Origin of the sequence: Fenollaria timonensis (assembly GCF_001457835.1) — a bacterium.
GTDB lineage: Bacteria > Bacillota > Clostridia > Tissierellales > Peptoniphilaceae > Fenollaria > Fenollaria timonensis.
In genome coordinates, this window is record NZ_LN898230.1 from 807,741 (window position 1) to 923,083 (window position 115,343).

Annotated in this window: 113 protein-coding genes, 4 tRNA genes, 1 pseudogene and 1 other annotated feature (2 of these 119 cut by a window edge); of the genes and pseudogenes, 7 read left to right on the forward strand and 111 right to left on the reverse strand. The window is 35.1% G+C overall.

Annotation, left to right across the window (positions count from 1 at the left end):
* The 39 genes and pseudogenes from BN3004_RS06900 to BN3004_RS07085 form a co-directional block, all read right to left on the reverse strand.
* A protein-coding gene (locus BN3004_RS06900) for a deoxyguanosinetriphosphate triphosphohydrolase (RefSeq protein ID WP_058260460.1) crosses the window boundary here: on the reverse strand, positions 1-264 show its start. 759 nt of this gene lie to the left of the window's left edge; the window shows 264 of its 1,023 coding nt (coding positions 1-264); its start codon is at positions 262-264; its stop codon lies beyond the left edge, outside the window.
* A complete protein-coding gene (locus BN3004_RS08460; RefSeq protein WP_058260461.1) occupies positions 257-1,078 on the reverse strand; it encodes a pyruvate, water dikinase regulatory protein in 822 nt (273 codons plus the stop codon). The genes BN3004_RS06900 and BN3004_RS08460 overlap by 8 nt, the downstream gene beginning before the upstream one ends.
* Positions 1,079-3,163 (reverse strand): glycine--tRNA ligase subunit beta, encoded by a 2,085-nt coding sequence (glyS, locus tag BN3004_RS06910; protein WP_058260462.1) that lies wholly within the window; start codon positions 3,161-3,163, stop codon positions 1,079-1,081.
* Complete coding sequence (glyQ, locus tag BN3004_RS06915; RefSeq protein WP_058260463.1) at positions 3,153-4,043, reverse strand: glycine--tRNA ligase subunit alpha; 891 nt, start codon at positions 4,041-4,043, stop codon at positions 3,153-3,155. The genes glyS and glyQ overlap by 11 nt, the downstream gene beginning before the upstream one ends.
* 10 nt (positions 4,044-4,053) lie before the next feature.
* The gene (recO, locus tag BN3004_RS06920; RefSeq protein ID WP_058260464.1) at positions 4,054-4,776 is read right to left on the reverse strand and encodes a DNA repair protein RecO; all 723 of its coding nucleotides are present in this window, start codon (positions 4,774-4,776) and stop codon (positions 4,054-4,056) included.
* Positions 4,763-5,641, reverse strand: coding sequence for a GTPase Era (era, locus tag BN3004_RS06925; protein ID WP_058260465.1), 879 nt, complete (start codon positions 5,639-5,641; stop codon positions 4,763-4,765). The genes recO and era overlap by 14 nt, the downstream gene beginning before the upstream one ends.
* A gap of 10 nt (positions 5,642-5,651) precedes the next feature.
* The gene (cdd, locus tag BN3004_RS06930) at positions 5,652-6,068 is read right to left on the reverse strand and encodes a cytidine deaminase (protein WP_278315524.1); all 417 of its coding nucleotides are present in this window, start codon (positions 6,066-6,068) and stop codon (positions 5,652-5,654) included.
* Positions 6,069-6,091: 23 nt separating this feature from the next.
* Positions 6,092-6,535, reverse strand: a complete 444-nt coding sequence (ybeY, locus tag BN3004_RS06935) for an rRNA maturation RNase YbeY (RefSeq protein WP_058260700.1) — start codon at positions 6,533-6,535, stop codon at positions 6,092-6,094.
* Positions 6,516-7,520 carry a PhoH family protein gene (locus BN3004_RS06940; RefSeq protein ID WP_058260467.1) on the reverse strand — a complete coding sequence of 335 codons (1,005 nt, stop codon included), beginning with the start codon at positions 7,518-7,520 and terminating at the stop codon, positions 6,516-6,518. The genes ybeY and BN3004_RS06940 overlap by 20 nt, the downstream gene beginning before the upstream one ends.
* On the reverse strand, positions 7,513-8,034 hold the full coding sequence (locus tag BN3004_RS06945) for a hypothetical protein (protein WP_058260468.1): 522 nt from the start codon (positions 8,032-8,034) through the stop codon (positions 7,513-7,515). Before BN3004_RS06945 ends, BN3004_RS06940 begins: the two co-directional genes overlap by 8 nt.
* A gap of 6 nt (positions 8,035-8,040) precedes the next feature.
* On the reverse strand, positions 8,041-9,036 hold the full coding sequence (gene floA, locus BN3004_RS06950) for a flotillin-like protein FloA (protein WP_058260469.1): 996 nt from the start codon (positions 9,034-9,036) through the stop codon (positions 8,041-8,043).
* A 1-nt stretch (position 9,037) separates the two neighbouring features.
* Entirely contained in the window at positions 9,038-9,703 is a 666-nt protein-coding gene (locus tag BN3004_RS06955; protein WP_058260470.1) for an NfeD family protein, read from the reverse strand.
* Positions 9,704-9,789: 86 nt separating this feature from the next.
* The gene (yajC, locus tag BN3004_RS06960; RefSeq protein WP_148344916.1) at positions 9,790-10,134 is read right to left on the reverse strand and encodes a preprotein translocase subunit YajC; all 345 of its coding nucleotides are present in this window, start codon (positions 10,132-10,134) and stop codon (positions 9,790-9,792) included.
* A gap of 38 nt (positions 10,135-10,172) precedes the next feature.
* Positions 10,173-11,285: a tRNA guanosine(34) transglycosylase Tgt gene (tgt, locus tag BN3004_RS06965; RefSeq protein WP_058260471.1), complete on the reverse strand. Its 1,113-nt coding sequence runs from the start codon at positions 11,283-11,285 to the stop codon at positions 10,173-10,175.
* A 1-nt stretch (position 11,286) separates the two neighbouring features.
* Positions 11,287-12,315 (reverse strand): tRNA preQ1(34) S-adenosylmethionine ribosyltransferase-isomerase QueA, encoded by a 1,029-nt coding sequence (gene queA, locus BN3004_RS06970; protein ID WP_058260472.1) that lies wholly within the window; start codon positions 12,313-12,315, stop codon positions 11,287-11,289.
* Positions 12,305-13,612: a SpoIID/LytB domain-containing protein gene (locus BN3004_RS06975; RefSeq protein WP_058260473.1), complete on the reverse strand. Its 1,308-nt coding sequence runs from the start codon at positions 13,610-13,612 to the stop codon at positions 12,305-12,307. The genes queA and BN3004_RS06975 overlap by 11 nt, the downstream gene beginning before the upstream one ends.
* On the reverse strand, positions 13,602-14,621 hold the full coding sequence (gene ruvB / locus BN3004_RS06980; RefSeq protein ID WP_058260474.1) for a Holliday junction branch migration DNA helicase RuvB: 1,020 nt from the start codon (positions 14,619-14,621) through the stop codon (positions 13,602-13,604). Before ruvB ends, BN3004_RS06975 begins: the two co-directional genes overlap by 11 nt.
* Positions 14,622-14,629: 8 nt before the next feature.
* Positions 14,630-15,211 (reverse strand): Holliday junction branch migration protein RuvA, encoded by a 582-nt coding sequence (gene ruvA, locus BN3004_RS06985; RefSeq protein ID WP_058260475.1) that lies wholly within the window; start codon positions 15,209-15,211, stop codon positions 14,630-14,632.
* A gap of 2 nt (positions 15,212-15,213) precedes the next feature.
* Entirely contained in the window at positions 15,214-15,708 is a 495-nt protein-coding gene (gene ruvC / locus BN3004_RS06990) for a crossover junction endodeoxyribonuclease RuvC (protein WP_058260476.1), read from the reverse strand.
* A 382-nt stretch (positions 15,709-16,090) separates the two neighbouring features.
* Positions 16,091-17,266: an ISL3 family transposase gene (locus BN3004_RS06995; protein ID WP_058259271.1), complete on the reverse strand. Its 1,176-nt coding sequence runs from the start codon at positions 17,264-17,266 to the stop codon at positions 16,091-16,093.
* Between the two features lie 145 nt (positions 17,267-17,411).
* Positions 17,412-18,035, reverse strand: a complete 624-nt coding sequence (locus BN3004_RS07000; protein WP_058260477.1) for a CBS domain-containing protein — start codon at positions 18,033-18,035, stop codon at positions 17,412-17,414.
* Positions 18,036-18,046: 11 nt separating this feature from the next.
* A complete protein-coding gene (locus BN3004_RS07005; RefSeq protein WP_058260478.1) occupies positions 18,047-18,766 on the reverse strand; it encodes a hypothetical protein in 720 nt (239 codons plus the stop codon).
* A 142-nt stretch (positions 18,767-18,908) separates the two neighbouring features.
* A complete protein-coding gene (locus BN3004_RS07010) occupies positions 18,909-19,424 on the reverse strand; it encodes a macro domain-containing protein (protein ID WP_058260479.1) in 516 nt (171 codons plus the stop codon).
* The gene (pepT, locus tag BN3004_RS07015) at positions 19,421-20,638 is read right to left on the reverse strand and encodes a peptidase T (protein ID WP_058260480.1); all 1,218 of its coding nucleotides are present in this window, start codon (positions 20,636-20,638) and stop codon (positions 19,421-19,423) included. Before pepT ends, BN3004_RS07010 begins: the two co-directional genes overlap by 4 nt.
* An 83-nt stretch (positions 20,639-20,721) precedes the next feature.
* Entirely contained in the window at positions 20,722-21,219 is a 498-nt protein-coding gene (locus BN3004_RS07020; protein WP_058260481.1) for a methylated-DNA--[protein]-cysteine S-methyltransferase, read from the reverse strand.
* Positions 21,220-21,419: 200 nt separating this feature from the next.
* Entirely contained in the window at positions 21,420-24,053 is a 2,634-nt protein-coding gene (ppdK, locus tag BN3004_RS07025; RefSeq protein ID WP_349267126.1) for a pyruvate, phosphate dikinase, read from the reverse strand.
* Positions 24,054-24,068: 15 nt separating this feature from the next.
* The gene (locus BN3004_RS07030) at positions 24,069-24,515 is read right to left on the reverse strand and encodes a kinase/pyrophosphorylase (RefSeq protein ID WP_058260483.1); all 447 of its coding nucleotides are present in this window, start codon (positions 24,513-24,515) and stop codon (positions 24,069-24,071) included.
* 82 nt (positions 24,516-24,597) lie between these two features.
* Positions 24,598-28,296, reverse strand: a complete 3,699-nt coding sequence (locus BN3004_RS07035; RefSeq protein WP_349267127.1) for a phosphoribosylformylglycinamidine synthase — start codon at positions 28,294-28,296, stop codon at positions 24,598-24,600.
* Positions 28,285-29,523 (reverse strand): annotated as a pseudogene (gene purD, locus BN3004_RS08635) (phosphoribosylamine--glycine ligase); the annotation flags it as partial. The gene BN3004_RS07035 and the pseudogene purD, both read right to left, overlap by 12 nt.
* 10 nt (positions 29,524-29,533) lie before the next feature.
* Entirely contained in the window at positions 29,534-30,526 is a 993-nt protein-coding gene (trpS, locus tag BN3004_RS07040) for a tryptophan--tRNA ligase (RefSeq protein ID WP_058260485.1), read from the reverse strand.
* Between the two features lie 22 nt (positions 30,527-30,548).
* Positions 30,549-31,409, reverse strand: coding sequence for a KPN_02809 family neutral zinc metallopeptidase (gene ypfJ / locus BN3004_RS07045; protein WP_058260486.1), 861 nt, complete (start codon positions 31,407-31,409; stop codon positions 30,549-30,551).
* An 11-nt stretch (positions 31,410-31,420) separates the two neighbouring features.
* Positions 31,421-32,680: an amidohydrolase gene (locus BN3004_RS07050; RefSeq protein ID WP_058260487.1), complete on the reverse strand. Its 1,260-nt coding sequence runs from the start codon at positions 32,678-32,680 to the stop codon at positions 31,421-31,423.
* 9 nt (positions 32,681-32,689) lie between these two features.
* A complete protein-coding gene (locus tag BN3004_RS07055) occupies positions 32,690-33,208 on the reverse strand; it encodes a hypothetical protein (RefSeq protein WP_058260488.1) in 519 nt (172 codons plus the stop codon).
* Complete coding sequence (locus BN3004_RS07060) at positions 33,195-33,743, reverse strand: class IV adenylate cyclase (RefSeq protein ID WP_058260489.1); 549 nt, start codon at positions 33,741-33,743, stop codon at positions 33,195-33,197. Before BN3004_RS07060 ends, BN3004_RS07055 begins: the two co-directional genes overlap by 14 nt.
* Positions 33,743-34,474, reverse strand: coding sequence for a glucosamine-6-phosphate deaminase (gene nagB / locus BN3004_RS07065; RefSeq protein WP_058260490.1), 732 nt, complete (start codon positions 34,472-34,474; stop codon positions 33,743-33,745). The genes BN3004_RS07060 and nagB overlap by 1 nt, the downstream gene beginning before the upstream one ends.
* A 1-nt stretch (position 34,475) precedes the next feature.
* On the reverse strand, positions 34,476-35,165 hold the full coding sequence (locus tag BN3004_RS07070) for a metallophosphoesterase (RefSeq protein WP_058260491.1): 690 nt from the start codon (positions 35,163-35,165) through the stop codon (positions 34,476-34,478).
* Positions 35,166-35,175: 10 nt separating this feature from the next.
* Entirely contained in the window at positions 35,176-37,110 is a 1,935-nt protein-coding gene (locus BN3004_RS07075) for an ATP-binding protein (RefSeq protein WP_058260492.1), read from the reverse strand.
* Positions 37,100-38,137, reverse strand: coding sequence for a metallophosphoesterase family protein (locus BN3004_RS07080; protein ID WP_058260493.1), 1,038 nt, complete (start codon positions 38,135-38,137; stop codon positions 37,100-37,102). The genes BN3004_RS07075 and BN3004_RS07080 overlap by 11 nt, the downstream gene beginning before the upstream one ends.
* Complete coding sequence (locus tag BN3004_RS07085) at positions 38,127-39,047, reverse strand: hypothetical protein (protein WP_058260494.1); 921 nt, start codon at positions 39,045-39,047, stop codon at positions 38,127-38,129. Before BN3004_RS07085 ends, BN3004_RS07080 begins: the two co-directional genes overlap by 11 nt.
* 119 nt (positions 39,048-39,166) lie before the next feature.
* Between BN3004_RS07085 and BN3004_RS07090 the strand changes: the two genes are divergently transcribed.
* The 4 genes from BN3004_RS07090 to BN3004_RS07105 all read left to right on the forward strand — a co-directional run bounded on the left by BN3004_RS07090 (position 39,167) and on the right by BN3004_RS07105 (position 42,894).
* Entirely contained in the window at positions 39,167-41,128 is a 1,962-nt protein-coding gene (locus BN3004_RS07090) for a hypothetical protein (protein ID WP_058260495.1), read from the forward strand.
* Positions 41,115-41,789 (forward strand): L-serine ammonia-lyase, iron-sulfur-dependent subunit beta, encoded by a 675-nt coding sequence (gene sdaAB / locus BN3004_RS07095; RefSeq protein ID WP_058260496.1) that lies wholly within the window; start codon positions 41,115-41,117, stop codon positions 41,787-41,789. Before BN3004_RS07090 ends, sdaAB begins: the two co-directional genes overlap by 14 nt.
* Before the next feature lies 1 nt (position 41,790).
* On the forward strand, positions 41,791-42,663 hold the full coding sequence (gene sdaAA / locus BN3004_RS07100) for an L-serine ammonia-lyase, iron-sulfur-dependent, subunit alpha (protein ID WP_058260497.1): 873 nt from the start codon (positions 41,791-41,793) through the stop codon (positions 42,661-42,663).
* Positions 42,664-42,807: 144 nt separating this feature from the next.
* Positions 42,808-42,894, forward strand: a tRNA-Leu gene (locus BN3004_RS07105).
* A 95-nt stretch (positions 42,895-42,989) separates the two neighbouring features.
* Here the strand turns inward: BN3004_RS07105 and BN3004_RS07110 are convergent.
* From BN3004_RS07110 to BN3004_RS07405, 60 genes are all read right to left on the reverse strand, one after another.
* Positions 42,990-43,289: a YerC/YecD family TrpR-related protein gene (locus tag BN3004_RS07110; RefSeq protein ID WP_058260498.1), complete on the reverse strand. Its 300-nt coding sequence runs from the start codon at positions 43,287-43,289 to the stop codon at positions 42,990-42,992.
* A gap of 26 nt (positions 43,290-43,315) precedes the next feature.
* The gene (locus BN3004_RS07115) at positions 43,316-44,986 is read right to left on the reverse strand and encodes a formate--tetrahydrofolate ligase (RefSeq protein WP_058260499.1); all 1,671 of its coding nucleotides are present in this window, start codon (positions 44,984-44,986) and stop codon (positions 43,316-43,318) included.
* 94 nt (positions 44,987-45,080) lie between these two features.
* Positions 45,081-46,379, reverse strand: coding sequence for an NCS2 family permease (locus BN3004_RS07120; RefSeq protein WP_058260500.1), 1,299 nt, complete (start codon positions 46,377-46,379; stop codon positions 45,081-45,083).
* Between the two features lie 12 nt (positions 46,380-46,391).
* Positions 46,392-47,927, reverse strand: a complete 1,536-nt coding sequence (gene purH, locus BN3004_RS07125; protein WP_196792493.1) for a bifunctional phosphoribosylaminoimidazolecarboxamide formyltransferase/IMP cyclohydrolase — start codon at positions 47,925-47,927, stop codon at positions 46,392-46,394.
* Positions 47,908-48,522, reverse strand: a complete 615-nt coding sequence (purN, locus tag BN3004_RS07130; RefSeq protein ID WP_058260502.1) for a phosphoribosylglycinamide formyltransferase — start codon at positions 48,520-48,522, stop codon at positions 47,908-47,910. The genes purH and purN overlap by 20 nt, the downstream gene beginning before the upstream one ends.
* Positions 48,504-49,544 (reverse strand): phosphoribosylformylglycinamidine cyclo-ligase, encoded by a 1,041-nt coding sequence (gene purM / locus BN3004_RS07135; protein ID WP_058260503.1) that lies wholly within the window; start codon positions 49,542-49,544, stop codon positions 48,504-48,506. Before purM ends, purN begins: the two co-directional genes overlap by 19 nt.
* Positions 49,545-49,552: 8 nt before the next feature.
* The gene (gene purE, locus BN3004_RS07140; protein ID WP_058260504.1) at positions 49,553-50,032 is read right to left on the reverse strand and encodes a 5-(carboxyamino)imidazole ribonucleotide mutase; all 480 of its coding nucleotides are present in this window, start codon (positions 50,030-50,032) and stop codon (positions 49,553-49,555) included.
* 14 nt (positions 50,033-50,046) lie between these two features.
* Complete coding sequence (locus BN3004_RS07145; protein ID WP_058260505.1) at positions 50,047-51,051, reverse strand: stalk domain-containing protein; 1,005 nt, start codon at positions 51,049-51,051, stop codon at positions 50,047-50,049.
* Positions 51,052-51,152: 101 nt separating this feature from the next.
* Positions 51,153-52,454 (reverse strand): histidine--tRNA ligase, encoded by a 1,302-nt coding sequence (gene hisS / locus BN3004_RS07150; protein ID WP_058260506.1) that lies wholly within the window; start codon positions 52,452-52,454, stop codon positions 51,153-51,155.
* Between the two features lies 1 nt (position 52,455).
* The gene (locus BN3004_RS07155) at positions 52,456-53,154 is read right to left on the reverse strand and encodes a DUF6873 family GME fold protein (protein WP_058260507.1); all 699 of its coding nucleotides are present in this window, start codon (positions 53,152-53,154) and stop codon (positions 52,456-52,458) included.
* An 87-nt stretch (positions 53,155-53,241) separates the two neighbouring features.
* Positions 53,242-57,261 (reverse strand): stalk domain-containing protein, encoded by a 4,020-nt coding sequence (locus BN3004_RS07160; protein ID WP_196792494.1) that lies wholly within the window; start codon positions 57,259-57,261, stop codon positions 53,242-53,244.
* A gap of 571 nt (positions 57,262-57,832) precedes the next feature.
* A tRNA-Cys gene (locus BN3004_RS07165) sits at positions 57,833-57,906 on the reverse strand.
* A 7-nt stretch (positions 57,907-57,913) separates the two neighbouring features.
* Positions 57,914-57,988, reverse strand: a tRNA-Gly gene (locus BN3004_RS07170).
* A gap of 3 nt (positions 57,989-57,991) precedes the next feature.
* A tRNA-Phe gene (locus BN3004_RS07175) sits at positions 57,992-58,067 on the reverse strand.
* Positions 58,068-58,159: 92 nt separating this feature from the next.
* Positions 58,160-59,131, reverse strand: a complete 972-nt coding sequence (locus BN3004_RS07180) for a CPBP family intramembrane glutamic endopeptidase (protein ID WP_058260509.1) — start codon at positions 59,129-59,131, stop codon at positions 58,160-58,162.
* Positions 59,132-59,138: 7 nt separating this feature from the next.
* Positions 59,139-61,763 carry a valine--tRNA ligase gene (locus tag BN3004_RS07185; protein ID WP_058260510.1) on the reverse strand — a complete coding sequence of 875 codons (2,625 nt, stop codon included), beginning with the start codon at positions 61,761-61,763 and terminating at the stop codon, positions 59,139-59,141.
* 24 nt (positions 61,764-61,787) lie between these two features.
* Complete coding sequence (locus BN3004_RS07190) at positions 61,788-63,449, reverse strand: ribonuclease J (protein ID WP_058260511.1); 1,662 nt, start codon at positions 63,447-63,449, stop codon at positions 61,788-61,790.
* Between the two features lie 12 nt (positions 63,450-63,461).
* Positions 63,462-63,704 carry a DUF1292 domain-containing protein gene (locus tag BN3004_RS07195; protein WP_058260512.1) on the reverse strand — a complete coding sequence of 81 codons (243 nt, stop codon included), beginning with the start codon at positions 63,702-63,704 and terminating at the stop codon, positions 63,462-63,464.
* Positions 63,694-64,125: a Holliday junction resolvase RuvX gene (gene ruvX, locus BN3004_RS07200; RefSeq protein WP_058260513.1), complete on the reverse strand. Its 432-nt coding sequence runs from the start codon at positions 64,123-64,125 to the stop codon at positions 63,694-63,696. Before ruvX ends, BN3004_RS07195 begins: the two co-directional genes overlap by 11 nt.
* A gap of 41 nt (positions 64,126-64,166) precedes the next feature.
* Positions 64,167-64,418: an IreB family regulatory phosphoprotein gene (locus BN3004_RS07205; RefSeq protein WP_019214720.1), complete on the reverse strand. Its 252-nt coding sequence runs from the start codon at positions 64,416-64,418 to the stop codon at positions 64,167-64,169.
* Positions 64,419-64,488: 70 nt separating this feature from the next.
* Positions 64,489-67,122 carry an alanine--tRNA ligase gene (alaS, locus tag BN3004_RS07210; RefSeq protein ID WP_058260514.1) on the reverse strand — a complete coding sequence of 878 codons (2,634 nt, stop codon included), beginning with the start codon at positions 67,120-67,122 and terminating at the stop codon, positions 64,489-64,491.
* A 10-nt stretch (positions 67,123-67,132) separates the two neighbouring features.
* Positions 67,133-68,344 carry an AI-2E family transporter gene (locus tag BN3004_RS07215; protein WP_058260515.1) on the reverse strand — a complete coding sequence of 404 codons (1,212 nt, stop codon included), beginning with the start codon at positions 68,342-68,344 and terminating at the stop codon, positions 67,133-67,135.
* A 2-nt stretch (positions 68,345-68,346) separates the two neighbouring features.
* Complete coding sequence (nifU, locus tag BN3004_RS07220) at positions 68,347-68,796, reverse strand: Fe-S cluster assembly scaffold protein NifU (protein ID WP_058260516.1); 450 nt, start codon at positions 68,794-68,796, stop codon at positions 68,347-68,349.
* Positions 68,796-69,983 (reverse strand): cysteine desulfurase NifS, encoded by a 1,188-nt coding sequence (nifS, locus tag BN3004_RS07225; protein ID WP_058260517.1) that lies wholly within the window; start codon positions 69,981-69,983, stop codon positions 68,796-68,798. Before nifS ends, nifU begins: the two co-directional genes overlap by 1 nt.
* A gap of 387 nt (positions 69,984-70,370) precedes the next feature.
* Positions 70,371-71,324 carry an L-threonine 3-dehydrogenase gene (locus BN3004_RS07230; RefSeq protein ID WP_058260518.1) on the reverse strand — a complete coding sequence of 318 codons (954 nt, stop codon included), beginning with the start codon at positions 71,322-71,324 and terminating at the stop codon, positions 70,371-70,373.
* Between the two features lie 9 nt (positions 71,325-71,333).
* The gene (locus BN3004_RS07235; protein ID WP_019214714.1) at positions 71,334-71,714 is read right to left on the reverse strand and encodes a RidA family protein; all 381 of its coding nucleotides are present in this window, start codon (positions 71,712-71,714) and stop codon (positions 71,334-71,336) included.
* 2 nt (positions 71,715-71,716) lie between these two features.
* Positions 71,717-72,058: a ribosome silencing factor gene (rsfS, locus tag BN3004_RS07240; RefSeq protein ID WP_058260519.1), complete on the reverse strand. Its 342-nt coding sequence runs from the start codon at positions 72,056-72,058 to the stop codon at positions 71,717-71,719.
* A 3-nt stretch (positions 72,059-72,061) separates the two neighbouring features.
* Positions 72,062-72,637, reverse strand: a complete 576-nt coding sequence (gene yqeK, locus BN3004_RS07245; RefSeq protein WP_058260520.1) for a bis(5'-nucleosyl)-tetraphosphatase (symmetrical) YqeK — start codon at positions 72,635-72,637, stop codon at positions 72,062-72,064.
* Entirely contained in the window at positions 72,630-73,220 is a 591-nt protein-coding gene (gene nadD / locus BN3004_RS07250; RefSeq protein ID WP_058260521.1) for a nicotinate (nicotinamide) nucleotide adenylyltransferase, read from the reverse strand. The genes yqeK and nadD overlap by 8 nt, the downstream gene beginning before the upstream one ends.
* Positions 73,210-73,503, reverse strand: a complete 294-nt coding sequence (locus BN3004_RS07255; protein WP_082244132.1) for a YhbY family RNA-binding protein — start codon at positions 73,501-73,503, stop codon at positions 73,210-73,212. Before BN3004_RS07255 ends, nadD begins: the two co-directional genes overlap by 11 nt.
* An 8-nt stretch (positions 73,504-73,511) precedes the next feature.
* Positions 73,512-74,771, reverse strand: coding sequence for a GTPase ObgE (gene obgE / locus BN3004_RS07260; protein ID WP_058260702.1), 1,260 nt, complete (start codon positions 74,769-74,771; stop codon positions 73,512-73,514).
* A 57-nt stretch (positions 74,772-74,828) separates the two neighbouring features.
* Complete coding sequence (rpmA, locus tag BN3004_RS07265; RefSeq protein ID WP_019214708.1) at positions 74,829-75,119, reverse strand: 50S ribosomal protein L27; 291 nt, start codon at positions 75,117-75,119, stop codon at positions 74,829-74,831.
* Positions 75,113-75,475 (reverse strand): ribosomal-processing cysteine protease Prp, encoded by a 363-nt coding sequence (locus tag BN3004_RS07270; RefSeq protein WP_058260523.1) that lies wholly within the window; start codon positions 75,473-75,475, stop codon positions 75,113-75,115. The genes rpmA and BN3004_RS07270 overlap by 7 nt, the downstream gene beginning before the upstream one ends.
* A gap of 2 nt (positions 75,476-75,477) precedes the next feature.
* Positions 75,478-75,789 carry a 50S ribosomal protein L21 gene (gene rplU / locus BN3004_RS07275; protein ID WP_058260524.1) on the reverse strand — a complete coding sequence of 104 codons (312 nt, stop codon included), beginning with the start codon at positions 75,787-75,789 and terminating at the stop codon, positions 75,478-75,480.
* 11 nt (positions 75,790-75,800) lie between these two features.
* Positions 75,801-75,866, reverse strand: a sequence feature (ribosomal protein L21 leader region).
* A gap of 54 nt (positions 75,867-75,920) precedes the next feature.
* Positions 75,921-77,996, reverse strand: coding sequence for a type I DNA topoisomerase (gene topA / locus BN3004_RS07280; protein WP_058260525.1), 2,076 nt, complete (start codon positions 77,994-77,996; stop codon positions 75,921-75,923).
* 6 nt (positions 77,997-78,002) lie between these two features.
* Positions 78,003-79,085, reverse strand: coding sequence for a DNA-processing protein DprA (gene dprA / locus BN3004_RS07285; protein WP_058260526.1), 1,083 nt, complete (start codon positions 79,083-79,085; stop codon positions 78,003-78,005).
* A 1-nt stretch (position 79,086) separates the two neighbouring features.
* Complete coding sequence (locus BN3004_RS07290; protein ID WP_058260527.1) at positions 79,087-80,613, reverse strand: YifB family Mg chelatase-like AAA ATPase; 1,527 nt, start codon at positions 80,611-80,613, stop codon at positions 79,087-79,089.
* A 2-nt stretch (positions 80,614-80,615) separates the two neighbouring features.
* Positions 80,616-80,993, reverse strand: coding sequence for a YraN family protein (locus BN3004_RS07295; protein WP_058260528.1), 378 nt, complete (start codon positions 80,991-80,993; stop codon positions 80,616-80,618).
* The gene (rnhB, locus tag BN3004_RS07300; RefSeq protein ID WP_058260529.1) at positions 80,983-81,609 is read right to left on the reverse strand and encodes a ribonuclease HII; all 627 of its coding nucleotides are present in this window, start codon (positions 81,607-81,609) and stop codon (positions 80,983-80,985) included. The genes BN3004_RS07295 and rnhB overlap by 11 nt, the downstream gene beginning before the upstream one ends.
* On the reverse strand, positions 81,602-82,441 hold the full coding sequence (gene ylqF, locus BN3004_RS07305) for a ribosome biogenesis GTPase YlqF (protein WP_058260530.1): 840 nt from the start codon (positions 82,439-82,441) through the stop codon (positions 81,602-81,604). The genes rnhB and ylqF overlap by 8 nt, the downstream gene beginning before the upstream one ends.
* A gap of 107 nt (positions 82,442-82,548) precedes the next feature.
* The gene (gene rplS, locus BN3004_RS07310) at positions 82,549-82,896 is read right to left on the reverse strand and encodes a 50S ribosomal protein L19 (protein WP_058260531.1); all 348 of its coding nucleotides are present in this window, start codon (positions 82,894-82,896) and stop codon (positions 82,549-82,551) included.
* Position 82,897: 1 nt separating this feature from the next.
* Positions 82,898-83,626 (reverse strand): tRNA (guanosine(37)-N1)-methyltransferase TrmD, encoded by a 729-nt coding sequence (trmD, locus tag BN3004_RS07315; protein ID WP_058260703.1) that lies wholly within the window; start codon positions 83,624-83,626, stop codon positions 82,898-82,900.
* Positions 83,626-84,114 carry a ribosome maturation factor RimM gene (gene rimM / locus BN3004_RS07320; protein WP_196792496.1) on the reverse strand — a complete coding sequence of 163 codons (489 nt, stop codon included), beginning with the start codon at positions 84,112-84,114 and terminating at the stop codon, positions 83,626-83,628. Before rimM ends, trmD begins: the two co-directional genes overlap by 1 nt.
* A gap of 3 nt (positions 84,115-84,117) precedes the next feature.
* Positions 84,118-84,345 carry a KH domain-containing protein gene (locus tag BN3004_RS07325; RefSeq protein WP_058260533.1) on the reverse strand — a complete coding sequence of 76 codons (228 nt, stop codon included), beginning with the start codon at positions 84,343-84,345 and terminating at the stop codon, positions 84,118-84,120.
* Positions 84,346-84,360: 15 nt separating this feature from the next.
* Positions 84,361-84,663 (reverse strand): 30S ribosomal protein S16, encoded by a 303-nt coding sequence (rpsP, locus tag BN3004_RS07330; RefSeq protein WP_026880687.1) that lies wholly within the window; start codon positions 84,661-84,663, stop codon positions 84,361-84,363.
* A 16-nt stretch (positions 84,664-84,679) separates the two neighbouring features.
* Entirely contained in the window at positions 84,680-86,020 is a 1,341-nt protein-coding gene (ffh, locus tag BN3004_RS07335; protein ID WP_058260534.1) for a signal recognition particle protein, read from the reverse strand.
* Between the two features lie 11 nt (positions 86,021-86,031).
* Positions 86,032-86,385 (reverse strand): sigma factor-like helix-turn-helix DNA-binding protein, encoded by a 354-nt coding sequence (locus tag BN3004_RS07340; protein WP_058260535.1) that lies wholly within the window; start codon positions 86,383-86,385, stop codon positions 86,032-86,034.
* Between the two features lie 139 nt (positions 86,386-86,524).
* Positions 86,525-87,415, reverse strand: a complete 891-nt coding sequence (ftsY, locus tag BN3004_RS07345; RefSeq protein ID WP_349267128.1) for a signal recognition particle-docking protein FtsY — start codon at positions 87,413-87,415, stop codon at positions 86,525-86,527.
* A gap of 271 nt (positions 87,416-87,686) precedes the next feature.
* Positions 87,687-91,190: a chromosome segregation protein SMC gene (smc, locus tag BN3004_RS07350; protein ID WP_058260537.1), complete on the reverse strand. Its 3,504-nt coding sequence runs from the start codon at positions 91,188-91,190 to the stop codon at positions 87,687-87,689.
* Complete coding sequence (locus tag BN3004_RS07355; protein ID WP_058260538.1) at positions 91,177-92,256, reverse strand: elongator complex protein 3; 1,080 nt, start codon at positions 92,254-92,256, stop codon at positions 91,177-91,179. Before BN3004_RS07355 ends, smc begins: the two co-directional genes overlap by 14 nt.
* The gene (locus BN3004_RS07360; protein WP_058260539.1) at positions 92,253-92,966 is read right to left on the reverse strand and encodes a ribonuclease III family protein; all 714 of its coding nucleotides are present in this window, start codon (positions 92,964-92,966) and stop codon (positions 92,253-92,255) included. Before BN3004_RS07360 ends, BN3004_RS07355 begins: the two co-directional genes overlap by 4 nt.
* Positions 92,966-93,196 (reverse strand): acyl carrier protein, encoded by a 231-nt coding sequence (locus BN3004_RS07365; protein ID WP_058260540.1) that lies wholly within the window; start codon positions 93,194-93,196, stop codon positions 92,966-92,968. The genes BN3004_RS07360 and BN3004_RS07365 overlap by 1 nt, the downstream gene beginning before the upstream one ends.
* An 8-nt stretch (positions 93,197-93,204) precedes the next feature.
* The gene (gene plsX / locus BN3004_RS07370) at positions 93,205-94,179 is read right to left on the reverse strand and encodes a phosphate acyltransferase PlsX (protein WP_058260541.1); all 975 of its coding nucleotides are present in this window, start codon (positions 94,177-94,179) and stop codon (positions 93,205-93,207) included.
* 85 nt (positions 94,180-94,264) lie between these two features.
* A complete protein-coding gene (locus BN3004_RS08580) occupies positions 94,265-94,393 on the reverse strand; it encodes an RNA polymerase sigma factor (RefSeq protein ID WP_349267121.1) in 129 nt (42 codons plus the stop codon).
* A 343-nt stretch (positions 94,394-94,736) separates the two neighbouring features.
* Positions 94,737-94,994 carry a hypothetical protein gene (locus BN3004_RS07375; RefSeq protein ID WP_019214686.1) on the reverse strand — a complete coding sequence of 86 codons (258 nt, stop codon included), beginning with the start codon at positions 94,992-94,994 and terminating at the stop codon, positions 94,737-94,739.
* 141 nt (positions 94,995-95,135) lie between these two features.
* A complete protein-coding gene (locus BN3004_RS07380; RefSeq protein WP_489884273.1) occupies positions 95,136-95,594 on the reverse strand; it encodes a Csac_0668 family 2Fe-2S cluster-binding (seleno)protein in 459 nt (152 codons plus the stop codon).
* Between the two features lie 518 nt (positions 95,595-96,112).
* The gene (locus BN3004_RS07390) at positions 96,113-97,702 is read right to left on the reverse strand and encodes an ATP-binding cassette domain-containing protein (protein ID WP_058260543.1); all 1,590 of its coding nucleotides are present in this window, start codon (positions 97,700-97,702) and stop codon (positions 96,113-96,115) included.
* 282 nt (positions 97,703-97,984) lie between these two features.
* Entirely contained in the window at positions 97,985-99,454 is a 1,470-nt protein-coding gene (locus BN3004_RS07395) for an IS1182 family transposase (protein WP_058259270.1), read from the reverse strand.
* A 138-nt stretch (positions 99,455-99,592) separates the two neighbouring features.
* Positions 99,593-99,772 carry a 50S ribosomal protein L32 gene (gene rpmF, locus BN3004_RS07400; RefSeq protein WP_019214681.1) on the reverse strand — a complete coding sequence of 60 codons (180 nt, stop codon included), beginning with the start codon at positions 99,770-99,772 and terminating at the stop codon, positions 99,593-99,595.
* A gap of 116 nt (positions 99,773-99,888) precedes the next feature.
* Positions 99,889-101,088 carry an acetate kinase gene (locus BN3004_RS07405; RefSeq protein ID WP_058260544.1) on the reverse strand — a complete coding sequence of 400 codons (1,200 nt, stop codon included), beginning with the start codon at positions 101,086-101,088 and terminating at the stop codon, positions 99,889-99,891.
* Positions 101,089-101,182: 94 nt separating this feature from the next.
* Between BN3004_RS07405 and BN3004_RS07410 the strand changes: the two genes are divergently transcribed.
* A complete protein-coding gene (locus tag BN3004_RS07410) occupies positions 101,183-102,352 on the forward strand; it encodes a tRNA(Met) cytidine acetate ligase (RefSeq protein ID WP_058260545.1) in 1,170 nt (389 codons plus the stop codon).
* A gap of 61 nt (positions 102,353-102,413) precedes the next feature.
* The gene (lpdA, locus tag BN3004_RS07415; protein ID WP_058260546.1) at positions 102,414-103,808 is read left to right on the forward strand and encodes a dihydrolipoyl dehydrogenase; all 1,395 of its coding nucleotides are present in this window, start codon (positions 102,414-102,416) and stop codon (positions 103,806-103,808) included.
* 59 nt (positions 103,809-103,867) lie between these two features.
* Here lpdA and BN3004_RS07420 read toward each other — a convergent pair whose 3' ends face one another.
* The 6 genes from BN3004_RS07420 to BN3004_RS07445 are packed head-to-tail and all read right to left on the reverse strand — an operon-like array spanning position 103,868 to position 109,450.
* Positions 103,868-104,362, reverse strand: coding sequence for a hypothetical protein (locus BN3004_RS07420; protein ID WP_058260547.1), 495 nt, complete (start codon positions 104,360-104,362; stop codon positions 103,868-103,870).
* A 3-nt stretch (positions 104,363-104,365) separates the two neighbouring features.
* Positions 104,366-104,845 carry a pantetheine-phosphate adenylyltransferase gene (coaD, locus tag BN3004_RS07425; RefSeq protein ID WP_058260548.1) on the reverse strand — a complete coding sequence of 160 codons (480 nt, stop codon included), beginning with the start codon at positions 104,843-104,845 and terminating at the stop codon, positions 104,366-104,368.
* A complete protein-coding gene (rsmD, locus tag BN3004_RS07430) occupies positions 104,846-105,400 on the reverse strand; it encodes a 16S rRNA (guanine(966)-N(2))-methyltransferase RsmD (protein WP_058260549.1) in 555 nt (184 codons plus the stop codon).
* 10 nt (positions 105,401-105,410) lie between these two features.
* Positions 105,411-107,435, reverse strand: coding sequence for an ATP-dependent DNA helicase RecG (recG, locus tag BN3004_RS07435; protein ID WP_058260550.1), 2,025 nt, complete (start codon positions 107,433-107,435; stop codon positions 105,411-105,413).
* Entirely contained in the window at positions 107,435-109,078 is a 1,644-nt protein-coding gene (locus BN3004_RS07440) for a DAK2 domain-containing protein (RefSeq protein ID WP_058260551.1), read from the reverse strand. The genes recG and BN3004_RS07440 overlap by 1 nt, the downstream gene beginning before the upstream one ends.
* Positions 109,079-109,087: 9 nt before the next feature.
* Positions 109,088-109,450: an Asp23/Gls24 family envelope stress response protein gene (locus BN3004_RS07445; protein WP_058260552.1), complete on the reverse strand. Its 363-nt coding sequence runs from the start codon at positions 109,448-109,450 to the stop codon at positions 109,088-109,090.
* A 231-nt stretch (positions 109,451-109,681) separates the two neighbouring features.
* Between BN3004_RS07445 and rpmB the strand changes: the two genes are divergently transcribed.
* Entirely contained in the window at positions 109,682-109,873 is a 192-nt protein-coding gene (rpmB, locus tag BN3004_RS07450; protein WP_019214672.1) for a 50S ribosomal protein L28, read from the forward strand.
* Between the two features lie 134 nt (positions 109,874-110,007).
* Here the strand turns inward: rpmB and BN3004_RS07455 are convergent, their stop codons facing one another.
* The 6 genes in view from BN3004_RS07455 to rlmN are tightly spaced (at most 12 nt apart) and all read right to left on the reverse strand, a layout consistent with a single transcriptional unit that may run on beyond the window.
* A complete protein-coding gene (locus tag BN3004_RS07455) occupies positions 110,008-110,652 on the reverse strand; it encodes a thiamine diphosphokinase (RefSeq protein WP_058260553.1) in 645 nt (214 codons plus the stop codon).
* On the reverse strand, positions 110,642-111,292 hold the full coding sequence (rpe, locus tag BN3004_RS07460; RefSeq protein WP_058260554.1) for a ribulose-phosphate 3-epimerase: 651 nt from the start codon (positions 111,290-111,292) through the stop codon (positions 110,642-110,644). Before rpe ends, BN3004_RS07455 begins: the two co-directional genes overlap by 11 nt.
* Before the next feature lies 1 nt (position 111,293).
* Positions 111,294-112,154, reverse strand: a complete 861-nt coding sequence (gene rsgA, locus BN3004_RS07465; protein WP_058260555.1) for a ribosome small subunit-dependent GTPase A — start codon at positions 112,152-112,154, stop codon at positions 111,294-111,296.
* Positions 112,154-114,178 (reverse strand): Stk1 family PASTA domain-containing Ser/Thr kinase, encoded by a 2,025-nt coding sequence (gene pknB, locus BN3004_RS07470; protein ID WP_058260556.1) that lies wholly within the window; start codon positions 114,176-114,178, stop codon positions 112,154-112,156. Before pknB ends, rsgA begins: the two co-directional genes overlap by 1 nt.
* Positions 114,179-114,188: 10 nt before the next feature.
* The gene (locus BN3004_RS07475) at positions 114,189-114,920 is read right to left on the reverse strand and encodes a Stp1/IreP family PP2C-type Ser/Thr phosphatase (RefSeq protein WP_058260557.1); all 732 of its coding nucleotides are present in this window, start codon (positions 114,918-114,920) and stop codon (positions 114,189-114,191) included.
* Between the two features lie 12 nt (positions 114,921-114,932).
* Positions 114,933-115,343: the 3' end of a dual-specificity RNA methyltransferase RlmN gene (gene rlmN, locus BN3004_RS07480; RefSeq protein WP_278315526.1), read on the reverse strand. The gene runs 621 nt beyond the window's last position; the window shows 411 of its 1,032 coding nt (coding positions 622-1,032); its start codon lies off the right edge, out of view; its stop codon occupies positions 114,933-114,935.

Genomic DNA, 115,343 nt, shown 5'->3' on the forward strand with positions numbered 1-115,343 from the left:
TCTAGCTATCTGGCTTACTTCTAGTGTATGAGTAAGTCTAGTTCTAAAGTGGTCACCTTGTGGTGCTAAGAAGACTTGCGTCTTATGTTTAAGCCTTCTAAACGCTTTTGAGTGAAGTATTCTGTCTCTATCTCTTTGAAAGTCAGTTCTTATAGTGCACTTTTCTTCTTCAATCTTTCTTCCCTTTGTATCTGAGCATCTGCAAGCGTATTCAGACAGGTAGGAATTTTGAAATACTTCATAATTTTCTCTAAAATTAGTCATTCATCTCACCAAAATCTCTATTTAAACTATCAATTATTATCGATGCGGTTTCTTCTATAGCTTTATTTGTAACATCAATTACTTGGCAGCCAATCTTGCCCATTATTTCTTTAGAATATAAAAGCTCTTCGTTGATTCTGTCGGTACAAGCGTAGTTGCCTATGTCTTCTATACCTAAGGATCTCATCCTTTCAATTCTGATTTCGTTTATCTTTCTATCAGATGCGATGAGACCAAATATCCTTCTCTTATCCTTTTCAAAAAGAAATTCGCTCGGCTCTATCTCTGGAAGTAGTGGTACGTTAGCTACTTTGTAATTTTTATTTGCTAAATACATAGAAAGCGGTGTCTTAGACGTTCTTGATATACCTAACAAAACAACATCCGCTAAGATAATTCCTCTCGGATCCTTACCGTCATCATACTTAACAGCAAATTCTATTGCAGAGACTTTATCGAAGTACTCTTGATCGAGCCTTCTAATTAATCCTGCTTCTCTAATAGGTGCTTGATGCAATACTGATTCGATGGAGTCCAAAACTTTGCTCATTACATTAACTGTAGGTATATTGTATTTTTTACCTAAGCTTTCAATGTATTGGGCATGTTCTTCAAGCACTGTAGTAAATATAACTACAGATGGAACAAGCTTTGCCTTTTCAAAGACATTGAAGATCTTGTCCTTACTATCGACATATGGAAACCTTTTAATCTCATAAGCATCTGGCGAGAATTGCTTGATACATGATCTAGCAATCTTACCAGCTGTTTCACCTATTGAGTCTGAAATTACAAATATAGTTATATCGTTCAATTAAATCTCCTCTATTTCTTTAAAATCTAATACGGAGTTAAATTCAGCAAGAATTAGTGATATAAGTGAAAGTCTGTTATTCTTTATAAGCTTGTTATCAACTAAAACCATAGTTGTGTCTAAGAACTTATCTATACTGTCTTTATAAGTAGCAAGTACTTTTATCGCATCAACTATATCCATGTCTTGGATGTTTTCATCTTTTGCTTTTAATTCAGTATATAGATTAAATAATTCTCTTTCGCTTTCTTCCATGATATCTTGATTAGGCTCAACTTTTTCGAATTCTTTGCCCTTAGATATTTGATATATTCTTCTAAAAGCAGCTACTGCATCCTCAAAATCTTCGCTATCTTTAATGCCGTCTAACTTAGATAGAATTTGTTTTATGCTTAGTAAATTTAAATCTTTATGCTTGTTAATAACCGCTCTGATTAAGTTTGCATCGTATTTACTGTCTTGTAATATACCTACAAATCTTGTTTCTATATAGTCTAGCACAGTCTTTTTAACTTCATCGTAATCAAACTTTAGTTCATTTATTTTAACATAATTATATAATGTTTCTTCTACAAGCGAATCGATAGATATGTCTAAAGACTTTTCTAATACTATATTAATGATACCCAAACTTGCTCTTCTTATACCAAATGGGTCTTGTGAGCCACTTGGTTTTGTACCAATTGCGAATAGTCCTGATATAGTATCAAGTTTATCTGCCATTGCAAGTACAACGCCTGCTGTAGTTGTTGGAAGTGAGTCTTGAGCAAATCTTGGTAGATAGTGTTCGTAAATTGCTTCTTGAACGCCTATAGGCTCGCCTGATAGATTGGCATAGATCTTGCCCATAACGCCTTGTAGCTCAGTAAATTCAACAACAAGCTTAGTAGCAAGGTCTGCTTTAGAAAGATAGGCTGCTCTCTTAGTAGTTTCTAGCGTTTCATCTCCCACGTTTAAGTCATCACATATCTTTTCTGCTAGTTTAATATTTCTTAATGTTTTATCATATAGTGTTCCTAACTTATCTTGGAAGACTATAGTTTTTAAATCATTAACATATTCTTCAAGATCTTTCTTTCTGTCTTCATTGAAGAAGAATTTTGCGTCTTCAAGTCTAGCAGCAAGTACTTTTTCATTACCTTGTCTAACTATATCTAGATATTTATCGTCACCATTTCTAATAGTAATGAAGTGATTCATAAGTCTGTTCTTTGAATCAACTACTGGGAAGTATCTTAAGTGGTCCTTCATAGGTGTTATTACTACTTCATCAGGTAGTTCTAAGTATTGATCCTTGATTGTTCCAAGTAGTGGCGTAGGATACTCAACTAAATTAGTAACTTGATCTATGATAGCCTCATCATCTTGTAAGCTTCCGCCAACAGACTTAGCTAGTCTTTCTGATTCAAGTCTAATCTTTGCTTTTCTCTCTTCATTGTCAACGATTACATGATTATCTTCCATAAGCTTCATATAATCATGAGCATTAGGTATATCTATATCCTTTTTAGATAAAAATCTGTGACCATTAGTCAGATTAGAAACTCTTATATTTTCTAAATTAAATTTAACTACTTTGTCATTATAAAGAGATACTATCCATCTGATAGGTCTAGCAAATCTAAGATCTCTTCCGCCCCACTTCATTGATTTAGGGAAAACTATCTTTCTAATAATGCTTTCTGCATTAGCTTCAATAAGTTCAGTAAAGCTTAGGCTCTTGTGTTCAACAGAAGCAAAAACATATTCTGTTCCGCCCATGTCTTTATAAAAGATATCGTCAAGGCTTAAGCCCTTTGACTTTAAAAAGCCTTGAAGAGCCTTACTTGGATTGCCATCTTGGTCAAAGCTTATTGTCTTTGATGGTCCCTTTATCTCTTCTTTTTCTATGCTTTCGTTTTCAATAATATTGTCAACTATAGTAGTGATTCTTCTAGGCGTTGTATATACGTTCACTTCGAAGTCTTCGTATGAGTTTTCACTTAATAATTTTTCAAAAGCATTTTTAAATTGTTCTATAGCTAATTTTGAGTAGCTAGCAGGTAATTCTTCCATACCTACTTCTAATAAGTATCTATTTGCCATCGTTAAAACCTACCTTCTTAGTAAAAGGAAATCCCATCTCTTCCCTTTGTTCTACATATTTACTTGCGATAAGCTTAGCTAAGCTCCTTACCTTAAGTATATAGTTTGCTCTTTGTGAAACGGATATAGCTCCTAGCGCATCTAATACGTTAAATGTGTGTGAGCACTTAAGTACATAGTCATAAGCTGGAAGTATTAGTCCTTCCTCGATAACCCTCTTGCACTCAGACTCATATCTTTCAAACATCTCTTGAAGTAAGTCTTTGTCAGCTAGTTCAAAGCTGTATACAGAGTGTTCGTACTCAGCCTTTTTAAATATGTCTCCATAAGTAAAGTGCTCGTTCCATTGTATATCGTAAACATTGTCAACGTCTTGTAAATACATAGCTATTCTTTCAAGTCCGTAAGTTAATTCAGAGGATTCTAAATCTAGATTAAGTCCACCAACTTGTTGGAAATATGTGAATTGAGTTATTTCCATACCGTCAAGCCAAACTTCCCATCCTAAGCCCCAAGCTCCTAGTGTAGGCGATTCCCAATTGTCTTCAACAAATCTTATATCGTGCTTCAATGGGTCTATGCCTATAGCTTTTAAGCTGTCTAGGTATAGGTCTTGTACATCATATGGCGATGGTTTTAATATTACTTGTAATTGATGGTGTTGATAAACTCTGTTTGGGTTCTCACCATATCTTGCGTCTGCTGGTCTTCTAGATGGCTCTACGTAAACAACCCTCCATGGTTCAGGTCCAAGCGACCTAAGAAAAGTATGTGGATTCATAGTTCCAGCGCCTTTTTCAACGTCATAAGGCTCCATGACTAAGCAGCCTTTGTCCTTCCAATAGTTTAGTAGATTCATCATTAAATCTTGAAAATACATTTTGTCCTCCTCAATATTTGACTTTAAGAGTCTTAAATTCATCTTTATCAAATATATATAAAATATAATTTATAAATAATCTTTTTAAATTTGCTATAGATTTATCTTCGCAGTCTATAGCAATTAAATCCGTAAATTTGCTGTTCAATAAGTGCTTAACAAAGCTAAGTTCTCTTATCGTTATGGTCTTGTTCGAGTAAGCTTTGTCTCTCGGAATAATCACGCCATCTTCATAATTAAAACTGTAGCTATTAAGCCCATCCTTTATTTGTATCCTAGGGAAATAGCCTAGTATGTATATAAGTTTCAAAATAAAGGCTAGTATTATTAGCTCTGCTTTTTCTGGATATATGTCCATAATGTTTAGCATAGTTAGTATCATGCTGTAGATGTACTCGTCGCCTTCTTGTGTATTAAGCAAGGTTACAAGCAGCTCTGATAAAAAGGCAAAATCATGTAGCTTTTTCATATCTGTATCTAAAAGCTTTGGTGCATATAAAACTTTTGAGTCATTCACCATGAATATCTCTTTATATTGCGATAGAGTAAATTCTGATTCAGTAAATACAAAAGAGCTCCTCGCAACATTATCTCTTAAATCATATGCGCTTCTTACGTAAGCCTTGATACGTCCTAATTCTACTGTATATATCTCAAGTATCTTACCGTTCTTCTGATCACTTTTGCTTGCAATTACTATGCCTCTAAACTTTTCGGATTTACTTGTATCCAAAGAATTTCACCTTGTCTTCGTTCTTTCTCCAGTTTTTGGCAACCTTTACATTTAGGCTAAGATTAATATCCGTGTCAAGCATTTCCTTTATATCCTTTTTAGCGGCAAGTCTAATCTTTTTAATCATAGAAGCGTCCTTGCCAATGACTATGCCCTTGTGACTTTCTCTTTCGCAGTATATAATTGCTTCAATATTTACCTTGTCATCAAGTTCTTCGTATTTAATAATTTCAACGTTGATGCCGTGAGGTATTTCTTCAGATAAGTACAACAGGCACTTTTGTCTAATCACCTCTGAGACTATAAACTTCATCGGCTTATCAGTTAAATACTCGCCGTCGTAGTACATTGGTCCAGGTTTTAATGTGTTTTTAATCTCATCTAATAATTTATCTAAGTTCTCGTCATTAGCAGCGCTTATTGGCACAGTAATAGCTTTAAGATTTCTCGAGTTAATCTCAGCGATGATTTCATCTAAGTATGATTCCTCTTTATCAATCTTGTTTATAGCGATAACTACATCTTTATTTGAGCTCGTAACTATATCCATAAGTTCTTTTTCTCCGGCCTTAAATGGCACAGAGCCATCTATAATATATAGTACCATGTCAGCATCTTCAATAGCTGATCTCATGGCCTTATCCATGTAGTCTCCTAGTTTATTTCTAGCGATTTGATAGCCAGGTGTATCCATGAAGATGATTTGTGCATCATCATCTGTATATATAAAATTGATTATATCCCTTGTTGTTTGCGGTTTATCAGAGATTATTGATATATTAAACTTAAGAAGTTTATTCAGTAGCGTTGATTTGCCAGCGTTTGGCCTACCTACAACAGCTACATAGCCTGATTTGAATTCCATCGTCTCACCTCTATTTATCATCTAATGAAAAAGATGCTGGTAACAGATCTTTTATATTATACACTTTGTAATCGCCCGTGTTCCTCGCAACAATTATCTTAGCATCCTTTGTAAACTCACTAATAAATTGTCTACACGCTCCACACGGGAACGGATATGAATCTGGATTAACTATTGCAATCTTATTTATCTTTCTTGAATCGCCATTCGTAATGGCATTTGCTATAGCGCTTTGCTCAGCACAAATTGTTAAGCCATAAGATGCATTCTCAATATTTACGCCATTATAAACACTGCCGTCGTCCATTTCAACGGCTGCAGCAACTTTATATTTAGAATAAACTGAGTATGATCTATCTAAAACGCTTAAGGCTGATTCAACTAGTTCTTTATATTCCATGTCATCCCTCGAATCTTTATTATACAATAAATTAGTGATAAATTCAATATTTAACGCTTGATTTTAAGCTCATCAAGTATTTCTCTTTGTCTTTCTTCCATAATGACTCTGTCTTCGTCCTCAATGTGGTCGTAGCCAAGTAAGTGCAGTATGCTGTGAGTGAAGAGAAACAAGATTTCTCTTTCAAGGCTGTGACCATATTCCTTTGCTTGCTCCTGGGCTGCTTCATATGAGATAACTACATCACCTAAGAGAGTCTCATCAGATGAAAAATCTTCTATAAGAGGAAAAGATAAAACGTCAGTCACTTTATCAATATTTCTATACTCTCTATTTAAATCCTTTATCTCGTCCTTCGATACATAAGTAAGACCCACCTCGTAGTGATCTTCAAGACCTTCCATCTTTAAAGCAAGTGAAGCGATCCTCTTCATAGTATCTTCGTAAGAAGCCCCTATCGGATAATTGTTTTCGTTATTTATCACTATGTCCATCTTTTTCTTCTCTCTCTTTACTTTCTTTATCAAGCTTTTTGCTCTCATATGCATTATATGCTTCGATAATTCTTTGTACAAGTATATTTCTAACAACGTCAGTTTGAGTAAGTTCGATAAAGCTAATGCCATTTATATTTCTTAAGATATGGCTAGCAGCAATTAGACCTGACTTCTTTCCCTTAGGTAAATCCCTTTGTGTGATGTCGCCAGTCACTATAACCTTAGAGTTAAAGCCCATCCTTGTTAAAAACATCTTCATTTGCTCTTCAGTAGTATTTTGCGCTTCATCAAGAATTATGAAAGCCTTATCCAAAGTTCTTCCTCTCATATAGGCAAGTGGAGCGACTTCGATAAGTCCTCTTTCGGCGTTCTTTTCATATTGCTCCTTGCCCATAATTTCATATAAGGCGTCATAAACTGGCCTTAAATATGGGTCAACCTTTTCCTTTAGGTCGCCTGGCAAGAAACCAAGGTTTTCGCCTGCTTCCACAGCTGGTCTAGTTAATATAATCTTAGATACTTCTTTATTTTTGAAAGCATTAACCGCCATGGCGATGGCAAGATAAGTCTTACCAGTACCTGCAGGTCCTATACCAAAGGTAATACCTGACTTTCTAATCATATCAACATATCTTTTTTGGCCAATAGTCTTTGGTCTGATGGTTTTGCCCTCGCTAGTAATTGCAACTACATCCTTCTGTATATCATATAATTGATGTTCTTTGGATTTTTTCACTAGATTGATGGAGTAGTATATGTCCTCTTTACTAAGTGATTTTTGTGTGTCGATAAGACTTGACAAGGCTTTTATAAGTCTCTCAGTCATAACCTCTTTCTCTTCATCACCTGAAGCTATCACAATCTTATCAGATTTGATATCAAGCTTCACGTCTAGTTCTTTTTCAATTATTTTGATATTTGTATCTAAATTACCAGCCAATGCTTCTTGCTTATTGCTGTCAAAATTAAGTTCTCTACTCATTAATCCTCCTTAAGGTAAGTGGTTTGTCTAAAATTTCTTTTATTACTATAGATCTAGCTAAATTTTCTTTTGTAAAAATAATACCATCGATCTCTTCAGACTCAATTTCATTATACGCGTTATTTTGAGCTGCAATTACTTCATTATTTTCTTCTCTAAGCTTTTCCTCTTTTTCTGCTTTATAATCACGAAGCCTATCTTTAATATCTCTAGAAAGGTATTCATCAAGCTTTTTGCTTTTTTCTGAGAAATAATCATTGGCTCTTTCTTTGTAATCATCCCTGATTGCTTCATCATAATGCTTTTCTAAATTACCTATCTTTTTTACCTTTTCACGTTTTTGCTTCTCTCTATCATTTGCTTTATTAGCATTTCCCATCGTTCTAGTGTAAATTTCATCAAGCTTTTTATCTAAAATATCTCTTTGCTTTTTCTTCTTATTAGCCTCATTTACAGTAGTGACGATAGATGATATTAGCATAAATAAAAACGCTAATACAAATAATCCATCCATATTATCCTACTTATCTAGCTTTTGTGTATCGGATATGGACTTTCTCATATCAGTATCTGAGTTGATATTATTCATCTTGTAATAATCCATAACTCCTAAGTTGCCGTTCTTTAGCGCTTCAGCTATAGCTAGAGGAACTTCTCTTTCAGCTTCAACAACTTTTGACTTCATCTTTTGAACTTCAGCCTTCATTTCTTGTTCGCTAGCAACGGCCATGGCACGTCTTTCTTCTGCCTTAGCTTGAGCTATCTTCTTATCAGCGTCTGCTTGATCCATAAGTAGTTTAGCTCCGATGTTTCTACCAACGTCGATATCAGCTATGTCTATAGAAAGTATTTCAAATGCTGTTCCTGAGTCAAGACCCTTTTTAAGAACTGTCTTTGAAATGCTATCAGGATTTTCAAGCACGGCCTTATGTGTATCCGCACTACCAACTGTAGTTACAATACCTTCACCAACTCTTGCGATGATAGTTTCTTCACCAGCACCACCGACTAATCTCTCAATATTTGCTCTAACAGTTACTCTTGCTTTTACAACGACTTCGATACCGTTCATAGCAACCGCGGATATGGAAGGAGTCTCGATAACCTTAGGGTTTACGCTTACTTGAACAGCTTCAAGTACATTACGACCAGCTAGGTCAATAGCTGCTGCTCTAGTAAAGTCTAGTGGTATATCAGCTCTTTGTGCTGCGATAAGTGCGTCAACAAGTGTATCTACATTACCACCAGCTAGGTAGTGAGCTTCTAGTTCGTTAACCTTTATATCAAGTCCGGCCTTTGTAGCCTTAATCATTGGATTGATAATCTTGCTTGGAGCAACTCTTCTAAGTCTCATACCTGTAAGTGTAGCCATGCTAACCTTAACTCCTGAGAAGAATGCTGTTATCCATAAACCTATTGGAACGAACGAAAAGAACATACTTAAGACTATAATCCCAAGTATTACAAAAATTAATTTCCCTGATAATAATGCATTAATAAAACCTGCTAAAAACATTTTACTTAACCTCCCTGTCAACTATTAGATATCTTCCTTTAACTGCTATAACCTTTAGATCAAGACCATTGTCTAGGTAGCCATCGTAGCTTATAGCGTTATATTTGACTCCATCAATCAAAACAAAACCTGTGGGTCCTAAAGAGCTGATTGATTTCGCCTTACTTCCTACGAGCTTTTCTAGCTCATTTACTTCTTCTTTATTCTCTTTTAAATTTGATTCGGTGCTTAAAACAAGATGAGTTAATCCCTTAAATGAGTAACCCTTACTAAGCATGTACTTAAGGAAAGCTATATTGCAATTTATCAATATAAATACAGTCATTAAGCCATATCTATAGTCAGTAAAAGCTAAAACTACAGATGTGAAATATGCTAGTAAGCCAAGTACACCTGTTATAGTGAAGCCCGGTATAAATATTTCCAAAACTACAAAAATACATGCAAATATGAATAATCCTAATGGATAAAAATTATTTGTTTGACATACTATTCTAGATCCAAACAAAAGAAAATGTGTTAAGAAAAATAAACTTATGTAAGCACTTTGCTTCTTCTTTATTAAAGCAAGACTTAAAAAGAGCGTGCCTATGATTACTAATAAAAATGCCGCTATATCGGTCAATAAAAAAACATCTGTATTTGCCACTAAAAATATATTTTGCATTAAATCACCACCTAAGTATATTTACCCAAAACACTCATCTTTAATCAAAAAAATCAAGGCTGACCACTATGACCAGCCTTTGCTTTTTATAAATCTTCTGATTTTTCTACGTTCTTAATCTCTTTTCTAGATGCCTTGTCTCTGAATGCCCACTTAGCTATCTCCATATTGCATCCTGGATTTATTTCGATTACATAAACATCTTCTTTAATTTGAACAATCTTACCTAAGATACCACCAATAGTTACGATTTGATCACCTATCTTAAGTGAGTCTCTTAGTTCTTGTAACTTTTGTGCTTGTTTCTTTTGTGGTCTGATTAAAAAGAAGTATGCGAATGCACCAAATAATACAAATGGAATTATCATGCTAAGTAATGATCCGCTTGCGTTTGCTTGTTGAGCTCCTGCTAAAAAATTTAATGTCATCATATAACCTCCCTATATTGTTAATACTATTATACACTATATTACTTTAAATATCCATATTTTTTATAAAATTCGTGTTTATACTCTAAGAAATAATCTCCTAAAATTGATTCTCTAATATTCTTCATCATCTTTAGTAAGAAAGTTAAATTATGAATAGTAGCTAATCTATAAGCAAGTATCTCGTCAACATTGAAAAGATGTCTTAAATAAGCTCTTGAGTAATGACTACAAGTGTAGCAGTCACACTCAGGGTCTGGCTTAGTGAAGTCTTCCTTGTACTTAGCGTTCTTTATTACAAGTCTACCGTGTGAAGTCATAAGCGTTCCATTTCTCGAGATTCTTGTTGGCAGAACGCAGTCCGCCATATCTATACCTCTTTCAACTGATTCAAATAAGTATAATGGCGTACCAACGCCCATATTGTATCTCGGCTTATCCTCAGGCATAAAATCAGTTACATGGTCCAATACTTCATTCATCAAATCAACTGGTTCACCTACTGAAAGGCCGCCAACAGCATAACCAGGCAAGTCAATAGAGCAAATTTCTTTCGCATGCTCTTCACGAAGGTCCTTGTAAAGACCTCCTTGAATAATGCCGAATAGATTTTGATTCTCTCTATCGGTCCAAGCGTCCTTACATCTTTCAAGCCACCTAGTCGTTCTGTGCATCGAGTTTATAATGTATTCTCTAGATGCAGGATAAGGAGCGCACTCGTCAAATGCCATCATGATGTCGCTACCAAGCTTTGTTTGTATCTCAATCGATTTCTCAGGAGATATGAATAGCTTTGAGCCATCTATATGTGAACGAAACTCAACTCCTTCTTCACTTATCTTTCTCATGCCACCCAAGCTAAAAACTTGAAATCCGCCGCTATCTGTTAATATAGGCTTATCCCAGTTCATAAACTTGTGAAGTCCACCTGCTTTGTGAACTATGTCTTCGCCAGGTCTTAAATGCAAGTGATATGTGTTCGAAAGAATGATTTGAGCGCCTAAGTCCTTAAGCTCATCAGGCGTCATGGTCTTAACCGTTGCTCTCGTTCCCACCGGCATGAAGATAGGCGTCTCAACAACGCCATGCTTTAGCTTCATTAGACCAGCTCTTGCTTTAGTTTTACTATCTGTTTTAATTAATTCAAATTCCATATTATCTATCCAATATAAACATTGCATCGCCAAAGCTGAAAAATCTGTATCTTTCTTTAACAGCTTCCGCATATGCGTTAAGTATCATCTCTTTTGAAGCAAAGGCGCTTACTAGCATAATTAGCGTTGACTCAGGTAAGTGGAAGTTCGTGATTAGTGCATCAACTGCCTTATATTCAAAGCCAGGATATATGAATATATCAGTCCATCCGTGACTAGCCTTGATCTCGCCCTTTGCAGCTATCGTTTCAAGCGTTCTAACTGTAGTAGTTCCAACAGCTATAACTCTTCTGCCTTCTTTTTTTGCTTTGTTTATGGTCTCGCTCGCCTCTTCAGAAAGGTTATAAAACTCACTGTGCATCTTATGTTTCTCAACATCTGTTACTTTCACAGGTCTAAAAGTGCCAAGACCAACATGAAGTGTTAGATAAACTATCTTCACGCCCTTATCTTCTAGCTCTTTTAATAGCTCTTTAGTAAAGTGTAGGCCCGCTGTTGGTGCGGCTGCTGAACCAAGGTTCTTAGCGTAAACAGTTTGGTATCTGTCCTTGTCTTCAAGTCTTTCCTTGATATATGGTGGAAGAGGCATCTCGCCAAGTTCATTTAATATCTCAAGAAAAATTCCATCGTATTTAAATTTTATATATCTAACGCCGTCGTCATCAATATCAACAACTTCAGCTCTTAAAAGACCGTGACCAAATTCAATTTCACTGCCTATCTTCATCTTCTTGCCCGGCTTAACAAGAGTCTTCCAAGTGTCTTCTTCTGTTTGTGAAATTAGAAGAACTTCTATCTTTTCTTCTTTTCCAGGCCTATTGCCAAAGAGTCTTGCAGGTATTACCTTGCTATCGTTTGCAACTAGCACGTCTCCTTCATGAAGAAGGTTTATTATGTCATGAAAAATCATGTGTTCGACCTTGCCAGTTTTTCTGTCCAAGACCATAAGTCTTGATTCATCTCTTTTGTCTATGGGGTGCTGTGCAATTAGCTCCTCAGGTAGATCATAGTAAAAATCTTTAGTTTCCATTACTTATTTCAGCTCCGTCATAGTAGAATTTTAGTATTTCATCATATTTTAGTCCGGCCTTAGCCATGTTGTTTGCGCCCCATTGGCTTAGTCCAACACCGTGGCCCCAGCCGTGACCAGCTATCTTAATTTTTGCATCAGCGCTTATAACTGGGCTTGGACTAGCTTTTTCACTAGCTTCACTACTTATAAATACAGCAACGCCATCTTCAAATAAAACAGTTACTTCGCCATCACTATCGTTCTCTGGCGCTTGCGTAGCAGTGCTTACTCCGCTCGCCTCAATTGTATACATACTGCTCTTAAATTTATTCGCGCCTATGGCGTTCTTAAATTTATTGTTATTGACAAGCACTTCTTTAGCGCCGTCCATTATAGCAACTGTCTTAACTCTCTTGCTATTATTATTTTCTTTTACATAAATTTGATTAATCGAATTTACATTAATGCCTTGCTTTTTAAGTCCGTTAATTAAGTCATTTGCATTAATTTCAAAATTCCAATTATAATTTGGCTCATTTATTGAATATTTATCTTCTTTTGAGATTAAATACTTATACTTAGCGCCCCAAACATCGTTAGCGTCTGCTGTATAGCCACCATTGGATGATGAATAAGTCGCGTTAACAACCTTGCCTTCAGACAATAAGATTTGTCCTCTAGTTTCATCGACCGCTTTTCTCACATTGTCTCTTTCAGCGTCAAAACCGCCATAAACTTGGCTAGATACGGTATCATATAAATCAAATGATTTATCCTTATTTCTTGTAACGCTACAAACCGCATAAGATCTAGCCGCTACTGCTTGTGTCTTAAGTGCTTCGTATGAGAAAGTGCTTGGCATCTCTCTAGGAACGACGCCATAAAGGTACTCTTCAAGGCCGACATTGTTAATAGCAGCCAATTGCTTGTCAACTGTATCAAATGTTAAGTAGCCTCTGTATCTTTTATTATTTATCTTGATAGGACTCGAACTAGGAGATTGAATCTTCATAGACTTGTTTGTTGCCATGCTTGATAGAAAAACTCCTTGAGCATCATATATATCATAGTTTTGGCCATTTAATTTAAGAACGATACTCTTTTCAAAGCTTTGAAATAGGCTTAAATTAGAGTACATATCTCTCACTTCAAAACCATCGTCACTGTATAGTTTTAATTCGTTCATGTTTTGCGCGCTTATACCAAGCTTTACATCAACATTACTTATATGCTCATATCCAGTCTCTGCTTTAGCAATGTTTATAGAAAATGCTAGCAAAAATATTGTCAATATAATTAATATTTTATTCTTCATAGTTTTCTCCTTCGTTATACTTGTAGCCCATGTGATCATAAGCTAGTTTGGTTGCTACTCTGCCTCTTGGCGTTCTTGCGATAAAGCCAAGCTGAATTAGATATGGCTCGTAAACATCTTCTATCGTAGTTCTCTCTTCATTCGATGATGCTGCAAGCGTATCTAAGCCGACTGGCCTGCCACCATAAGTATTTATCATAACATCAAGTATCTTTCTGTCAGTTTTGTCAAGGCCATAGTGGTCTATTTCTAATATATCTAGGCCTTTTTTAGCAATTTTGCCACTTATAGAACCATCTTCAAGCACTAAAGAGTAGTCTCTAACCCTCTTCAGTAGCCTATTAGCAATTCTAGGCGTGCCTCTTGATCTTCTAGCTATCTCTCTTGCGCCTGCCTCATCAATTTCTACATCCAAGATGCCGGCAGATCTCGTAACTATCTCGCAAAGTGAGTCTTCATCATAAAGGTCTAGATTTAGTATAACACCAAATCTATCTCTTAATGGTGAAGATAATAGTCCCGCTCTAGTAGTCGCGCCTATTAGCGTAAATCTTGAAAGGTCTATCCTAACCGACCTTGCCGATGGGCCCTTGCCTATGATTAAGTCTAGAGAATAGTCCTCCATCGCTGGATAAAGTATTTCTTCTACAGAACGTGATATTCTATGTATCTCGTCAATAAATAATACATCGTCATCTTTTAAATTCGTTAGTACTGATGCCAAATCGCCCGGTCTTTCAATCGCAGGACCTGAGGTTATCTTGATATTAACACCCATCTCATTTGCGATGATGTTCGCAAGTGTAGTTTTGCCAAGTCCTGGTGGTCCATATAAAAGAACGTGGTCAAGTGGCTCGCCTCTCATCTTTGCAGCATTAACAAAGATTTTTAGCTTTTCTTTAACGCTATCTTGACCAATGTAGTCATTAAACCACTTTGGTCTGAGTGAATTGTCAAAATTTTCTTCGCCTGACCTCAAATCAGTTGTTATTAATCTATCTTCTTCCACTTAAACACCTACTTTGAAAGCCTTTTCAATAGCTCTTTAATTAAATCTTCTACTTCCATAGTCTCGTCTAAACCTTTGGCAACGCTAGTAATTTCGTATTTGTTGTAACCAAGTGAAGTAAGCGCTTCTATAGCTTCGTTTAGGTTGCTGCCAACACTTACAACATTTGCAAGGTCTTCAAATTCGCTTCCCTTGCTAACTTTGTCTTTAAGCTCAAGAATGATTCTTTGAGCAGTTTTCTTACCTATGCCAGGCGCCTTCATCAAGGCTTTTTCATCATTTGTGACAATGGCCTTTTGTAGATCAACTACCTTTTGTTCAGACAAAATACCTATGGCAGTCTTTGGTCCAACGCCATTAACCGTTGTAATCAGATTAAAAAAGTCGACTTCGTATCTATTGGCAAAGCCATATAGACTCATGTCATCTTCCCTAACTACTAAATTCATATAAATTTTTACTTCGCCGTCGTAGATATCGCTCTCCATAGTTTCTTTCGATGTAAAAACTTTGTAAGCAATATTATTTACTAATAAAACTATGTAGTCCTTCTTCTTATCTACAACCTCACCTATCATATATTCAAACATATTTACCTCAATAAAAATTGATCTTTAAAATTAATACTTGCGCTATGAGTTAGAGCAACTGCTAAAGCGTCAGCAACGTCGTCAGGCTTTGGCACCTTTTCTAAGTGAAGAAAAGTCTTAACCATCTCTTGCATCTGCTTTTTCTCAGCCCTACCATAACCAGTAACAGCTTGTTTAATTTGAAGTGGAGTGTACTCATATGTAGCAAGATTCTTGTGCTTTAAGCAAAGAAGCGTAACTCCTCTCGCTTCAGCAACTTGTATAACTGTTTTTTGATTTTTAAAATAAAAAAGTTCTTCGATAGCTGCTTCGTCTGGATCATACTTGTCAATTATAGCTCCAAGCTCAAAGTAAATCTTCTCAAGTCTTTTATCTAGGCTAAGGTCCTTGTGCGTCGTGATTGCGTCGTAGAACACATCGCGAGCCTTATTGCCGTCATAATCAATGATGCCCACACCTACTATAGCGATGCCTGGGTCTATACCTAAAATTCTCATTTTGCCTCCTACTCCTCCATTATAATTTATATTATACTACAAAAGAGGCATAAGTTCAAGCACTTGATGCGTTTTTATATTGCGCCCATCTTGATAAAGACGAAAATCGTTTCTCACGAGCTTAAGTTAATAAAAAAGCTTAGAAAGAGAGGTCCAACTAAGCAATTAAAAAAGCCACCTAATAAGGCGGCTTCAATGATTTTAAGGCTCTATGTCAAATATTGGGGAGACTTATTGATTTAAGTCTCTCTTTTTATGTTAAAACTAACATTTGCACGTTTTTAATTTATATACTTAAAATAACACAAATTTATGTAATTTTTGCATGACTAATAAACCTATATAGGCTTATTAGGTTTTTATGATGTTTTATATATATATTTTAGTCTAAAAGCATTATTCTTTTTCTGAACCTCTCGAAGTTTCTCATACCAAAGCTGTTTCTTTTTAGTGTCTTTATCTTTGTATGTTTTCCTTCTAGTGCTCCATTTGAATGTTTGTAGTCAAATGAGTTTGTAATTTCATCAGACCAGTTTGTAAAGGCTGTTATACATGATTTAAACTCTTTAAGTTTTGATTTTTTACATATGTCTATCCATGCGTTTACCTTGTATTGTGCTTGTTCTTTGTTTTTCTGCACTAGAACTTCTTGATAGAAGGATTCTTTTAAGCCATATGCTAGTCTTAGCTCTTCGCTTATCTCTAGCATTAGAGCTGCTTCTCGCTTTTGATCATCATTAAGTTTTGGCATTGGTTTTGTAAGTATGCTTTTACTTCTTTTTAGGTATATTCTCATTTCTGCTGATGTATCTTTTTGTATTCTCTTTCTTACGTTTTCTAAGCTCCAAGAGACTTGTCTTACGAAGTGATATTTGTCTGCTATGTGTACTGCGTTTTTAAAGTATGCGTTTTTAACGTTTTTAAATGTTTTTGACATATCGCTAACAAATATCTTTACATTTTCTCTTTCTTCTTTTGGTATGTTTTTAAAGTATTCAAACAAAATATTTTCTTGCCTACTTTTAACTATGTCTATGATTTCATGTGTTATGCCATCTAGAAGTGAGCATTGATACTTGTATGAACCGCTGTCGCCTTTAAACTCGTCTATTAAAAGTACTTTTGGAAGACTTTTTCTCTCTACTGATAGGTAAGATAGGACTCTTGTAACTGTTGATGTGCTTACTGAGTATCTTCTTGATATTGACTTTATTGAGTAAAGTTCTCTAAACTCTCTAGCTATGGATGCTACTAGTCTTTTTGTCATGGTCATTTTCTTTGCTACTAGTTCTGTTTTGCTATCAATTCTTTTCCCGCAGCACTTACAGTTGTACCTAGTTTTTCTTAGGTTTATTATGCATTTTTTACCATGCATCTGTGTATCTTTTATCTTTTGAGTTCTGTGATCATGAACCCAGATATGTTTAGAACCACAGTATGGGCAGCTTTTTAACTTTTTTGTCTGTGCTTCTATAACTACTACATTTTCACCTTCTTTAAAATTGTTAACAACTACATCTTTACAAGCTAGCAAATTTATGGTATTATATTCTTGCACTTGTACACACCTCCTATGTTGTAGTGGTATTTTAAGTATAGGATAAAATGTGTGCAAGTGCAACTTTTTTTTGTAATTTTATCAAAAAAATATCTATTGAGGTTTTACTCCCCAATAGATATTATACAGCCGATTTTAATTTATTTTACCATTCACCAACTCTTAAGCCAGCTTCAGATAATACTTTAGTGATGTTTGTATCATCTTCAACTTCAACTCTTAAGATTACTTTAAGTAGTCCCATAACCTTAGCACTTGTTACAACCATGCTTAAGATATTGATTTTTTGATCTCTTATAATTCCAGCAAGTCTTGAGATTTGTCCTGGCATATCAAATATGTGAACAACTATTCTCTTGCCTTTGTTAATGCCGAATACTTCACTGAAAGCATCAAATATAGCCTTGTGTGTTAGTATACCAGCAAAATTATCTTGCTCATCAAAAACAGCTAAAAATGGTATAGATAGCTTTCCAAGCGCATATGATGCTTGCTCGATATTTGATGTGATAGATATCTTTTCGTACCTTTGTTCATTAAAATCAGAAACTAATTTTTGTAAAAACTTATCTTTGTCTGTGCAAGACCATTCATAATAAGTTCTAAATATTGTTTCTTTGTGTAAAATACCGATTAGCTTGTCACCATCAACAACTGGTAAACTCAAAAAGTCTCCTTCTTCAAACTTTTTGATAGCTTCAGCTATAGTTTCGCTTGATTTTACTGTTGTAAGTTTTTCCTTAGGAATCATATAGTTCCTTACGTACATAATACTACCCCCTATCTGTATCTTTTTAAAACTCTTTCATTTAATCCGTTCCAATATGCATCTGTATACAAATTGGTACATGTATTTAAAATAAATTTAAATGTTTCTTTATAAATTATCTTTAAATCTTCTTTAGGAATCATTATGCTTGCAGGATTGATACCATCTCTGTCAAGCTCTAATTGCCTATCTACATATTTGTTCAAGGAATAAGTTTTGTCTTTAATCACTTTGTTTGAGAATTCATAGACAGTAGCTAGAACTTTTCCTCTCTTTTTCTCTTCTTTTATTAATTCACTTCTTAGTCTCTTCTTAAAATTCCTTACGTCTCTGTTTACGTTCTTGAATTGAAACAAATACTTTTTATTTGCCAAATCGCTGCTCTTGTAAAATTTAAGCGCTTCTTTTTCTAAAGCGTTTGCTAACTTAGCGTTGTTGAAGCCTTGGATATATCCATCTAGGTAGATGTAGAGCTCCAATCTATTGATGTCTTCGTGTATTTGCAAGGACAATGATCTGGATACGCAGTGAGCATCTGATCTGTAGGCTATGGCTTTTGCAATTTTATTCCTTAGTATACCCATTGAAATATACTTTGGAAATATATTTTGCACTCCCATGTTAATATCGTAGAAGCTCATTAAGGACTTAAGCGAATCTATGTCACCTCTATAAAGAAAATTGCGTTTTAATCCAACACAGATATGAGATTTAGAAATCTCAACTTGCATTTTCTTACCTCCATTAATCTTATTTCAATTATACTACATTTTCGAGTGAAAATATATTAAGAAAAAATAATTAAGTTATGTCGAAAATTTAACAATTAACATAGGCTTGATGTGTACTTGATTAAAAACTTTTTATTTTCTTCTACTCATTTAATAAATTTTGATATTCTTCAAAAAATTTATAATTATTAAGGCTTATATAAATTTTTTCTATAGTAGAGTCATTATTTTGAAGATATGACTTTATTGCGCTAATAGCAATCTTGCTCGCTTCTTTAATGTCCGTAGCAAAGGCTCCGCATGAAATTGCTGGTATGGCTATCGTCTTGATCTTGTATTCATCAGCAAGACTTAGTAAATTAAGGTAAGTCTTTTCTAAAAGCTGATACTTTTTCTTATTTGAGTCCATAGGGCCAACTACATGTATGATGTAATCATTTTTAAGTTTGTGCGCCCGTGTAATTTTGGCTCCGCTTGTGTATGTGCCAGCAAGCTTCACTGTGTCATCTAGAAGCTCTTCGCCATCGTTTTGGTGTATCAGTCCATCTAGTCCGCCACCTCCTAATAAGGAGTTGTTCGCGGGATTCACTATGCATTCTACATCTAAATCAAATATATCTTTATAAATGGCTTGTACTTCGCAAGAATTAATTATCATACAAGCTTAACTAGTTCAACTACTGTTTTAAAAGCCTTTTCCATTGATTGTATAGAAACGTACTCATACCTTCCGTGGTAGTTCATACCGCCTGTGAAGATGTTTGGACAAGGAAGACCCATAAATGAAAGTCTTGCGCCATCTGTTCCGCCTCTAACTTGTGTAACCATTGGCTCAACGCCTGCGTTTACCATAGCTTTTTTAGCTAGTTCAACTATTTCTAGTCTTGGCTCTATCTTTTCATACATATTGTAATAAGAGTCTTTAATGTCTAGTTCCATTGCTTCATTATATTTGTAGTTAATGTAGTCTTGAGCGTCTTTCATTAAGCACTTCTTTGATGCAAAGCCTTCTTTAGTGAAGTCTCTGATGATGTAGTGCATTTGTGTTTCTTCTACTGTGCCTTTTATATTTGTTAGTAGTATAAAGCCTTCGTAGCCTTCTGTATACTCTGGTCTTTCGTTAACTGGTAGCATAGCGTTATATTCCATCGCTACTAATTGTGAATTTATCATCTTGTTCTTTGCTGAACCTGGATGAACGTTTCTACCCTTTATAGTAATCTTAGCAGATGCTGCATTGAAGTTTTCATACTCTATCTCTCCAAGTGGTCCGCCGTCAATAGTGAAGGCATAATCTGCACCAAATTTCTTAACGTCAAACAAATCTGCACCTCTACCAATTTCTTCGTCTGGTGTAAAAGCAATTCTAATCTTGCCGTGCTTTATATCTGGATTTTTGATGAAGTATTCCATAGCTGTAACTATTTCAGCAACGCCTGCCTTATCGTCAGCGCCTAATAATGTAGTTCCATCAGTTACTATTAGGTCGTCTCCTACGTAATCATTTAGCTCTGGGAAGTCATTTGGACTTAGAATAATGTTTTCTTCTTCATTAAGAACTATGTCCTTGCCATCGTATTTTTCAACGATTCTTGGCTTAACATTCTCCCCGCTCATATCAGGTGAAGTATCCATGTGCGCTATAAGGCCTAGTACGTCCTTCTCTTCATCTGTATTTGCTGGAAGTGTGGCATATAGATAAGCGTGCTCATCAAGCTCAACATCTTCCAAACCTAATTCAATAAGTTCATCTCTTAATTTCTTTGCAAATTCCATAATCTTCGGACTGCTTGGGCAATTTGGAGACTCCTCGTCTGATTTAGTATCAATCTTTGCGTATTTAATAAAACGATCTACTAAGATATCTTTCATAAAATCACTCCTTTATTGATTCTTACCCATTTAAGCAAAAAAATAACAAGCAAAACGCCTGTTATTGTATATTTCAAATATTATTATTTGTACTTTTCTTCTAGTTCAAGAAGTGCCTTCTTTATATCATTACCATCCGAATAATTATAATAACCAGCTTCATTCATCATAACGACTCTGTGGCAAGGTATAATTATAACTATAGTGTTGCCTCTGCATGTTGCGCCAACGCCACGCGAATATGTTTTCTTGCCAAGCTTAAGTGCAATGTCTCCATATGTACATCTTTCTCCATAGCCTATGTTTTTGATCTCTTTCAAAGCTCTCTCTTGGAACTCTTTTGCCTTCACTCTTATAGGTATGTCGAAGTCTTTTCTCTCGCCTTTAAAGTACTCATCAAGCTGTTTAACTGTTCTATCTATAATTTCGTTCTTCTCTTTTTTGCTACCATATATGCCTTGATGGCCAAAACGTAAATATACGAGCGCATCCTCTTCGGCAGCTGCAGTCATCTCGCCAAGAGGTGTTTCAAAATGATGTATGTAATATGTTTTATTTTTATCAAAATAGTTCGTGATCATCTAATCATCTCCCGAGTACAATTATATTACATTATATATGCCCTGTCAATATCTAATAATTAAAACTAGATAAATTTATTAATTTTATTTACAAAAGTAAATAGTATCTTAATAAGACCTAGCTACTTGAGTCGAAATATACTTATAGACATAAAATAAGGCGAGTATTAACCCGCCTTATCGTAAATTATTATTCTTAATTATTTATTTTTTCTCTTGATGCTTGCTTGAGCTGCTGCTAGTCTTGCGATTGGTACTCTATATGGTGAGCAGCTTACGTAGTCAAGTCCGATTGCGTCGCAGAACTCGATTGATCTAGGATCTCCACCGTGTTCACCGCATATTCCTACGTGTATATCAGGTCTTGTTTGTCTACCAAGCTTAGTACCCATGTCAAGTAGTTTGCCAACGCCTTCTGTATCTAATGAGTCGAATGGACTTCTTTCGTAGATACCATGATCAAGGTATGCGTTAACAAACTTACCATAGTCGTCTCTTGAGTAGCCCCAAGTCATTTGAGTCATATCGTTTGTACCAAAGCTGAAGAATTCTGCTTCTTTTGCGATTTCATCAGCAAGTAGTGCTGCTCTTGGCACTTCAACCATAGTACCGATTTCGTAATCAAGCTTCTTGTTCTTTTCTTCGAATACTTTATTTATTTCTTCTACTAATTCTTCTTTAACAAATACAAGTTCTTTTAACTCGCCTATTAATGGAATCATAATCATAGGTTTGATATCTTTTTTGATTTCTTCGCTTACGTTTATAGCTGCTTCTATAATAGCTCTAACTTGCATTCTATAAATTTCTGGCCATGTTACACATAGTCTACATCCTCTGTGACCAAGCATTGGGTTAAACTCTTTCATATCTTCGATTCTGTCTTCAATGACTTGAGTTGTAATACCCATATCTTTAGCTAGGCTTTCGATATCTTCATCAGTCTTTGGAAGGAACTCATGTAGAGGTGGGTCAAGTAATCTTATTACTACGCCTTTATCTTCCATGACCTTGAATATGCCTTCAAAGTCGCCTCTTTGATAAGGAAGAAGTTTTTCAAGTGCTTTTTCTCTTTCTTCAAGTGTTTTAGAAAGTATCATCTTTCTAACTTGGAAGATTCTCTTGTCATCGAAGAACATGTGTTCTGTTCTGCAAAGACCTATGCCTTGCGCACCAAAATCAAGCGCTTGCTTTGCATCTCTTGGGTTATCTGCATTTGCTTTTACTTCTAGAGTTCTAAATTCATCAGCCCATTCCATAAACTTAGCAAAATTACCGCTTAGTTCAGGAGTAACCTTTTTGATTTCTCCTAGGTATACATAACCTGTTGAACCGTCTATAGAGATAGTGTCTCCTTCTTTGATTTCGCCGCCATTGTATCTTATAACTTTATCATCTTCATCAACTCTTAGTTCAGAGCAGCCTGCAACACAGCACTTACCCATACCTCTAGCAACTACAGCAGCGTGTGATGTCATACCGCCTCTAGCTGTTAGTATGCCTTCTGCATAAGCCATACCATCAATATCTTCTGGAGATGTTTCTTCTCTTACTAAGATAGTCTTAACGTTATTATTATGATATTCAACAACCTTATCCGGTGAGAACACTACAACGCCTGATGCAGCACCTGGTGAAGCTGGAAGGCCTTTTGTAATTTCTGTTTTACTTAAAACGTCTTTTTCTTCGAATGTTGGGTGAAGAATTTGATCAATTGATTTTGGTTCAATTCTTAAGATTGCTTCTTCTTTGCTTATTAAACCTTCATTCACTTGATCAACAGCTATATTTATAGCTGCCTTTGTAGTTCTCTTACCATTTCTACATTGAAGCATAAAAAGTTTGCCATTTTCAACTGTAAATTCAATGTCTTGCATATCTTTATAGTGTTTTTCTAGCTTTTCAACAGTTTCTTTGAACTCTTTATAAACTCTTGGCAATTCATTTTCAAGTCTAGCAATAGGTTCTGGTGTTCTAACGCCTGCAACAACGTCTTCGCCTTGAGCATCGATTAAAAATTCACCGAATAAAACGTTTTCACCTGTAGCTGGGTTTCTTGTGAAAGCAACACCAGTACCAGAGTTCATGCCCATGTTACCAAATACCATCTCTTGAACGTTAACAGCTGTGCCAAGTGTATCAGAAATTTCATTAAGCTTTCTGTATGTCTTAGCTCTTGGTGTGTTCCAAGACATGAATACAGCTTTAACTGCGTTAAATAATTGAACGTTTGGATCTTGTGGGAAGTCTTCTCCAATGTATTTTTTGTAAATTGTCTTATATTCTTTTACAATTTCTTTTAAGTCGTCAGTATCTAAATCGATATCTGCTTCGATATTTCTTTTTTCTTTTTGTTTATTTAATATTTTTTCAAATTCAGCTTTTGGGATACCCATGGCAACATCTGAAAACATTTGAATAAATCTTCTGTAACTGTCATAGGCAAATCTTTCGTTATTAGTCTTCTTTGCAAGTCCTTCAACTGTCACATCGTTTAAACCAAGATTTAATATAGTATCCATCATGCCTGGCATTGATATCTTCGCTCCACTTCTTACTGAGAATAGTAGCGGATTTTCTTTGTCTGAAAAGCCCTTATTAGTGATCTTTTCAACATTTGCAATACCATTTCTAATTTCTTCCTTTAAATCTTGCCATAGTTCTTCATTTTCTTCGTAAAACCTGTTGCACGCTTCAGTTGTAATTGTAAATCCGTTAGGTACTGGTAGGCCTAAATTAGTCATTTCAGCTAAGTTAGCTCCCTTGCCTCCTAACAAATCTCTCATATCTTTATTGCCTTCTTTAAAGCTATAAACATACTTTTCCATCTGTATCCTCCTATTGCTTATTTAATTTTGAAGATATCTAACTATAGTGCTAGATACTTCTTCTATAGATTTTCCATACATAGATATAACAAATATGCCTAATTTACTATAGATCTCACGAGCGTATTCATTTTCATAAAATACTCTCTCAAGCGATGAGTAATTAGATACACCTGTTATGCCTAGGTCTTTGTCTCTTTCCTTCCTTATCTTGGATAAATACTCCTCATCTTGTATTAGGCCAATCATTTTTGACTTGTCTAAGTCCTTAATCACATCAAATTGGTCGACCTCTGGTACAAGTGGTATATTTATCGCGTTTAATCCTAAAGACGCAAGATAATAACAAAGAGGTGTCTTACCTGACCTCGATGGTCCTAAGATAATAACATCTGCACTTGATATATTGTCAAATGTTTTGCCGTCATCATTGTCAATTGCATAAGCAAAAGATTTATTTACATCCATAGAAAATCACCACCTAAATTATACCACAACGAAAAGTATTATTCAATAATTTACAATATATTAATACTTTTATTAATCTTTCTTAAAAAAATTCTACGCCCGCCTTGAATAAGTTTTGTATTTCAATATCAGCAACGTTCTTAAATGTATCTGTTTCAACTCTTTCTGAGTGAGCCATCTTGCCAAGTATCTTTCCATCTGGTGATAGCATTGACTCGATGTCAAAGTTTGATCCATTCGGGTTGTCTATATATTCAAAAGCTAATTGAGCGTTATCGCTAAGTTTTTCGTAAAGATCCTTGTTGATTAATAATCTTCCTTCGCCATGTGAGATAGGTACTCTATAAGTCTTGTCCTTATCGATGTATTTAAGCCATGGTGATGATGTTGTTAGAGCCTTAGTCTTAACGATTCTTGCAATGTGTCTAGATATGTTGTTATATGTTAATGTTGGATCGTCTTCATCAATGTCTTTAATCTTGCCATATGGTAGTAGTCCAGTCTTGATTAATGCTTGGAAGCCGTTACAAATACCTAGTATCAAGCCATCATTTTCTTCAAGAAGATACTCTACAGCTTCTTTTACCTTTGGATTTCTTAATACATTAGCAATGAATTTACCTGATCCGTCTGGTTCGTCAGATAATGAGAAGCCGCCTGGAATAAATAAAATTTGACTTTCTTTAATCTTATTTGCTAAATCATCGATTGACTTGTCAATGTGTTCGTTATCTAAGTTATTGAATACAAATACATCAACCTTAGCCCCTTCTTTTTCAAAAGCATATTTTGAATCAAATTCAGAGTTTGTTCCTGGGAATACTGGTATTATAACCTTAACTTCATCAACTGGCTTCTTTGATTTAGCTCTGAATTCTTTTTCAGTAAATTTATTTTTACTCTTAGCTACTCTTTTTTCTTCGCCAAATATTTCTAGTAATGGTTTTTCATAAGCTTCTTTATATTCTTCAAGGTCTAAACGTCTACCATTGATAATGATGCTTGCGTCTGTATTAGTTGTACCAAGGTATTCAATGCCTGGAAGGTCTTCAGTGTATTCAACGATATATGAACCATATAACTCTTTGAACATGATGTCAGCGTCCATGTTGATGTTAAAGCCGATATCGTTACCAAAGGCCATCTTCATAAGAAGAGGAAGAGTTGTATCTCTATTGATTGCAATTGCACTTCTAACTTTCTTTCTTGAGATTAAGCTAACAAGCTCAACACTGTTCTTCTTAAATTCATTTAAATCAAGTGTGTTGTCATCGTTAATAGTTGTTCTTATTAAACCAAGCTTCATATTGCCCTTAAGTTCAGGTGTTACGACGTCTTCTATGTTCATAGATGTTACTGCAAACGAAATCAATGTTGGTGGTACGTTTAAATCATTAAATGTTCCGCTCATTGAGTCCTTTCCACCAATTGATGGGATTTGTAAATCGTTACAGATCTTAAATGCGCCAAGCAATGCCTCGAATGGTTTTGACCACTTATATGGGTCGTCGTTTAATTTTTCAAAGTACTCTTGGAATGTTAATCTTGCTTTGAATGGGCTTGCTCCATGTGAAGCAATTTTCGAAAGTGATTCAACTACTGCATAGTAAGCTCCGAAGAATGGGCTCTTTTCTGATAGATATGGATCAAAGCCATATGTCATAATGCTCGCTGTTGATGATTCTCCTTGAGTTGTTGGTATTCTTGCTATCATAGCTTGTTCTGGTGATAATTGGTTCTTGCCGCCTAATGGTTGAACGATGCTGCCTCTACCAACTGATGAGTCGAATCTTTCTATAAGTGATTTTTTAGAAGCGACATTGATGTCTTCTAGTCTCTTCTTTAGTTCTACTGTAAAATCATCTGCCAAATCTTCGTTAAATAGTTCTACTTCTTCTGGCTTAAAGATAACATCTTGTTTTCTTGGCGCGCCAGTTGAGTTTAAGAACTCTCTCTTTAAATTACATACTTCTATGTCATTATACATCATGATAAGTCTTTCAGAATCAGTAACTTCGGCAACTATTGTTGCTTCAAGATTTTCAGAATTTGCATATTCTTTAAACTTTTCATAATTTTCTTTAGCAATGACTACAGCCATTCTCTCTTGTGATTCTGATATAGCTATCTCCATAGGGCTTAGTCCTTGATACTTTAGTGGCACCTTGTCTAAGTGTATTAATAATGAATCTGCTAATTCACCTATAGCAACGCTGACTCCGCCTGCGCCAAAGTCATTACATCTCTTTATCATTTTAGCTAATTCAGGTATTCTAAATAGCCTTTGTATCTTTCTCTCTGTTGGTGCATTGCCCTTTTGTACTTCAGCAGCTGAGTCTTCAACTGATTTGTCTGTTTGTATCTTAGAGCTTCCTGTTGCTCCTCCAATGCCGTCTCTACCAGTCTTTCCACCAAGTAAAATGATTATATCGCCATTAGCAGGTACGCCTCTATATACATTTTCCATAGGTGCTGCAGCAATAACTGCACCTACTTCCATCCTCTTTGCTTTGTATCCTGGATGGTAAACTTCGTCAACATAGCCTGTTGCTAAGCCTATTTGATTACCGTATGAAGAGTATCCTCTAGCTGCGTCTAAAACTATCTTTCTTTGAGGAAGCTTTCCTTCAAGTGTATCGTCAATAGCTTCTCTAGGGTCTGATGCTCCTGTTATTCTCATAGCTTGGTAAACATAGCTTCTTCCTGATAGCGGGTCTCTTATAGCTCCGCCAAGACATGTTTGAGCGCCACCGAATGGTTCTATCTCAGTTGGGTGATTGTGTGTTTCATTCTTAAACATTAGTAGGTAGTCTCTAAGTCTTCCGTCTACGCTAACCTTAATCTTAACCGAGCAAGCGTTTATCTCTTCACTTACTTCTAAATCGCTAAGTTTACCTAAGCTTCTTAGCTTCTTAGTAACTATTGTAGCTAGGTCCATAAGTGTAAGATCTTTCTTCGAGAATTGTTTTCTCGCCTTTAAGTATTCATTAAGTGTATTTCTAATTACTTCGATGAATTCACTTTCGCCTTCGAAATTAATATTTGTTAATTGTGTATTAAATGTAGTGTGTCTGCAGTGGTCTGACCAATATGTGTCGATTAACTTAAGCTCTGTTTGACTTGGATCTCTATCTTCTTTTATAAAGTAGTCTTGGAAAACTTTTAAGTCTTCTTTAGACATAGCAAGTGCTTCCTTATCGTGAAAGTCCTTTAGTCCTTCGTCATCAAGTTTAATAAAGCCGTCATAAACTATAGACTCGATCTTAGTGTCAACACTTTCCTTAAGTGTTGTTGGTATACCAATCAATACGCCTTCTGCTTGGTCAACTGTATTTATAAGATGTTTTTTAATCTTTTTAATATCTTCTTCGCTTACATCGCCTTTAATCTCATATACTTTTTCACATCTTGCTAAAACTTCATCCTTGCCAAGAGTAACCTTAATTGTATCCTTCAAGCCTTGTTCCCTTTGATCAAATTGGCCCTTTTTGTATCTAACAACAAAGGCATTCTTCAAATTCTTTTCCATTTCTAAAGCATTGTCCGCTAAATAAATATTATCTACCGGTTTTTCGCATAAAATGGTATTCGATATCTTATTAATTTCTTCATCAGAAAGTAATTCAATATCGTATCTGTTATAAACTTTGATTGAGTCGATATTTATCTTAAGAAATTCTTTAATCTCTTGTGTTAAACCGTTTGACTCCGCATCAAATTCATCTTTTTTACAAACATAAACTCTCTTAACCACTGGACCAATATCCCTCCTATAATGCATTTTATCAAATGAAATCTTTTGGATCTCATCATAAACTTTCTTATATGCTTCTTCAAATGTATCGGCTTTAGAAAGTATATTTAATACCCTGCCGCCATTAGTAAGTAGCTTTGCGCCATCAGCCTTAACGCCTGCGTAATTAATTTTAACGCCTTCTGATAATTTATCCAAGCCTTTTATTTCATAGCCTTTGTCATACTTTGCTGGATAGCCACCAGATGCTAATACAACGTTAACTATCTTTTTATCATTTACTTCTAATTTATAATCATCAAGCTTTGCTTCGCTTGTCTTGATAAGCGCATCCAATAAAGATGAGTCAATTCTTTCTAAGATAACTTCAGTTTCAGGATCGCCGAACCTAGTGTTAAACTCTAAAACTTTTATTCCGTCTGAGTTTATCATAAGTCCTGCGAATAAAATCCCTCTATAGTCAATGCCTTCAGCTTCAAGACCTTTTATGAATGGCTTTACAAGCTCTTCCTCTATGTCCTTTAAATATGGTAGTGCCATAAGGTTTGGTGAGTATGAGCCCATGCCGCCTGTATTTTCACCAGTTTCGCCTTCAAAAACCTTTTTATGGTCCTTAGCACTTGGTAGCATTATATACTCTCCATTTGATATAAGCACGTGAACAGATGTCTCAAAGCCATCGATATATTCTTCGACTATGATCTTATCATCACCAAATTTTTTATCTAAGAGTAGTTCATTAAGCGCTTCATCTATTCCTTTCTCACTTGAAGCTATGATGACGCCCTTGCCTTGAGCAAGTCCATCATACTTAAGTACTACTTTATTTACCTTTGATGCATTAAGTAAGTCACAAGCGTATCTCTTTGCTTCGTCAATGCTATCAGTCTCAAGGTACTTAGCTGTATCTATATGATACTTCTCCATGAACTTCTTTGAAAATGCTTTGCTCTTCTCAAATATTGCTGCTTCTTTCTTTGGTCCGAAGATCTTAAGTCCCTCTGCCTCGAACTTATCGACAATGCCATAGCATAGCGGGTCTTCTGGTCCAACTATAGTGTAGTCAATAGCATTATCCTCAGCATAAGCAATTAACTTATCAAAATCCATAACTTTTATGTCAATATTTTTGAATTCGCTCTCAGTCTTGCCATTACCAGGTGCAAAGACAATCTCTACTGAGCTGTCTTGTTCTTTAATTTTTGAAGCGATAGCGTACTCACGACCGCCACTACCTATAATTAATATCTTCATAGCTAACTCCTTATATTTGTACAAAGCCAACTTTTTTCATTACTTTTCTTAGAGTCTTATTAGCAAGGTATCTCGCTTTATCTCTACCTTCTGCCATAAGCTTTTCTAGTCCCTCTTTATCTTGAATAACTTCATTAAAATTATATTGAAAGTCTTTTAAATCTTCATATATGATATCTGCTAAATCTTCTTTGAACTCTTTATATCCAAGTGAATCATACTTCTTTACTATATCTTCAGGACTGATGCCTGTAAATGAACAGTATATATTTATAAGATTATATAAACCAGCTCTATTTGGGTCATAAGCAAAGTTTGGCTCGCTATCTGTAACAGCCCTTCTAATCTTTGAGTAAATTCTGTCTTTGCTGTCCATGATATAGATGAAGCTGTTTTGATCTTCGTCTGACTTACTCATCTTTTTACTTGGATCTTGTAGTGACATGATTCTCTTGCCTGTCTTGGCAATGTACGCTTCAGGCACTTTAAATGTATCTGAGTACTTGCTGTTAAATCTTATTGCTAAGTCTCTTGCTAACTCCATGTGCTGAGTTTGATCTTCGCCTACTGGTACTAAATCTGTTTGATATAAAAGTATGTCACCAGCCATTAGTACTGGATATGTTAATAGACCTGCGTTACAGTTTTCTGGAGACTTTTTGGACTTGTCTTTATACTGAGTCATTCTATTAAGCTGACCAATATAGGCAATTGTATCAAGTATCCAGCCAAGCATAGCGTGTTCAGGTACATGTGATTGAACGAATAAAACGCTTTTTTCTGGATCAACACCACTCACTAACATCATCGCAAATATCTCATAGGTCTTCTTCCTTAATTCCTTTGGTACCTTTGGTACTGTGATGCTATGAAGGTCAGCAACTGCATATAAACAATTGTAATCATCTTGTAGTTTAGCTAAATTCTTTAAAGCTCCTAGGTAATTACCTATGGTTAAATCACCTGAGGGCTGTATAGCGCTAAAAGCTGTTTTTTTATCCATTGTATATCTCCTTTATTACTTACTAAATATCGCCACTAAATGTGTCTCCGTCTTGAATTGTGCCTTTTTCAAAGCCTTTCTTGAACCACTCCATCCTTTGTTCACTCGTGCCGTGTGTAAAGCTATCTGGAACTACTCTTCCTTGATACTTTTCTTGAAGTGTATCGTCTCCGATCTTTGATGCGGCATTCATTGCTTCTTCAAAGTCTCCTTCTTCTAAGATGTCTCTATCTTGTATGTGCTTTGCGAATACTCCTGCGAAGTAGTCTGCTTGTAATTCAAGCATAACAGAGTATTTATTATATTCTTTTTCAGATACCTTTCCTTGTAATGAATGAACTTTATCTAAGATACCTAATTGTTTTTGTACGTGATGACCAACTTCATGAGCTAATACATAGGCCATGGCAAAATCACCCTTTGCTCCAAACTCATTCTTAAGCTGATCAAAGAAAGACAAATCTATATAGATGTCCTTATCCACTGAACAATAGAAAGGACCCATTTGTTCTGATGCAAAGCCGCAGCCAGAATTTATGCTGCCTGTAAATAGATTTAATTGTGGTTCTTCGTATTTTAAGCCATTCTCTTCAAATATTTCATGCCAAACATCTTCAGTGTCCTTTAAGACGACCGAGATAAATTGTTTGTACTCCTCTTCTCTTTCACTTGTAATTGGTGTGCCTTGGCCGTTTTGTATGCCTGCGCCAGGACCGCTTGGTCCGCCTACTAGGCCTCTACCAAAAACTAAGTATAGTACTAAAAGCAGTATCATGCCTCCAGTTCCCATCTTGAAGCCGCCAAAGTTTGGCATGCCGCCTCCGCCTGATTGACCTCTTCTATCATTTACGTTTGACGATCCTTCTCTACCTCTCCACTTCATTTCATCATCCCCTAAATATTTTTAATAATTTCTTCGACTTTACTTACTACTAAGTCTTCATCAACGCCTTTAATATTTTTATTTTCCATAATTATCTTACCGTTGATTATAGTTGTATCAACTTCACTTCCGTTCATTGAGTAAACCATAGCGCTAATCAAATTATTTTGTGGTTTTAAATTTGTATTATCTAAATCAATTAGAATTAAATCTGCTAGTGATCCTTCGCTTATATTTACATCTTCATCAAATATATATTTATATGGATTAATAGTCGCGAGCTTAAGTACTTCTCCCGCACTCATCACCTTTGGATCAAGTGAACGAGCCTTAGCAGCAAGTGATACTGCTCTCATCTCAGTAAACATGTTTTGCATATTATTTGAACTAGCTCCGTCAGTACCTATAGATAGCTTATCACCGCGCACAAACATATTCTTTATATCTGCTATGCCGCTTGCTAGCTTCATATTTGATGATACATTTAAACTTACTAGTGCATTGCTTTTTGCTATGATGTCCATATCTTCTTCAGATAGATGAACGCAGTGAGCAAGTATTGTCTTTTGATCAAACATGCCGAGCTCCTTAAATATTTTTATTGGGCTCTTCTTATACTCTTTATATGAGTTATTTACTTCAGTTAAAGTTTCATTCGCATGTGTATGAATGATTAAGTCTAGTTCTTTCGCTAGGTCTATGCAGCTCTTTAAGTAATCAAGTCCAGTTGTGTATATAGCGTGAGGCGCAATAGCTAGCCTTAGCAAACCATCCTTTTGATGGTATTTTTCATACATATCACGTATATTTGCTTCTCTCTCTTTATTAAAAGCATCATTTGTCATGCCTCTAGCAATAAGGCCTCTCATACCCACTTCACTAGCTGCGTCAAAAACCCTTTCACAGAACATATACATATCATTAAAGGCTGTTGTACCAGTCTTAACTAGCTCTATAAATGTCAATAGACTTGCCCAATAAATATCTTCAGCTGTAAGTTTTGACTCAAGGGGCCAAATTTTGTTTTGTAGCCAATCCATTAGCTCCATATCATCAGCGTAGTTCCTAAATACGCTCATGGCTACGTGGTTATGCGTGTTAAATAGGCCTGGCATAAGTAATTTATCACTACCGTCAATAGTATAGGCACCAGCTTCGTCAATCTTATCAGCAATTCTTTTTACTCTATTGCCATCAATTAACACATCACATGGGCCATTAATGATTGATTTATCTACGTCAATATACTTAACATTTTTAATTAATATCATCTTAACCTCCTATAGATACGTGAAATTCTCTTTTGTATAAACAACTAGTGGCACTATGACTAGGCATGCTGTGATGCTTAGTAGTGATGCTACTAGATTAACTTTTATGATTCTACCTATATTGTATATATTTGCTGCATTTGCAATTAAAAGTGCAATTATATAGCTAAACATCTTCGATATAAGTATTGAGACAAAAAGCGAGAATATATATGATATATTAAACTTCTTGTGGCTTATGTAGCCTATAGCAAAGCCAAATACTACTTCAATTGCTAGCATAAGCGTTCTTATATCTGCGTTTAAGCTCTTTCTATATAATAAGTTTAGTATAAATATCAAAATTACGCTTGGTATAGAAAATTTTATATCTAGTGTAAATACAGCTATGTAAGTAAATAGCAGTATTGCTAAGTACTCATTAAAGCCTTTGTCTAGCTTTATTAAAGCAAAGTTCATCGCTAGGCTCAAAGCTATCAGTATAAAAGCTAAAATTATATCTATAGCATTATCTTTAATAAATTTCATTATGATCTTTCCTTAGTTCATTTATATTTTTCGTTGTAATATTTTTTCTTTCGATATTAAATTCTTTTATCAGCTCTTCAAGTTTTTCATCATTCTTTACTTCAATTTCAAGATAAGGCACATCAAAAGTTTCTTTGTCATATTCATCAAAATCAAAGCGAGCGTCCTTATATAGATATGAATCTCTCTCCTTATAATCCACTTTTTCAGGAATAATTCCAAGCATTTCGAAAATTTCTAGTATTGCATCCTTATCTTTAACTTCACTCGTAATCTCTTTTGAGTTACGTAGCCCGCCGCTGTCCTTTCCTCTTATCTTATATGTCAAGTAAAAAGTTTTCCTATCATCTTTATCCACTTCTCTAAGTCTTAATAGAGATTTTAATAAATTTGTCTTAGCGTCTATATCGCATTTCAATATATAATTCACTTGCTTCTCTTCACCTAAGTGCTCTGCTCCCTTTGATAGAAGCTCCTCTTTAAGCGCGTCTAAGTCAAGATTAAAAACTTTTACTTCTTTTTCTCTCTCTATCATTATTTTATAACAAGACTTGCTAATTTTTCATCTATGATTACAGTAACATCTGGATGTAAATTTAATAGTGATACTGGTACCTTAGATGATATCTTTTTAGAATTTAATAAATAATCTATTGCAAAGCTCTTTTGAGTGCCGCTTGCAATTAAAACAATTTTTTTCGCTTTAAATATAGAGCCAACCCCCATAGTGATAGCAAATTTTGGCACGTCATCTATATCATCAAAGAATCTTGAGTTAGCGACCCTTGTTGACTCAGATAGCTCTTGCACATATGTTAGCGAGCTTAAATCGTCGCCTGGCTCGTTAAAACCTATGTGGCCGTTTTTGCCAACGCCTAGCACTTGTAAATCAATCTCATAATGAGAAAGACTTTCTTCGTACTCCTTAGCCGCTTTTTCTAAGTCAGCTCCCTCAGCGTGTGGTATATGTGTATTTCTCTTATCTATGTTAATATGATTAAATAAATTCTCATTCATAAAGTAATAATAACTTGCTGGATGGTCCTTACTTAAACCAACGTATTCATCAAGGTTAAATGTAATTACATCCTTAAAATCAATAGCGCCATCATTATTAGCCTTGATAAGCTCTTTATACATGCCAATAGGGCTTGATCCTGTTGCCAAACCTAATACACTGTCATGCTTTTCTTGAATTTGTTTAATAAATATTTGAGCTGCTTCCTTGCTCATCTCGTCATAATCTTTGCAAACTATAACCTTCATACTAACACCTCTCTATTAATTTAAGTTTAAAATTTAAGTAATCGCTTGAGACTAATGAATAATCTATGCCATCAATCAAGCCTTCTCTTCTAAATCTATGGCCAGCTGCGTGCAAGTGACCATAAACACATTTGTATACACCATGCTCTTTCATAAGCTCATGGAATTGATTAGCTTTTAAGTCCATGTTAAATGGCGGGTAGTGAAGCATAACTATAATCTTCTTATCCTTATCAGCCTTTTCAAGTGATAATGATAGTCTAATTAGCTCTCGAGCCGTTATCTTCTTGTCATTTTCTTCGTCATACTTGTCATTGTCCTCTTGCATCCAGCCTCTTGTTGCGCAGATAGCGTAGTCCTTATACGTGTATGAGTCATTTTGCATGAAGTAAATGGATTTAAAGCCAAAGCCATTCATCTTGGATATGCTTGTCCACCAATAATCATGATTGCCCTTGCTAATAAGTTTCTTGCCTGGCAATTCGTCTATAAATTTTAAATCGTCTATAGCTTCACTAAACCTCATCGCCCAGGATATATCACCAGGCAACAAGACCAAATCGTCGTCCTTAACCTTCTCTAGCCAGCTCGTCTTAATCTTCTTGTCGTGATCTTGCCAGTTACCTCCAAAGACGCCCATAGGTTTTAAGTCTGTCGAATCTAAATGTAAATCGCCTATAGCATAAATCATTTTTTCACCTCTATAACTGTATATAATTATAACACAGATTAAGCTCTGAGAGAACACTTTTTTCGACTTTACTGCTCGTAAATAATAATACTTGCTTTTCTTTTGCTAAGAAAGTAAATACTTTTAGTGCAGCTGCCATACGCTCTTCGTCAAAAAAGGCAAGGTTCTCGTCAAAGACAAGTGCTAAATCGATATCCAAGACTTCTACTAGTGCAAGCCTTAAACTAAGGTAGGACATTGATAAGACCTGCCTACTAAGCTTTTCCTCCTCATATACAAGGCTAGTTCGTTTGTCTCTTAGCATTATGGTAAAGCTTTCATCAAGCAAGAAGAAATTATATTTATTATCAGAAAACATTTCTAAGTATTTATTTGCCGCGGCAATAATCTTCGGCATATAGCTAGTATTGATCTCAGTAATAAGGCTAGAAATGATTTCGCTAGCAGCGCTTAAAGCCTTTCTCCTTCTTTCCAGCTCCGCAAATCTTGCATCGAGTGCGTCGCGTCTTAAGCCAAGTTCGTATGCCCTCTCCATAAGTCTGTCGTTATAATTAAGTTTTGTCTCAAGTGAATTTAGCTCTAAATCGATTTTAGTGATTTCATCATCAGCCATGCTTATGGAGTAGCCCTTGTACTTATCATAGGCCGCCTCATCTGTTTTTGCTAAATAATCAAGGACCTTCTCTTCACTAAGCTCATCAAAGTTCTTTTCGCTGTATGTCTTTAAAAACTCGTCAAAGCTATGCAAATAGTTTTGGCTCATCTCGCTCGACCTCTCATTATTGTATTCACTAATGAAGTCTTCGTCACTTGCTATATTATATTTATCTAGGATGGCATTTTTATCAGCTATAAGCTTTTTACTAGCTTCATCACTCGTCTTAGGCTTAGTAAAAATGAATGTTATAGCGAAAACTATAGCCGCAGCACAAGCGCTATATAAAGCAATTTTACTTGTCTTGACAAAATAATAAATCAAGGCAAAAATGCTAAGCAAAGCAAAAATGTACGATATGTTTCTTAAGCTACGTCTTCTAGCCTCACTAGAGTTTTTCGTTTCAAGTCTATTTTTTATATCATTAAAGGCTTCGTAGTCATCACTAGTAATATTCTTATTCTTATTTAAAAAATCCTTCTTCTTTTCTTTTAGCTCTTCTATCTTTAATAAATTTTCCTTTTTATAATATTCTTTCGCCTTATTGTACTCTGCTAAAAAGTCTTTCTTCTTTAAAATCAAATTTTCTTTATTTTTATTTAGCTCGTCTTTTTTATTAAGCATGGACATTGTGTCTTCAAGCGATGCTTCTAGCCCAGATATATCCCTATCTAGACTTGCTATCTCTTTCTTAAGACTGTATAGCTCCTTGGTCTTAGCATTCTCTGTTCCAATCATTGCAATTTCATAATCAATACTGTTCTTCGCTTCACTTAAATTATATTCGCCCTCATCATTTGTCTTAAGCTTTAGTAAAAGCTCTTTAATATCGTCAAAGTCATCAAAGTATATGTCTTTTGATTGGCTTATGTAGGTGCTCGCATTAAAGACATTGCGTGAAAGGCCTAAAATAATCTCGCCTATTGATTTATTACTTATAGAGTTTTCTCTCTTAATCTCGTCAGTGATGTCAAGACCATTTTTGCTGACAAAGTAAGTATCATTTAAAAAATCTCTGTATATTTCATAAGTAAAGCCATTATTTTCGAAAGACATCCTGCCACTATACTCATTTTTGTTTATAGGCTTGTAGCTGAGATAGTCCTTTATCTTGATCTTTCTCTTAGTATTCGCCTTGTTCACGCCAAAGAGCATAAAAGAGATAAAGGCATGTATAGTAGACTTGCCGCTCTCATTAAGCCCATAGATAAGGTTGAATGAGTCGTCAAAGTCAAGGTGATAATTATTAAATTTCCCAAAATTAATTAAATCGAGGCTTTTAATCTTCATAGTAGTGCTCCCTACTTTGCATTGCCTTAAGCGCGATATTTATCGCATCTTGTCTTATTTCATCTGGATAGCCTTCTGCCTTTGCAAGTATTTTTTCATAAATATCAGTTGAGATACTTAAACTTTCTTCTAAATTATTAATTACTTCTAAGTAATAAAATTTATCTTTAACTAGGCTAATGATTCTATTGATATTTAAATCCTTATTAATGCTTCCTTTTAAGATGATTCTATAGAAATTCTCATCCTTATCATTAAGCTTTTCAAATTTATTAATTATATCTTCGAATTCATCATCTTCGTTTATTGCTAGCTCTTTAATAATAAATTCTCTTAGAGCAAATGGCATAAATTTTACGCTGCCACTAAGTGTATCGACCTCATAAAAACCATGTTCGGCAAGCTCACCAAAGTCAAGCGGCTCAAGTGAGCCAGGATAGTAGGCATTCTCAGCCACTTTCCCATGCTTATGTATATGACCTAAGGCGATGTAGTCAAAGCCGGATGCTAAAAGAGGCTCTATATCAATCTTGTACTTGCCATCAGCTAGGTCGCCATGAAGGCTTGCGATATTGAATCTATCTTTATCAAGATTTGCTTTTTGGTGAGCAAAGCCATTCTCAATGCTATTGAGCCACGAAGCGCCGTATATTGATACGTTATCAGCTATATCCATGCGTTCAAGGCTATTTGTCTTAAATACGTGAAGATTTTCTGTGAAATTATTAAATAGATAATCATCTGTATAATAATCATGATTACCGCATGAAAGAACGATGTTTCCATAGTAGCTATCGATGATGCTCATCATGTGCTTAGTCTCTGTATATGTAAGCGCATCTCTTTCAAATAGGTCGCCGCTAAGTACAATCAAATCAATTTTATTCTCATTGGCATAATTAATAAGCCTTTCAAACGTTATGAAAAGCTCATTTTTTCTATCCTCAGACCTTGCGCCAAGCGATTTACTTTTATATTTAAAGCCTAGGTGCAGGTCTGCTGCGTGAATAAATTTATTAATAAACATAGCTATACCTAATTAAATCACTTTCAGACATAATCTTTTTTATAAGTGAAAAATCAAAATTCTCGCTGTCTTTTTTATTAAAGATGGAAAAGCTACTTGCTATCTTAAGCGAAGTCTCTAGATCGTACTTCCTCTCAAAGCCTATAGCAAGGCCAAGAAGCGCCATGTTCTTGTCGATCTTTATATAAGGCTTCTTCTCGTAATCAAATAAGTAGTAGCAATCCTTTGTAAATATAATCAAATTGTCATTAAATTTAATAAGAATAATTCTGTCCTTGTCGATGGCCATAAACTTAACGACGCTAATTATGTCATCAAGAGTACTTAGTCTAAGATTAAGTATGTCGCTTAAGTCTTTATAATCCATGGACATGGCGAAGACGTTTGAGTCGATACATAGTTTCATCGTGCTCTTTGAGGCAGATACGAAAAGCTTCTTCATGTATCTATTGGAAACATCTATAAGTCCTTGATAAAAGTCCGGACTAATATTGTTGTCAAATTCCTCCATAAGTAGTGTGACTCTTGTGTCGTAGACGATGTCATCAAATTTATCAACAAAGTTAAGTTCATCGTCTCTAGTGATGCGAGGAGCGTTCTCGATGATTCTCGTAGTTCTTGTATTTTCTCTAATATCAATCACGGCTCTCGGCTCATCCTTAATAGTAATTAAGTAGTAATCAGCTAGGTAGCTCTCTAGGTAGTTTCTATACTTCATAGCTGTATAGCCACCTGCGTATGAAAGAACTTTGTAATCTTCTTTTAAGCTGTGAAAGATTTCACTTGCAAGAAAGTTTGAACCATAGAACGAATCATTAAGTATCTCAGCTGAGTTCTTAGATGCAAGGTAAAGCTTGTCTAAGCCCAAGGCTTTATATCTAATCAAATCAGTGTTTAATAATAAAATCATCTCTCTGCCTCCTCTTCTATTTATATTATACAACATATTCGAAAATATTTCTTCATAAATTGTAAAAAAAGCTTTATTTATACTATTATTTAGTATATAATATATCAGAGGTGATTAATTTGTCAAAAAAATTATTCTCTTTTTTATTGCTCGTCTCTATACTATTGACAAGTATCAATGTATATGCGAGTGAAGTGACAAATCAAGAGGAAGATCCTAATCAAACGGCTAGCTTTGCTTTTAATTATGATCTTGCAATTAAAAATGTTAATATAGTCAACCCAGCGAGGAACGAAATTTTATATAAGTATAACATCGCCATCAGCGGTGGCAAGATTAAACAGATCACCAAGGGCGATGTCAAGGCCAATAGAGTGATAGATGGCGAAGGAGCTATGCTGCTTAGAGAGTTTATCGACATGGACAGCACCAATGTTTCCAGGGAGATTGACTTACTTAAAACTGCTGACGGTATTGGTAAGAGCGTTAGAACTACAACTGCCGATATTGATGCTTGGTCCAAGAGCGTTGAGAGCTCCTTATCAACTATTGACTACTTATCGATTACGGACTCTGAAAGTATTAAAAACGCTGTAATTAAAGAAAATGAGATGAAGTATGACGACGCGGCCATTAAGCAAATAGTTGAGGCTATATTAAAGGAGAAGGAAGCAAAATCTGCTGGCGTTAAAATTTCAATCGAAGAAGCAAATGACCTTAACCTTCTTATCAATACAATCAAAGCGATTGACGACGATAACTTTGTCTACTATATCAAGCTAAGTAAGCTTAAGCATGAGAACATCATTCAAACGATAAATCAAATTTCTGATATTATCAAAGACAGCAATAATAACTTTGTCTTATGCGATATGAATGACTTTGGTGGTCCAGATAAGATCAATGCTATAAATTCTTTGATTGACAAGCATAACGAAGAGAACGAGAATCTTTACTACACATTTAACCCGTTCAAATACATTGTTCTGACAAACTTTAAGGACAATATTGATATTGTTAAAAAATATAATAACAACACGTCAAAGCTTCAGCTTGCGAGCTCAAATAACTTCTACCAAATTCATCAGCACAAAGACATAATCAATACTAAGGAAGATGTTATTATTCATGATGCGCTCAATGACACGGATATAAGCATAATGATAAGGTCAAAGTACTCGCTTATAGCAAGCAACCCAAATCTTGCAAATACATCGACAAGGCTCTACCCTGTCAATGTAAATTCATTTTTAGAATACATTAGACTGGCAAATGGCTTAGGCATAGACAGTATAGAGATTGCGAGAAAGCTAACGTATCTGCCATACAAGGTACTTAATTTGGATAGATATATGAACGCATCTACCATTGAAGTGGGTCAAAACGCTTCGTTCTTAACTATCAATTCGAAAAACATCGGCATCAACTCAAATATTCAGAACGTTAAGCCAAGCTTGGGCGTAAAATATCTTGTTCATAATGGCATAGTTACCTTTAACCATAATCAATACAATCAAAATGGAGCTAGATCCTTTATTATTAATAATCTAGAAAGAAATGACGATGTTAAGAAATTTGATATCACTTATGAAACAGAAGTCTCAAAAAGCACTGCTCTTGAGCACGCCTACATCATTGATGGCATTAAGTATATAAGCTTAGAAGAACTAATAGAGCCACTAAACCTTGTTTATAATAATGAAGCTAACGGCAAGTATACTATAGGCAATCTTATCAACGTCGAGCTTGGTACTAGTGATGCAAGCCTAGGCGCCGAAAAAGTTCATCTTACAAAGGAAGTAATTACTTATAACGACTCGCTTATAATTCCACTAGAAGATTTAAGTAAATTGTTTCAAAACTATTTTAAATGTGAAGTAAGTGAAGATCACATAAGCATAAAGTCAAGCAATAACTCAAAGATGCTTGACACAAATGATTCAGTCGAAAAGAAAGAAAGCACACCGCTGATAATAAAATCAAGCTACATAATCATGTCATATATATTTTCAGCCTTGGTTGTAGCCTTCTTATTAAATACATTAAAGAAGAAAAAGAGGAGAAAAAATGGAAAACTATAATTTAAAATCTATTTTAGGACCGATAATGATAGGCCCATCAAGCTCACACACTGCAGGAGCTGCAAGACTTGGAAGGATAGCAATGAAGCTAGCACCAAAGGGTTTCAACAAAGTATCTTTTTACTTACACGGCTCTTTTAGAGAAACATACATGGGTCACGGCACTGATAAAGCGCTACTAGCTGGGGTTATGGACTTCTTCCCTGACAGCGAAGAGATCAAAAACTCATTTGAAATTGCTGATGAAAGAGGACTTGAGTACGAATTTATCAAATCAGACCTTGGCTACGTTCATCCAAATACTGTTAAGATGGTCTTTCACTACGATGATCAAGAAGATTTCTACGTTCAAGGCAGCTCTATAGGCGGAGGCAGTATACTTATAAAAGATATCAATGGCGCTGACGTTGAATTCTCTGGCGAAAAACCTACTTTAGTAGCTAAGTACATTGATAAGAAAGGAATACTATCAAGAATAACTGCAACATTTGCAATATCTGGCATGAATATCGCCGATATGCATGTAGACAGAACTGGTAAAGTCGCTACACTTATATGCGAGCTTGACTCTGACTTTGATGATGCAACTATTAAAGACATTGGAAGGATAGATGACTTCTTATTCGTTAAGTATTTAAACCCTGTTAAGGAGGATAACTAATATGTATACAAGTGCAAAAAGCATGATGGATGCATGCAAAGAACAAAATAAAACTATATATGAATTGCAATTACAAGAAGAGATGGAAGCAGGCGAATTAAGTAAAGATGATGTTTATGATTACTTAAGAAAAACTTATGAGATCATGAAAAAATCAGCTACAGCTGGTCTTGATACACCTATCATGTCAATGAGCGGTATGACTGGTGAAAACGCTTACAAAGTTAATGAATATGCTAAGAACGGAAATCCTGTATCAGGAGCCTTAATCACTAAGGCAATGGCAAGAGCACTTTCTACATCAGAAGTAAATGCTTCTATGGGTAGGATAGTTGCTGCACCTACAGCAGGAGCCTCAGGTATACTTCCTGCAACGCTTGTTACTATGCAAGATGAATTTGATTACAGCGATGAAGAAATATTCAACGCATTACTTACTGCTTCAGCAGTTGGCGAAATAATTGCAGTTAACGCAACTATATCAGGCGCTGAAGGCGGATGTCAAGCAGAGTGCGGTGCTGCCGCTGCGATGGCTGCCGCAGCCATCATAGAGCTTAGAGGTGGAAGTATAAACGATATATTCACTGCAGCAAGCTTTGCTCTTAAGAACATCATGGGACTTATATGCGACCCAGTTTGTGGTCTTGTCGAGTACCCCTGCAATCTAAGAAATGCATCGGGCGTTGTTAACGCAATCATATCAGCAGACTTAACACTAGCTGGCGTTGAGGCACTAATACCATTCGACGAAACAGTCGGAGCTATGGGTAATGTTGGTAAGGAATTACCAGTTTCATTAAAAGAAACAGCTATAGGCGGTATAGCTGGAACAGAAACAGCACAAAGATTATACGAAGAATTTTTAGATAAATAGTTTTGTGGATATAAGATGAGCTCTCACTAGTGGGAGCTCTTTTGTATTGTATGTACGTATATAATTTTATTTTAGTTTTTAAAGATTAACTAAGTAAAATTTATCTTGCAATTTTGTAAAAAGTATGTTAATATATATTGGTAAGCCGAAGTGATGGAATTGGCAGACGTACAGGACTCAAAATCCTGCGGTAGCAATACCGTGCGGGTTCGACCCCCGCCTTCGGCACCATATAAGTCATTATAAAAGCAAGTAGTTTAACGCTACTTGCTTTTTTTCTATACAGAAGAAATAAATAAGGCTCCAATCAAGGAGCCTCACTTATATTAGTCTTCAATACCTAATTTTTTGAATATTAACTTATAACCGTCAGCACCATAGTTAAGTGATCTGTTGATTCTTGATATAGTTGCTGTTGAAGCGCCTGTTGCTACTTCGATTTCGTTGTAAGTTTTGTTTTCCTTAAGTTGTTTTGCTACTTCAAGTCTTTGAGCTATTGCTTGAATTTCTTTGATAGTACAGATGTCTTCAAAGAATCTGTAGCATTCTTCCATTGTTTCTAGCGATAAGATTGCTTCGAAGAAGCCATCAGTTTGTTCGCTTTTTAATTTTGAACTGTAAGCCATTTCCATTCCTCCCTATATATTTCTTTTTAGAATAATCCTACTATCTCACCTGATGGTAGTATGTCGATCTTGTCTGCTGCTGGTACCTTTGGTAAGCCTGGCATAGTCATTATGCTGCCAGTAAGTGCTATCAAGAAGCCAGCACCGTTTGATACTTTTACTTCTCTTACTACTATGTGGAAGCCTTCAGGTCTTGCAAGTAAGTCTGGGTTGTCTGATAATGAATATTGTGTCTTAGCAACGCAGATAGGCATCTTGTCTAAACCTAATTTTTCAAGGTTCTTGATGTTCTTAGTTGCTGGTACAGTAAATTCTACTCCATCAGCTCCGTATACTTCTTTAGCGATGATTTCTAGTTTTTCTTTGATTGATAGATTTACATCGTATAATGGTTTAAAGTTAGCTTTGTCTTCGTCGCAAACTTTAACTACTTTCTTAGCAAGTTCAAGTGCGCCGTCGCCACCCTCTGTAAATACTTCAGTTAATGCGCATTCAACACCCATTGCAGCAAGTTTTTCTTCCATGAACTTAATTTCATTTTCAGTATCACTTGGGAATCTGTTGATTGCTACAACTGGTGGTAAACCAAATTTCTTGATGTTTTCTATGTGTTTTTCAAGGTTTGCAAATCCTTTTTCAAGTGCTTGTAAATCTTCTTTATCGTAGTCTTCCTTATTAGCTCCACCGTGATGTTTTAGAGCTCTGATTGTTGCAACGATAACTGCTGCTGATGGTTTTAGTTCGCCAAATCTACATTTGATATCTAGGAACTTTTCTGCACCAAGGTCAGCACCGAAACCTGCTTCAGTAACTGTGTAATCAGCTAGTTTCATACCAAGCTTAGTTGCCATGATTGAGTTACATCCGTGAGCGATATTAGCAAATGGTCCGCCGTGGATAAGTGCTGGAGTATTTTCAAGTGTTTGAACAAGGTTTGGCATGATAGCATCTTTCATTAATAATGTTACTGCGCCTTGTGCGTTTATGTCCTTAACGTAAACTGGTGATCCGTCACGTCTATAAGCAATTATAACTCTTGATACTCTTTCTTTGAAGTTTTCAAGACTAGTTGATAGACATAGTATAGCCATGATTTCTGAAGCTACTGTTATGTCGAAACCGTCTTCTCTAGGGTAACCATTAGGTTTTCCACCTAGACCAACTATTACGTTTCTTAAAGCTCTGTCGTTTAAGTCAACACATCTCTTCCAAACAACTCTTCTAGCGTCTATGCCTTGTTCATTTCCTTGGTGGATGTGGTTATCAAGCATAGCTGAGATTAAGTTATTTGCGGATGTTATTGCGTGGAAGTCTCCTGTGAAGTGTAAGTTGATATCAGCCATAGGAACTACTTGTGCATAGCCGCCGCCTGCTGCTCCACCCTTAACTCCAAATGATGGTCCTAATGATGGTTCTCTTAGAGCTGAGATAGCTTTTTTGCCTAATTTATTTAAAGCCATAGATAAACCGATGTTAACAGTTGTCTTACCTTCACCTGCTGGTGTTGGGTTGATAGCTGTAACTAAAATAAGTTTACCATCTTTTTTATCTTTTAGCTTGTCAAAAACTCTTAGGTCTACCTTAGCTTTGTAGTGGCCATATTGTATTAAGTCCTCATCATCAATATTTAAATGTTCTGCAATTTCTGTTATGTCTTTCATTTTTGCTTCTTGAGCAATTTGTACGTCTGTTTTCATTTGTACCTCCCTTTATAAACCATATATGAAACGTAGATTTAATTTTATACTCTACAGTATATATATACCACATTTAATAGTTTAATAAACTAATTTATACAATAAATATATATCTTAATACAAATAGTATTGAAAGCACCCACATAAGTGGAGAAACTTCTTTTGTTTTGCCAGCAACTGTTTTTAATAAAGTGTAGCTGATCATACCGAAGAAGATACCTTCAGCAATGCTATATGCAAATGGCATCATAGCGATAGTTAAGAATGCTGGGATTGCTTCTGTATAATCTCTAAAGTCTATGTCCATGATAGGTTCCATCATAAACATACCAACTGTGATAAGTGCTGGTGCTGTTGCTGCTGCTGGTACTAGTGTAAATATTGGTGCGATGAATAATGCTAGTAAGAACATAACTGCTGTTGTTAATGATGTTAATCCAGTTCTTCCGCCTTCTGCTACACCTGCTGATGATTCAACAAACGTTGTTACTGTTGAAGTGCCTAGCATTGATCCAACTACTGTACCTACTGAGTCAGCGAAGAAAGCCTTGCTAACTCTAGGAAGTTTACCATCTTTATCAAGCATATTTGATTTTGATGCAACACCTGCTAGTGTACCAACTGTATCGAACATATCTACGAATAAGAATGTTAGTACTGCCATAAACATTTGTGTAGTGAATATTTGAGAGAAATCAAATTTAAATGCTATTGGTTCAACTGATGGTGGTAGTGAGAATATTTTGAATCCTTCTGGTATTGTTGTTATACCCATAGGGATGCCTATGATTGTTGTAATTATGATTCCTAATAATAATGCGCCTTTAACTTTTCTAATTACTAGTATAAATGTTATTACTAAACCGATAAGTGCTAGTAGCGCTGTGCCTTCTGTGATATTTCCAAGTCCTAGAATTGTTCCTTCAGGATGAACTATAATGCCTGATCCTGATAGACCTATTAATGCTATAAATAAACCTATACCTACTGAAACTGCTTTCTTTAATGTTAATGGTATAGCATCGAAAATTACTTCTCTTCCCTTAAATAATGATAGAGCGATAAATATAATACCTTCTATCAATACTGCAGTTAGAGCGAATTCCCAAGAAAGTCCTTGATTAGCTACTACTGTATAAGCAAAGTATGCGTTTAAGCCCATGCCTGGTGCTAAGGCAAATGGATATTTAGCGTATAATGCCATGATTAATGTAGCGATTGCAGCTGATAGTGCTGTTGCTGTAAATACTGCGTTTTGATCCATGCCTGTTGAGCTTAAAATAATAGGGTTTACTACTAGGATGTATGCCATAGTCATAAATGTAGTAATACCGGCAATTATCTCAGTTCTTGTGTTAGTGCCATGTTTTTTTAGTTCAAAAAACTTCTCCATTTCTTTTACCTCCTAATGTCTAAAATGTCTCATATGAGTGAATATCATTGCTATATTGTGTTCGTTGCAGCACTTTATAACGTCTTCATCAGCTACTGATCCGCCTGGTTGGATGATGGCTGTAACGCCTTGTTTAGCAAGTAATTCAACTGAGTCTGTGAATGGGAAGAAAGCGTCTGATGCAAGCACTGCTCCTTTTGCTTTGTCTCCTGCCATCTTAACTGATCTTTCTACTGTGAAGAATCTATTTACGCTGCCTAGACCTATGCCGACTGTAGCTGAGTCTTTTGCAAGTAGTGTTGCGTTTGACTTGCAGTTCTTAACTACTTTCCAGCCAAATTTAAGGTCTTCTATTTCTTTTTCTGTTGGTTTTCTATCTGTAACGCATTCAAAGTCTTCAAAAAGTTCTGTGTCTCTATCTTGAAGTATCATTCCAGATAAAACTTTTTTCATATCTTTTGAAGTATATTCGTTATTAGTAATATTGTCTATTGTTAATATTCTTCTGTTTTTCTTCTTATCTGTTAGTATCTTAAAAGCTTCTTCTGAATATGATGGAGCCATGATTACTTCTAGGAATATGTTTCTCATCTCTTCAGCTGTTTCTGCATCTATCTCTCTATTGGATGCAATGATGCCGCCAAAGATTGATTGATCATCGCAGTCGCGAGCCTTTCTAAATGCTTCTGCTATAGTATCTGCTGAACCAACGCCACATGGGTTAGTGTGCTTAACTGCAACTATAGTTGGTCTTTCAGTAAACATCTTTAATGTTTCAAGGGCGCCATTGGCATCGTTAATATTGTTAAATGATAATTCCTTGCCATGTAATTGCTTAGCGGATACTAAAGAGCCTTCTTCAACTTTTGATTCCTTATAGAAAGCCGCATTTTGATGAGGGTTTTCACCATATCTAAGTGAGCTAATCTTCTTATAGCCCTTTGTATAGTACTCAGGAAATTCAATTTCTTGTTTTTTGTTGAAGTATTCAGCAATTAGTGAATCGTAATAAGCTGTGTAGTTAAATACCTTTCCAGCTAGATACTCTCTTGTCTTAAGAGATGTTTCTTTATTTTCTTTAAGCTCTTTAAGTACTAAATCAAAATCACTTGGGTCCATGATAACAGTCACAAACTTATAGTTTTTAGCAGCCGCTCTAATCATAGATGGTCCGCCTATATCTATCTTTTCGATAATCTCTTCATGTGTTTTACTTGGATCATTAACATATTCTTCGAATGGATATAGATTGTTAACTATGATGTCGATGTCTGATATATCCATCTTTTTGATAAATTCTTTATCTTCTTCAAGATCTCTTCTATAAAGAATACCACAGTGGATATATGGGTTAAGCGTCTTTACCCTGCCATCTAAACATTCTGGAAAATTTGTCACTTCAGTAACTTCTTCTACTTTTAAGCCAGCGTCTATGAGCTTTTTATATGTTCCACCAGTTGAAATTATTCCGTAGCCTAGATTTTCTAGTTCTTTTGCAAATTCAACTATGCCTGTTTTGTCATAAACACTAATCAATGCTTTTTTCATCAATTTTGCCTCCTATAATTTTATCTATCGCTTCAATCAAAATTTTGTGCTCTATCTCATTTAAAATCTTCTTCTGCAAAGATTCTGCCGTTTCGTCTTCATCCAGCTTGATTTTTCTTTGTATAATTATCTTGCCTGTATCAGTACCTTCATCAACGAAGTGCACAGTCGCGCCAGAGTATTCGTCCCCAGATTTTATAACGCTCTCGTGAACCTTCATACCCCAAAAACCATCGCCGCAATGCTTTGGTATTAGTGAAGGATGTATGTTGATGATTTTGCCTCTATACTCTTCTATAAATTCATGCGATAGAATCTTTAAGTATCCTGCAAGTACGATTAAATCTGGCTCGTACTTATCTAAAACTTCCACTATAGCGTGATTAAATTCATCGCTATCAGCATATTTTTTAATACTAAAGTAGTAGGACTCAATACCATTGTCCTTGGCTCTTTCTAATGCATAGGCTGCTTTTCTATCACTTATAAGGCAAACTATCTCAGCATCAAGCCTCTTTTCATTAACTGCATCGATTATGGCTTGAAAATTAGTGCCAGAACCAGATGCTAGAACGGCTATTTTAAATTTAGACATATCTTTTCCTTAGTTTCTTTTTCTTCTATATGTCCTAAGATTACATAGTCTTCGCCGTGCTTCTTAAGAAGCTCTTCAGTTTTTGCTAAATCGTCTTTAGATACTGCAAATACCATGCCTATACCCATGTTGAATGTGCCGAACATCTCTTCAATGTGTACGTCTGCCCAATTCATTAGATACTTAAATATAGCTGGTATTTCATAATCTTTTAGATCTATAACAGCTGTGTAGCCGTCTTTAATCATTCTAGGAATGTTTTCATAGAAGCCGCCGCCTGTGATATGTGAAATCGCCTTAACATCTACATGTTCGATGATATCCATCATTGGATCATAATAAATTCTTGTTGGTGTAAGTAAAACATTTAGTAAAGTATCGTCAAGTCCCTCGTACTTTTTGTTTACATCAACTTTATCATTATCAAAAATAATTTTTCTTACTAGCGAAAAACCATTCGAGTGAACACCGCTTGATCTTAGACCGATGATAACGTCACCGTCTTCAATCTTTGAGCCGTCAATAATCTTGTCTTCATTAACTACGCCAACAGCAAAACCTGCTATATCGTACTCGCCTTCTGCGTAGAAGCCTGGCATCTCAGCTGTTTCTCCGCCTATAAGCGCAGCATGGCTCATCTTGCATCCCTCAGCAACACCTGATACTATCTCAGCCATCTTTTCAGGGATAAGCTTTGATGAAGCGATGTAGTCTAGAAAAAATAATGGCTCAGCGCCTTGGCAAATGATGTCGTTGACACACATTGCCACAGCATCTATACCGATGGTGTCGTGCTTATCTAGGATAAATGCTAGCTTAAGCTTAGTTCCTACGCCATCTGTACCGCTTACTAATACTGGTTTATCGTACTTATTTAAGTCTAATTTAAATAAACCGGAAAAGTTTCCTATATCGTTTAAAACTCCGTCTCTGTTTGTAGATTTGATTAGGTTTTTGATAAGTTTTACCTCTTCATAACCCTTAGTCTTATCTACACCAGCGTCTTTATATGTTAATCCCATAGCTCTACCTACTTATTAAGCTCTGCATCGATCTTAACGATGTCATCTCTCATTTGTACCTTGTAGTCTTCAAGTTTCTTAGCAAGTTCATCGTATTTGATAGCTAAGATTTGTACAGCTAGTATTGCAGCATTTTCAGCACCATTAACAGCAACTGTAGCTACTGGAACGCCCTTAGGCATTTGAACTATTGAAAGAAGTGAATCAAGTCCATCCATTAAAGAGCTCTTTACCGGAACTCCTATAACTGGTAGAGTACTAAGTCCTGCTATGACTCCTCCTAAGTGTGCAGCCTTACCTGCAAATGTTATGATTGCCTCAATACCATTGACTTTTGCGTTTTTAGCAAAGTCAAATGCTACTTCTGGTGTTCTGTGAGCTGAGATAACTCTTGTCTCATACTCTACCCCAAAATCATCAAGTACTTTTTTTGATTTTTCAACAACCTCTTTATCAGAGATGCTGCCCATTACTAATGCAACTTTCATATAATAACACTCCTTTAATTAAAATATTTTAAATATTCCTCATTTATATAAAATTTTAGGTCCTCGCTTCTAACGTAGTGAGATCCTATATTGGAACTGCCCACCTCATCCTTGTAGTAATACAAGATTATGGAATTATCCACGATGTAATAATTTTTGATATTATTTCTAATGCTATTCTTTTCTTCTTCAGTCTTAGTTAAATCCTCAAGTATCGTCTCTCTAACATTTTGTTCTTTCTTGATTAAGTCTTCGAAGCTAATCTCTTCAGCGCTATTAAAATTGAAGGTCTTAGTATAGAATTTGCTCGAAGTACTATCATCATTGTAGACGTTATTGATGTAGAAACATAATGATACCAAGCTATCATCCGATCTAGCAATATCGTATGTGAAATACATTTTCTTAAGCTTAGCATCGTTCTTTGCCTTTTCAACTTGCTCGTCAACAAATTTCTTGATTTGCTCGTTAATATTATTTCTATAAGCTCTTTTAACGTCTTCAGTACTGAAAAATACTGGATAAGCAAGACTATACTTCGCTTCGTTCACTATACCAGTCTTTATGCCATCTATGGCGTTTCTTATATATATAGTGTCAGCGACAATAAATGTATCGTAGTCAAGCAGATAGTATAGGACGTCTATAGGTAGATACATCTTCATATCTATAAGCATAGGTGCATAGTCAAGCTCAATTCTGTTCTTATTTGATGTTGTATAGATCTTCGAACCAAGCTTTACCTTTATGTTCTTGATACCTTTTTTGAAGTAGCAAGACTTGTCCTCGCCGTTCCAATAGATGTCGAAGTTTAGCTTTGTAAATACCTCTCTAGCCGGTATGAATAAAGCCTTTGCTAAGTCTTTCTTGCCTTCTACTTCTAGAACTTTATCTTCTAAATCTGAGTTAACAAGGCCTGATATTTTATTTATTTTTGATTCTTCAATGTTTTTTGCATAAGAAGTAAAACTCATCAAAAACATTAGAGCAGATAAAAGTATTAATAAAAGCTTTTTCATCATACCACCTCTAAATTATTATACCACAAAAGACAAGCTACATTCAAGTAGTACTTTAACAAATGTAAAAAATCCCTATACATATGCGTATAGGGATAGATTTATTTTATCAAAGTTTTCAATTCGTCTATGCTTATAGATAGATTTTCTTTGCTCTTAAGGTCTCTTACTGATAATTTCTTGTTATCTAGCTCCTCTTGTCCTAGGAAGATGATGTAGTCAAAGCTATAGCTTTCGGCAAAATCAAATATCTTCTTCATCTTCATCTTGGAGTAAAGTACTTCAGAATTAACACCTAGACTATGTAATTCATTCAACACGCTTATGGCGTAGCTCATATCTATATCAAGTGGAGCGACTAAGAATGATTTTTCTTCGCTATCAAATTTAGGAAGTATATTCTTTTCACTCAATTGGAAGAATAGTCTAGTTAGACCGATGGATATACCAACGCCAGGAAGCTCACTCTTTGAGTAGAACTGAGTAAGATTTTCGTAGCTACCGCCGCCAGCGACGCTACCAAGCTCCTTGTAGTCATCAAGAACAGTTTCAATAACAGTTGATGTGTAGTAATCAAGTCCTCTTTGTAATTTAAGAGTGAATTTGTAATTATTTTCATCCACTTTAAATAACTTGATGTTCTCTAAAACTTCTTTCATCTCAGCAAGACCTTTTAAGAAAGTTTCGTTATCTATACCAAGTCCTTCCAAGTACTTAATAGTTTCTTCATTACTGCCTTCAAACTCAATAAGAGCAATAATCTCTTTTACAGCATCAGCCTTTATACCTTGATTAAGAAGCAGCTCTTCAAGGCTTTCTCTACCTATCTTGTCGTACTTATCTAGCGCACGAACAGCCTCTACAGTATCTTCAACGCCTTGGCTCTTTAAGAAGCCATTCATAATATTTCTATTGTTAATCATGATAGTGAATCTATCAAAACCAAACTTTTTAAATATTATGCTGATTATCTTAACAAGCTCTGCATCGTAGAACTTCGAAAGCTTTTCATCACCTATGATGTCGCAGTCACATTGGTAAAACTCTCTGTATCTACCCTTTTGGTTCCTCTCGCCTCTATAAACCTTGGCAATTTGATACCTCTTGAACGGAAACTTAAGCTCGTGCTCGTGCATGCTCACGTATCTTGCAAGAGGCACAGTCAAGTCAAAGCGTAAAGACGTATCAGTCGAAGTATTTGCAATATTGTAAATTTGCTTTTCAGTTTCTCCGCCGCCTTTAGCAAGAAGTATCTCAGTCTTCTCCAAAGCAGGCGTATCTATAGGTAAAAAAGAGAATAGTTCATAAGTTTCTCTAATTATATCCTTCATCTTATTAAAAATCAATTGCTCATGAGGTAAAAGTTCCATAGTACCCGGCAATATCGATGGTTTTACTAGCATATTAATCCTCCATTATCATCAAAGTTCCTACATCAAATATATCATATTCCGTTAAATAAATCAATTCTTTATTTATTTCTCGTACAAATTCTTCAAGGCGACACCTATTTGCCTCGTCCTTAATAAGACCCGTTAAAAATATCTTATCACGTGCATAGCCACTCGCTCCGCCTATAAAGCCATAGTCATAGTCCTTGATCTTTACAAAACCTTTTTCTAGTAAAATACTTTTATGACCAAGCCCATTAATAATTTTTTGCAAATATTTGTCGTCTGTCACAAAATATTCACTTCCTATGTCAATCACAGAGCATTTCACATAGCCTTGAGATGAGTTTATGGTCTTGCCATCATCAAAACGATCCATTATAGCATCAGCACAAGCATCCTTCTTGCAAATCAAGTGCACGCCCACACGCAGCGCATTGAACTTCACATCACCTGGATACTTTTCAAGAGGATTTTCATTTGCATTAATCACATTTATCTTAGTAGCCTTAAAAATCTCATTATAATACTCAAAAGACTCGCGGCTTGCAATCAAAGTCTCTTCATCAAGTTTAAAAAGCGACATGTCAGGATGAGTCGCGACCGCCCCTTTCAAAATTTTGCTCTCAAACGATGGAAAAGCCTTTATATTAAATTCACTAAGCTTATCACGAAGAATATCGTAGTAAGCCTTGTCGACTATAGCAATCATTCATATCACCTGAGTTAATTATATCACAAAAAGCATTTTAGGCGCAAAAAAAGAGCCAGATATCAATCTAGCTCTTTAAACAAAATCTTATTTTAAAACGTTTCTTCTTAGAGTAACGAACTTCATAGCTGCATCCCATAAGATGTCCTTGCCGTCTTGAAGTCCTAAAGCTCTTGCAACATTCGCTACAGGAAGCATAGTTCTGTTGTTTTTAATCATAGGTTTAACATCACTTACAAATGTCTTTCCATTAACTATTATATTGTTTGTATCAACAGGGATTTGAACGATGTTTTCCTTATCAACAAGATATACGGTTCTTGTATTTGCATCCCATGTTACCATAAAGCCTAAAGCTTCAGCAACGTAACGTATTGGAAGCATAGTTCTTGCTTGATAAATGAATGGAGCTATGTCCATCCTAACTTGGCTTACAACACCATTTACTGATTTTTGCATAATACTGTCATTAATAAATAGTATTGCTTCAAGCTTATCATACTCATTAACTTCTACAGGTTTTTCTTCTTTACTATCTTCTCTATCGTCTCTATCATCATCAATTCTACGAGGTCTACGTCTTTCGTATGAATATCTTGACACATAAATTTCTTCAAATCTAGCGTATATATACATATCCTCATTAATGAAAGCTTTATTACCATATAGATAAGGTGACCATCCAGCAAACTCGTATCCGCTGTAAGGTATAGCTTCTGGAGCAAGTCTTGCTAAGTCCTCAATTCTATATCCTCTGTTCTTTTCAATACGTACAGTATCGCTGTATCCAATATATCCTCTGTATGGATTATCTGATATGAATCTGATTATCCAATAATCTCTAGCTTCTTGGTCTGGATCTTGAGGCTTTGGTGGATTTGGTGTATTTCCTTTTGCTTTAAATATAGCTTTTACAGTTAAGTTTTTATCAATATTAGTGTTTAAAGCTGTATCCCACTTGACAAATTCAAAGCCTGGTTTTGCTTTTACTGCTGGAGCTTTTAAATCAGATAATTTTTTATTTTCTGTCATCGGGATATAGAAAGTGTTAGCTGCATCTACAGTTCCTTTATTTGTATCTTCTGATACAAATGTTACTGTCCAGTATTCATTTGGATTTGGTACTGTTGTTCCTGGAGCATTTGGATCAACTGGTCCAATTATCTTTGGATCTGTTGGTGTTGGTGGATTTTCTTTTGCCTTTACTGTTAAAGCATTTGTTTCTGCTGGTGGTAAATTGTCTTTTGTTATTATAATTTTCTTTCCATCATCAGAAACTGCTAAAGTTGTATTATTTGATGGTTTTACTGTTAAATCATATTCTGTAAATTTATCAAAAGCTACATCTTTTTCTAAGTCTTGATTATCTGTTAATGTTACTACTAATTCAGATAGATTTAGCTTATCGCCTTCACTATAATCTAGTTTTGGTTGTGTTTTAACTGCAATTTTTATTACATTTTGAGAATCAAATACTTTTGGATTTACTGTTAATGCATCAGTTTCTTCACTTCCATTACCTTTTGTTATTGTTACTTTCTTACCATTTTCTGATAATGTTAATTCTTTACCATTTGTTGGCTCTGTAGTTATGCCATTTTCATCAAAATCTTCAAATGATACTTCTTTTATTTTACCTTTAATGTCAGTTAATTTTACTTTTAATCCAGCTAAATTTAATTTTTCTCCTTCTGTGTAAATTAAATTTGAAGGTTGTTCTAAAACTTCAATTTTTTCTACGTTATTTAGATCAAAATCTTTACTATTAACAGTCAATGCTTTTGTTTCTGCACTTAAATTGCCTTTTGTTATTTTAACTGTTTTTCCATTATGATCAGCAACTGTTAAAGCTGTTTCATTTGCTGGTGTTGCTACTAAGTCATATGTTTCAAAATTTGCAAATAGAACTTCTTTTGTTGTTCCTTGATTATCAGTTAAAGTTACTACTAATCCTGTTAAGACAAGATTATCTCCTTCAGTATAAATTATTTTATCTGGTTCTTTTGTAACTTTTATGCTTTCTACACGATCTGGATCAAAAACTCTTGCATTAACTGTTAGATTTTCTGTTTTTGCTGGTTCTAGATTGCCTTTTGTTAATGCAACTGGTCTTCCATTGTGAGCAACTACTGTTAACGCTGTTCCATTTGCTGGTGTTGCTTTAATTTGATAAGTGTCAAAATCTTTAAATGCAACATCTTTAATTTTGCCAAAATCATCTGTTAACGTTACTTCTAAGCCAGTTAAATCTAAGTTTTGTCCTTCAGTGTATTCTAATTTTATTGGTTGTTCCTTAACAGTTATACTCTTTACATGATCAGGATCGAAGGCTTTTTTTTCTACTTTTAATGTATTAGTTGCATCAGTTGCATTTCCTTTTTTAACTATAATAGCTGTTGCGTTTTTATCTAATGTTAAAGCCATATTATCTGCTGGATCTGTTGTGATTTGATAATCGTCAAAATCTGCTAAAGCTACATCTTTTTCTTTTCCAAAATTATCAATTAAAGTCACTTCTAAACCTGCTAAGTTAAGTTTATCCCCTTCTGTGTATTCTAATTTCACAGGTTGAGTTTTAACTTTTAGCTTAACTACATTATTAGGATTAAATTTTCTTTCGTTTACTGTTAACTTATTTGTTTCCGCATTTAAACTCTCTAATTTTATTTTAATTGGTTGTTCGTTATGTTCAGTTCTTACAAGTTCAGTTTTATCAGCAATATTAGTTCTTATGTTGTAATATTGGAATTTAAAAAAAGGTACAACTATTTTATTTCCTTCATCATCTTCTAATTGAACTTCTAGCTTAGATAGGTCTAGCTTATCTCCCTCTGTATAAATTAAGTCCGGGTCTTTTAATACTATCATTTTATTATAATGAATTATATTGATTTTAACGCCTAGTTTTTTTTCATTATTGCCAGTATCATATTCATATTCAATATATTTTGCATTTGCTTTTAATTTAAAACTATCAGTTTCTACGCTCTTAATATTTGATTTACTAGTAACCTTAGTAAAATCAATTCCTTCTGGCAAATCACTAGCTTTAATGTACTCAGCGCCTGGCGCTAGTGTAACAGTATAGTTTTGCAAATAACCAGTAAATTTATTTAACTTAGTATTTTTAGATAAATCTAAAGAAGTTAATTGGTTTTCAGAGCAATTTAAATCATCAATTTCTAAGTTATTGCTTAAATCTAATTTTTTCAGATTATTTACTTGACACTCAAGATAAGTAAGTTTTGGACTTGTACTTAAGTCTAGTTCAGTAAGTTGATTCCTATCACAATCAAGTCTTGTAAGTTCATTATTCTCTGCAAGTTTTAATTCTGTAAGTCCGCAAAAGAAACAATCTAATTTTGTAAGTTTCTTATTACTGCTCAAATCCAACTTTCCAAGCGACGAGTTTTGTTGGCAATTTAACTCGCTAAGATCCAAATTGCTGCTTAAATCAGGATTTTTAATGCCATTTAATTTGAAATTTAATATTCTTAGCTTTGTATTATTTTTTAAATCTAAACTTTCTAAATTGTTATTTTCACAAATTAGTTCAATTAGATTGATATTTTTACTTAAATTAATATCTTTAACTCTATTATTTGTAAATTCTAATTTTTCAAGTGCTACATTATTTTCCAAGTTTAATGTTTCAATTCTATTATTTTTACAAATAAGTGTTTTAAGCTTTTTGTTTTTGCTTAAATCTAATGTATTTCTTAGATTATTTTGTGAACAGTCTAAATAAATAAGTTCTGTATTTTCACTTAAATTTAACTCTTCCATATCATTATCAAAACAAATTAGTGTTTGCAAGTTAGGAAAATATTTTAGTCCTGCCAAATTATCATATTGAGTATCGTTATAGTCTGTACGTCCTACTTTAATCTCTGTAACAGCTTCACGTTCTGCTTTACTTAGTGATCCACTGCCGTCTTTATCAATGTTATCTTTTATATAATCTCTAAATTTTGCATCTGGAAAATTACCAACTTCTATTGCTAAATCTTCTTCCCCTTCTGCATATACAACTCCCATTCCAAGTGGAAGGTTTGTGAAAAACATGATTAAGGCTAAGACTAAGCCTAAAATTTTTGTCTTTTTCATTTTCATAGATTTCATATCCTTTCTTTATATATATTTTTTATTTCCTTTATATATATATATGTATATATTTTTAAAAGTTTCGCTATATGCGTCTTGATAAACTCAATCCTCCTTCACAACTAAATTTACATACATCTAAACTTTTCATAAAATATATGATTAAAGAATTATTAAAAGCAAATATTCTACTCTGATAAAATAATATATTGCTTTTATTAAATTATAGAATATTTTTGTCCAATTGTCAAGGATTTTTATTTATGAAATTTCTTTTGTAATGTAGCTATATGCTCATTTGTAACATTGGCTATCAAAAAAAAAAAGACATTCTCTGTCTCTTTCTGATAATATTCTTATAAGTATTGAAATATATTTTTATTAATTTGAATTTCGCATATCATTAAAGACAAATTGATCTTAGTGTTAAATGGTTTTTGTATTCATATCTTTTAAGGCAAAACAATATACGCTCGAAATGATTTTACATCTGCATCTGTCATTACAATCGATGTGTCTTTGAAATGATTTAGGCGCAAAAAAAGAAGCGTGCTTCAAACACGCTTCAAGTTTGTGGAGGCGGCAACCAGATTTGAACTGGTGGTCAAGGTTTTGCAGACCTGTGCCTTACCACTTGGCTATGCCGCCAAAAAAATGGAGCGGAAAACGAGATTCGAACTCGCGACCCTCGCCTTGGCAAGGCGATGCTCTACCACTGAGCCATTTCCGCACATGGTGCCCAGAGCCGGGATCGAACCAGCCACACGTAGATTTTCAGTCTACTGCTCTACCGACTGAGCTATCTGGGCACACTAGTCAGTTCATACTGACTAGTCTATGATACTATAAATTGATTTAATTGTCAAGGCTTTTTTTATATTTATTTAATATTTTAAAAATATTATACTGCTAAATTTTTTATCATGCCTAGTGACATAAGTAGAGGCAATCCTGCCATGATGATCCATACTACTATGTTAAAGGCTAGTGGCAGGTATGAGAACTTTGCTGGCGCTTCTACGTCCAAAGTGCAGTCCGTCTCTTCTGTCACTTCTTTTGTCTTCATCTTTGATAAAACTCTATATAGTACAAAGATTATGACTATAGCTATGAGCACCATAAAGACGCCTTGTAATAAGCCTATATTTAAGTCTGCTTCACCTAGCGTAATCATCTTCATATCGTTTACTGCGCCCTCGGCAATATCCTTTTGGAATATGCTAAGTATAACTGAGCAAGTGTTAAATGTGAAGTGGCCAAGCATTGACGAGTAAAGCGAATTTGTTTTTTCGTTTAAAACTGAAAATACATAGCCTAATATGAATGGTGCTACTATGTTGAATGGATTCACATGCATTAGCATAAATAGTAGTGCTGTGTAAAAGTATGTGAATTTTCTTCCCTTTGCTCTCTTAGCTGGTGCGCTTAGTAGGCCTCTTACGAAGAATTCTTCGCAAATGGCTGGAAGCACCCCTATAATCAAAACGCTGTATATGCTCATTAGTCCGCCTGATTTGACATTGATTTGAGGCACTCTTACCTCACCAAATAGGCTATAGAACTTGATTAAAAGTGTCGAGCTTATACCAACTAGTGGATAAACTAAAAGTGTTAGTAGAACTGATATAAGCGCTTCTTTTCCAGTGATTTTATTTAGTCTAAAGTATCTTTTGAAATTAACTTTCTTTTGCTTTACATAAACTAAGACTGGAACTAAGAGTATCAGCACTTCGCCTGCGAATAAACCTAGGTAAAGGTCTACTGTTTGAAGCATTGAGCCTAGAAAGATGTATGCAATAAAAAGCAGTGTGTAAAGCCACGAAGCTTTGTTTATATCTATACCAGTTTTGTTTAATCTATTTTCTTTATACATATCCCACCTACTTTAACTCTTCTAATCTTGTTAGTGTCTTATCTAATAGCTCCTTATAATTATCTAGCTTTTCTCTTTCTTTGTCAACAACATCCTTTGGTGCCTTGCTAACAAATTTTTCATTTGAAAGCTTCTTTTCAAGTCTTTCAACTTCAAAATCTAACTTTTCTTTTTCTTCCATAAGTCTTTGTTTTTCTTTTTCGAAATCTATTAACTCATTTAATGGGAAGAATAGTTCTGCATTTGTCATCATTATCGATGTGAAATCTTTATTGATGGCGTCTTTATTGTCAAGTATAGTGATTTTGTCTATATGCTCAAGGTCTTTGAAGTAGTTAGCGCTGTCAGTATATAGCTTTCCTGCTGCTTCATCGTTTGGATAAACTAGCATTGAGAAGTGCTTTGATGGCTCAATGTTCATGTCTGTCTTCATCTTTCTTATAGCCTTGATAGCACTCTTAATTAATTCTAAATCATTAAGCTCTTCTTCATAATACTTTATATCCTTTGGCCAATCGCTGATGATTAGTGGAGTCTTTCTATTTGGTAGGTAGCTCCAAATCTCTTCTGTGATAAATGGCATAAATGGGTGAAGTATCTTTAAAATATTTTCCAAGATATATAAAATAACGTTTTGCGCGTTAATATTCTCTCTATCGTATAATCTTGTCTTAACAAGTTCTATATACCAGTCACAAAAGTCTTCCCAAATGAAGTCTTGTACCTTAGCAGCTGCTATACCTATCTCGTATTTATCAAGGTTATTGTTGATTTCGTCTACAACAGTTTTTAGTCTTGAGATGATCCACTTGTCTTCTCTTTCTAATTTGTCGTAGTCGATACTATAATCATCTCTATCATCAAGGTTCATAAGAACAAATCTTGATGCGTTCCACAATTTATTGGCAAAATTCCTTTGTGGTTCAACTTTTTTAACGCTATACTTAATGTCATTACCAGGAGCGTTGTTAGTGATAAGTGAGTATCTTAGTGCATCGGCGCCATATTCACTAATAACTTGTAGTGGATCAATGCCGTTGCCAAGTGACTTACTCATCTTTCTGCCTTCTACGTCTCTGATAAGGCCTGTTAATAAAACGTCTTTGAATGGTACTTCGCCTGTTTGTTCAAGGGATGAGAATATCATTCTACTTACCCAGAAGAAAATTATGTCATAGCCTGTTACTAGTAAGTCTGTCGGGAAGAATCTCTTGTAATCATCTGAGTCTGTGTCTGGCCAGCCAAGTGTTGAGAACGGCCAAAGAGCTGATGAGAACCATGTATCAAGTGTGTCTTCATCTTGTCTTAGATGAGTAGATCCGCACTTATCGCACTTTTCTGGTTTTTCCTTGCTAACGATGTATTCACCGCAGTCTTCGCAGTAATAAACAGGAATTCTGTGTCCCCACCAAAGTTGACGTGATATACACCAGTCTCTGATGTTTTCAAGCCAATTTTCATATATCTTTCCAAATCTTTCTGGAATGATGTTTACTTTATTTTCTCTATATGCTTCAAGGGCTTTTTTAGCCATATCTTCCATCTTAACGAACCATTGAAGTGAAGCTAGTGGCTCGATGATAGTATTGCATCTTTCGCAGTGACCAACAGAGTTTTCGTGTTTCTCTACCTTTACTAATAGGCCTTGTTCATCAAGATCCTTTATGATTCTCTCTCTTGCTTCGTATCTGTCAAGTCCCTTGTAAGCGTAAGCATTTTCATTCATCTTAGCATCTTCGTCTATGACGATAAGTTGCCCAAGATCGTGTCTAGTACCTACTTCGAAGTCGTTAGGGTCGTGTGATGGCGTAATCTTAACGCAGCCAGTACCGAAGGATGAATCAACGTATTCATCGGCGATAACTGGTATTTGTCTATCTGTTAGAGGCAAGTCAAGTGTTTTGCCAACTAAGTCAGTATATCTTTCATCGTCTGGATTAACAGCTACTGCTAAGTCGCCTAAAAGTGTTTCAGGTCTAGTTGTTGCAATAGTTACAAAGCCAGTCTTGTCTGAGTATGGGTACTTTATGTACCACATCTTTCCCTCTTGTGGCTCGTGAATAACTTCTGTATCGGATATAGCTGTGTGACAGTGTGGGCACCAGTTAACTATCCTCATGCCTCTATAAATATTATCTTTCTTGTATAATCTTTCAAATACTTCGTAAACAGCCTTAGTTAAGTGCTCGTCAAGTGTAAAGCTATCACGTGACCAATCGCATGATGAACCAAGCTTCTTTAGCTGCTCTTTGATGTTGCCGCCGTACTTGTGAGTCCAGTCCCAAGCTTCTTCTAGGAACTCTTCCCTTGTTAAGTCGCTCTTCTTAACGCCTTCTTCTCTAAGCTTTTCAACAACTTTTGCTTCTGTTGAAATGGACGCGTGGTCAGTTCCAGGTAGCCAAAGTGCGTTGTAGCCTTGCATTCTCTTGTATCTGATAACAATATCTTGTATAGTATCATTAAGCGCGTGACCAAGGTGAAGCTTACCTGTTACATTTGGTGGCGGCATGATGATGGTAAAAGACTCTTTACTATCGTCAGTACTTGGCTTAAAATACTCATTGTCCATCCAAAATTTATAAATATTATCTTCAAATTCTGCTGGATTATATGATTTCTCTAAATTTTTCATAATTCCTCCTGAGTAAAGTTTATATTATACCTCCATGATTACTGGAAGTATCATAGGATTTCTTTTCATAGTTTGATATATATACTTCTTCAAACTGTCTCTGATAGCATTTTTAATGCTTGACCAGTCTTTAATGTTTCTTCTTTGGCAATCTTCTATGGCTAAAACAACTTTTTTCTTTGCTTCTTCCATAAGATCATCAGCTTCTCTAACATAGACAAAGCCTCTGGATATAATGTCTGGTCCAGCTATAGTTGAGCCGTCTTCTTTACTTAATGTCAATACGACTATGATCAAACCGTCTTCAGATAAGTGCTTTCTATCTCTTAAAACAATATTACCAACGTCGCCAACACCAAGTCCATCGACCAAGACATTGCCTGAAATTACTTCATCAACGATTTCAGCCTTTCTCTTATCAAGTTCAAGAACTTCACCGTTATTCATGATGAAGATATTCTTAGGGTTCATGCCCATGCTCTCAGCGAGTTGTGCATGTAACTTAAGATGTCTTTGTTCGCCATGAACTGGTATGAAATATCTTGGCTTAAGTAGTGAATGTATTAGCTTAAGCTCTTCTTGACAAGCGTGACCTGAAACGTGTATTTCACCAAGTGATTCGTATATAACTTTTGCATCAAGCTCTATAAGCTTGTTAATTACCTTTGATACAGCGTTTTCATTGCCCGGTATCGGATGAGCTGAAAGTATAATTAAGTCATTTGGTGTAAGCTGAATTTTTCTGTGCTCATTGTAGGCAATCCTTGTAAGTGCACTCATTGGCTCGCCTTGTGAACCAGTTGTTATGATACAAATCTCGCTGTCATCATACTTGCTCATCTTATTTATATCAATTATACTTGAGTCTTTAACTCTTAAGTAGCCTAAATCCTTAGCGACTTTAACGTTATTTATCATGGACCTGCCTGATAAAACTATTTTTCTGCCGTGTTTTTCAGCCGCTTCTATAATTTGCTGAATTCTTTGCATATTTGATGCAAATGTCGCAACTATGATTCTATTCTCAGTATATTCGTGGAAAATAGTTCTAAATGTCTCTCCGACTACTCTTTCACTTAGAGTGTAGCCTTTTCTTTCAACGTTTGTACTCTCTGCCAATAGACAAAGCACGCCTTTATCGCCTAGCTCAGCGAACCTGTTTAAATCGTTCACCCCACCCATAATTGGCGTAAAGTCAATTTTAAAGTCACCTGTGTGAACTATAACGCCTGCAGGTGTGTGAAATGCTAGTGCTGCTGAATCAGGAATACTATGGCATTGTCTAATGAATTCGACAACAATTTTCCCTAATCTAACCTTATCGTTAAAGTTTACCACATGCATTTTAGGCTTTAAGTTGTGTTCCTTTAACTTATTTTCTAAGAGTCCTAAAGTTAGTCTAGTACCGTAAATAGGTACATTTATCTTCTTTAAGACGTATGGTATAGCTCCTATGTGGTCCTCGTGACCATGCGTTAGGACTATACCTTTAATTCTCTCCTTATTTTTTTCTAAATATGTGATATCTGGAATTACGATATCCACGCCCAGCATCTCGTCCTCTGGAAATGTCATACCGCAATCGCATATAACTATATCTTCATCACATTCAATAAGAGTAATATTCTTTCCGATCTCATTCAGACCACCCAGCGGGATGATCCTTAGTTTGTTACTCTTTAACATCGTCTCCTCCTTTTATTTATTTGTTTTATCTAATTCTTCATAGGCTTCTTGAGCTTCTCTTAGCTCCTCATCGTCTAAGCCTGTGAATACTAAATTCCCTTCATTATCTTCACTATACTTCATTATATAGTAATCTTCGTCTTCTTCGCTTTCATACATTACTACATACTTGTCAGTATCAATCTCAAATGTAGCTTCGACGATAAGTTCTATCTCATTACCATCATCGTCATGAAGCAGTATTTTATTCTCCATTTTTTCCCCTTTGCATATCTAAATATGTTCTTAAAATATAGTTTGCCGCGATTGAGTCAACATACTTTTTTCTGTTTTCTCTACGCACATTCGTATCAATTAAAACTCTTGTCGCACTTACTGTTGTCAGTCTCTCATCAACATAGACTACTTCTATGTCATCAAGATTTTTCTTCATAAAATCCATGTACTTCTTTGCTTTTTTTGCTTGTGGTCCAAGGCTTCCATCCATGTTCTTAGGTAGACCAACGACCAAAGTCTTTACGCCGTACTGATCAATAATTTCTTTTAACTTGTCTCTATCTTCTAATTTTGAAGTTCTAAATATAGTGTTTAGCGTTGTGACTATAATTTGCAATTCGTCTGAAATTGCAAGCCCTACCGTTTTATCGCCAACATCTAAAGCTAAAATTCTTTCCATAATTTCACCTAAAAATAATAGGGGTTATAAGCCCCTATTAATCATTTCAAATAATCAACGAGTATTGCCTCCAAAAGCTCATCTCTTTCCATTTGTATTATCATCGATCTCGCATCATTGTAGCTTGTTATATATGTTGGATCTCCTGATAAAATGTAGCCTATGATTTGGTTGATGGGGTTGTATCCCTTAGCTTCTAGAGCTTCACAAACCTTATTTAATATTTCTTTTGGTGATTGAACTGTTTCCTTTTGAATATTAAATTTCATTGTCTCATCAAATTTCTTATCCATGCTATCACCTCTAAATATAGTATATCATAAAAAACTTATGTCTTCAATAATAATTTATTTCTTATTATAGTTAGCCTAAAATCTCTTTAAGTTTTTCTTCTGCTTTTATTTCAAAATCTTTAAGCTTATCTGAGTTGCCGCCGCCTGCTTGAGCCATGTCATCTCTTCCACCGCCCTTAGCATCTAGTAGCGGAGCAATGTTTTTCATCAAGATATTTGCTGTAACTACCTTGCTTACAACATCTTTTGTAAGTGTTATGATGAATGAAGTCTTTCCACCTATGTCCGCAGCTACCATAACTATACCAGACTTAACTTTGTCTTTTAGCTTATCTCCTGCTTGTCTTAACTCATTCATATTATCAGCTTCAATCACGCTGATTATATAGTTAACGCCGTTAATATTTTTAACTTCGCTGTCAAGATTTTTAAGCTCAGCATTTTGTATTTTGTTCTTTAAGTCTTTTATTTCTTTTTCTCTATCTTTTAAGTCGCTAATTGTTTGTTCAGCCTTATTGATAAGGTCTTCTTTGTTAGTTTTGAATGTTTCACTAAGCTTATCTAGTTCGGCTTCATTATCATTTAGATATTTATAAGTATTTCTGCCTGTTAGAGCTTCGATTCTTCTAACGCCTGCAGCTATACCAGTTTCTTGAACTATCTTGAATAGTCCTACTTCTGAAGTGTTCTTAACGTGAGTACCACCGCATAGCTCCATTGAGAAGTCGCCAACTTTAACTACTCTTACTAAGTCTCCGTATTTATCTTCAAATAGACCTGTTGCACCCATCTTTTTAGATTCTTCTAAGCTAACTACAGATGTATTTACGTCTATAGCATCGAAAATGCTTTCATTAACAATGTTTTCAACTTGTTTAATTTCATCAGCTGTCATTGCTTGGAAGTGAGTAAAGTCAAATCTAAGTCTAGTTGGACTAACTAAGGAACCTGCTTGATTAACGTGAGTGCCTAGAACCATCTTTAGTGCCTTGTGAAGTAAGTGAGTTGCTGTGTGGTTCTTGCGCGTATCTTGTCTAAGCTTGTAGTCAATCTCAGCATCTAGCTTGTCGCCAGTTTTTAATTCGCCTGATTCTACTTCAACTTCATGAAGCACAAGACCTGTCTTAGTCTTCTTTGTGTCAATTGCCCTTAGAGTTGCGCTGTCATTTTTAAGTGTGCCGACGTCACCAACTTGTCCACCTGATTGACCATAGAATGGTGTTTTATCAAGTATAACTATGGCTTTGTCGCCTTCCTTGATTGAATCGACTAAGTTTTTATCTACAACTATGGCATTTACCTTGGCATCTTCATTCACATTGTGTTCGTAGCCAATAAATTCATTCTTATAATTTTCGTAGATATCTAGGTTTAAGTCGCTGTTCCAGCCAGAGTCTTCAACGTGAGCATTTTCCTTTGCTCTAAGCTTTTGTTCTTGCATGTTCTTGTTAAACTCGTCCTCATCAACACTAATATTGTTTTCTTCAAGTATTTCCTTAGTTATATCAAATGGGAAACCATAAGTATCATATAGAATGAAGGCTTTTTCACCTGAAAGACTCTTCTTGCCTTCTTTTTTAAGCTCGTCAATATATGAGTTTAAGATGTTCATACCTTGATTGATAGTTTCTTCAAACTTAGCTTCTTCAGCACTTATAATCTTGATTATAGTTTCTCTATTTTGAGCTAGTTCTGTATAGTGATATGACCAGCCATCTATAACTTTTTCAACTAAGTCAGCTAAGAATGGTCTGTCTATGCCAAGAAGCTTACCGTGTCTAATCGCACGTCTGATAATTTTTCTAAGTACATAACCCCTTGACTCGTTTGATGGTATTATGCCATCTGAAACCATAAATGTCATGCTTCTTACATGGTCAGCGATTATTCTTATAGATATATCATCTTTTTCATTTTCTTTATATTTTTTATTTGAAAGTTTTTCAATCTCTTCAATTATGCTTCTGATTTCTTTTATGTCAAAGATTGAGTGAACGCCTTGCATAACGCACGCCATTCTTTCAAGACCCATACCTGTATCGATGTTTGGATGGCTTAGTGGCTCGTACTCATCCTTTGACTTTCTGTCAAATTGAGTGAATACAAGGTTCCAAACTTCGATTAGTCTTTCATTTTCTACGCCGTCATTAAAGTCCTTTAAAGTACCGTAGCCTTCTCCTCTATCGTAGAAAATCTCAGTACATGGACCCGATGGACCAGTTTCAAGCTCCCAGAAGTTATCTTCTTTACCAAGTCTTACTAATCTCTTAGGATCTTGACCTTCCTTAACCCATAGATCAAAGGCTTCATCGTCATCCTTAAATACTGTGATCCATAACTTTTCAGGCTCTATTTCAAACTTTTCAGTAAGTAAAGTCCACGCCCAATGAATTGCCTCTTTCTTAAAGTAATCTCCAAAAGAAAAGTTTCCTAGCATTTCAAAAAAAGTTCCGTGTCTATCAGTTTTACCAACGTTGTCAATATCGCCTGTTCTGATACACTTTTGACAAGTAGTCATTCTCTTAGATGGAGCACTTAACTCGCCTGTAAAGAACTTCTTAAGTGGTGCCATACCAGCACCTATTAATAATAATGATTTATCATCCTTAGGTATTAGCGAAAAACTTTTTTCAGCTAAATGACCTTGATTTTTAAAAAAATTTAAATATTCATCTCTTATTTCATTCATTGATAAATGTTTCATTTATACACCTCTAATAATTTTTATTTACAACATATTCATTATACACCGTTTTGATAACAAGTGCAATAGGTACCGCAAGTATCATACCTAAAAATCCAAATAGCGCCGCTCCTAGTATAAGTAGGAACAAAACTACTATTGGATGGAAGCCCGTTTCTTTTGATAATATCTTCGGACCCACGATATTGTTTTCAACCCATTGAATTAATATATATAGAATGAAGATCCAAAGCGCTTTGATTGGGCTGTCTATAAAAGCAAAGACAAAGGCTGGTATTAGTCCCATAAGCGGTCCTACATATGGCACTATATCCGCAACGCATGTAATTATACCTATAACAAAGGAGAATTCTACTCCCAAGGCTAGAAGCATAATAAATGTTGCAAAACCTACGAATACCGCCATCTTAATCTTGCCTATGATGTACTTAGTCATATCATTATGAATATTTGAGAATAGCCTTATTAACCTTTCTTTTCTCGCTTCTGGTATCATGGCTTTTAACTTTTCCTTAATTTTGTCCTTATCTTTCAAAAAGTAAAAAGCAAATATTGGTGTCAAGACAAGTGAAAATACAAAGCTCATTACATTCTTTGCAGAATTAACAAGTAAATTTCCCGCATTAGCTGTCTGTTTTTTGTATATTTTCGAGATATTATCAATTATAAGTTCGTTATCAAGATTTATTCCTTTGAAAAGTTCATATTGATTAAAGAAATCATTGATAGATTCAAGTGTTTGCTTGTAATACTCAGGAAATTTAATTATAAGATTTTTAATATCAGAAATAGTCTTAGGAAAGACAGTAAAGCCTAAGATTAAAAATATAAGAATAACTATTAAAAAAACAGTCAAAATCGCAAGAGTATCCGATATCTTAAGTCTCTTACGCACACTTTTAACCATAGGGTTTAAAAAGTACGCAAGCATAGCAGCAATAAGTATAGATAAGGTTAAAGTCCTTACCATAAGAAAACTTTTGTATATGTATATGAAAAATAATACAGCCAAAACAGTAAGTATAAATTTAATTATAACTATTTTTGAAAATATTAATTTTTCCGAATCTTGTAGATGTTTATTACCAATATTTACAAGGTAATATATACCTAGTGCAAGTATAATTATTTTTAAACCAAGGAGGATGCCATTTAGAGCTCCTCCTTGTAAAAATAAATTAACAATATTTCTATCGATGATATCTGTTAATAATATATTCATTTTTAGTCTAGTTCCATGTGTTCATGATCATGTAGATCATCTTTTGGTGGTTCGTAATTTTCAAGACCTTTTACCTTATGGCCAGACTTTTGTTGATAGTCATAAAGAGCTGCCTTGATAGCTTCTTCAGCAAGTACTGAGCAGTGCATCTTGATTGGTGGTAGTCCGTCTAAGTTTTCAGCTACTTCCTTATTTGATAAATTTATAGCGTCGTTTATGGACTTACCTTTGATAAGTTCTGTAGCCATAGATGATGACGCAATAGCAGTACCACAGCCGTAAGTCTTAAACTTAACGTCTGTAATTATATCGTTTTCATCTATCTTTAGGTACATCCTCATGATGTCGCCGCATTTTGCGTTACCAACTTCGCCAACACCGCTTGGATTTTCCATCTCTCCTACATTTCTTGGATGCATAAAGTGATCCATAACTTTTTCAGAATATAACATTATATTTCTCCTTTCGCAATTGCCTCATCATATAGAGGTGACATTTGTCTTAATCTTTCAATAATCTTTACTAGGCTATCTACAACGTAGTCTACATCTTCATCTGTAATCTCTTCTGAGAATGTTAGTCTTAAAGATCCATGAGCAATTTCGTGTGGTAAGCCTATTGCAAGTAATACATGTGATGGATCAAGTGAGCCAGATGCACATGCAGAACCAGTTGATCCAGCTATTCCCATAGCGTCAAGCATTAGTAGAAGCGCTTCGCCTTCAACGTACTTGAAGCAGAATGAAGCATTTCCTGGTAGTCTTCTTTCTGGATCTTTACTACCGTTATATAGTGTATATGGAATTTTTTCCATAATTTCTTTAACTAGTCTATCTCTTTTATCTCTTAAATGAGAGTTATGCTTATCAAAATTGTCATATAATAATTCTATAGCTTTAGCAAGACCGATAATTTCAGCAGTATTTTCAGTTCCTGCTCTTCTCTTTCTTTCTTGTCCACCGCCATGAATTAAGTTGTCAATATTCACGCCTTTTCTAATGTATAAAGCGCCTATACCCTTTGGTCCGTATAGCTTATGGCCCGATAAACTCATCATGTCTATGCCAAAATCTTCTACGTCTATCCTAACGTTACCAACTGCTTGAACAGCGTCTGTATGGAATAGTGCGTTGTGTTTGTGAGCTATAGCAGCTGCTTCTTTAATCGGCTGTATAGTTCCTATCTCATTATTAGCAAACATTATACTAACTAAGATAGTATCGTCTCTCATGGCATTTTCAAGTTCATTAAGGTCAATAAAACCATCTTCATCAACGCTTAAATATGTTACCTCAAAACCTTCCTTTTCAAGGAACTTGCATGTATTAAGTATAGCCGGATGCTCAATCGCAGTCGTAATTATGTGTTTACCCTTGTCCTCGTACTTAAATGCACATCCCTTTAAAGCCCAGTTGTCTGATTCTGAGCCACAGCTTGTAAAATATATCTCATCTGCCTTGCAGTTAAAGTATGATGCTATCTTCTCCCTTGCTTCTACCACATCTTTTTTCACTTCAGTTGCTAGCGAATAAAGACTTGATGCATTGTAATACTTTTCATCAAAGTATGGTAGCATCGCATCTATAACTTCTTTTCTAACCTTTGTTGTTGCAGCGTTATCCAAATAAATAAAGCCCATCATAATCCCCCTTTATATATAATCATAAAAAGATAAAATATCCCTATTTTATCTAATATGTAATATGTATGTGATAATAAAATTATCTATGTAATATGATTGGCTTCTAATATGTATATGTTTGTATTCAATTGTATTTATATTATAATATATCTACTAGCTTTTGTCAAGTCCATGCAAATGATTTTCTCTAGTATTAATATTTATTATACTTAAATCACATATAATAATATATTTATATCTAGCATCTTGCTATATTCGTTCTAAGCCAAGTACGATGAGCGTGTTTCATTCATCATATATATACATTATACCCAAACTACTCCATTTGCAAAACAAAAAGCAGAATGATTTCTCACTCTGCTTCGTATAATAATATTGATTAAACTATTTTAATTTTTCTCTAAGCTTTTCAAGCATGTCTTTACTCATTGCATCAAGATCGTATTTAGGCTTCCAGCCCCACTCTTCTCTTGCGCAGCTATCGTCTAATGAGTTTGGCCATGAATCTGCAATTGCTTGTCTAACTGGGTCAACATTGTATGTCATAGTAAAGTCTGGCATAAATTTTTGAATTGACTTCTTAATTTCTTCTGGTTCAAAGCTCATTGCAGCGATGTTGAATGCATTTCTGTGTATTAGTTTTGATCCGTCTGCTTCGATAAGTTCAAGAACTGCATCAAGTGCATCTGGCATATACATCATGTCCATGTATGTACCTTCTTTGATGAAGCATTCGTATGAGCCTTTCTTAATTGCGTCATAGTAGATATGAACTGCGTAGTCTGTTGTTCCTCCACCTGGAAGTGTATCATATGAGATGATACCAGGGAATCTAACTCCTCTTGTATCAACGCCAAATCTTAAGTGATAGTAGTCGCAAAGGTTTTCTCCAGCTACTTTAGTTACACCGTACATAGATGTTGGTCTTTGTAATGTTGTTTGAGGTGTTTTATCCTTTGGTGTTTCTGGTCCAAAACAAGCGATTGAGCTTGGCGTAAATACTTGGCATTCATTTTCTCTAGCAACTTCCAATACATTGTATAAGCCGCCCATGTTGATTTGCCAGCACTTTTGTGGTACCTTTTCACCAACTGCTGATAGAAGTGCTGCTAAGTGAACTATAGTGTTTACTTGATATTTATCTGCAACTTCTTTAATTCTCTTTCCATCTGTAACGTCAATTAATTCGAATGGACCTGCGTCAATGATGTCTTTTCTTTCAGGTAATTCTCTAACGTCTGATACAACAACATTGTCGTCGCCGTATTCTTTTCTAAATCTCTTTACAAGTTCAGAACCAATTTGTCCTAAAGCTCCAGTAACTAATACTTTTCTCATTTCTTCCTCCTATTTGTATGCAATTGCTTCTATTTCAATAAGCCCATTCTTTGGTAGAGTTGATACCTCTACGCAAGATCTTGCAGGTTTATGACTTGAGAAGTATTTTTCGTAAACGCCATTAACTTTTGAAAAATCTTTCATATCTTTTACAAAGATAGTTGTCTTAACTACGTCTTCTAATGTGAAGCCAGCTTCATTTAGAATTGCCTCTACATTTTTAATTGATTGTTCAGTAGCCTTTTCAATATCATCAGAAATTAACTCTCCTGTTTCAGGATTGATAGGTAGTTGACCTGATGTGAAACAAAATCTTTCAAAAGCTATTGCTTGTGAATATGGTCCTACAGCACCTGGTGCTTTTTTAGTGTCTACAGTTTTTAGACTCATTCTTATTCCTCACTTTCTATTTCTAAGTTTTTCCATAATCTTTCAAGATTATAGTATTCTCTATCGTCGCTTAAGAATATGTGAACGATTACGTCTTCATAATCCATGATTATCCAATTGCTTGTTGCTTTGCCTTCAACACGTCTTGGCAATACGCCTTGTACGGCAAGTTTTTCATCAACCTCATCCATGATTGACTCAGCTTGTGATTTATTATTGGCTGAACAGATTACAAAATAATCAGCAATAGAGCTTCTATCTCCTATAAATAAACTATTTATGTCAAAGCCCTTCTTCGCTTCAATTGCATTTTGAATTATTTCTAACTTTTCTTTAATTTCCAAAAATTATTCTCCTTTCAACTCCAATAATAATGAATTTCTTGTTTTTAATGACTGTGGGTGAACGTATAAGCCTTCTTCAAGTAAATAGCACAGGTTGTAATTCACTGCTTCATACGCTGCCTTTGTAAGGCCTTCGTACTTAAACTCTCTAAGCTTTTCAGCCATGGAATATGTTCTTAAAGGCTCTGCAAAATCTGCATAAAACACAATCTTCTCTAAATCACTCATATTTTCTCTACCAAGTGCGTGATTTTTTATAGCTAAAAGCACTTCTTCATCCTCTATGCCATACTCATCTCTTGCTATATAGTAGCCGAGTAAAGCATGAAGCACTTTTATAGTGTGATTTAAGTCACCATCAATTATTATATCAAATTCTTTTGCCTTTTGCAATATCTTATCTGTATCTTTATATTTTGCACAGTCGTGTAAAAGTCCTGCAACCCTTGCTTTTTCTTCATCTACGCCGTAATATTTTGCAAGCTCTACTGAAAAATTCATAACTGATAAAGAGTGCTCATACCTTGACGCCTTTACTCCGCTTTTTAGTTTTTCTTTAAACTTTTCAATATCATACATATAGCTTCTCATCCCTTATAAATTTTTCTACATCATCCCTGACAAGGTACTTGATCGACTTGCCGCTCTTTATCATCTCTCGTATCATGCTTGATGATATCTCAATTCTTTTATTATCTAAAACTTTTATATCGGCGCCGTACTTTTCTTTGTACTCAGCTATCTTTATGGCGATGGCCTCGTCTTCTTCATCTCTTTTAAGTACAAGAACTTTATATTTTTTAAGTATCTCGTCTATCTTGTACCACCAATCAAGATTCATAAGGCTATCTGAGCCTATAAGTATGGTGATATAGTCTTCACTAAGCTTTGAAATCTTTTCAAGTATCAAGTAAAGCCTTCCTTCCAAATTATATCTCTTTTCTATGCTTGAGTAGGCAAATTTATCATTGTCCTTTATCGCCATCTTTAGCATTTTAAGTCTTGTATCAAAATCAAGTGTATCCTTATAATATGGATTCATAGTCGGAATAAAGACTACCTTATCAAAGCCCTCTTCATTGATGCAGTGCTCAGCCAATATCAAGTGCCCATTGTGAATGGGATTAAATGTTCCGCCAAAAATAAGTATCTTATTTTTCATCTTGCAAAAGTCTCGGTCTCTTCAATGACTCTCTATAAATTACAAATATCGAGCCAATTTGTTGAACGAACTCACAGTTAAGCTCTTCCATAAGAAAGGCTTGCGCTTCTTTTACATCTTCTGACGAATTATTTAAAACTCTAATCTTAACAATTTCATTCTTTTCTAAATAATCATCAATTTGATTAATAAATTCAGCCGAGATGCCTTCCTTGCCTATTTGAAATGTAGCTTTTAAATTTTGTGCGATTGATTTTAACTTTGCTCTTTCTTTTCCTGTCATAATATCACCTATCTATAATAATCAAACTCGAAGCCGCATACATCGACTGTATCTGAGTCTTCTAGTCCAAGCTCTCTAAGCTCGTCCATGATGCCTTCATTTTCAAGGAATCTTTGGAAATATCTTAGTGAGTCTATATTGTCAGCATAAACGCCTGCTAAAACGTTCTCAACCTTAGTTCCTTCTACGAAATAAATGCCATTTGATTTATATACATGAACAGGAATGTCTGTATCCTCTTTGATGTATACTTCGTCATCGAATGTTTCGTTAACATTTCTTGGCATATCCTCGATGATGTCATATAGCTTATACTTAAGCATCTCAACGCCTTCAAGCGTTGCACTACTTGTAATAACGCTATCGTAGCCCATCTCTTTAAAATCGTTTTGAAGCTTTTCTAGCTCTTCTTTTTCATAAACTAAATCTGCCTTATTTAATACGACTAATTGCTTTTTATCTTTTAACTTTTCATTATAAGAAAATAATTCTTCGTTTATCTTTTTAAAATCTTCAATCGGGTTTTCTCTCTCTGATCTTGATGCATCAACAACGTGAGCAAGTACATTGGTCCTTTCTATATGCTTTAAGAAGCTATGACCAAGTCCAAGACCTTCGTGTGCCCCTTCTATAAGCCCTGGTATATCAGCCGCAACAAAGCTGTTATTGTCCTTAGTTGTAACTACGCCAAGGTTTGGCTCAAGTGTTGTGAAGTGATAGTTAGCAATTTTTGGTTTTGCTCTTGATATCACCGATAAAAGCGATGATTTACCTACGTTTGGGTAGCCTATGAAGCCAACGTCTGCTATAAGCTTTAACTCAAGTATTACTTTTATCTCTTCACCTTTTTTACCAGGCTCTGCAAATGTTGGTGCCTGTCTTACAGAGTTTTTGAACTTTGCATTGCCTCTTCCACCACGGCCGCCTTTGGCTATGATGACTTCGTCGCCATCATTTTTTAAGTCCATAATAAGTCCCTTTGAATTATACTCCTTAACAAGTGTTCCAACTGGAACTTTAAGGACTAAGTCCTCACCATCTTTACCATATTGCAATTTATTTTTGCCGTTTTCACCATTATCAGCTTTAAATATTCTCTTATGTTTAAAATCTATTAGCGTTCTCATATTTGAGTCAGCTCTTAAAATGATGGATGCACCCTTACCTCCATCGCCGCCATAAGGTCCTCCAGCAGGTTCAAACTTTTCTCTTCTCCAGCCAACCATGCCGTCTCCGCCCTTACCAGCTTTTAATTCTAATACTACCATGTCTAACACATTATCACCACCTTAATAAAAAAGGAACCGTGTACCGGTTCCTTAAAACTATGCTAAAACTTCTTTTGGATATACACTTACTTGTTTTCTTTTCTTGTCTTTTCTTTCGAATTTAACAACGCCATCAATCATAGCAAAAAGTGTATCGTCTTTTCCTCTACCGACATTATTACCGGGATGAATCTTTGTTCCTCTTTGTCTTACAAGAATGTTACCTGATAGAACGAATTGTCCGTCTCCACGCTTTGTTCCAAGCATTTTTGGCTTACTGTCTCTACCGTTTTTTGAAGAACCAAGTCCCTTTTTAGAGGAGAATAATTGTAAATTAATTTTTAACATTTCTTTACCTCCTTCACATATAAAGCCACTTTATCGGAGTGTTCCTTATATATATTTTTAACGCTTAGTAATAAAGACTTTAATAGTATCTGACTTATGTAGTCCTTTTCAGAATCATCTGTCCTATACTTAAAACTTAATTTAACCTCGTCTTTATCATCATCTTCATAAATTTCTACGAAGTACTCTTCGTTTTCATTTAATCCTGCTATTTCTTCTAAAGAATTGACTGTTGATATAGAAAGAGCTGAGAGACTTGCGCAAACTATGCCATCTTCATGAGCGTAATTTGCATGCCCATCAAATTCAAATCCTAGTATCTTGTCATCCTTTTTGAAAAAACTTACTGTAGTCATAACTAAGCTTCGATCTTAGTTACTTCTAATCTTGTAAATGGTTGTCTATGACCTTTTTTCTTTCTTTCGTTCTTTTTAGGTTTGTATTTGAATACAACAATCTTTTTAGATTTACCTTGTTTCAAAACTTTGCAAGTAACCTTAGCACCATCTACATAAGGTTTACCTACTTTATTATCCCCATCATTAGAGACGAAAAGTACAGTGTCTAAGCTAATTTCGTCGCCTTCGTTAGCTTCTAACTTTTCTACGTGGATTACATCGTTTTCTTTAACCATGTATTGCTTTCCACCTGTTTCTACAATTGCGTACAAGTCTAATACCTCCTCTAACTTAGTCTCGCCATCATTGGTGATCAACTTAAAACCAATTCTGAGCGGTTTACCTAACTATTATATCAGAAATGATGAAAATGTCAAGCTTTTTTTAAATAATATTTGATATTTTAGCTTTTTTTCTTATCAATCACTTCTTCGAAGCCACAATTTGGACAAGTAATGATATTTTCTTTGCTCTTTCTCTTGATTGTTCTGTACTTGCCACACTTAGGACATGGCTTTGAATAAACCTCATCAAAGGTAGCGAAGTCACAGTTTGGATAGTTAGAGCAGCCGTAAAAAATTCTGCCTATCTTTGACTTCTTCTTAATTATATCGTGACCGCACTTAGGGCACATAGCTCCTGTCTTTTCAACGATTGGCTCAGTATACTTACACTCAGGGAAGCCCGAGCAGCCAAGGAACTTGCCATATCTTGATCTCTTAACAAGCATAGGCTTTCCGCATAGCTTGCATTTAACGTCACTTACTTCATCTTTAAGCTCATAATCTTTTGCTTCTTTCTCGGCTCTTTCTACGTCCTTAATAAAGTCTTCGTAAAAGTCCGCTATTACATCCTTCCACTCGACTTTGCCGACAGCGATATCATCAAGTTTGCTCTCTAGATAAGCCGTGAACTTCGCATCGACTATGGAGTTAAAGTTCTCTTCCATAAGCTTAGTAACTGATATACCAAGCTCTGTCGGTATAAACATCTTCTTTTCTATCTCTATATAATTACGATTGATCAGTGTCGATATAGTTGGCGAGTAAGTACTTGGCCTGCCTATGCCAAGCTCTTCAAGTGCCTTAATCAAAGTCGCTTCTGTATAGTAGCTCTTAGGCTGAGTGAATTTCTTTTCGCCTTCTATCTTTTCTAAATCAACTTTATCTTTTGCCTTAAGCTTGACATCTTTCTTCTCATCAAACTTTTCATAAGAAGATACTTTTAAGAAACCATCAAACTTTAAGCTCTTGTAGTTTGATCTAAATATATATTTACCAGACGCAAAATCTATTGTCAATGTATCAAACTTAGCGCTCGCCATTTGTGTCATTAAAAATCTTTGCCAAATTAATCTATAAAGCTTAAGCTCGTCTTGCGACAAGTACTTTGATATTTGACTTGGATTTATGTTTATATTAACTGGTCTAATCGCTTCGTGCGCGTCTTGAGCGTTCTTTGACTTCTTTTGCGCGTAATTATTCTTCTTGTGATATTCCTTGCCATATTGACTAAGAATATAGCTTTGAGCAGCGCTACAAGCTTCATCAGAAAGCCTTGTTGAGTCGGTTCTCATGTAGGTGATGAGACCCGTTTGAGAGCCCCTGCCAATGTTAATACCTTCGTATAAGCTTTGAGCCACTTTCATAGTCTTTGATGAGGAGAAATTTAATATCCTTGATGCATCTTGTTGAAGGGTACTTGTTGTATATGGCGGACTTGGCATTCTTGATGAAACAGATTTTTTAACGCTTTCGCAAATGTGCTCAGCTGCCTTTATCTCTTTTACTATGGCATTCTTCTCTTTTACGTTATGAACATCAAGTTTATTCACTTTGCCCTTGCCATCGCTTGTTCCGACGAACTTTGCTTCGTACTCTTCACTTCCATGCTTATATAAAGCCTTTAAGTTCCAGTACTCTTCAGGAACAAAGGCATCTATCTCTCTTTTTCTGTCAACAATAAGTTTAAGCGCACTTGATTGTACCCTACCTGCTGATAGACCAGATCTGATCTTCTTCCATAGTATTGGGCTTATCTTGTAACCAACTATCCTATCAAGCACTCTTCTTGCTTGCTGAGCGTCAACTAAGTCCATATCAATGCCGCGCGGCTCACCTATAGCCTTAGTTACAGCATTTTTAGTTATTTCATGAAACTCAATTCTGTCAAGCTCCTTTGGATCTATATCTAAAATATAAGCTAGGTGAAAGCTAATTGCCTCACCCTCTCTATCGGGGTCGGTTGCGAGATAAACTCTATCAGCTTTTTTAGCTAAATCCTTAAGCTCATTGATAATAGGTCCTTTTCCTCTTATATTAATATATTCTGGTTCAAAATTATTTTCTACATCAATCGCAAACCTACTCTTTGGCAGGTCTCTTAAATGTCCCTTCGAAGCGACTATCTTATAAGTCTTTGGCAAAAACTTCGATATGGTCTTAGCCTTCGTTGGGGACTCAACTATAATTAAATCCATCTTTCATCACCTTCTGTTCGCATAGTATGTTCTTTGTCCTTGACTCGTTATTACTCCTTTTAGCTCAAGTATTGTTAATAGAGCCGATAAGGAGGCGCTGTCAAGGCCCGCTTTTGCGAGTATTATCTCATAATTTACATCGCCATTTTTTATTATATCATAAACTTTTCTTTCGTCATCACTTAAATCTAAATTTTCTTCTGCCATAGCTATGGAATTGTCCACCAGACTACTAGTTTCGATCAGGTCATCGATATTTGTGTATATGCCTGCTCCATCCCTAATGAGCGTGTTGCAGCCCTCGCTATTGGCCGAGAAGATGTTGCCTGGAACGGCGTAGACGTCTCTTCCTTGCTCAAGCGCAAGTCTTGCTGTAATTAGTGAGCCGCTCCTCTTTTGCGCCTCAACAACTATAACTAATTTTGATAAGGCACTTATTATTCTATTTCTCACAGGAAAATTATATCTTAGCGGCTGCTCCCCAAGAGGAAACTCTGATATAACTGCTCCGTGATCCGCTATCTCTGCGTAAAGTCTTTCGTTGCGCCTTGGGTATATCTGATCAATACCATTACCAATAACGGCTATGGTTCTATTATCATTTTCAAGAGCTGTTTGATGCGCGATTGAGTCAATGCCAAGCGCAAGACCTGATATAATGCAGATCTTCTTCATAGATAAATCTCGAGCAATCTCCTTGCACGCGAGCTGGCCATAGCTTGTGGACTTTCTCGCACCAACTATGGCAACAGAGTTTTCATCATCATCAATAATCTTTCCCTTGTAGAACAATAAATATGGTGGATCATCTATAAAAAACAATCTGCTTGGAAAATCTTCATCAAGAAAAGTCATGAAATCTGCGTCTATATTGTCAAGCTTTTCCTTAATTTTATATACGATTGCCTCTTTATCATCATTTACAATCTTATTTATAATTGCATCAGGAAATAGATTTAGCTTTTTTAATGAAGCTCTATCCATATTCATGATATCATTTAGCTCGATATTTAAATCAAATAAGCTAAATACAGCAGCTCTTTCAGCGAAGATGCTGTTTAAATACAAAAGTATATCTCTAGTATCCATCTTATCTCCAGTATTTCTTATCTAGTGTTCTGTATTGAATTGCTTCAAGTACGTGCTTTTCTAAAACTAAGTCACTGTCAGCTAAATCGGCGATAGTTCTCGCAAGTTTAAGTATCTTGTTATAGCTTCTTGCACTAAAATTAAATTTTTTGAAAGCAAATTCCATAATCTCTTGAGCCTTGTCATCAAGTTTGACATATTTCTTAATCATTTTGTTTGTAAGCTCTGAGTTTGAGATGATTCCTTCTTTTTTATATCTTTCAAGCTGTCTCTTTCTTGCCCTATTGACCCTTTCACGAATAGTTTCAGACGATTCGCACTCAGTCTTTGAGCTTAATTCATCGTACTTAACCGGCTTTACCTCGATATGTATGTCGATTCTATCTAATAATGGGCTTGAGATTTTACCTAAGTACCTGTCGATTTGACTTTGAGTGCAAGTGCATTGGTGAGTCTCGTCGCCAAAGTAGCCACATGGACATGGATTCATAGACGCTACAAACATAAACTTGGATGGATACTTTAAAGTTGCGTTAACACGTGAAACTGTTACTTCGCCATCTTCAATTGGCTGTCTTAATACTTCCAAAACTTTTCTAGGAAATTCTGGCAACTCGTCCAAGAACAAGACTCCGTGATGCGCAAGTGACACTTCGCCTGGCTTTGGTATTCTTCCTCCACCTATCAAGGCGACATCTGATGATGTATGATGAGGCGATCTGAATGGTCTTCTCTTTACTAGGCCTTCGTCCTTTAATAAGCCTGAAATACTATATATCTTTGTAATCTCTATCGCTTCTTCAAAAGTAAGATCAGGTAGTATTGTAGCAAGCCTTCTTGCGGCCATGGTCTTGCCTGAGCCTGGTGGGCCTATGATGAGCATGTTATGTCCACCAGCGGCAGCTATCTCCATAGCTCTCTTAAGGCCTTCTTGACCCTTCATATCAGAGAAGTCCACGCTGTCATCAACTGTGTTTATAATCTCTTCTTCCTCATTTTTATATGGCTCTATCGCAATTTGTCCATTAAGATAATCAACTACTTCCCTTAAGTTTTTTACAGGAATTATCTCTATATCTTCAACTATAGCACACTCTTTTTTGTTCGCATCAGGAACTATGCATTTCTTTACATTAAGGTCGCGCATCGATATAAGCATAGGTAGTGCGCCTTGAACAGAGTTAACTGTACCATCAAGAGCGAGTTCACCTATGATTACCATATCACCAGTATCTTGATTGTCAATATCACCATTGGCAAGCAAAATGCCCACGGCGATGGCAAGGTCCATCTGAGAGCCTTCCTTCTTTTCATTGGCTGGCGCTAAATTGATGGTTATCCTCTTGATTGGAAACTCTATATCCGAGTTCTTTACAGCTGTTCTAACTCTTTCCTTAGACTCTTTTATCGCAGTATCAGCAAGTCCAACGATATTAAATTGTGGTAAGCCACTTGATAAGTCGCTCTCAACGTTAATTATCCTTGCGTTCAAACCTTGTAAAACACAAGTATTTACTTTAGAATACATCTTTAATCTCCTATCCAAAATGCGTTTTTAATATGCTTAATCTTATTCGTAGAAAAATTCACTTCAATCACATCAAATCTTGGCTGATAGTTTAAGTTTTGATGCTCGTACAGATAGTACTCAGCCGTTTTGATTATCTTCTTTTGCTTAGATTTGGTAACAGCCTCCATGGGCCTACCGTAGTCCATCTTGTTTCTGGCTTTGACTTCAACAAAAATTAAGTACTCATCGTCTCTAGCTATGATGTCAATCTCGCCATCTCTTACCTGATAGTTTTGGTCAAGTATGAAGTAGCCTTCGTTTTGAAGGTATTCCTTAGCTTCTTCTTCGCCAAATCTTCCCTTTTTTCTATTGTCTTTTCTATTAAAATTATTTTGCATCGTCATTACCCAAAAGCTTTCTCAAAAAAGTTTTTCTATGTAGCGGCGTAGGTCCATACTTTAATATAGCCTCTCTATGCTTTTTAGTACCGTAACCTTTGTTGTTCTCAAGGTCATAGTATGGATACTTCCCTGCTAAATAAGTAATATCAGCGTCTCTAAGTACCTTTGCAACTATACTTGCCGCAGCTATAGTAAATACAGTAGCATCGCCATGAACAATGGCTCTTTGCTCTACATCTACATCAATCTTTTCCGCGTCAATCAAGATTATATCAGGTCTTAGCTTATTGTTCATATCGTCATGAAAGTCTTCTACTGCCCTTTGCATAGCTAGATGAGTTGCTTCTTTAATGTTTATTTCGTCGATCTCCTCAGGACTCGCCTTGCCAATTCCTATGCCGATAGCGTTTTTAACTAGCTCTTTAAAAATCTTTTCTCTCTTCTTTTGGCTTAGCTTTTTCGAATCGTTTACCTCTTCCATAAAGAAGTCCTTTTCAAAAGCTATAGCACAGGCAAGTACATCTCCGAAAAAGGGTCCTCTACCTACCTCGTCTATGCCGACTATAATCTTGTGGCCTTCATCAAAAAGTTTATCTTCATAATCTTTATTCATCTAGCGGCTCCTCAAGTGAAATTCTGCCTAAAAGTCCATTCCTAAACTCGTCTACAAGTATATTTATAGCCTTATATACATCAAGCTCATTTCCTTTAAGTATAAAACCTCTGTTCTTTGCTATCTCTTCAAGAATTTCAAGCTCTGTAGCATCTTCATTAACCTTGTATCTCGCATTAAGCGCACCGCTATAATTAGTCTTAAGGAATTTAATTAGAGCGATGGCGATGTCGTCTTTGTTAAGTATATCATCTTTGATTGAGCCGATGAAGGCAAGGTTCATACCTATCTCTTGACTCTCAAACTTTGGCCACAAAACGCCTGGTGTATCAAGAAGCATAAAGTCATTATCGACCTTAATCCATTGGTTCTTCTTAGTTACACCTGGTTTGTTGCCTGTCTTAAGGCTCTTTTTATTGTTCATTAAGTTAATAAAAGTAGACTTGCCAACATTTGGTATGCCGACAACCATGGCCTTGATAGGTCCGAAGTGCTCTCTTTGTTTGTGCTCTTTGTGATACTTGTCGACCTCTTTGCGCGATAAGTCAATAATCTTTTTCACGTTCGATTTGTCTTTCGCGTTGAACTCAATGCACTTTGCATCCTTGTAATGAGCTATCCATTTCTTGTTGACTATCTCATCTGCTAAGTCCGCTTTATTTAATAATATGATCTTGGCTTTATTAGCCGTTATTTCTTTGATTATGGGGTTCGTGCTCGACATAGGTGCTCTCGCATCTATTAGCTCGATAACTATATCGACTAACTTTGACATTTCAATTAAAGACTCTCTCGTCTTCTTCATATGTCCAGGGTACCAATTTATATTCATAGCATACACCTTCCTAACTATCTTCTATATTATCACAAAAGACAGTCAATGTAAATAAATATCGCAAAGAAAAAAGACACTCTCTCAATAGAATGTCTTTACATCAATTAAAACGATTGTTTTTCTCTAACTTTAGCAGCTTTACCTACTCTGTCTCTTAAGTAGTAAAGTTTAGCTCTTCTAACTCTACCTTTTCTAACAAGAACGATCTTGTCGATTCTTGGAGAGTGAAGTAAGAATGTTCTTTCAACACCAATACCATATGACAATCTTCTTACTGTAAATGTTTCTTTAGCTCCGCCGTTTTGTCTCTTAATTACAGTACCTTCGTACACTTGGATTCTTTCACGTGTACCTTCTACAACTTTATAGTGAACTTGAACAGTGTCACCTACATGAAATTGAGGAATGTTGTCTTTTAATTGTTGTGCTTCAAGCATCTTAATATAGTCCATCTTAGTCCTCCTTCTTTAGTTTATTTAATATTTCTCTCAAATTTTTCATTTCCTTTTTATCTAGCTTAGCAAAATCAAGTAAGTCTATCCTGTTTTTAACAGTTGCCTTGAATGACTCAATGAGTCTAAAGTCATCGACATCTTGATGGTTTCCACTAAGCAAAACTTCTGGAACCTTATCCCCATCCAGATCATATGGTCTGGTGTACTGAGGATACTCTAAAAAATTTGACATGTGAGTTTCGTCTGAATACGAATCTTCTTTTATTACTGAATCAACTAACCTCGATACGGTATCTATGATTACCATAGCGGGTAGTTCTCCACCGGTCAATACATAATCCCCGATAGATAGCTCTTCATCGACATAGTTTTGGATGATTCTCTCATCTAAGCCTTCATAATGCCCACAAAGAATTGTTATCTCGTCAAGTTTTGCATACTCTTTAGCCAAGTCTTGATTGAATAATTTGCCCTTCGGTGAAAGATAGATAAGCTTTTTTGGCTTAATATCTTCTAGGCAGTCCTTAAGAACATCCGCTCTTAAAAGCATGCCGCTTCCGCCACCATAGGGGTAGTCATCAACTTTATTGTGCTTGTCCTTAGAGTAGTCTCTAAAATTAATAAGATTGATCTCTATAAGCTCATTATCTATAGCCCTTTTGATTATACTAAAATCAGTAAGAGCCGTAAACATCTCTGGGAACAGCGTTAAGACGTTAAATTTTATCATAAGATACCTTCTATGAGTTTGACTTTTATCTTTCTATGCTTCAAGTCAAGTTCTTTGATAAAGGCTTTAACAAAAGGAATAAGTGCTTCCTTGCCGTCATGATCCACAACAAGCACGTGATTTGCGCTCGTCTCCATGACATCTTTAACAGTGCCAATAAATTCGTCAGCTTCACTAAAAACTTCCATGGCTATAAGCTCATGTATATAGTACTCACCCTCTTCTAGTGAAGGCATCTGAGCCTTATCAATAAAAACATCCTTATCAATAAGCCTTTTGACATCATCTATATAATCAAAGCCTTTTAACTTAAGTACAATAAATTTTGAAGCTATCTTTTGACTTATAATCTCAAGCTCTTCACCATCGATATAGATTTCATTATACTCTTTGAAACCATTTAAATCATCTGTGTACGGAAAGATTTTTACCTCTCCATTTAAGCCATGCGCTGAGACAATCTTTGCTATCTTTATAAGGTCCAAGATTTATTCCTTTATTTCTAAATTAATTCTTCTTGAATCTTTAAGAGTAGCTCCGGCTATAAGTCTGATTGCTTTAACAACCTTACCGCCTTTACCGATAACTCTGCCTATATCGTCTGGATTTACGTATAGATCAATGTTGATCTCGTTTACTGATTCATTAACTGTAACTTTAACATCATCTTTGTTATCAACAATAGATTTTGCTAAAAATTCAACTAATTCTTTCATATTAACCCCCACATCCTAAGCTTCTACAGCTTCTGTTTCTTCTGTTGCTTCAGCTTTCTTAGCAGTCTTTGCTGTTATATCATATCCTTGAGATTTGAATAATCTTTGAACTGTTTCACTTGCCTTAGCTCCGTTTGCTATCCATTGTTCAGCCTTTTCTTGATCGAATTTTATTGTCTTTGGCTCAGTTAATGGGTCATAATAACCAAGTTGTTCAATAAACTTGCCATCTCTAGCTCTTCTTGAATCAGCTACAACAATTCTGTAAAATGGATTCTTTTTTGATCCCATTCTTTTTAAACGAATTTTTACCACAATCTCACCTCCTTAAAATTTATATATTAAATGGAAAATTGAAATTTCCTTTTCTTTTCATAGACTTCTCCATCTTGCCGAAGCGCTTCATCATCTTCTTAGTATCTTCGAATTGCTTTAAAAGCTTGTTAACATCATTTGTTGTTGTTCCGCTTCCTTCTGCAATCCTCTTCTTTCTTGAAGCATTGATTATGTTTGGACTTACTCTCTCTTTCATAGTCATACTTCTGATGATGGCTTCGACTCTGCCTATATCTTTGTCACTTATATTTATGCCCTTTAAGGCTTTTGAATTCATTCCTGGTATCATCTGCATTAGATTTTCTATAGGTCCTAAGTTTCTCATCTGAGCGATTTGATCTAAGAAATCATCAAGGGTAAATGTTTCTTCCCTTAATTTTTTCTCAAGCTCCATTGCCTTCTTTTGGTCAATATTGCTTTGCGCCTTCTCAATAAGAGTAAGCACGTCGCCCATACCAAGTATCTTAGAAACTATTCTGTCTGGATGAAACTCTTCAAGCTCATCCATCTTTTCGCCCATACCAACGTATTTAATCGGTTTGTCAGTTACGGCTCTAATTGAAAGTGCCGCACCGCCTCTAGCATCACCGTCTAGCTTTGTTAATATTACTCCTGTTATGCCAAGCGCATCATCAAAGGCTTTTGCCACGTTTACTGCGTCTTGTCCAGTCATTGAGTCAAGTACAAGAAGTATTTCTGATGGCTCTAGATTTTCTTTTAAGCCTTTTAGCTCATCCATCAGTACTTCGTCTATGTGTAAACGACCCGCTGTATCGACAATAACTACGTCGTTACCATTCTTCTTAGCGTGCTCTATAGCGCTCTTAGCTATGTCAATAGGCTTTATCTTATCGCCCATAGAAAATACTGGCACGTCAATTGACTTTCCAACAACTTCTAGCTGTTTAATGGCTGCTGGTCTATAGACGTCGCAAGCAACTAATAGTGGTCTTCTGCCTTTCTTTCTGAGGTTTATAGCAAGTTTACCTGTAGTAGTTGTCTTACCTGCACCTTGAAGACCGCACATCAAGATGATGCTTGGGTTCTTGCTAAGGTTTAGTCCCTCTTTAGTCTTGCCCATAAGATTAATTAATTCTTCATTAACAATCTTAATAACTTGTTGACCAGGAGTTAAACTCTCCATAACTTCAGTGCCTATGGCTCTTTCTTTTAATGTATTTATAAAATTCTTAACTACCTTATAATTAACATCCGCTTCAAGAAGAGCTAGCTTTACTTCTCTAAGTGCCGCATCGACATCCTTTTCACTAAGTCTGCCCTTGCCTCTTAAGCCGTCTAATGTTTTTTGTAGTTTTTCTGATAAGCTCTCAAATATCATTATTGCTCCTTTTAGATCTCGTTTATAATCTCTTCAGCTTCTTTAATCTTTTCTCTTATATCTTCTATATCCTTACTGCCACTAGCCTGATCAAGTAAGTCAAGCGCTTTAGTCTTGGCCTCTTTCTTCTTATCAAACTTCTCTATAAGCTTAAGTGCTGCCTCATAAGACTTTAACTTGTCTATAGCTCTTTTAATGTTAAGGCTCACCGCTTGTCTTGATATTGAAAGAAGCTCAGCTGTCTCAGTAAGTGAATAGTCTTCGTTGTAATAGTAATCAACCGACTTTGACTCACTCTCTGTTAATAGGCTTCCATAGAAGTCCAAGAGTCTTCCGATATATATATAATCATCTAGTACTTTCATTTTATCTTTTTCCTTATAAAACTCGCGTCGTTCTTAGTGTTATCACATAAAAAACTGTCAAGCTATTTACTTGACAGTTAATATAATACTATATAGATTGACTTTTGTCAATACTTTTTTTAAAATTATTTAAATATTTTTAAAATAATGCTTCAACGAAGTCATCGACGTTAAAGGCTTGAAGGTCTTCTATCTTTTCACCGACACCTATAATCTTAACTGGCAAATGTAATTCGCTCTCAAGTGCAATGATGACGCCGCCCTTAGCAGTGCCGTCAAGTTTAGTAACGCAAACGCCTGTTATGTCGCTCGTCTCCTTAAAGGACTTCGCTTGTATGATGGCGTTTTGACCAGTAGTCGCATCAAGAACCAATAAATTTTCTTTAACTGCATTAGGAAATTCTCTATCGATAACTCTTTTAATCTTGTTAAGCTCATTCATTAAGTTTTGTTTGTTATGAAGCCTACCCGCTGTGTCGCAGATAAGTATATCAGTCTTTCTTGCCTTAGCTGCCATGATGGCATCAAAGACAACGCTTGCTGGGTCAGCTGATTCTTCATGAGCGATGATGTCAACGTTTGCTCTATTAGCCCATTCTTTAAGCTGTTCAATGGCAGCCGCTCTAAATGTATCGGCAGCAGCAATCAAAACGCTCTTACCCTCTTGTCTGAATTGGTAGCTAAGTTTGCCTATGGTAGTCGTCTTACCAACACCATTGACACCAACAACTAGAAGTATGGCTGGAGATGGCTCAAGCTTCAAATCTCTCGATGTAATATTGTCATTCATTATATTTTTAATTTCATCCTTTAATATAGGAAAAGCATCTTTTCTTTCAAGTATATTTTCTCTAACAAGTCTTTCTTTCAAGTTATCAATAATGTTCATAACAGTTTCTACGCCAATGTCTGATGTGACTAAAACTTCTTCAAGCTCATCGTAGAAGTCGTCGTCAATGTCTGTGCCCTTAAAGACTGTCTGAAGCTTATAGTTTAGATTTTGTCTTGTCTTTTCAAGGCCTGAGAACATTCTCTTGAAGAAAGATGATTTTTCTTCCTTGACTTCCTCAGGCACTTCTTCATTTACTTTTGCTTCGTCATTCATTTTTACTTCAGCATTTGATTTTGCCTCGTCAATTGATTTTGCTTCAGCATTCATTTTTACTTCTTCAATCGATTTTGCTTCTTCATTCGCTTGCGTTTGACCAAGCTCCTCTGCCAAATCTATTTTTTTCTCTTGAACTTCTTTTTGCTCTTCATCTTTATTTTTCTTTTTAAACCAGTTAAACATATTTCACCTCTTAAGTTAATTTCATCGAAAGTATCGAGCTTATGCCCTTTTCTTTCATAGTAATGCCGTATATAGCGTCCGATATCTCCATAGTTACCTTTCTATGCGTGATAAGGATAAATTGTGTTTCGTCTTTAATCCTATCGAGATAAGCTGTGTACTTACTGATGTTGGCATCATCAAGAGCCGCATCTATCTCATCAAGTATACAGAATGGCGATGGTTTTGACTTTAGTACCGCGAATAATAAAGCTATCGCTGTTAAAGTCTTCTCTCCGCCTGATAGTAGACTTAGTGACTGCATGCTCTTTCCTGGTGGACGCGCCTCTATCTCAATACCTGAGTTAAGTATATCGCTTTCATCGCTTATATATATCTTCGCTTCGCCGCCACCAAATAAGTTTTGGAATATCTCTGAGAAATATCCTTGAATAATATTGAAGTTATCTTTAAACTTTATCTTGATAGTTTCGTCGATATCGTCGATTATATTTAATAAGTCCTCTTTAGACTCTTGCATGTCATCATATTGCTTTCTTAAGAACTCTAATCTTGTCAATGTATCTTCATACTCTTTTATAGATGATAGTGATACATCGCCAAGCGCATCAATCTTTTCTTGTAGTTCTTTTAAGTCTTTTGTACTTGCCTTAACAAGACTTTCCTTGTCAATATTTTCAACGTTAATGAAGTAATCGTTCGATAACTTTTCTTTTATATTATCTTTCATTACTTCGTTACGAGCAAGTAGGACCTCATTCTTATTAATCTCGTCCTTGATGGCTATTATGCCTTCTTGACAATTCTTTATCTCATTTTGCAAATCAAAGATCTTAGATAAAACTTTTTCCTTTTCATCTGTCTTTTGATTAATCTTATCAATGTATTCTTGTTCAAGCTCTTCATTTTTCTTCAAAAAGTCCATGATGCTGGCATTTTCATTTTCAAGTGCTTCTTTATTTTGGCTAAGCTCCTTAAAATCGCTTGCAAGGCCATCTTTAATCTCTTGTGACTTAGCTATATACTCTTGTGATATAGCAATGTCTTCCACAGTTCTTTCAAGCTTTGCTTCTAAAGTAGATTTTTCAACGCTTATTTGAAGAAGCTTTTCATTACGCCTATCTTTTTCTTCTTCAAAGCTCTTGATAAGTTCTTTTTCAGCTTCTATCGTCTTCTCATGCTCAAGCTTTTTACTCTTAAGCTCTTCTAAGTCCTTCGCGCCTTGAGCTTTCTCTTCTTCAAGCGCTTCAAGTGATTTATTAAGCTCTTCTCTTTGAGTTTTTGCCTCACTTATATCTCTTTGAGCAAAGGCTATGTTTATCTCAAGTGAATTGATTTCTTTTTTAACAGTGTTTATCTTTTCATTTATTGCAATGATTTCTTCATTTAGCTTGTCATAAGATGTTTTTTCAGTCTTAATCTCTTCTTCCTTATTTATAAGCGCCGCTTTAGCTACTTCTAATGATTTTTTCTTCTCTTTTATCTCGTCCATTAGCTTAGTAAGCATGTGTTTACGCGAGATAAATGATGATTTTACTTGGCTACCGCCCACTATTGATCCAGATGAATTTATAATCTGTCCATCTAAACTTACATATCTATATTGCTTATAAACTTTTGATATTCTAAGAGCAGCATCAAAAGTACTCGTTACAACTGTTCTTTGAAGCAAGCTCTTGAATAGATTGTCATATTTTTTATCATAAGTAATTAGCTCGCTCGCAAAACCTATGGCATCTTTGTCTTTAATATTATAATTTTCGTTTGATCTAGAATTATATCTATTAAGTGGATAGAAAGTCGCTCTACCATAGTTATTCTTCTTCAAAAAGTCGATGTACTCTTTGGCATCGTCGTCTCTATCTATGACTATAGCTTGTAAATTCGATTGAAGTGCCGATTCTATGGCAAGTGAGTATTTTTCATCGCAGTTAAAGATGTCGACCACAAGTCTCGATTCAGATTTGAAATAATTTTTCTTCGCCGCCTTGGCTATCTCTTTAACGCTTCTGTAGTAGCCGTCGAGATTTTCCTCAAGATTTTTGTGCATCTCATAACTTTTTTCTAAAACTCTAATGTCATTTTCTAAAGCAAAGTAAGCATCCTTTGATTTTGCTAAATCATCAACTTTTGCTGTGATCTCATCTTTCGCTTTTTTATAAAGCTCTTCCTTTTCACTAAACGTCTTATTTAAATCATTAAGATTGTTATTTGCTTTGTCAAATTCATCATTTTGCTTATTTAATTCATTTTCTTTATCGCTTATCTTTTTTTCTATGTCCGTAAGCTTTTCGTTTTGAGTAGCTTTATTATTATTCTTGTTTTCTATACTTAGTCTTAGCGCCTCAAGCTCTTTATCAAGCTTCAAGCCCATATTCATAGCGTCATCGTAGCTAGTTCTATCATAGGATGCGTTTTCATTTTTAAGTGCTTCAAGGTCCTTAGCAATCTTTAATAAAGTTTCTTCACTTGATTTTTTTAATATAGATAATGTTTTTATCTTTTCTTCTGATTCTAGTAATTTATTTTCGTGCTCTTTCTCTTTTAATTTGTTATCAAGCACTTTATCTTCTATAGATCTTAGTTTTTCTTTGTTTATCTCAAGCTTTTGCCTATTGATATCAAAGTCCCTTAAATCTTTATTTCTTTGCTCTTTAATCTCATCGATAAGCGCTTCATATTTCTTAAGATCAGCTTGTAGTGGCGCAGCGCTCTCTTCGACCTCTTTATTCTTTATTTCACTTAATTTTAAATCATCGATGAGCCTTTCTTTATCCGCTGTAAATTTGAGTAAATTCTTCTCTATCTTTTCATAAGCATTATATGAAATAGATACGTCGACTTTTTTATACTCTTCCATAAGGCCCTTATACTCTCTGGCTTTTTCCGATTCGCCCTTAAGTCTCGCTTCATTTTGTTCTATTTCATAAAGAATATCTTTTATTCTAAGTAAATTTGCCTCAGTCTTATCAAGCTTCCTTAAGGATTCTTCTTTTTTGTATCTATACTTACTAACGCCTGATGCCTCTTCAAAGATGGCTCTTCTGTCCTCTGGCTTATTTGATAGTATCTCGTCTATCCTTCCTTGGCCAATGATTGAGTAGCCGTCCTTACCAACGCCTGTGTCAAGGAAAAGCTCTCTAACGTCCTTCATTCTGGTCTTTTTATTGTTTATAAAAAATTCGCTCTCGCCTGAGCGGTACATGCGTCTTGTGACCTCAACCTCTTGGTATTCAACCGGTAGAGCGTTATCATCATTTGAAAATATTATACTTACTTGAGCGTAGCCAAGCGCTTTTTTCTCTTCAGTTCCTTGGAAGATAACGTCACTTGCCTTATTTGCTCTAAGAGATTTATTGCTTTGCTCGCCTAAAACCCATCTAACAGCGTCAGATATATTACTCTTACCACTACCATTAGGCCCTACAATCGTTGTAACTCCAGGGGTAAAGACTATTTCAGTTTTATTTGCGAAGGACTTAAAGCCCTTCAATATTAATTTATTTAAACGCAAAATATTTGCCCCTTTCGTACTTATTCTTTATAAGCTCCTTAAATGAGTAGCTTTGCGGGCTTCCATCGTAAAACATTAGCCTATCGTCCTCATCAAAGATGCCTTTTATCTCGTAATTTATTTTATATTTTTGATAAATTTTCTTTCTATTTACCTTCTTCGAGCCGCTCAAGTATGAAGCGACTTTTTTTGAAGAAACAAGCGTAAAATCATTTGTAATTTTATTAAGCTCTATAAATTCTTCTATGATTTCTAGATAGATTGCCTCGTATGTTAGTGAGCGTATCGCCGGGTGGAATGGCCCTGCCACTACGTCCTTTCCTAGCTGGATATTATCAGTAGTTTGAAGACCTATCCTAATTATCTCAATGTCCTTTGCTTCAAAAATGATAACTATGCTCTTAAGCGTATCAACTGCTTCGTCCACATCCAAGGGCTTGTAAGAGCCGTCTTCAAGTCTATCTACAAGCTCTGTATCCTTTATGACAAGCGTTGGATATATCCTTACAAAGTCCGGCTCAAGCGCAGCTATTGCTTCAGCTGTAGCTATATCCATATCTGCAGTTGACTTATATAGGCCAGTCATCATCTGAAGTCCAAGAGTAAAGCCTCTATCCTTAATCATTTTAGCGCTGCGAATTGTGTCAGCCGCCTTATGACCTCTCTTTAGCGCATCTAAAACAGCATCATCCATTGACTGAGCACCTAACTCAATAGTTTTTACCTTATACTTTTCAAGCTCATCAAGAATTTCTTCACTTACAGCGTCCGGCCTTGTAGATATCCTTATGCTATCAATGAGGCCACGCTCTATGTATGTATTTGCAAGCTTTAAGTAGCTAAGCATAAGTGGGTAATCAAGCGCAGTGAAGCTGCCTCCATAAAAAGCAAGCTCTATATCCTTCTTTCCTTCATATAGCTCCAAATACTTTTCTATATCCTTTTTTATATTTTCTTCTTTTTGCGCATCGTAATCCTTTGCTATCTTCTTTTGATTGCAGAAAATGCAATCGTTTGGGCAGCCTAGATGCGGTATAAAAATTGGTATTATATAGTTTTTTTTCATCTTATCAAATTCATCTCAATCGCAAGTTTTTTCGAAGCCATTTGCTTAGCAGCCTTTTTTGTCTTCGCTGTGGCAATGGCTTTGTGCCCATCAAGCTGGGCAGCGTATTCAAAACTCTTATCATTGTCTGGTCCATATTCATTTAAAAGAGTATATACTAAGTCTAAACCATGTTTTTGAGCATATTCTATCAAGATATTCTTATAATTCCTAAAATCATTATTAACATCTAATACCATATGAGCACTCTTTAAATATTTATCCATGATAAATTTTTCAACTTTCTCAATATCTGAATCCAAATAAATAGCTGCTATTAAAGCTTCTAAGTGGTCAGCAAGTATTGATGTTTTATCAAGATTAAACCTTAAATTCGTTTCCATATAGATGTACTCATCCAAATGAAGGTCTTTAGAGACCATATTTTGGTATGAAGCCTTACCAAGCATGGCAATGTACTTAGACAGAGTACCTTCGTCCTTGTCTATGTACTTAGTGAATAAATATTTTGCTAGGACATAAGAAAGTACCTTGTCGCCTAAAAACTCTAGACTCTGTGCATTATATGGCGCAGTTAAGTCCTCTGCCTCTCTAGCACTCTTGTGAACTAGGCTAGTGAAGAGTAAATTTCCATCATTAAAATTATATCCGATAATCGCCTGCAAGCTTTTGAGCTTTTCGCGAGCATCGGATATATCAAAATTCTTCATTATTTTGCAGCTTCTACGGCTAGTGCGATTGCCTCTCCAACTGTTTTAACACTTGTAACCTTGTCATCATCAAGGCTTACATTTAATTCGTCTTCTAAATTCATAATTAATTCAACTATGGCAATTGAATCTGCCTTTAAATCTTCTTTAAATCTTGTTTCGTCCTTTAAATCTTTAAGATCTACTTTAAATTGCTTAGCAATTATTTCTTTAATTTTTTCTTCTAACATAGCTCCTCCTAATTTTCCTTTAAATATTCTATAACTCCTGAATTCACAAAGTCAACAGTGTTTCTTATAGCTAAGTAAAATGCCTTCTCATCACTATTGCCATGTGCTTTGATTATTGCTTTATTTACACCTAAGACAGGTGATCCACCGTACTTAGTAAGTCCCATAAGAGACATGACATCCTTTAAAAATGACAACTTCATTTCGTCTGAGGAGAAATATTTCTCATCCTTCATTATAAAGTTCTTTATGCTTCCCACAAAGACTTTGCTAGCACCTTCAAGCTCCTTTAGTATTACATTGCCTACGAAACCGTCTTGAACGATGATATCTGCATCAGTTGTAAGCACTTCATTAGCTTCGATGTTTCCAATAAAATTAAGTTCTGAATTTTTAAGTATTTCATGAGCCTTCTTAGTTAGCTCATTGCCCTTTTTAGCTTCAGCGCCGTTAGATACCAAAGCAATCTTCGGTCTTTCTATGCCAAGTAGCTTTTCAACGTACTTTGATCCAAGCTTAGCAAATTCATAAATAAATTCTGGCTCGCAGTCAACATTGGCCCCTGAGTCCAAAAGTAGTGTTGGTCCCTTTATTCCAGGTAAAAATGTTGGTATGCTCGCTCTTTTAAAGCCATCTATCCTCTTTACTATAAGCATAGCTGCCGCAAGAAGCGCGCCAGTTGATCCAGATGATATAAAGGCATCTGCATCGTCATTTTCAACTAAGTACTTTGATGCTAGGACTATGGATGCTTTATTCTTCTTTCTTATGGATAGAGCCGCCTCGTCCTCATTTGTGATAACGTCTTCAGTTTGAACTATCTCATAATTCGCTGCATCAGCTCCAAGATGCTCTTCAATCTCTTTTCTATCGCCGAACAAAACAAAATCTAAAGAGCTGTCCTCTGCCTTTGCCTTTTGCACAGCCATAAGCATAGCCTTTGGTGCATTGTCGCCGCCTTGTGTATCAATTAATAACTTCATAATTTCCTCCGTTCTAAATCCATAATTATTATACATTATTTTGCCTATTAAATCAAGTTTTTTATGAATGAGATGAGATACGTAGTTATTTTACTTTAAAAAAAGTTTCTTGTGTGATTTCTTCAGCTATATGTTCATCATGACTAATGGTCAAAACATATAAATATACTTTAGAAAAACATTCTTTATATATTATTTCGTAATCATAGTCCATAAAATCACACCCTTTCTTGCTTTCTAATAGTTAGACGATTGAAAAATCAAAACGTTACAAATTTCTTGTTAATATTTTTACCCGTATTTAATATAAAAAAGACGATAGCGTTTTTAATTTCTATCTCCTATATATACCTTATTTCTTGTAATAAAAAAGAGATAACATTTATGCTATCTCTTTAAAAGTTTCATTATTAAATTTCTTGTCATCTAACAACGCATTAAAATAAATCTTCCAACCTTTTCCAATTTTCATTATTCATTTCTTTTGTGTAGTTTGTATTGTTAATATAAAGTCTTGTATCTTTATCTCTAACAAACCCCCAATTTATTTTACGCCTTTATGCGTAATCCTTAAAAGCATTGAATTTATTTTCGATTTGCTTATCAATATTTTCCAGATGACCTTTCTTTACCATGTCCTTAAGTTTCCTTGAATTGGTTTTTCTTTTTTCACTAATATAATCTGCAAGTTGTTGACTTTTTTCATTGGCATCTTCTATAATCTTTTTCATAGCTTTTAAAATAGCCTTTGCTGAATACTGAGCCACTTTTATCTCAATATTTATAGCCTTATTATTAACTTCATCATTTACCATATAGGCGACCTCCTTTCCGGGGAAAATAAAAAAGCGGCCCAGACTTTTACATCTGAACCTCTAAAATTTTAATTCTATAGTTTTTTATTATTTTTAATTTTATTACTGTTGTGACGTACTATATAAATTATTTGTCGCAAACTATTTTTTGCTATTTAATGCTTTATTGATGGTTTCTTGAATAAGAGGACTACAGCATTTACCCAAAGGATTGTTAATTTCGCACTTTGCATTTTTCATTGCCCCTGTAAGTCTAATAATATCTTTAATATTCTTTGCACCATCATCTAAAACAGCGTTTATAATTTGTTGCTCTGTAACTTGGTTGCAATAGCATATATATTTGGGATTTGCATCCTTTTTAAACCATATAGGAACTTTTACATCTTCCTTATAAAAAACTCTTTCATTGTTTAAGTTATAATACACGACATCACAATCTTCATTCATACATAAATAGTAAGTTTCTTCATCTACAACCTTTCCCCTAAGGTTTTCTGATACCATATGCTTGACAGTTATATTCTTAACCTTTTCTCCTATTTTGTGACATTTGGGGCAATTTGCTTTTTCTTCCACTGTACCAGTGGTTTTTTGTATTGAACCTCAGCAAGATTGATTTATCTTATTTTCTTGACTCACTTTATTTCCTCCTGTCTAAATAAATATTATTTCTATAGTTAATCAGGATATCTAATACCTCTTTCAATGGATCTACAGGTTGCAGCTCTTTTTAAGTCTTCTTTGTTCATTTCTCTTTCTACCAATAAGTGCCATAATGGTTTATAAGAAACTGCCATATTATTACCCCTTATCCGTTTTATTGTTAAGATATATTATATCATAAATAGGCTGATAAGTCACTTTATCCTATTTTATACTTGTGCTTGCGTTAGTATTTATTGAGATAGTCCTTGTTTTTTTCCTTGTCCCACTTGGAACTGCTTCAAATCACTTGGACCTAGTAGGAACAAATACACAATAAAAAAAGGCTGTATAATATGGCTGTATAATATCTATTGAAGATTTGCTTCCCAATAGATATTATACAGCCGATAAAATAACACAATATTATGGACTTGACTAAAGATAATGTAGCGTATATTTATCTAAAATAATTATTTGTAGTTTTCTATATTAATAACCTTGTCGAACCTATCCAAATAAGATGCATCTTGATTGTGGGTTATGACAATTCTTGTATAATAATCTAAAGATTCTATTAGTCCATCTATTACCCTAGCACTTTCTGGGTCAAGCCCACTGGTTGGCTCGTCGAATATAAGTACATCCGCCCCCCTATATAAGGCTCTAGCAATTTCAAGCTTCTTCTTCTCTCCACCAGAAAGACTATCATTTTTAATCAGACTTTCTTTCTTATCATTATAAACACTATCTAGTCCAACTCGATCAATTATTTCATCTAATTTAACCATATCAATATCACTTCTTCCCATCGTAATATTATTTATAAATGTATCTTCGAATATTACAGGCTCTTGCGGTATATAATATATAGTTTCATATAACTCAAGCTCTTTAAAATCTTTGAAATCACCATTTTCAAAAGTTATTTTCCCTTCGTAGGAAGGATTTATCCTCATTAATATCTTGGCAAGGGTAGATTTTCCAGAACCAGACGGCCCAATTATTGCATAAGCCATATTCTTTTCAATATCTATATTCATATCAGAAAAAACTTTCTTATCTCCATAAGAAAAAGATAAATTATTTATGTTTAAATCTAATTTTGGAAGCTTTTCAATCTTCTTATCAATCTTTTCATTTGGTATTTTAGATATCACAATATTTCTAAGTTCTCTAGTTGATAAAAGTTGGACTATAAATCTAAATGTATCTGCAAAAGACGCAGTGGCGATAGAAACTAAGCTTAAGGAAGCAAGTAAGTCAGACATTTGAATTAAGGAGTTTTTTACAAGTATCCCTCCTATAAAAGTAACAAGTAACGTTGAAAAGACATTTAAACCAAATAGAGTCTGACTAAGCATACGACTATTAATTGAAAAACTATTTATAGCTTTTAATAATTCATTATTAGCTTTATCAAATTTCTCGAGAAAATAATCATTGTTTCTAGATTCCTTAATTACCAAGTATCCATCCAATAACTCATTTAACTCATCTATATATTTAGAATATTTACCTGAACGTTCTATCTGACTCTTAGATATCCTTCCTGTAAATATTTTAGATGCGAGAGCTGGTAATAGGACAAATAAAAATGTAGTGATAAGCATATAAGGGTGTATTTTGTATAGACCTATTGTATAGACTATAGCTCTGCCAATACCAATCAAGGCATATGGCAAAATATATAAATATTCCATCCTTAGCTGATCTACATCCTGATCAATATGACTTAGATGCTCTCCCTTATTAACTTTAAAAAATAGAGATGTTTTACTATCTAGTAGCCCCTCTATGTAATCATGCCTTAAGTTATTAATAATATTTTTAGAAAATGCTAATGCTAATCTATTGAATATATAATGAGCGATGATTAATAATAGTACATATAAAATAGATAAAATAATAACCTTACTATACGTGTCATTTGACTTATTCATTACTACATCAATTATTCTTGAGCTTTGTCTTACATATAAATATGTAAAAACAACCTCCAAGACTCCAAAAATAACCGACATAAAAAGAATAAATTTATTTCTTAATACATATTTTTTCATTAATATATGTCTCCTTTCCTAATAAAATCTCTTATAATCTCCTCTCTTTTAATTCTTTTTATAGAACAGCTTTCATTAATCTTTTCTTTGTTTTGTATTAAAATTGAAGCTGAACATTCCGCTCTTTGTTTAACTATAGTTTAACATAATTTTGTTCTAACATCAATACTTTTTCATATTTCTGATTGCCTGTTCCTAGTTTATTATCATGTAATATCTTTGCCTATTTTTTCATACCAATCCCTTTAAACACAATAAAAAAACTCAGGCGATTAACCTGAGTCAGAGTGAAGACAAACCCAGGAATTTTTTCCTGGGTTTGCTTATTTTTATTAAATTTAGTAAAAAATCAAATTTTTTATGTATTTTTGCAAATAAACGAGTAAATACCTCCTTATTTGGATCCATCCTATACATCATTAGTGCTAGTTTTTTCATATTTAAGCATGCAAAAGTAAGCGCAGCTTTCATATCCATCTTAGCTTTGCCCTTCATGTTTGTATATCTAAAACTATGATACTCTTTTGCGCTTCCAAATTGTCTTTCTATTGTTTCTTTTCTTCTTGCGTATTCTTTCTTGCCTTGATTTGTATATCTATATTCTTCTGTTATGTCAAGGTAGTCTTGCCATATATGTCTTGTTATTACTTTTTGTTTGTTTTTACTATGTGTGCATCTATCTATGTTAGGACAGTTCTTGCAGTCGTTTATATCACTTTTATACTGTCTGTATCCTTCTCTATCTGTAGTTTTGTAATTTAAAAGTTTTCCTTGTGGACATATGTAGCAGTCATAATATTCGTCGTATATGTAGTCTCTTTTGTAGTATGGATTTTCTATTTGTAAGTTTCTCTTTTGTCTTGTATATGGAAATACTGGGAGTATTTTATCGTCTATTAATGTTTTTGCTATGGCTGGTATTTTGTAACCTGCATCCATAACTATCTTTTGGGGTTTCATCTTTTTTAGTTTTTCTTCATAGAATGGTAAAAATGTTGTGCTGTCATGTAAATTTCCTGGAAATGATTTGTATGCTAGTATCCAGCCGTTTTTATCGCATGATGTTTCTACGCAATAGGCGAATACTTCTTTATGTTCTCCTTTGTGAAAGAGGCCGCTTTCTGGATCTGTTGTTGACTGAACTATCGTTTGCCTCTCTTTATCTTCTTTCTCTTTTAAGGGCTTTTTTCCGTTTTCTTCTCTTTCTTGTGCTATTTCTTTGTCTAGCTGTGCTTGATATCTTCTTGCTTTTTTCTCTATTGTTACTTTTTTGTTTTTATGTCTGTTTGCATGTGCTTTAACATGTGTTGAGTCTACGAATTGAATCTTCTCATCCACAAAACCTTGTTCTAGTGCTTGGTTTAATATGTTTTGGAAGATGTTTTCAAATATGTCTGTATCTTTGAATCTTCTTCTATAGTTTTGGCTGAATGTTGTAAAGTGTGGAATCTTGTCGTAGAAGTCATATCCTAAAAACCATCTGTATGCAATGTTTACTTCTATCTCTTTTATTGTTTGCCTTATGCTTCTTATGTTGAATAGGTATTGTATGAATATTATCTTCATTAGCACTACTGGATCTATGCTTGGTCTTCCGTTATCTAATGAGTATTTATCTTCTACTAAATCATAGATAAAGTCAAAGTCTATATACTTATTGATCTTTCTTAGTATGTGTTCTTGTGGAACTAATTCTTCAACTGAAATTATTTGTGCTTGATCTGTTTTTGATTTACTATTTTTATGTAACATTTTATCACCTTCTATGTATTATATATACCCAATAGATGTGTATTTTAAGAGGTTTTCAAGTAAAAAAGTAGGCGTATTTTTATAAAAATACGCCTACTTTGTCAACAGTCTGACTCAGGCGATTAACCTGAGTATTTTTTATTCAACATCTAAAACCTTTTCACCATTGTAATAACCACAGCTCATGCATACTCTGTGTGGTCTTTTCATTTCATGACATTGAGGACATTCAACGAAAGTTGCTTTTCTTAATGTATAAGATGAAGCTCTTCTCTTGTTACGTCTTTGTTTTGATGTACGTCCTTTAGGTACTGCCATTAAAAACACCTCCTTAACTTACAGTAAATGTATTTCTTTACTAATTCGCATTTATAACATTACAATTATACTGTTTTTTCTATCTTTTGTCAAGACTTTTTCTATCTTATTTTAAATTATTTTGAAATAATTTCCTTTGAGTCTCTTGCTATCATTAATTCTTCGTTTGTTGGGCAGATGTAGATCTTAATCTTAGCGCCATCTTTAGCGATGTCTACTTCTTTTCCTCTAGTTCCGTCGTTCTTCTTGTCATCTAGTTCTATGCCTAGGTGTTCAAGTCCGTGAAGAATTTCTCTTCTCATTGTGTCAGAGTTTTCACCGATACCACCAGTCATAACGATGGCGTCTAGTTCTGGCATTTGAGCCATGTAAGCACCGATGTACTTCTTAACTCTGTTTGTAAACATATCAAGTGCAAGTCCTGCTTTTTCATTGCCCTTATCTCTTGCTTCTTCAAGGTCTCTAAAGTCTGAGCTTAGCTTAGAAACGCCAAGTACACCTGATTTTTTATTTAACCATTGATTAGCTTCGTGTGGAGTAATATTTTCATTCTCACATAAGAATGTAACAACAGTTGGGTCGATATCGCCTGATCTTGTACCCATCACAAGGCCTTCAAGCGGTGTAACACCCATGGATGTATCGTAAACTTTACCATTCTTAATGCAAGCTAAACTTGATCCATTACCTAGGTGGCAGTTGATTATGTTTAGTTCTGATAAATCTTTATTAAGTATTTCAGCCATTCTATGTGCTATATATTTATGAGAAGTTCCGTGGAAACCGTATTTTCTAAGTCTATACTTTTCATATAAATCATAGTCAATAGCGTACATGAAGTTCTTAGCTGGCATTGTTTGATGGAAGGCTGTATCCATAACAACAACGTTTGGTTTGCCCTTTACAAGCTCTTCGCAAGCTTCTATACCCATAAGGTTTGCTGGGTTATGAAGTGGTCCGAAGCAGATGAACTTTTCGATAGTCTTCTTAACGTCTTCAGTTACTAGTGTTGAGTCAGTTAACTTGTCTCCACCATGTAGTACTCTGTGACCGATACCGTCGATTTCATCAAGTGAAGCAACAACGCCGTGTTCCTTATCAACAAGTGCGTCAAATACGTGCTTCATAGCTGCCTTGTGGTCCTTCATAGCTTCTTCAACTACAAAGTTTTCTCTTCCTTCAACCTTGTGAGTTAGCTTAGAGCCTTCAATACCGATTCTTTCTACTAAACCTTTACAGATTACGCTTTCGTCATCCATGTTCATTAATTGATACTTTAATGATGATGATCCGCAATTAATTACTAATATTTTCATTTTTACCTCCCTAAATATTTAACAAATCATACACATATATGATATAATAAATTGTAGAAAATTTCAAGTGTTTTTTAAGAAAGAAGGGAAAAAGTTGAAAATAGTCGGAATCATTTCTGAGTACAATCCATTTCACAATGGTCACATCTACCATATTCGTAAAACAAAAGAAGCTCTAGGCGCCGATGCAGTGGTCGCTTTGATGAGTGGCAATTTTGTGCAAAGAGGCCTTCCTAGTGCCTTTACCAAGTATGAAAGAGCTAAGATTGCCTGTGAATATGGCTGTGACCTTATTCTTGAGCTGCCCGTCTTCTCTTCTGTAGCGCCTGCAGATATATTTGCAAAAAATGCTGTGAACATACTAAATAAGCTAAACGTAATTGACTACCTAAGCTTTGGCAGTGAAGATGGTATAGACGCTCTTAGAAAGGCACATGAAACGATGAAGGCAAATGAAAAACAATTTGATGAGCTAATTAAAAAGTATTTGACGAGTGGTCTATCTTACTCAAGGGCTTACGCTTTAAGCTTTAATGAGCTTACTAAGACGGATATAATGAATAAATCAAACAATATACTTGCTTATAAGTATATAAGTGCTCTTGACGAAACGAAGAGCGCGATAAAACCATTCGCCGTGCAAAGACATGGCCCCAGCTATAATGATGAGTGCGATGAGACCGGCATAGCAAGTGCGAGTCATATACGCTCTCTTATATATAAGGGTGAAGATGTGAGTGATTTTGTCCCAGCACTGCCCCAAGAAAAAATTATTGACTTAGAAAAATATTTTTCCTATATCAAGGCCACATTTATAAGAGAAAAGAATTTTAAAATGTATTTTGAATATGATGAAGATGCTGTAAACTATATTAAAAAATACATCTACGAGGCGAAGAGCTATAATGAATTTATGGATATGGTCTCAAGAAAAAACTTTTCAAGGAGCAAGATCAATCGATTTTTATTAGCAATGCTATTAAACATTTATAAAGATAGTGTTTCAAGAGATAATGAATATGATTTTATAATACCTTTATGTGCAAATGAAAAAGGAAAAAAAGTTTTAAGAGAGATAAAAAAGCGTAGCGATGTAAACATCATTAGCAAGTATAAAGATCTTGATAATTTAAGTAAAGAAAGCAAGCTAGACCTTGAGATATTGATAAACAATGATCAAATTTATTATCTGATGAAGGGTATGAATGTAAAAAATGCTTATAAGATTAATTTACAAAGTATAGAAAAAACTCTTAAGAAATAGCAAATTATATGATATAATTAAAATGTTAGGAATAAAATAAATAATATAAAGGAGGACATATATGAAATTACTAATTATCGGTGCAGGTCCTGGCGGATACGAAGCCGCTTTCAGAGCTGCTCAACTAGGAAATGATGTTGTTCTTGTTGAAAAGAACTTACTTGGTGGTACTTGCCTAAACATTGGCTGTATACCTACTAAGACTATGGTTAAGATAGCTGATTTCTATAGCGAAGTACAAAATGCTGAAGAATTTGGCGTAAAAGTTGATGGATATAGTCTTGATACTGAAAAGATTTACCAAAGAAAACAAGACGTAATGGTTAAACTTAGAGACGGAATTGAATATTTAATCTCAACATATGACAATATCAAGCTTTTAAAGGGTACTGCTTCTTTCGTTAGCGAAAATGAAGTAAAAGTAGTTTTAAATAATGGCGGCGAAGAAAACGTTACATTTGATAAGTGCATCATAGCTACTGGATCAAAGGACATCAAGCCACTTGAAGGGTGTGATCTACCAAAGGTACTAAACTCAACTACTCTACTAAGCTTAAAAGAAATACCAAAATCAATGATAGTTATAGGTACAGGCGTTATAGGCCTTGAATTTGCTACTATCTACGCAAGCTTTGGTACTGAAGTAACTGTTATTGGTAACAATATGTTCAAGACAGCAGATATTGAAATTCAAAAGAGATTACAATCAATATTAAAAAATCCAAATCTAAAGTTCGCTACAAAACAACACTCTAAAAAGATAGAGCAAGCTGGCGATATGCTTAAAGTAACTACTCAAATGGTAGGCAAAGACACTATAAAAGAGTATGAAGCTGAATATGTATTAGTTGCCCTAGGCAGAGCAAGCAATACTGACGGTCTTAATACTGAAGCAGCTAAGGTTGAGACAAAGGACGGCGGCGTTTTAGTTGATGAAAACTTAAAGACATCAAACGACAATATCTACGCTATCGGTGACGTTATATACAAAAACACTCAATTAGCTCACTTTGCTACAGCTCAAGGCTTCCACGTAGTTGAACAATTATCTGGACTTGAACCAAAAACAGATCTATCAATAGTTCCAGCTGTATTATACACAGTTCCAGAACTTGCTCAAGTTGGTAAGACTGAACAAGAGCTTGAAAAAGAAGGCATTGAATATGATAAAGCAAAGTCCATGTACCAAGCAAATGGTAAGGCACTTGCAGTTGGTGGGACTAAAGGCTTTATAAAGATACTATCAACAAAGGATCACAAGAAGATTTTAGGCTGCCACATCATCGGTAAAGATGCTGACCTATTGATCCACTACGCTGTTATAGCTATGGCCAATGGTCTAAGTGTTGAAGACTTATCAAATATGATATATGCTCACCCAACTATTGCCGAAGTATTTAAGGACGCAATTGAATCGCTTGAAGGCAAGTCAACAAACTCGCCAATGGCAAAATAATTATAAAACAGATAAAAAAATAAATGCGAAGGTAATTATGTACTTTCGCATTTATTTTTTTACTTTTCTTCTTTTTCTTGTGCTACGTGATTTTCTTGGCTAACAGAAGCTGACATCTTTCTAAGCTCTGTTCTGTTTTCATTCAAAGTAGTAATCATGTCTTTTAAGTTTTCTTGTGCGTTCATTAGAAGCTTGTCTGAGTATTCAAGCGAAGAGCGCTTTAGGTTTGTTGAAGCAATTTGTGCTTTATTCATAATGTCTTTTGCTCTTTCATTTGCTTCTTTTAAAACTTCTTCTTTGCTTACAAGCTCTTCAAGTTTTAATCTTGTTTCTTTAATGATTTGTTCTGCATCTTTATTTGCTTCGCTTATAATTCTTTCTCTTTCTTCTTTGATCCATGCAGCTTGTTTTATTTCATCTGGAAGTTTTATTCTTAACTCGCTTATAATGTCTAGTAATTCTTCTTTTTGAACTAAAACCTTACTTGTTAGAGGAAGAGAACCCGCTGTTTCAACAATGTCCTCAATCTCATCAATAAGACCTAATACATCCATTTTTTAACCCCTTTCGTATTTCTTTTTCAATGCTATTTCAACATTTTCTGGCACTAAGGCCGATATATCTCCATGATAGTAGGCAATCTCTTTCACGATTGAAGAACTAAGGAAGTTGAACTTATGTGACGCAACTAAGAATATAGTTTCTAAGTCCTTATTAAGTGATTTATTCGCCATAGCCATTTGAAGTTCGTATTCATAGTCAGAAACGGCTCTTAAACCTCTTATTACGTAGTTGGTACCCTCTTCTTCACAAAATGAAGTAAGAAGGCCATCAAAAGTCTTTACCTTAATCTTCTTTTCGTCTTTGAAGATTTCCTCTATCATCTTTTTTCTCTCATCTATAGTAAATAAGTGTTTTTTCTGTACATTAGTAGTTATGCCTATGATTAACTCGTCGAACATATCCTTAGATCTGTTGATGATATCTATATGTCCATTGGTTATAGGATCAAAACTACCAGGATAAATAGCTTTCATTTAACACCTCTTTATAAAAAATATTATCTTATCGCCAATTGTTCTTGTATCAATATCAAAATCATCCGTGCTAATGGCCTCCGATAAATCATAGTCTTTGTTTTCTTCTATGATTATACTGCCTTTCTCCTCGAGTAAATCAAGCGAGATAATTAGCTTAAGTACTTCATTTAAGAGCTCATGGCTCTTATATGGCGGATCTAAGAAGATGTAGTCAAAGTTTTTCTCCTTAAGTGGCCCTTTTAAGGCTCTTATGGCATCCATCTTCATAGGCTTTATCTCGTCATTAAGCTTTAAGCTTTCTAAATTTTTATTTATTACGCTTATGGCCTCGCGCGATGAATCTACTAAGTAGACGTCCTTCGCGCCTCTTGAGTAAAACTCAATGCCTATCTGTCCTGTTCCGCTAAATAGGTCTAAGACAGATGCGTTAAGCCTTATTGGCGATATGATATTAAATATTGTTTCTTTTATATTATCCAAAGTTGGTCTCGTCTTAAAGCCTTTTGGTGCTATTAATTTTCTTGATTTGAATTCGCCTGATATAACTCTCATAGTTTGCCTCTTAATTTAAGATGATATCTTGTTTGCCATCATAAAAAACTGAGTCCATATTGTTTAATAAAGCTTCGTATCTGTCTTTTTCGTAGTCAATATCGCCTCTGAGTATTGATAAAACCTCTTTGTTAATATCATTAATCATTTCAGTATCTTTATTAAAATCAAAGAATTTAAAATCTATAGAGCCGTGCTGCTTTGTTCCGAAGAAGTCTCCTGGTCCTCTTAGTATCAAGTCTTTCTTCGATATTTCAAAGCCGTCTCCTGTCTCTTGCATCAATTTTAATCTCTCATAGCTAATATCATTTAGCTTGTCATAAACAAGGACGCAATATGCTTGATCCGAGCTTCTTCCTACCCTGCCTCTTAATTGGTGAAGCGTAGATAAGCCGAACCTTTCTGCGTTTAGTATAATCATTAGATTTGCATTAGGTACGTTTACGCCGACTTCTATAACAGTAGTTGAAACAAGTATTTGCACTTCGTTATCTTCATAAGCGGACATAATCTTGTTCTTCTCTTCGTTTGATGTTTTTCCATGAAGGAGAGCTACATTATAATCTTTGAAGTGCTCCTTCAATTCTAAATATACATCATTTGCGTTTGCCAAGTCAAGTGAGTCGCTCTCTTCAATCAGAGGCGTAACCACATAGACCTGCTTTGATTTTTTTAGTTCTTTTTCTATAAAATTAAAAATTCTTTCCTTGTAAGAGTAAGGCACAGAGTATGTCTCGACCTTTTTCCTTCCTGGCGGCATGGTCTTGATAGTTGATATATCAAGGTCGCCGTAGAAAATTAGTGACATGGTCCTTGGTATCGGCGTTGCACTCATTACAAGAGTGTCTGCATATATCGATTTATTCGTTAAATTCGCCCTTTGCTTAACGCCAAATCTGTGTTGCTCGTCTGTGATAACGAGTCCAAGCTTATTAAAAGTAACTTTATCTTGGATTATAGAGTGAGTTCCGACAACTATGTCTATCTCCCCGCTCTCTAGCCCCTCATAAATCTCATTCTTTTCTTTATTTGATATTGATGATGATAGCAGCGCCACTTTTATATCTTTAGCTTTGAAAATATCTTTAAGGCTCTCGTAGTGCTGCTTAGCAAGTATTTCAGTCGGTGCCATCATTCCAGCTTGGTAGCCATTGAGATGCGCCTTATACATAGCATATACAGCGACTATGGTCTTACCGCTACCAACATCTCCTTGGACTAGCCTGTTCATCCTCTTATCAGCTTGCATATCAGCATTGATCTCGTCTATGACAGTCTTTTGATCAGGCGTTAGCTCAAAGCCAAGCCCCTTAATAAAATCATCTTCTTCATCAAAGTGCTTGAACTTTATATAATTTTCATCCTGAACTTCTTTTCTTAAGACTTTAAATCCATATTCAACGGTAAATATCTCTCTAAAAGCTAAAGTCCTTCTCGCCTTCTCCAAAGTCTCGTGAGACGTTGGAAAATGCAGTTCTTTAAGCGCTTCATCTATACCATATAAGTTATAATCACGTATCAAAACTTCTGGAATTATCTCTTTTACTAAGCCTTTTGTATTAAGTAGCTCACTTACGATTGAGACCAGTTTTGAATTGTATAAACCTTTTACGAGATTATATATTGGGCCGATGTAGCCAAGTCTGTCCGTGTTTAAGCTGTTGTAAAATTCAGGATTAGAAAAACTGTATCCAAATTTATTTTTACTTAATTTGCCAAAAAAGTAGAATGTTTTACCCGGCTTAAAGATATTTCTGTAAAAATTCATGCCAAAGAAGAAAACTTTCGCATTATTCTTCTCGTCACAAACGTCAAACATCATCATATTTCTCTGCCTCATTATAGGCGAAGAAATGACTTTTACCTTAAACAGAGCCGCTTCGGCTAGACTATCATCAGAGATAGTCCTAAGATTCTTCCTATCTTCATACCTTCTAGGCCTGTTAAGCAGTGCATCTTCTGCAGTGTATAAACCAAGCCTATTTAGATACTCTTCAGTTTTGCTTCCTACTCCCTTGACCTCTCTTAGCTTCATTATTCCAATGAAATTATATAGTAGTATAAAGCTTGTTTAGACTCGATTGCTTCGAAGTCGACATCCGGATATTTTTCTTCTAGTTTTTCAATTAAATCATCAGCTAGAGCTTTTTCAGCGTCTTCACCTAGATATAAAGTAACTAAAGATGTGTCCTCATCGATAAGCTCATCTATCATAGCCATAGTTGTTTCATTTAAATCGGCTGAGCTTGCAAGTATCTTTGATGAGCTGATAGCAAGGTAATTACCCTTCTTTATCTCTTTACCATCGATAGTAGTGTCTCTTACGGCAAAAGTAACTTCACCAGTTTTTACTTCGCTGATGGCTTCGTTCATATTGTCAAGAATTTCATCAGCACTCATATCTTCATCAAAAGTTATCATAGCTGTGATAGCTTCTGGCATATTTCTAGTCTCAACTACATGAATATTTTTCTCACTAAGGTCAATAGTTTGCTTAGCCGCCATGATGATGTTTTTATTGTTAGGGAAGATAAATATATCGTCTGCATTGATCTTGTCAATTGCTTCCATAAAATCTTCTGTAGATGGGTTCATAGTTTGACCACCAGTAACAACTTCATCAACTTTTAAATCCTTAAATATCTTTGTAAAGCCTTCGCCTGAACTTACGGCTATAAAGCCATATTTTTTGTGTTCTTTTGGCTTATTATCTTCTTTTTCAATATTTTTATACTCTTCTTCGCTAAATAGTATCTCATTGTGTTGAAGACGCATATTGTCAATCTTAATGTCCTTTAAGTAACCAAGTTTTAAAGCTTCTTCAATAACTTGACCTGGGTTGTTTGAGTGTATATGGCACTTGATTATATCATCAAGAGCAACGACAACCATTGAGTCACCTATCTTTGAGATAGTTTCCTTAAACTCTTCGGCCTTGCTTGTATCGCCAGTTATAATAAATTCAGTACAATAACCATATTTGATATTGTCTGTAGAAATTTCTTTTCTATTAGCTGTTTGTTTAGTTTTATTTATATCTTGAACTGTAATTTCTAGATTTTCAGTTCTAGCGCCTTCTATTGCGCCTTTTAAAATACAGTAAAGACCCTTACCACCAGCATCAACTACACCAGCTTCTTTCAATACGCTCAATAGCTCTGGAGTTCTGTTCAACGATTCTTCTAAAGCAATAAGTGCATCATCTGCAAATTTAGAAAGTTCTGTGTAATTTCTATAGTTTTTACTTGCAAAACTTGCTAAATCCTTTGATACTGTTAGTATAGTTCCTTCTGTTGGTCTCATAACAGCCTTATAAGCAACTTCACTTGCTTTAACAAAGGCTTCCATCAATGCTTCGATGTCAATGTATTCCTTATCTTCTACAGCTTCTTTGAAACCTCTAAGAAGTTGAGATAAGATTACACCAGAGTTTCCTCTTGCTCCAAGAAGAGCGCCCTTGCTCAAAGCACTTGATATTTCTTTTACAGTTTTATTTTCTTCTTTAACTGCATTTGTAACTGCTGACTTCATTGTTAGAAGCATGTTAGTACCTGTATCTCCATCTGGAACAGGAAATACATTTAGAGCGTCAACCACTTCCTTGTTTTCACCAAGTGAGTTTAGAGCTCCAATCAATGCTTTCTTTAAAACAATTGCGTCAATTTTATTAGTACTCACATTTACCTCCTACTTTTTGTCATTCATTCTTAGTCCTTGGACAAAAACGTTGACATTTTTAACAGACATAGCTGTTTGTCTTTCAACATTATATTTTACTTTTTCTATAATGTTATCACAAACAACCGAAATTTTTACTCCAAACTCCAACACTACATATAAAGATATGTCTAAGTGGCTTCCGTCTGTTACTACCTTTACTCCCTTAGCTAGATTCTCCATGTTAAGTAATTTGTAAAAACCATCTTTTGCATCGATTGCACTCATACCTACTATGCCATAGCTTTCCATAGCAGATAGACCTGCTATCTTGGCGATAACATTGTCAGCAATGTTAATAGTTCCTAAATCATTAGTATATTGACAAGGCATAAATCTCCCTCCATTCACTTAATAAATTTATTTTCTCTTCTGCTTTGCTTATTTGTATCCATAATTACTTATATTATACCATTAAATTGCTTATTTTTAAAGATATATATGGAAATTTTATGTTTTTTTGACATTTTCTTTAAAAAAAATCTATTTTTTATAAAAAAAGCTTGATTTTTATGATTAACTTTGCTATAATTAAGTAGTTAAAGCTTGAGAGGAGGTAAGAAAATGGGAAAAGTTTGCGATATATGTGGTAAAGGAAAGATTGCCGGTAATAAAGTATCTCACTCTTTAAGACACTCAAGAAGAACTTGGAAGCCAAACTTAAGAAGAGTTAGAGCAAACGTTAACGGAACTGTAAAAAGAATAAATGTTTGTACTAGATGCCTTAGATCAGGTAAGGTACAAAGAGCCGAATAAAAATTGCAGACTAACTGCAATTTTTTTTGCTCATACATAGAAGAAGCAGAGGATGTCCTCTGCTTCTTTCGCGTGTATATATAAAGGTCTATGCATAATGCACAGGCCTTCTTTGTATTTAAGCTAAATCGATTTTATAAAAACAATGTTGTAAAGACAAAGGCTCTGTTCTTATGTGCAGTGACTAAGGCATACTCACCCATTGCTTTGTTGCTCATTAGTAATGAACTTTCTTTCTTAACTGTCTTATGATCAAGCTCCCACTTTGCTGACTCGATTGAAACAGTTAAGTCTTCATCAACTGGTACCATTGAGAAGGATACTACATCATATCTATTCAATACTCTAAGTGTATCGCCTTCATTAAGCACTTTTGCTGCTTGTTGGCCACCGAAGACAGTTATGTCAAGGTCCTTGCTATATGCTAAGACATTGTTTAGTACTGTCATAGTGTGATCAGTTTTTCCGCCTAAAGCGCAGAAAACATCAATCTTCTTAATCTTGCACTTTTCTTTTACATATTCCAAGGCAAGTTCGAAGTCTGTCTTGTCCTTTTCTACGTCATATTCTATCCTATCGATATCACTTGTCTCCATGTAGATTAGTGCATCTTCATTAACACTATCACAATCACCTATAAAAAAATCTGCTTCCATATTGTACTTAACTAAGTGATTTAAGCCGCCATCGACAGCTATGACCATGGCGTAATTTTTAATATCTCCTGTTAAAAAACTATCAATTGGTCCGTTTAATACTATTGCTACTTTATTTTTCATCTCTCAACTCTCCTAAATTCTTTTCTATCTCTGAATTTTTAAATGCTGCTGATCCTGCAACAAATAAATCTACTCCTAAAGCTTCTAAGCTCTTAATATTGTCTTTGTTGACGCCGCCATCGACCTCTAATATGATGTCTCTGCCGCTTTCGTCAATCATCTTTCTCACTCTTTTGATCTTCTCATTAACTGCTTCGATGTATGATTGGCCACCAAAACCTGGATTAACTGACATAATTAATATTAGATCAATATCGTCCATGATGTACTTAAGCGTTTCTTCACTTGTCGATGGGTTTAGTGACACACCGGCCTTCATGCCAAGTCTTCTGATTTCGGCAAGCGTTCTTTGTAAATGTATAGTCGCCTCTTGATGCACGGTTAATATATCTGCTCCGGCATTTTTAAAATCTTCCAAATATCTTTCAGGCTTTTCTATCATTAAGTGGCAGTCAAGAATGTAATCTGTGTTCTTTCTCACTGATTTAATGATTGGCAGACCAAAGGATATGTTCTGAACAAAATTTCCATCCATAACATCAAGATGCAAGTACTTAATATCAGCCTTCTTTAGTCTTTCTAAATCGTCTTGCAAATTATAAAAGTTTGCCGACAATAATGATGGTGCTATCTCTCTCAAGTCAATACCTCCTCTTTGCTTTTATCTCTTCATACATTAGTAGATAATTTTTATACCTAATACGCGATATATTTTCTTCTTCTACTTGCCTTTTTATCTCACAATCAGGTTCATTGATGTGCGCGCACGACGCAAACCTGCATTTGTTCTTATATTTATTAAATTCTTTTATATAATTTTTTAGCTCATCTTCCTCTTGCAAAAAGTCAAGCTCAAGCGATGTAAAACCAGGCGTATCAATGATCTTCGTCTCTTCATCTATTGAGTAGAGCTGCACTGACCTTGTTGTTTGCTTGCCCTTATTGAGCTTCATCGATATCTCTTGGGTCTTAATTAGCTTGTTTTTATTGAGGTAATTCATTATTGACGACTTGCCCACGCCAGATGGACCTGAAAGAACCGATGTTTGACCCTTTATCTCGTCTAAAACCATGTGAATGGATTCATCATCATATATACTCGTCTCGAAGACATCGTAGCCGATGCTCTTATACATATTATATATAAGCTCATCAAGCTTAATATCTTTTTTATTTATTATGATTATAGGCCTAATATGATTGTACTCTGCCATGACTAAGAATTTGTCAAGCAAAAGTAAATTTATGCTTGGCGTACTTATAGTCATGACTATGAGTAAATTATCTACGTTAGCTACATTTGGCCTTATTAGCTCATTTTTTCTTTCTTCGATGCTTTCTATAAGGCAGGAGCCATCTTTTTCTACAAAGTTTGCAATGTCACCAACAAGTGGCTTCATCTTAAGCTTCTTAAAGCTTCCAAGCTGCTTTGCTTCATAGACCTCGCCCATGCTCTCTATATAGAAAACGCCGGAAATGGATTTAATTATTTTACCCTTCATTAGTTCGCTTGCTTTGTAGTTATATAAGTGTCGTTCTTGTAAATATCGAATGTGTCTCCTTCTTTAGCGTTGTACTTGAATCTTACTTGACCATCTTCCTTGCTAACCATTTGATCGTAAACAGTTTCTTTTACTCCGTTAGAGTTTTTAATTATAGTGAAGTGTGTTTGATCAAGGTCTGGATCTGCTTGAAGAACGATGTCTATAACGACTGCGGCCTTTTCTTTTGGCTTATCTTCTTCTTTTGGTTTTTCATTTGTTTCATTATTTTCAGGCGTTTCTTCTGCCGGCTTTTCAATCTTGCCTTTAGATACTACAAGGTCGATAACCTCATCTTTTTGAACAGTTGATCCTGATTCTATTGACTGATCTGTAACGATGTCTTTATCAAAGTCTTCACTGTCTTTGCTTGTAATTTTGTATTTAAGTCCTAAATCTGTAAGCTCTTTAATAACTTCATCTTTATTTCTTCCTATAAAGTTAGGAACTTCAACTTCATCAGAATTTCCCTTGCTTACAACAACTTTTATTAGGCTATTCTTTTCAGCTTGAGAGCCTTCTGATGGCTCTTGTCTGATAATGATGCCTTCTTCGTGCTCTTTGTCTTCTTCGTAGCTTGGTTCAGCAAGCTTTAAGCCATATTTATATAAAATGCTTTCTGCATCTAAAATAGTTTCGCCAACTATTTTTGGTACTTCAACACTATCTTCTGATTCAGATATAGTTAAAGACACTTTAAAATCTTTTTTAACTTTAAAATCTGCTTCTGGATCTTGTTTTGTTACAATATTTGCCTTGCCATCAGTTTTTTCTTTAGCTACTACTTCATAAGTAAGTCCTAAGGCTTCAAGTTTTGATTTTGCTGTATCTAAGTCTTCACCAACAAGGTTTGGCACTACTACTTCGTCTGAGCCGCCGCCACTAAGTGCGCCTTTTAAGTAATTATATCCAAAGAATAGTCCAGCTACAAGTAGTAGAGCTGTTATTATTCCTAAGAAAACGCCAGCTAAACCATTTTCTTTTTTCTTTTTACGGCGATTTCTGTTTGATTGTCTCATTTCAGAAATATTTTCCTCCCTATTTCTTTTAATCTTTTCATTTTTTTCTTCACGAATAATATCTTCTTGTTTTAAAACAACAGTTTCATCATTCCAGTTGTCATTTTGCTTATCATAATTAAAGCTAACATCATCATCTAAGTATAAAAAGTCCGCCAAGATGTCATCAACGCTTTGATATCTTTCACTTTGCTTCTTTCTTGTACACTTAAGTATGATCTTTTCAAGATTCTTGTTCATATGAGGCAGATACTCGGACGGCGGAACGATATCATCTTGTATTTGCTTCATAGCTACTGATATAGGATTGTCCCCATCATATGGCTTTTTGCCTGTTAGCATCTCGTACAAAACTATACCAAATGAATATATATCAGTCTTATTATCAGTGTAGCCGCCTCTAGCTTGTTCAGGTGATATATAATGGACCGAGCCGAGTACATCAGATGTTGTAGTAACTGTAGTTGATGTCGATGCTCTTGCTATACCAAAGTCAGTTACTTTGACAGTGCCTTGCTTAGTAATCATTATATTGTGAGGCTTTATATCTCTATGAACAACATTATGATCATGAGCGTCTTTCAAAGCTCTAAGGATTTGAATTGAATAATCAATTGCATCATCTTCAGAAAGTTTGCCCTTGCTATCAATTATATCCTTTAAAGTAGTTCCATCTATATACTCCATAACGATGTAATAGATAGTCTCGTCCTCAATAGTGTCAGTACCTACATCATATATGCCCACGATGTTTTGGCTCGATAATGATGCGGCCGCCTTTGATTCTCTATTAAACTTCTTTATAAATTCTTCATCATTAGCATATTCAGGTCTTAATATTTTTATAGCAACATATCTATCTAAAACTCTACATCTGGCTTTGAAGACAGTTGCCATGCCTCCATCGCCAATTTTTTCTAAGATTTCATATCTATCCGATAAAAGTTTTCCTATCATCTTATCCATTTTATCACCTCTAAGCCTTTATAGTTATTATAGTAACATTATCTCGTCCACCCATAAGTATAGCTCTATCCTTAAGCTCTTCAGCTACCTTTTGCATTGAGATACTCTTGTTCTTCTCTACTATTGCAAGTATCGAGTTATCTTCGACCTCTTTGTTAAGTCCATCTGTACATAAAAGTACTATGTCATCCTTTCTGTGAATGAACTTATATGTGTCAATGACAACAGTTTTTTCTGTCCCCAAAGCTCTGGTCAAAGCGTTTTTGTTATCTATATTTTTTATATTAAAAATTTTGCTTCCCGCCCTTTTAATTAGCTCGTTGCCAAAGGTGTGGTCCTCTGTTAACTGAGCTATCTCGTGCTCTCTGATTAGGTAGGCTCTTGAGTCACCTACATGAGCTATTAGGCAAGTGTTTTTGTAATAGGCGCAGACCAATATTGTCGTGCCCATGCCCTCACACTCTTTATTAAACTTTGAATATTTGTAAATGGAATTGTTCGCGCTAACTATACTTGTTCTTATAGCGTCTTCGACATCGTCTATACAGACTACATCGTTTTTGTTTTTTAAGACATCGGCAATGGTGTCGACAGCCATCTTACTAGCTAGTTCGCCTGCCTTATGTCCACCAACCCCATCAGCAATTACAAAGAAAGGGAATGGATTATCATCGTAGATAAAAAAGTTATCTTCATTATTTGTTCTAGTTTTACCCTTATCTGAAACATAACCAATATTCACATTGACCACCTCCTATTGTTCAAGATAATTATTTCTAAGCTGTCCACACGAAGCGTTTATATCAGCTCCTAACTCGCGCCTAACGGTTACGTTAAAGCCAAAATCTTCTAAATATTTTTTAAACTTCATTATATTTTCAGAAGTACTCGGCTCTTCGTCGTACTCTTTAATCTTGTTAAGCGGAATTAAATTGATGTGTGACTTAATATCTTTTAATAAATTTTTTATATCTAAAGCAGATTGATAAGAGTCATTAAGTCCGTCGATCAAAACGTATTCAAAGGATATCCTCTTATTGATCTTTGCCTGATACTCTTTAAGCGCAGGTACAAGCTTATCAAATGGATAGCTCTTTGTAATCGGCATGATCTTCTTTCTCTCTTCTTCGTCCGCATTATGTAATGATATCGTTAGTGTGATTGG

What these genes read in the sequence shown, in the direction of transcription:
- ybeY (WP_058260700.1), bottom strand. Translation starts at nt 6,535, where the DNA reads ATGGACATAGTGATAAATAACGAAAACAATTATCCGATAGGGGCTTCT.
- ruvA (WP_058260475.1), bottom strand. Translation starts at nt 15,211, where the DNA reads ATGTTTGAATATATGATAGGTGAGGTTGTAGATAAGAAGAAGGACTAC.
- BN3004_RS07000 (WP_058260477.1), bottom strand. Translation starts at nt 18,035, where the DNA reads ATGTACGTAAGGAACTATATGATTCCTAAGGAAAAACTTACAACAGTA.
- plsX (WP_058260541.1), bottom strand. Translation starts at nt 94,179, where the DNA reads ATGAAGTTATTAATTGATACACAAGGCGGCGACAATGCACCAAAGGCT.
- BN3004_RS07290 (WP_058260527.1), bottom strand. Translation starts at nt 80,613, where the DNA reads ATGTATTCTAAAGTAAATACTTGTGTTTTACAAGGTTTGAACGCAAGG.
- tgt (WP_058260471.1), bottom strand. Translation starts at nt 11,285, where the DNA reads ATGGAATTTGAATTAATTAAAACAGATAGTAAAACTAAAGCAAGAGCT.
- purH (WP_196792493.1), bottom strand. Translation starts at nt 47,927, where the DNA reads ATGAAAAAAGCATTGATTAGTGTTTATGACAAAACAGGCATAGTTGAA.
- yajC (WP_148344916.1), bottom strand. Translation starts at nt 10,134, where the DNA reads ATGATGACATTAAATTTTTTAGCAGGAGCTCAACAAGCAAACGCAAGC.
- BN3004_RS06955 (WP_058260470.1), bottom strand. Translation starts at nt 9,703, where the DNA reads ATGCAAAATATATTTTTAGTGGCAAATACAGATGTTTTTTTATTGACC.
- BN3004_RS07155 (WP_058260507.1), bottom strand. Translation starts at nt 53,154, where the DNA reads ATGATTGCTATAGTCGACAAGGCTTACTACGATATTCTTCGTGATAAG.
- glyQ (WP_058260463.1), bottom strand. Translation starts at nt 4,043, where the DNA reads ATGTATTTTCAAGATTTAATGATGAATCTACTAAACTATTGGAAGGAC.
- pepT (WP_058260480.1), bottom strand. Translation starts at nt 20,638, where the DNA reads ATGAAAGATATCTTAGTAGATCGTTTTATTAAATACGCAAAGATTGAT.
- BN3004_RS07085 (WP_058260494.1), bottom strand. Translation starts at nt 39,047, where the DNA reads ATGATTTTATTATTAAACACTGATTTGATTAGATATAAAGCCTTGGGC.
- ftsY (WP_349267128.1), bottom strand. Translation starts at nt 87,415, where the DNA reads ATGTTCTCAGGCCTTGAAAAGACAAGACAAAATCTAAACTATAAGCTT.
- BN3004_RS07445 (WP_058260552.1), bottom strand. Translation starts at nt 109,450, where the DNA reads ATGCCTTGTCAATATACTAATGATTTAGGAACTATTAACATTGCTGAC.
- topA (WP_058260525.1), bottom strand. Translation starts at nt 77,996, where the DNA reads ATGGATTTAATTATAGTTGAGTCCCCAACGAAGGCTAAGACCATATCG.
- rpmF (WP_019214681.1), bottom strand. Translation starts at nt 99,772, where the DNA reads ATGGCAGTACCTAAAGGACGTACATCAAAACAAAGACGTAACAAGAGA.
- BN3004_RS07120 (WP_058260500.1), bottom strand. Translation starts at nt 46,379, where the DNA reads ATGGAGAAGTTTTTTGAACTAAAAAAACATGGCACTAACACAAGAACT.
- purM (WP_058260503.1), bottom strand. Translation starts at nt 49,544, where the DNA reads ATGGGATTAACATATAAAGACGCTGGTGTAGATAAGACTAAGGGTTAT.
- BN3004_RS07185 (WP_058260510.1), bottom strand. Translation starts at nt 61,763, where the DNA reads ATGAAAAATTTAGAGAAATCATATAATCCAGCAGAATTTGAAGATAAT.
- obgE (WP_058260702.1), bottom strand. Translation starts at nt 74,771, where the DNA reads ATGGTAGTATTAGAATTAAAAGCTGGTAAGGGCGGAGACGGCATGGTT.
- trpS (WP_058260485.1), bottom strand. Translation starts at nt 30,526, where the DNA reads ATGGATAAAAAAACAGCTTTTAGCGCTATACAGCCCTCAGGTGATTTA.
- BN3004_RS08580 (WP_349267121.1), bottom strand. Translation starts at nt 94,393, where the DNA reads ATGGACTATGATTACGAAATAATATATAAAGAATGTTTTTCTAAAGTA.
- BN3004_RS07215 (WP_058260515.1), bottom strand. Translation starts at nt 68,344, where the DNA reads ATGAATATATTATTAACAGATATCATCGATAGAAATATTGTTAATTTA.
- queA (WP_058260472.1), bottom strand. Translation starts at nt 12,315, where the DNA reads ATGGAAACTAAAGATTTTTACTATGATCTACCTGAGGAGCTAATTGCA.
- glyS (WP_058260462.1), bottom strand. Translation starts at nt 3,163, where the DNA reads ATGGCAAATAGATACTTATTAGAAGTAGGTATGGAAGAATTACCTGCT.
- hisS (WP_058260506.1), bottom strand. Translation starts at nt 52,454, where the DNA reads ATGCTAGTAAAACCATCGATATTGCCGGGTACTATGGAACTTTTACCT.
- era (WP_058260465.1), bottom strand. Translation starts at nt 5,641, where the DNA reads ATGGAATTCAAATCAGGCTATGTAGCTGTTGTAGGTAGGCCAAACGCT.
- BN3004_RS07190 (WP_058260511.1), bottom strand. Translation starts at nt 63,449, where the DNA reads ATGTTAAAGAGTAACAAACTAAGGATCATCCCGCTGGGTGGTCTGAAT.
- BN3004_RS07405 (WP_058260544.1), bottom strand. Translation starts at nt 101,088, where the DNA reads ATGAAAATATTAGTAATTAATTGCGGATCATCATCATTAAAGTATCAA.
- rpmB (WP_019214672.1), top strand. Translation starts at nt 109,682, where the DNA reads ATGGGAAAAGTTTGCGATATATGTGGTAAAGGAAAGATTGCCGGTAAT.
- recG (WP_058260550.1), bottom strand. Translation starts at nt 107,435, where the DNA reads ATGAAGCTAAGAGAGGTCAAGGGAGTAGGAAGCAAAACTGAAGAGTAT.
- BN3004_RS07455 (WP_058260553.1), bottom strand. Translation starts at nt 110,652, where the DNA reads ATGAAAAATAAAGTAGCAATAGTATTAAACGGACCAATTGATAGTTTT.
- sdaAB (WP_058260496.1), top strand. Translation starts at nt 41,115, where the DNA reads ATGGAAAACTATAATTTAAAATCTATTTTAGGACCGATAATGATAGGC.
- BN3004_RS07395 (WP_058259270.1), bottom strand. Translation starts at nt 99,454, where the DNA reads ATGTTACATAAAAATAGTAAATCAAAAACAGATCAAGCACAAATAATT.
- nagB (WP_058260490.1), bottom strand. Translation starts at nt 34,474, where the DNA reads ATGAAGGTTATAGTTTGCAAAGATTATGACGAGATGAGCAAGGAAGCA.
- purE (WP_058260504.1), bottom strand. Translation starts at nt 50,032, where the DNA reads ATGAAAGTTGCATTAGTAATGGGCAGCATCTCTGATAAAGAGGTTGTT.
- BN3004_RS07340 (WP_058260535.1), bottom strand. Translation starts at nt 86,385, where the DNA reads ATGAAAGTACTAGATGATTATATATATATCGGAAGACTCTTGGACTTC.
- BN3004_RS07005 (WP_058260478.1), bottom strand. Translation starts at nt 18,766, where the DNA reads ATGCAAGTTGAGATTTCTAAATCTCATATCTGTGTTGGATTAAAACGC.
- ylqF (WP_058260530.1), bottom strand. Translation starts at nt 82,441, where the DNA reads ATGAATATAAATTGGTACCCTGGACATATGAAGAAGACGAGAGAGTCT.
- BN3004_RS07365 (WP_058260540.1), bottom strand. Translation starts at nt 93,196, where the DNA reads ATGTTAGAAGAAAAAATTAAAGAAATAATTGCTAAGCAATTTAAAGTA.
- sdaAA (WP_058260497.1), top strand. Translation starts at nt 41,791, where the DNA reads ATGTATACAAGTGCAAAAAGCATGATGGATGCATGCAAAGAACAAAAT.
- BN3004_RS07360 (WP_058260539.1), bottom strand. Translation starts at nt 92,966, where the DNA reads ATGAAGAATTTTGATATATCCGATGCTCGCGAAAAGCTCAAAAGCTTG.
- BN3004_RS07050 (WP_058260487.1), bottom strand. Translation starts at nt 32,680, where the DNA reads ATGATATTAATTAAAAATGTTAAGTATATTGACGTAGATAAATCAATC.
- BN3004_RS07295 (WP_058260528.1), bottom strand. Translation starts at nt 80,993, where the DNA reads ATGCAAAATAATTTTAATAGAAAAGACAATAGAAAAAAGGGAAGATTT.
- BN3004_RS06940 (WP_058260467.1), bottom strand. Translation starts at nt 7,520, where the DNA reads ATGAGTAGAGAACTTAATTTTGACAGCAATAAGCAAGAAGCATTGGCT.
- nadD (WP_058260521.1), bottom strand. Translation starts at nt 73,220, where the DNA reads ATGAAAAATAAGATACTTATTTTTGGCGGAACATTTAATCCCATTCAC.
- BN3004_RS07180 (WP_058260509.1), bottom strand. Translation starts at nt 59,131, where the DNA reads ATGTATAAAGAAAATAGATTAAACAAAACTGGTATAGATATAAACAAA.
- purN (WP_058260502.1), bottom strand. Translation starts at nt 48,522, where the DNA reads ATGTCTAAATTTAAAATAGCCGTTCTAGCATCTGGTTCTGGCACTAAT.
- BN3004_RS07020 (WP_058260481.1), bottom strand. Translation starts at nt 21,219, where the DNA reads ATGATCACGAACTATTTTGATAAAAATAAAACATATTACATACATCAT.
- rnhB (WP_058260529.1), bottom strand. Translation starts at nt 81,609, where the DNA reads ATGAATAAAGATTATGAAGATAAACTTTTTGATGAAGGCCACAAGATT.
- rplS (WP_058260531.1), bottom strand. Translation starts at nt 82,896, where the DNA reads ATGGACTATATTAAGATGCTTGAAGCACAACAATTAAAAGACAACATT.
- BN3004_RS07270 (WP_058260523.1), bottom strand. Translation starts at nt 75,475, where the DNA reads ATGACTACAGTAAGTTTTTTCAAAAAGGATGACAAGATACTAGGATTT.
- BN3004_RS07075 (WP_058260492.1), bottom strand. Translation starts at nt 37,110, where the DNA reads ATGAAGATTAAAAGCCTCGATTTAATTAATTTTGGGAAATTTAATAAT.
- dprA (WP_058260526.1), bottom strand. Translation starts at nt 79,085, where the DNA reads ATGGATACTAGAGATATACTTTTGTATTTAAACAGCATCTTCGCTGAA.
- ruvC (WP_058260476.1), bottom strand. Translation starts at nt 15,708, where the DNA reads ATGAGAATTTTAGGTATAGACCCAGGCATCGCTATAGTAGGTGTGGGC.
- BN3004_RS07160 (WP_196792494.1), bottom strand. Translation starts at nt 57,261, where the DNA reads ATGAAAAAGACAAAAATTTTAGGCTTAGTCTTAGCCTTAATCATGTTT.
- BN3004_RS07145 (WP_058260505.1), bottom strand. Translation starts at nt 51,051, where the DNA reads ATGAAAAAGCTTTTATTAATACTTTTATCTGCTCTAATGTTTTTGATG.
- BN3004_RS07235 (WP_019214714.1), bottom strand. Translation starts at nt 71,714, where the DNA reads ATGAGTCTAAAAACTGTAGACACTAAAAAAGCACCAGGTGCTGTAGGA.
- BN3004_RS07080 (WP_058260493.1), bottom strand. Translation starts at nt 38,137, where the DNA reads ATGTTTATTAATAAATTTATTCACGCAGCAGACCTGCACCTAGGCTTT.
- BN3004_RS07390 (WP_058260543.1), bottom strand. Translation starts at nt 97,702, where the DNA reads ATGAAAAAATATGTATTAAGAAATAAATTTATTCTTTTTATGTCGGTT.
- BN3004_RS07230 (WP_058260518.1), bottom strand. Translation starts at nt 71,324, where the DNA reads ATGAGAAAAGTATTAGTTACTGGAGCTTTAGGACAAATTGGTTCTGAA.
- BN3004_RS07035 (WP_349267127.1), bottom strand. Translation starts at nt 28,296, where the DNA reads ATGCATTATAGGAGGGATATTGGTCCAGTGGTTAAGAGAGTTTATGTT.
- BN3004_RS07325 (WP_058260533.1), bottom strand. Translation starts at nt 84,345, where the DNA reads ATGAAAGAATTAGTTGAATTTTTAGCAAAATCTATTGTTGATAACAAA.
- BN3004_RS07010 (WP_058260479.1), bottom strand. Translation starts at nt 19,424, where the DNA reads ATGATAATTAATTCTTGCGAAGTACAAGCCATTTATAAAGATATATTT.
- lpdA (WP_058260546.1), top strand. Translation starts at nt 102,414, where the DNA reads ATGAAATTACTAATTATCGGTGCAGGTCCTGGCGGATACGAAGCCGCT.
- BN3004_RS07255 (WP_082244132.1), bottom strand. Translation starts at nt 73,503, where the DNA reads ATGACAGGAAAAGAAAGAGCAAAGTTAAAATCAATCGCACAAAATTTA.
- BN3004_RS07110 (WP_058260498.1), bottom strand. Translation starts at nt 43,289, where the DNA reads ATGGCTTACAGTTCAAAATTAAAAAGCGAACAAACTGATGGCTTCTTC.
- alaS (WP_058260514.1), bottom strand. Translation starts at nt 67,122, where the DNA reads ATGAAACATTTATCAATGAATGAAATAAGAGATGAATATTTAAATTTT.
- ypfJ (WP_058260486.1), bottom strand. Translation starts at nt 31,409, where the DNA reads ATGAAGTGGAGAGGTAGAGAAGGATCGTCAAACGTAAATGATAGAAGA.
- BN3004_RS07115 (WP_058260499.1), bottom strand. Translation starts at nt 44,986, where the DNA reads ATGAAAACAGACGTACAAATTGCTCAAGAAGCAAAAATGAAAGACATA.
- coaD (WP_058260548.1), bottom strand. Translation starts at nt 104,845, where the DNA reads ATGAAAGCTATTTATCCTGGTAGTTTTGATCCTATAACCAATGGACAT.
- BN3004_RS07195 (WP_058260512.1), bottom strand. Translation starts at nt 63,704, where the DNA reads ATGGAGAATAAAATACTGCTTCATGACGATGATGGTAATGAGATAGAA.
- BN3004_RS07070 (WP_058260491.1), bottom strand. Translation starts at nt 35,165, where the DNA reads ATGATTTATGCTATAGGCGATTTACATTTAGATTCGACAGACTTAAAA.
- BN3004_RS07030 (WP_058260483.1), bottom strand. Translation starts at nt 24,515, where the DNA reads ATGGATGTAAATAAATCTTTTGCTTATGCAATTGACAATGATGACGGC.
- nifS (WP_058260517.1), bottom strand. Translation starts at nt 69,983, where the DNA reads ATGGGCTTTATTTATTTGGATAACGCTGCAACAACAAAGGTTAGAAAA.
- pknB (WP_058260556.1), bottom strand. Translation starts at nt 114,178, where the DNA reads ATGGATAAGATGATAGGAAAACTTTTATCGGATAGATATGAAATCTTA.
- yqeK (WP_058260520.1), bottom strand. Translation starts at nt 72,637, where the DNA reads ATGTATGATATTGAAAAGTTTAAAGAAAAACTAAAAAGCGGAGTAAAG.
- rsgA (WP_058260555.1), bottom strand. Translation starts at nt 112,154, where the DNA reads ATGAAGGGTAAAATAATTAAATCCATTTCCGGCGTTTTCTATATAGAG.
- BN3004_RS06975 (WP_058260473.1), bottom strand. Translation starts at nt 13,612, where the DNA reads ATGAAGAATAAAATATTAATTATATTGACAATATTTTTGCTAGCATTT.
- floA (WP_058260469.1), bottom strand. Translation starts at nt 9,036, where the DNA reads ATGTTTTTAGCAGGTTTTATTAATGCATTATTATCAGGGAAATTAATT.
- BN3004_RS07205 (WP_019214720.1), bottom strand. Translation starts at nt 64,418, where the DNA reads ATGGATAAGAAATTTGATGAGACAATGAAATTTAATATTCAAAAGGAA.
- ffh (WP_058260534.1), bottom strand. Translation starts at nt 86,020, where the DNA reads ATGATATTTGAGAGCTTATCAGAAAAACTACAAAAAACATTAGACGGC.
- rpmA (WP_019214708.1), bottom strand. Translation starts at nt 75,119, where the DNA reads ATGTTAAAAATTAATTTACAATTATTCTCCTCTAAAAAGGGACTTGGT.
- BN3004_RS07055 (WP_058260488.1), bottom strand. Translation starts at nt 33,208, where the DNA reads ATGAAATTTATTAAAGATAATGCTATAGATATAATTTTAGCTTTTATA.
- BN3004_RS07060 (WP_058260489.1), bottom strand. Translation starts at nt 33,743, where the DNA reads ATGATAGAGAGAGAAAAAGAAGTAAAAGTTTTTAATCTTGACTTAGAC.
- ruvX (WP_058260513.1), bottom strand. Translation starts at nt 64,125, where the DNA reads ATGGAAAGAATTTTAGCTTTAGATGTTGGCGATAAAACGGTAGGGCTT.
- BN3004_RS06945 (WP_058260468.1), bottom strand. Translation starts at nt 8,034, where the DNA reads ATGGATGGATTATTTGTATTAGCGTTTTTATTTATGCTAATATCATCT.
- BN3004_RS07420 (WP_058260547.1), bottom strand. Translation starts at nt 104,362, where the DNA reads ATGGATGTATTAGGTCTTATTGATGAGATTGAGGACATTGTTGAAACA.
- BN3004_RS07375 (WP_019214686.1), bottom strand. Translation starts at nt 94,994, where the DNA reads ATGGTAAATGATGAAGTTAATAATAAGGCTATAAATATTGAGATAAAA.
- rsmD (WP_058260549.1), bottom strand. Translation starts at nt 105,400, where the DNA reads ATGAGAGTTATATCAGGCGAATTCAAATCAAGAAAATTAATAGCACCA.
- BN3004_RS07355 (WP_058260538.1), bottom strand. Translation starts at nt 92,256, where the DNA reads ATGAAAAAAAACTATATAATACCAATTTTTATACCGCATCTAGGCTGC.
- nifU (WP_058260516.1), bottom strand. Translation starts at nt 68,796, where the DNA reads ATGTTATATTCTGAAAAAGTTATGGATCACTTTATGCATCCAAGAAAT.